We start from the raw sequence: 110,934 nt of genomic DNA, 5'->3' as shown, positions 1-110,934 counted from the left end.
CCCGACCGCGGGCTGGTCGCCGAGCGCGCCCGCGCCTTTGCCGGCAAGACCGGCCTGCCGCTCGACGATCCGTTCTCTGTGGTCAGGCTGGACGGGTCGGAAGTCGATCGCGACGAGGGCCGCCTGCTCGATGAGGCCCGAACCGTGCCGATGTTTTCGGACCGGCGCCTGCTCTGGGTGCGCAATGCGTCCGGCCAGAAGGCGCTTGCCGACGACGTCAAGGCGCTGACCGCGGAGCCGCCGCGTGACGCCATCATCCTGATCGAGGCCGGCGACCTGAAGAAGGGCGTCGGGCTGCGCGCCATTGTCGAGGCGGCGGACATTGCCATGGCGCTGCCGTGCTACGCCGACGAGGCGCGGGACATCGATACGGTCATCGACGACGAATTGCGCAAGGCCGGCATGTCGATGACGCTGGAAGCCCGCCAGGCGCTGCGCCGCAACCTCGGTGGTGACCGGCTGGCCTCGCGCGGCGAGATCGAAAAGCTGGTGCTCTATGCCCACGGCCAGAGCGAAATCGGCCTCGATGACGTCAAGGCGACGTCGGGCGACGTCTCTGGCCTGTCCTTCGATGACGCCGTCGATGCCTTGCTCGACGGTAAGGTCGGTGACTTCGACATAGCCTTCACCCGTCACTGCCAGTCCGGCGGCCAGGCTTTTCTGGTGCTGTCGTCGGCGATGCGGCAGCTGCAGGCGATCCAGGCAATGCGCGGCCTGATGGACGCCGGCGGCCGCAACGCCGCTTCGGTGGTTGCCGCGGCGCGCCCGCCGGTTTTTTTCACGCGGCGCAAGCTGGTCGAAAAAGCCCTCGAACGCTGGAGCAGCCAGGCGCTCGCCCGCGCGCTCAACCGCCTGCAGACGGCGGTCCTGCAGACCCGCCGCCGGCCGGACCTCGCGGTCGCGCTGGCCCGACAGGCGCTGCTCGGCATCGCCGTGGAGAGCGCAAGACTGGGGCAAAGGTAATTTTTTTGAGGAGAGGGCTCCGCTTGGCGGAGCAAGCTATTTCCTGGTCGGCGCCGCCCCTCATTGCCCTGCCGGGCAGTTCTCCCCGTAAACGGGGCGAAAGAAGCTGACCGCAGCCTCGGCACTTTTTCTGCAACGTTGGTGATTGGCGAAGCCGTCGATGACAGCCCCCTCTCCCCGTCACTATACCGGGAGAGGATGCCGGCAGGCAGGTGAGGGGCGGCGCAAACGTTGGAGCAGGTAGGATCTTAGGGCGCTTGCCCTCGAAGCAGATTCCCGGTACACTTTGCCGGCTAATCACCCCTCGTTCTTCAGCCGCCGGCAAAGCTCGTCGAGCTGCTCCAGCGTCCGATAGGCGACGCTGATCACGCCGCCGCGCTCGTTGTGCTCGATCGTGACGAACATGCCGAGCGTGCCGGTCATCAGCTTCTCCAGCGCGAGGGTATCGACATCCTTCTGTGCCGGTGCTGCTGCAGGCTGTCGCTTCACCGTCGGCGCACCCGCCGGCATCTGCGCCAGCGCTTCGGCCTGGCGCACCGAAAGCCCGTCCTCGACGATGCGCTTGGCCAGGCCCGCCGGATCCTGCGCCGTCACCAATGTACGGGCATGGCCGGCCGACAGCGCGCCGTCGACCAGCATGTCACGGATCACGTCCGGCAGCTTCAACAGCCGCAGCGTGTTGGCGACATGGCTGCGGCTCTTGCCGATCACCTGGCCGAGATCGGCCTGGGTGTAGCCGTGATCGTCGATCAGCTGCTGGTAGCCCATCGCCTCCTCGACCGGATTGAGGTCGGTGCGCTGGACGTTTTCGATGATCGCCAGCTCGAGCGCGGTGCGATCGTTGACATCGCGCACGATGATCGGGATCTCGCTCAGCCCGGCGCGCTGCGCCGCGCGCCAGCGCCGCTCGCCGGCGATGATCTCGTAGCGGCCAGCTTGCGTCGGCGATGGCCGCGCCACCACCGGCTGCACCACGCCATGTTCGCGGATCGACTGGGCAAGATCGGTCAGGTCGGCGTCGCCGAAATGCCGGCGTGGATTCTTTGGGTTCGGGCTCAGGAACTCGATCGGCACCTTGCCGTCGGCATTCATGCCCGGCTTTTCCACTGCTGCCGGACGATCGATTTCGCCGATCAGCGCCGCCAGTCCCCGGCCCAGTCTTTTTCTCGAAAGGTCTTCGCTCATCGTCTGTCCAGATCGTTTCGGTATCAATTCGGCTTCTAAGCGGCGCGCAGTTTGCGCTCGCGGCGGATCACCTCGGAGGCAAGCTGCAGATAGGCCTGGCTGCCGGAGCATTTGAGGTCGTAGAGGATCGCCGGCTTGCCGTAGGACGGCGCCTCGGAGACGCGCACATTGCGCGGGATGACGGTTTCATAGACCTTGTCGCCCATATGCGCCCGCACGTCCTGCACCACCTGGTTGGCGAGGTTGTTGCGCCCGTCGAACATGGTCAGCACGATGCCCTGGATGGTCAGCTCGGGATTGATCGAGCGGCGGACCTGCTCGACCGTTTCCAGCAGCTGGCTCAGACCTTCGAGCGCGAAGAATTCGCATTGCAGCGGCACCAGCACCGAATCGGCTGCCGCCATCGAGTTGAGCGTCAGCAGATTGAGCGACGGCGGGCAATCGATCAGCACATAGCCAAAATTCGCCGAGCGCTCGGCCGACGCACGCAAGGCGTTGCGCAGCCGCAGCACCCGGTCCGGCGCCGAGGCGATCTCCATTTCGATGCCGAGCAGGTCGAGCGTCGACGGCACGATCGACAGTCCCGGCACCGCCGTCGGGATCGCCGCCGCCTCCAGATCGAGTTCGCCGGTCAGCACGTCATAGGAGGAAACGGTGCGGTCGCGCCGGTCGATGCCGAGACCGGTGCTGGCATTGCCTTGCGGGTCGAGATCGACGATCAGCACCCGCTCGCCGATCGCCGCCAGCGCCGTGGCCAGATTGATGGCCGTCGTCGTCTTGCCGACGCCGCCCTTCTGGTTGGCTACGGTGATGATTCGGGGGCCATTCTTCATCATGGGTCTATGCCAGAAATTCATGCCGAGGTCGCCGATCTAAGTCAGTTGGCGCAAATCAGACAGTTCGAGGATGACGCCGTGAGCGTCGGTCGCGCTGGCATGTTCTACCAGATCGAATGACCATCGTTGAGCGCTTTCTGCCACCTCGCTGCGGTAATCCCGGCCTTTGTGGAACAGGCCATAGGCGCCAGCCGTCAGCCACGGCGCCGACAGTTCGAGCAACTTAGGAAGCGACGCCAGCGCTCTGGCAGTGACGATTTGCGGTGTTGAAACAAACGCATACGCGTCGTCGATGCGCCGCGCGACGACCCTGGCCGGCAGGTTGAACTGGCCGACGACCGCTTGCAGGAACGATGCCTTTTTCCGATTGCTTTCAACCAGGTCGATGCTGGCGCCGTCGCGCTCGGCAAGCAGGAACGCCAGTACCAGGCCGGGAAAACCGCCACCGGAGCCGAGATCGAGCCAGCGCTTCGCGTCTGGTTTGATTCGCGCCAGCTGCGCGCTGTCGAGGATGTGGCGGCGCCAGACGTCGCCCTGCGTCGACTGCGCCGCCAGGTTTATCCGGCGGTTCCATTTCTGAAAGACCGTCTCGAACTCTACCAGGCGTTCGAATGTTTCACGTGAAACCGGACCGGCAGCCGATTGCAGGCCCGCCCATGAGGCAGCGCTCACGCAACATTCCTTCGCGTGGCAGCCTCGGCGTTGCGGACATGCGCGACAATGATTGCCAGTGCCGCCGGCGTCATGCCTTCCATACGCTGTGCGTCGGCGATCGAGCGCGGCTGGCGCGACAGCATCTTTTGCTTCAGCTCGTTGGACAGGCCCGGAACGGAAGCAAAGTCGAGCGACGCCGGGATCAATCGGCTCTCCTCTTGCCTGATCTGCGTGACGTCGGCTTGCTGGCGGTCGAGATAGACGGAATATTTCGCTTCCGTTTCAAGGCGCTCTGCCGTTTTGCTGTCAATGCCCGCAAACTGCGGGGCGATCCGGGCCAGCCAGGCGACGTCGACGCCGGGATAGGCCAGCAATTCATAGGCCGAGCGGCGCACCCCGTCCCGGTTGATCTCCAGCCCATGACGCGCCGCTTCGTTCGGGGTCATGGTCGTGCCAAGCGCAAGGTCCCTCGCCTTTTCAAGGTTCTGCACGATATCGCTAAACCGTTGCATCCGCTCCTGCGAGGCAATCCCGAGCTTCATCGCCAACGGCGTCAGCCGCTCATCGGCGTTGTCGGCCCGCAGCGACAGCCGGAACTCGGCCCGCGAAGTGAACATCCGATACGGTTCGGCGATGCCGCGGCTGGTCAGGTCGTCGACCATCACCCCGATATAGGCCTCGGTGCGGCTGAGCACGATCTGGCCGCTTGCCGACGTTTGGCGCGCGGCGTTGATGCCGGCCAACAACCCTTGCGCCCCCGCCTCCTCGTAACCGGTGGTGCCGTTGATCTGCCCGGCCAGGAAAAGACCGGCGATCAGCTTGGTTTCCAGCGTCGGCTTGAGCTCGCGCGGATCGACATGATCGTACTCGATGGCATAGCCGGGCTGCAGCATCGTTGCACGTTCCAGACCCGGGATGGTCTTCAAAATGTCGAGCTGCACGTCCTCGGGCAGCGAGGTCGAAATGCCATTCGGGTAGACGGTATCGTCGTCCAGCCCTTCCGGCTCGAGGAAGATCTGGTGGCCTTCGCGGTCGCCGAACTTGACGATCTTGTCCTCGATCGACGGGCAGTAACGCGGTCCCACCCCTTCGATCGATCCGGAATACATCGCCGAACGGCCCAGATTGGCGCGGATCAGTTCGTGCGTCGCTCCAGTTGTGCGCGTGATGCCGCAATGGATCTGCGGATTGTCGATGCGGTCGGTCATCAGCGAGAACGGCACCGGGTCGTCATCCGCCGCCTGGCTCTCCAGCGACGCCCAATCGATCGTGCGTCCGTCCAACCGCGGCGGCGTGCCGGTCTTCAGCCGTCCGAGCTTGAAGCCGGCGCGGCTCATCGTCGCCGACAGGCCGAGGCTGGCCTGCTCGTTCATGCGGCCGGCAACGATCTTCTTCTCGCCGATATGGATCAGCCCGCGCAGGAAAGTGCCGGTGGTCAGCACCACGGCGCCGCAGCCAAGCCGGCGGCCATCCGCCAGCAGCACCGCCGCCAGGCGCTCATTGGCGATTTCGAAATCCAGGACCTCGCCCTCGACCACGTCGAGGCCCGCCTGTTCGCGAATCGCCGCTTGCATGGCGAGCCGATAGAGTTTTCTGTCGGCTTGCGTCCGCGGCCCGCGAACGGCCGGGCCCTTGCGGCGGTTGAGCAGACGGAACTGGATGCCGGCCGCATCGGCGACGCGCCCCATCAGCCCGTCCATGGCGTCGATCTCGCGGACCAGATGGCCCTTGCCGAGGCCGCCGATCGCCGGATTGCACGACATGACGCCGATTGTCTCGAAGCGCAGCGTCACCAGGGCAGTCTTCGCGCCAGCGCGCGCGGCAGCACTGGCCGCCTCGCAACCAGCATGGCCGCCGCCCACCACAACCACATCATAGTGATCGGTCATTTTTAGTGTTCCAGTTTCAGGTTGACCGACACATGTCCCCGTCAGGACGTGGTGTCAAGCCGGCACCTTCTCCCCGTATAGTGACGGGGAGAAGCGGGCTAGCCGCAGCAACGACGGGTCTTTTGCAACGCTGGTGATTGGGGAAACCGTCGACGGATGTGTCTTTCTCCCCGTCACTATACGGGGAGAAATGCCCGGCAGGGCAATGAGGGGCAGCGCTAAGTCTGAAATTCGATCCCGTCTCGGGGACCGTGGATCGTTTCACGTGAAACAATGCCTTCGAGCTAATCGCGTGGTGTTTCACGTGAATCACCCAGAGCTGGCCGGCCCGCAATGTTTCACGTGAGTCATTTGCCGATGCAGAACTGCGCAAAGATGACGTCGAGCATGTCCTCGACATCGACCGCCCCAACGATGCGGCCAAGCCGATCCGCCGCCAGCCGCAATTCCTCTGCCCGCAGTTCCTGCCCGCGTCCATCCTCTGCCGCTGCCGCCAGCAGGAAGCGCTTCGTCTCGTTGAGCAGTTCGACGTGCCGCAGCCGCGACGGCAGGATATCGCCGGCCTGGCCGACCTGCGCTGTGGCGCGACGGCCGATCTCGGCCAGCAATTCCGCCAACCCGGTGCCGTCCTTGGTCGAGATAACCGCGTCGTAGCGCGCCACAAGCGATTCATCCCGCAGCAAATCGGCCTTCGTCCCGATCCTCACGGCCGGGACATCAGGTGGTATTGCGCCGATCGGCACCGGCTCCGCCATATCCTCCAGCATCAGCAACAGATCGGCAGTGCCGGCCTTGCTCCTCGCCCTTTCGATACCGATCGCCTCGATCCTGCCGGGCGTCTCACGCAAGCCGGCGGTATCCGTCACTCTTACCCGCATCCCCTCCAGATCCAGCACCACTTCGAGCAGATCGCGGGTGGTGCCGGGCTCCTCGGTGACGATCGCCGCATCGCGCCGGACCAAAGCGTTGAACAGGCTCGATTTGCCGGCATTCGGCGCACCAAGAATGACGACCTCAAAGCCGTCACGGATGATTTCGGCGGCCCGGAAGCCTTGGACATGACGCTCGATCTCGCAGATCATCGCGCGGACGTCGGACCAGACCGTCTCAGCAACGGATCCGGGCACATCGTCTTCGTCGGCAAAATCAATTTCTGCCTCGATCATCGCCCGCGCATGAATCAGCCGACGGCGCCAGGCGAGGTAGAGCTCGCTCTGCACGCCTTCGGCATTCTGGACGGCAAAGCGCCGCTGCGCCTCGGTCTCGGCATTGACGAGATCGGCCAGCGCCTCGGTCTCGACCAGATCGACCTTGCCATTGAGAAAGGCGCGGCGGGTGAACTCGCCCGGCTCGGCATGTCTGACGCCGTCGAAGCCGGCGATCACCTCCAGCATCTTCGCCACCACGGCCCGCCCGCCATGGACGTGGAATTCGGCGACATCCTCGCCGGTAAAGCTGTTTGGGCCGGCAAAGAAAACGACCAGCCCGCTGTCGAGCACCGATCCGTCCGGCGCCCTGAACTGGCGATAGGCGGCAACACGGTTCTTGACCTTGGGACCAGCAATCGTTTCTACGACGAATCGACTCTGCGGGCCGGAAATGCGGATCACGGCGACCCCGGCGGGCAGGCGGCCGCTCGACAGGGCAACAATGGAATTACCTGAAATCATTTGCCGACCCAGCACAACCGCCCTAGCTTCGCTTGTTCACCAACAGATTGCCGAGTTATCGACAGTGACGTTGCCCGCGAAAAACCTGCTTGCCGAAGAGGCCAGCCCCTATCTGCAGCAGCACAGCGGCAACCCGGTGCATTGGCGGGCGTGGTCGCCGGCATCGCTCGCCGAAGCAAGGGCGCTCGAGCGGCCGATCCTGCTCTCGGTCGGCTACGCCGCCTGCCACTGGTGCCATGTCATGGCGCACGAGAGTTTTGAGAACGGCGACGTCGCCGCCGTCATGAACCGTCTGTTCGTCAATATCAAGGTCGATCGCGAAGAGCGGCCGGACATCGACCAGATCTATATGGCGGCATTGTCGGCGATGGGCGAGCAGGGCGGATGGCCGCTGACCATGTTTTTGACACCGGACGGAAAACCTTTCTGGGGCGGCACCTATTTTCCGCGCGAAGCCCGTTACGGCCGCCCAGGCTTCGTACAGGTGCTGGAGGCGGTCGACAAGGCGTGGCGGGAGAAGAAAGAAAGCGTTAACCAAAGCGCCGCCGGCCTGACCACGCATGTCGAGGCGCGGCTGGCCGGCAGCCATGCCAAGGCGGTGCTCGACCGCGACACGCTCGCGACGCTCGCCAACGGCATCGACGGCATGATCGACAGGGATCTGGGCGGCCTGCGCGGCGCGCCCAAATTCCCCAATGCGCCGTTCATGCAGACGCTGTGGCTGTCCTGGCTGCGCGACGGCGCCACAGCCCATCGCGACGCTGTCCTGCTCAGCCTCGAAAAGATGCTGGCAGGCGGCATCTATGACCATGTCGGCGGCGGCCTGAGCCGCTATTCGACCGATGCCGAATGGCTGGTGCCGCATTTCGAAAAGATGCTCTACGACAACGCGCAGCTCATCCGGCTGTGCAACTGGGCTTATGCGGCAACCGGCAATGAATTGTTCTGGATACGAATCGAAGACACGGTCTACTGGCTGTTGCGCGAGATGCGCGTCGATGGCGGTGCATTCGCCGCCAGCCTGGACGCCGACAGCGAGGGCGAGGAGGGGTTGTTCTACACCTGGAGCAGGGATGAGATCGAAACCGCTCTCGGCGACGAATCAGCCTTGTTTTTCCATTACTTCACGCTTTCCGGCCCGCATGGCTGGGAGGGCAAGCCAATCATCCACCAGACTGAGGCCCAGCAAAAACAAAGCGTCGCCGATCGCGACCGGCTCATGCCACTCAGAGAGAAACTGCTGGCAACCAGGGAGCAGCGCGTCAGGCCCGGGCGTGACGGCAAAATCCTGACCGACTGGAACGGCCTGGTGATCGCGGCTCTCGCCGAAGCCGGGCGCGCCGTGAAACGGATCGACTGGATCGAGGCGGCGGAACAGGCCTTTGCTGCCATTGCCAGCGCTGGCCGAGACGGCCGCCTGCCGCATTCGATGCTTGGCGCAAAGAAGCTGTTTCCGGCGCTGGCGAGCGATTACGGCGCCATGGCCAACGCCGCGATCTCGCTATTCGAGGCCACCGGCACATCGACTTATGCGGAGCTGGCCGGCCAATTCATTGCGCAGCTCGACCAATGGCATCACGATGAGAACAGCACCGGCTACTACCTGACCGCGTCGGACAGCAGCGACGTGCCGATCCGCATCAGGGGCGATGCCGACGAGGCCATTCCGTCAGCCACCAGCCAGATCATCGAGGCCATGGTCCGGTTGTCGTCGCTTTCCGGCGCTCCCGAATTGCAGGAAAAAACCTGGAAGGTCGCCGAACACGCGGCCGGCCGGGCGGTGCATCAGGCCTATGGCCAGGCGGGAATCGTCAACGCCTGTGCCTTGGCGCTCGAGCCGTTGAAGCTGGTGCTGGTGGATAGTCCTGAGAATCCAAGGTTTGTTCCGGTGGCGAATCGAAATCCCGACCCGCGCCGGATCGACACGATCGTGCCGGTCGGTTCGGCGACAAACCTGCCGATGCTGCCAGGCGGCGTTCTGCCGCCAACGACCGAGCACGGCGCCTGGCTGTGCACCGGGCAGGTCTGCTTGCCGGTGATAACGGACGCCGAGGAACTCGAGCGGCGGTTGCGGCGCGGATAGGAGAGGGGATGCGGCACGGCCCTCCCTTCTCGTGGGAGAAGGTGGCCGAACGACAGTTCGGGCGGATGAGGGGTGCTCCAGCTTGGCACCGCCGCATTCCGTCCAGCACCCCTCTTCCGTCTCGGCGCTGCGCGCCGATCCACCTTCTCCCACCGGGGGAGAAGGCAAGAGGCGCCAACCTTACGTATTCATCGAATCGAAGAAATCCGCGTTGGTCTTGGTCTGCTTGAGCTTGTCGATGAGGAACTCGATGGCGTCGGTCGTGCCCATCGGCGCCAGGATGCGGCGCAGCACGAAGATTTTTTGCAGGTCCTGGCGGGCGACCAAAAGATCTTCCTTGCGGGTGCCGGACTTGAGGATGTCCATGGCCGGATAGATGCGCTTGTCCGCCACCTTGCGGTCGAGCACGATTTCCGAGTTGCCGGTGCCCTTGAACTCTTCGAAGATGACCTCGTCCATGCGGCTGCCGGTGTCGATCAGCGCGGTGGCGATGATGGTCAGCGAGCCGCCTTCCTCGATGTTGCGGGCGGCGCCGAAGAAGCGCTTCGGCCGCTGCAGCGCATTGGCGTCGACACCGCCGGTCAGCACCTTGCCGGATGACGGCACCACGGTGTTGTAGGCGCGGCCGAGGCGGGTGATCGAATCCAGCAGGATGACAACGTCGCGCCCGTGCTCGACAAGGCGCTTGGCCTTCTCGATCACCATTTCGGCGACCTGGACGTGGCGCACCGCCGGCTCGTCGAAGGTCGAGGAGACGACCTCGCCCTTCACCGATCGCTGCATGTCAGTGACTTCTTCCGGCCGCTCGTCGATCAACAGCACGATCAGGTAGCATTCGGGATGATTGGTGGTGATCGAATGGGCGATGTTCTGCAACAGCACCGTCTTGCCGGTGCGCGGCTGCGCCACGATCAGGGCGCGCTGGCCCTTGCCGAGCGGCGCCACCAGGTCGATGACGCGGGCCGAGATGTCTTTCGAGGTCGGAACGTCCATTTCCATCTTCAGCCGCGAGGTCGGGTAAAGCGGCGTCAGATTGTCGAAATGGATCTTGTGGCGGATCTTTTCCGGGTCATCGAAATTGATCGTGTTGACCTTGAGCAGGGCGAAATAGCGCTCGCCCTCCTTCGGGCTGCGGATCGGGCCTTCGACGGTGTCGCCGGTCTTCAGCGAGAACCGGCGGATCTGCGACGGCGAGATGTAGATATCGTCCGGACCCGGCAGGTAATTGGCATTGGCCGAGCGCAGGAAGCCAAACCCGTCCTGCAGCACTTCGACGACGCCGTCACCGATGATCTCGATATCCTGGGTCGCCAGCCGCTTCAGGATCGCGAACATCAGTTCCTGCTTGCGCATGACACTGGCGTTCTCGACCTCGAGCGATTCGGCATAAGCGATCAGCTCTGGCGGTTTCTTGTTCTTGAACTCTGTGAGTTTCATTTCTTGCATCATTAGACGGACTCTGAGTGAGTAAGTATGGGGAAAATATCGGCGGGATGCGACAAATGCCGGGCGCGGCCGAAGCGATGAATGGGGCGGCGCATGACGGGAAGGAAGACCCGTCTTTTATCGTTGGTCGACCGAAAGAGCAAGCCGCTTGGAAGCGATCAATTGCGAATCTCGGCACCGCCCCTCAACCCCCTGCCGGGACCTTCCCCCCGTATAGTGACGGGGAGAAGGGGCTTGGCCGCAATCTTGGCGCACATACTGCAACCCTGGATATTGGCGAAGCCATCAATCACAGCGCCCCTCTCCCCGTCACTATACGGGGAGAGGATGCCGGCAGGCAGGTGAGGGGCAGCGCAAACGCCCGAAACAGACACAAATCGTCAAAACGGCTTCACGATGACCAGCACGACGATGACGATCATCAGCAATGTGGGGATCTCATTGACGAGCCGCCAGTGCCGAGCCGGCTTTTCGTTGCGGTCCTCGGCGAATCTGCGTACCGCGCCGGCCAGATAGCCATGAACCGCCGAGAGCCCGAGCACCGCGGCGATCTTGGCATGCAGCCAGCCACCCTGAAAACCAAAGCCTTTCCAGGCCAGCCAGAGGCCGAACGCCCAGGTGATGATCATGGCCGGATTGATGATGCCGCCTAGCAGCCGGCGCTCCATCACCTTGAAGGTCTCCGACTGGACGGAGCCTTTTTCCGCATCGGCATGATAGACCAGCAGCCGCGGCAGATAGAGCATGCCCGCCATCCAGGAGATGACGGCGATGACATGGATCGCCTTCGCCCAGGGATAGAAATCATCCGGCCCGAACAGGAACAGCAGCGTCGCCAGGACGAGGAAGATGACGATGGCGATCGCCGCTCGACGCATCGCGCCCGCCCCGCTGCTGTCCGCCTTCCTGCTGGTCGTGTTCGTGTCGGTCATCGATGTGCCCGCACCAGTTTCACCATCGCCTCGACATGCGCGATCGGCGTCTCCGGCGTGATGCCGTGGCCGAGATTGAAGATCAGCGGCCGATCGCCCAGTGCTTTCAGGATCGCGTCAACGCCGTCAGAAAGCGCCTTGCCGCCGGCCACCAGCCGCAACGGATCGAGATTGCCCTGCACGGCGCCGTCGCGCTGCAGTTCCTTCGCCGTAGTCAACGGCACGGTCCAGTCGAGCCCCAGCCCGGTCACGCCGGTTTTTTGGCGATAGCTGCGGTAATGGGCGCCGGCGCCCTTGGGAAAGCCGATGATCGGAATGTCGGGATGGACGGCCCGGACCTGCCTGACGATCTCCGCCACCGGCCTGACGCAAAACGCCTCGAAAGAAACTTCGTCGAGCACGCCGGACCACGAGTCAAATATCTGCACCACATCGGCGCCGGCTTCGATCTGTCGGATCAGATAGGCAGCCGAGTGATCGGCAAGCACTTTCAGCAATTGCAGGAAAGCCGCCGGCTCGCGATAGGCAAACAGCCGTGCTGGCGCCTGGTCCGAGGTGCCGTGGCCGGCGATCATATAGGTCGCCACCGTCCACGGCGCGCCGCAGAAGCCGATCAGCGTCGTTTGATCCGGCAGTTTTGTCCGCAATCGCCTGACCGTCTCATAGACCGGTTCGAGATTCACGTGAAACGTTTCGCCGTCGAGAGCTGCAATCTCCGTCGCCGAGATCGGCGTCAACAGCGGCCCACGGCCCTCCTCGAAGCGCACGTCGCGGCCCAGCGCATGCGGCACGACAAGGATATCGGAAAACAGGATCGAAGCATCGAAGCCGAAACGCTCGATCGGTTGCAGTGTCACTTCCACGGCAAGATCGGGATTATAGCAAAGATCGAGGAACGATCCGGCCCGCCTGCGTGTCTCGCGATATTCCGGCAGATAGCGGCCGGCCTGACGCATCATCCAGAGCGGCGGCGGAGACAGAGCCTTGCCCTTCAACACGTCCAGCATGATGCGGTTTTCAGGCATTCAGCGCTCGCCTCTCCAGGCTTCTCTATAATTAAATATTCTATTTCTAGGAATCTTATGATTCTAAGAGTCTGTTGGTATCGGTGGTTGTCTGCTGTCCCGCCTTGCCCCGGAAAAGGCCAGCCAGCATATTGTCGCGTGCTTCTTTTGCCGGATAGGAGGAGTTTGGGGACAGTTGGAAATTGCCGACTGGGAACAATGCGTTACCGCCCGCCTGGAGAAAATGACCCTGTGGATGAGACCGAGTCGAAAAAGCCCGTCCCCGGACTTGTCCCCAGCCGCCCGACGAAGCCGGCAGCGCATCGAATTGTGGACAAACCGGCATCTGATACAGTCGCCCCGAACCGGCCGATCTTTCCGACCGACCTTATCCACATCGGCCCACAGCTTGGAACGTACCCCTGTGAACAAACCCCAGAGCTTCTTTCACCTTCACCTGATTTCCGATGCCACCGGTGAAACGCTGCTGGCGGCCGGGCGCGCGGCTTCGGCGCAATACAAGGATGCGCGCGCCATCGAGCATATCTACCCGCTGATCCGCACCGAAAAGCAGGTGACGAAAGTGTTCGAGGACATCGAGGAGGAGCCGGGCATCATCCTTTATACGGTCGTCGACCAGAAGCTCGCCCGCGGCATCGACGAACGCTGCGCCGCCATGGGCCTGCCTTGCGTCTCCGTGCTGGAACCGGTGCTGACCGTGTTCCAGTCCTATCTCGGCACGCCGGCCGGCCGCCGCGTCGGCGCCCAGCATGTGCTGGACGCCGAATATTTCCGCCGCATCGATGCGCTCAACTTCACCATGGAGCATGATGACGGCCAGCTGCCGGCCAATATGGATGATGCCGACATTGTGCTGGTCGGCATTTCGCGCACCTCGAAGACGCCGACCAGCATCTATCTCGCCAATCGCGGCATCAAGACCGCCAACATCCCGATCGTGATCGGCGTGCCGGTGCCGGAAAGCCTGGTCAACGCCACGAAGCCGCTGATCGTCGGGCTGATCGCCACCGCCGAGCGCATCTCGCAGGTGCGCCAGAACCGCATCCTCGGCAACACCAGTGCCTACGAGCCGACCGACTATGTCGACCGCGCGGCGATCAGCGAGGAACTCGCCTACGCCCGCCAGATCTGCACCCGGCACGGCTGGCCGATGATCGACGTCAGCCGCCGCTCGATCGAGGAGACGGCGGCGGCGATCGTTGCCCTGCGCGGAAAGACGCGCTAGGGCGTGGGATATTCAGATGATGCCTAGCGGTTGCTTGCGCGCCCATCTCTGGTTCGGCGTTTGCGCTGCCCCTCACCCTTACCCTCTCCCCGTATAGTGACGGGGAGAGGGGGTCGCCATCGTTGCGGCCAGCTCCTTCTCCCCGTCACTATACGGGGAGAAGTGCCCGGCAGGGCGATGAGGGGCAGCGCCGAGATAGACAATTGGTGTTAAGACCAGAAGCGCAGAAATCGCCGTATGCAGGCAGGCATCACCTGAATCTCAACCAACCTTAGGCGATAAAAATGGCCGAAAAAATCATCCTTGCCTCGGGCAGCCCGTTCCGCAAGGCGTTGCTTGTCCATGCCGGCGTGGCGGTCGAGGCGGTTCCGGCGGCAGTCGACGAGCGCGCGCTCGAAGCGCCCTTGCAGGGCAGCGGTATCTCGCCCGAGGACGTCGCACTGGTGCTGGCCGAGGCCAAGGCCGCCGAGGTCAGCGAGCGAAAGCCGGGCGCCCTGGTGCTCGGCTGCGACCAGACGCTGTCGCTCGGCGACGAAGTGTTTCATAAGCCGGCCGACATGGAAGCCGCCCGCCGCCATCTCCTGGCGCTGTCGGGCAGGACCCATCAACTCAACAGCGCCGTAGTGCTGGCTCGCGACGGCGCAGTTCTGTGGCGGCATGTCGGCGTCGCCAGCCTGACCATGCGAAAGCTCGATCCGGCCTTCATCGGCCGCCATCTGGCGCGGGTCGGCGCCAAGGCGCTGTCCAGCGTCGGCGCGTACCAGATCGAAGGCGAGGGCATCCAGCTGTTCGAAAGAGTAGAGGGCGACTATTTCACCATTGTCGGCCTGCCGCTTCTGCCTGTCCTGGCCAAGCTGCGCGAGTTCGGAGCCATCGATGGCTGAGGCCGCGAAAAAGGCCTTCGTCACCGGTCATCCGGTTGCGCATTCGCGGTCGCCGAAGATCCACGGCTACTGGCTGGCGAAATACGGCATCGACGGTAGCTACCGGGCGATCGACGTTGCGCCGGAGGCTTTTGCCGAATTCGTCGAAACACTCGAGGCGAATGGCTATCGTGGCGGCAACGTCACCATCCCGCACAAGGAGGCCGCCTTCGCGCTGGCGGCGCGCCGCGACGACGCGGCCGAACAGATCGGCGCCGTCAACACGCTTTGGCTCGAGGGCGGAATTTTGTGCGGCGGCAACACCGACGCCCATGGCTTTTCCGCCAATCTCGACGAGCATGCGACGGGCTGGGCCGCAAACGGCCCAGCGGTGGTGCTTGGCGCCGGCGGCGCCGCCCGCGCGGTCATCCATGCGCTCAAGCAGCGCGGCATCAGTGACATCCGCATCGTCAACCGGACGCTCGCCCGAGCCGAGGAGCTGCGCCACCGCTTCGGCGCCGGGGTCTCGGCCCACGGCACGGCGGCGACCCGCGAGCTGCTTGTCGATGCCGGCCTGCTGGTCAACACGTCAGCGCTTGGCATGCATGGCAATGAAGGCCTGTCCGCCGATCCGGCCAGACTGCCGGACCATGCCATCGTCACCGACATTGTCTATGTGCCGCTGGAAACGCCGTTGCTGGCCGCCGCCAAGGCGCGCGGCCTGAAAGCCGTCGACGGGCTCGGCATGCTGCTGCACCAGGCGGTGCCCGGCTTCGAGCGCTGGTTCGGCATCAGGCCTGAGGTCACTGCCGAATTGCGGCAGATGATCGTCGCCGATCTCGGCGCCAGGGAGTAAAAAAACATGATCGTGCTCGGCCTCACCGGATCGATCGGCATGGGCAAGTCGACGACGGCCAGGATGTTTGCCGAGGCCGGCGTGCCTGTCCACGATTCGGACGAGGCGGTGCATCGCCTCTACGCCGGCAAGGCGGCTCCGCTGGTCGAGGCGGCGTTTCCCGGAACGGCGAAATCCGGCTCCGTCGATCGCACGAGGCTGGCCGAGCGGGTGCTCGGTGATGCAGCTGCACTGAAACGGCTGGAAGCGATCATCCACCCACTGGTCCGCGCCGACGCCGACGCTTTCCTGGCCAGACACCGGGCCGCCGGCGCGCCGCTTGTCGTTCTCGACATCCCGCTGCTGTTCGAAACCGGCGGCCGCGACCGTGTCGACAAGGTCGTGGTCGTCACCGCGTCGCCCGACATCCAGCGCGCCCGCGTGCTGGCGCGGCCGGGCATGAGCGAGGAGAAACTGGCGTCGATCCTGGCCAGGCAGGTTCCCGACGCCGAAAAGCGTGAGCGCGCCGATTTCGTCATCGACACCGGACAAGGTTTTGATGCGGCGCGCGCGGCGGTCAATGCGATCGTCGCGAAACTGGTCGGGGATAAAGCCGGCAAGCCTGCTTAACGGCGCTTGCGCCCGGCGTAATATGTTGCCAATTTGTTCCCATCATGATTCGGCTGGACTAACGCCGGACCCAACGGACTGATTCGATGCGCGAGATCATCTTCGATACGGAAACCACCGGCCTCGATTTCCGCGACGACCGCGTCATCGAGCTTGGCTGCATCGAGCTGGTCAACCGTTTCCCGACCGGCCGCACCTTCCACCACTATATCAATCCGCAGGGACGATCGATCCATGCCGAGGCACAGGCCGTTCATGGCATCAGCGCCGCCGACCTGATGGGCAAGCCGACCTTCAGCGACATCGCCGAGGAGTTCCTTGCCTTCATCGACGGCGCCAAGCTGGTCGCCCACAATGCGACTTTCGACATCGCTTTCCTCAATGTCGAATTCGGCCGGCTTGGCCACCCGGTCGTTGACCCCGGACTTGTCGTCGACACGCTGGCGCTGGCGCGCCGCAAGCATCCGATGGGGCCCAATTCGCTGGACGCGCTGTGCCGGCGCTACGGCATCGACAATGCCCGCCGCACCAAGCACGGCGCGTTGCTCGATTCGGAATTGCTGGCCGAGGTCTATATCGAGCTCATCGGCGGCAAGCAGGCGGCGCTCATCCTCGACAGCGCCACGGCGCCGGCCGGCGGCAGGAGAAACGTCGACGACATCGACATCAGCATCGGTGCGCGGCCGATAGCGCTGCCGTCTCGCCTGACCGAAGCAGAGCGCGCCGCGCACGCGAGCATGGTCGGCACATTAGGCGAAAAGGCGCTCTGGCTGCGCGTCGCCCGGGAAGCGAGTTCTGCGGCATAGCGATTTTGGCGGAGCGGCAGGGGCGTTCAGGATCAGCCGACCCGTAGCGATCCTTCGCTGTCCCGCCGCATCCCAAAGAAAAACCCGGCGCGAGGCCGGGTTTTTCAAACGTCACCGAGCACTCGCCTCAGCTCGCCTTGACCTTGCTGGCGGCCTGGTCCTCGGCCAGCTTCTGCTGGAACATCTGCGCGAAATCGATCGGATCGAGCATCAGCGGCGGGAAGCCGCCATTGCGCGTCGCCTCGGCGATGATCTGCCTGGCGAACGGGAACAGCAGCCGCGGGCATTCGATGAACAGCAGCGGCAGCATGTGCTCCTGCGGGAAGCCGCTGATGGCGAACACACCGCCATAGACCAGCTCGACGTTGAACAGCACTTCCTTGTCGAAGGACGCCTTGGCGTTCAGCGTCAGATTGACGTCGAACTGCTTATCCGAAAGCGGGTTGGCGTTGACATTGACGTTGATGGCGATGCCGGGAGCCTTGTCGCGGCCGCGCAGCGAGTTCGGCGCGCCGGGGCTTTCGAAGGAAAGGTCCTTCACATATTGGGCAAGCACGTTGAGCGAAGGCTGCGTCGCGTCGCCGTTGCCACTGACCGCGCCGGTCGGCGCGTCGTCTTTGCTGGCCATAAGCCTTTGTCCTTTTGCCTCGGCAGCGTTGCTGACCGGATTGAAATCGGGCGTTCGCTACCATGGCCGGCATGACAAGACAAGGTTTGCGCGCTTTGCTTTCCCTTCTCCCCTTGTGGGAGAAGGTGGATTGGCGCGCAGCGCCAAGACGGTTGAGGGGTGTTGGAAGGATCGCCGTCGGTGCCAAGCTGGAACACCCCTCATCCGACCTCGCTTCGCGAGGCCACCTTCTCCCACAAGGGGAGAAGGGAGAGCTGCGCCGGGCTACTCGTCCTCGAGGCGATCTACTCGTCCTTGAGGCGGCGCCAGGGGGAATTGGGATCGGGGCCGTGCTCGTCGCCGCGCGAATAGTCGCTGTCGTCGAGGTCGATGGTCTTGTCGCGTTGCCGGGCCCGGAATCCGCCGGTGCCGAAACTGGTGGCCATCACGATGCGGCCTTTCAGCCGGCGCCAGGCGAGGTCGCGGACCGGCGGCAGCAGCAGCAGAATGCCTAAAATGTCAGTGATGAAGCCGGGAATGATGAGCAGGATCGCCGCCAGCACGATCATGGCGCCATGCGCGAGCTGACGGCTTGGATCACGTCCGGCGTCCATTTCGGCACGGACCCGGGACATGACGCCGAACCCCTGGTATCGCAACAACAGCGCGCCGGCGATGCTCGAAGCCAGCACCAGGCCGACCGTCGCCAGGGCGCCGACCTGGCGGCCGACAACGACGAAACCGGCGATCTCCAGCAGCGGAAGCGCGAGGATGAACAGGGGAAGCAGCGAAATGCGCAAATCTTGACCGATCGTTTCGATGTTTTGCCGGCAGGCGGGCAATCGCCGCTGGCACTGAACCTTTTAGATAGGTATGGCTGCCTTTAATTTGAATGATTGCAGCTTGCGTTCTATATGCTTTGGATGTTGAACGCTATGCGACCGCAGCCATTGCCTGGCCGGGCGGTCCGGCCGGAGTAGGGATTGATTGGCGGAAGATATGGGATTCTTCGACTTCGGCACGATTTTCTTTCTGGTTGCGGCGGTTGTGATCTTTTTCCAGCTGCGCAATGTGCTCGGCCGCCGCACCGGCAGCGAGCGGCCGCCGTTCGATCCCTATACGGCGGGCCGCACCCGCGACGACGCCCAAAAACCCGAGAATGTGGTCTCGCTGCCGCGCAAGCGAGCGCCGGGAGAGCCGGCAATCGACGCCTATGCGGCGATCGACGCCTTCGCCAAGCCTGACACCGATCTCAACAAGGGCCTGCGCGGGATCAAGGACAATGATCCGGCATTCGACCCCAAGACCTTCGTCGACGGCGCCAAGATGGCCTATGAGATGATCGTCATGGCCTATGCCGATGGCGATCGCAAGACGCTGAAGAACCTGTTGTCGCGCGAGGTCTATGACGGCTTTGTCGCGGCGATCGGCGACCGCGAGGCGAAGTCGGAAAAGATCCAGTCCTCCTTCGTCGGCATCGACAAGGCCGACATCGTTTCCGCCGAGATGAAGGGCAGCGAGGCGCATATCACGCTGCGCATCGTCAGCGAACTGATTTCGGCAACGCGCGACAAGGCCGGCGCCGTCATCGACGGCGATCCCGAAACCGTCGCCGAGGTCAAGGACGTCTGGACCTTCGCCCGCGATACGCGCTCGCGCGACCCGAACTGGAAGCTCGTCGCCACCGAAGAAGAAGACTGAGCCCGGACCACGGCGGGGTCTGTCGTGTCGCTTTCTCAGGCGTTCCGCGAAAAATCCTTTGACGATCTGCCCGGCTGGGACAAGGACGACCATCTGGCTGCGTTCGCCGCTTTCCGGCGTTCGGCTTTTCATGTCCTGGCGAAACCCTATCGCTCCGGCGGGCTCGGTGTCGACTTCAATGCCTTCACCGAGGCCTATGCTGCAGCCCGCACCGTGTCGCCAACCGACCGGCGCGAAGCCCGCGCCTTCTTCGAGAGGCATTTCATCCCGGCGCACATAGCGGCGGAAAGCGGCGGCGCCGGCCTCGTCACCGGCTTCTATGAACCGGTGGTCGACGCTTCGCCGGTGCGAACCGAACGATTTACGGTGCCGCTGCTGTCACGTCCGGCCGATCTCGTCGACATCGACGACGCCAACCGGCCGGTCGGTATGGATCCCTATCTCGCCTTCGGCCGCGCCACGCCGGACGGACCGGTCGAGTATTTCGACCGCGGCGAGATCGAGCGCGGCGCGCTCGTCAAGGGTTTGGCTGGCAAGGGTTTGGAAATCGCCTGGCTCGCCGACAAGGTCGATGCCTTCTTCATCCACGTACAGGGTTCTGCGCGGCTCACCATGACCGACGGCCGGCTTTGCCGCGTCACCTATGCCGCCAAATCCGGCCAGCGCTTTGCCGGACCGGGCAAGATCCTGAGTGAGCTAGGCGAAATCCCGCTGGAAGCGGTGACCATGCAGTCGGTCCGCGCCTGGTTCAAGGCGCATCCGCAACGCATCGACGAGATCCTGTGGCGCAACCGCTCCTATATTTTTTTCCGCGAGATTTCCGCCAGCGAGGCGGCGGCGGCCGACGACCCGGAACTCGGGCCGATCGCTGCCGCAAAGGTGCCGCTGACGCCGGGCCGCTCCGTCGCTGTCGACCGTCTGCTGCATACATTCGGCACGCCGTTCTACATCGATGGGCCGTCGCTGGCCGCTTTCGACAACAAGCCGTTCCGGCGGCTGATGATCGCGCAGGACACCGGCTCGGCGATCACCGGCCAGGCTCGTGGCGATTTGTTCACTGGTACGGGAGATGCGGCCGGCGAGATCGCCGGCGTTGTCCGCAACCCCGCCGATTTCTACGCGCTGATCCCGCGTCGGCTTGTGCCGGGAGCGGGGCGATGACCCGGCGCATCGACAGGCTGAGCGAGGACGATCGGGTCCTGTGGAACCTGGTGGCGCGCACCGCCAAGCCGCTGAAGGGCAAGGCCGCCGTCGACATCCCGGATATTGGCCCGGACATCGCTGATGATACCAAGCCACCGCTGCGTGACCAGGCGATGGCTCCTGCTGCGGCCACGAAAGCCAGGACGCAGCATGTTTCGCATGCGCTCGACGAGCCGACGCTGGAAAAACTGTCGAAGGGCCGGCTGCCGATCGAAGGCCGCGTCGATCTGCACGGCCTGAGCCAGGACGAAGCCTATTCGCTTTTGTTCTCCTTCCTGCACCGGGCGCATGCCGGCGGCATCCGCTATGTGCTGGTGATCACCGGCAAGGGCTCCTCGTCCGGCGGCGACGGCATCTTGCGGCGCGCCGTGCCGGCCTGGCTGTCGACACCCGCATTCAGACCGCTGGTCTCCAGCCACGACCACGCCGCCCGCAAGCATGGCGGCTCGGGCGCGCTCTATATCCGCCTGCGGCGCACGCGCTGATGCGGATGCGCGCATGAGGGTGCACCCGACGAGGATGGACTTGTGACCCCGTTCGGCGAAAAGCTTCGCGCCCTGCGGAGCGAACGCGGCGTCAGCCAAAAGGCCATGGCCAGGGCGATCGGCGTCAGCGCCGCCTATCTGTCGGCGCTGGAGCACGGCCGCCGCGGCGCGCCGACCTGGACGCTGATCCAGAAGATCATCGGCTATTTCAATGTCATCTGGGACGATGCCGAAGAACTGGCGCGGCTGGCCGAGACCTCGCACCCGCGGGTAAAACTCGACACGTCGGGCCTCAGCCCCGCCGCCACCGAGCTTGCCAATGTCCTGGCCGAAAACATCGAAAAACTAGACGAGGCGGAGCTTCGCCGCATCACCGCATCGATCCGCGCCGCGCTGGGGCGGACGTAGGGTTTGCCCGACTCGTGTGGAGGCGATCAATTGTCGATGTTGGCGCCGCCCCTCATTGCCCTGCCGGGCATTTCTCCCCGTAAACGGGGAGAAAGCGGCTGATCGCGAACGTGGCCTGCAACGCCGGCGATTGGCGAAATCGTCAATGACAGCACCCCTCTCCCCGTCCCTATACGGGGAGAGGATACCGGCAGGCAGGTGAGGGGCAGCGCAAACGCCTGGAACAGGTAACGCGAAACGCAGCGATCCAGTGGTCGCTTGCAAAAACCTTACTGGACCGCGCCGACCAGAACCGGCTGGCCATCACGGATCGACACCCAGCGACCGGTATTGTCGATCGCCTGCCGCTTGAGGAAGCGGTAGCCGGTCCGGTCCCATGAGCGGACCTTTCCGTCGAGATTGTCGAGGACGTAGTCGCCCTTGCTCGTGCGCACGGTCAGCACGGCATGGCCCTCGCCGTCAGGCTTGCGCACGACGGTCATCAGAAGATTGGCGTAGGACACGCCCAAGCGGTTCAATTCGCGGCGCTTTTCCAGGACATAGTCCTCACAGTCGCCAACGCCCCTGACGGGGTAGGCCCAGACCTCGTCCTTGCCGTAAATATCGATGTCGCTTATCGGCTTGACGGCGTTGTTGACCCTGGCGTTGACGCTGAGAATCTTGCGCCAGAGCGCGCCTGTCATGGTGGCGGGGGCGAGATTGCCCGGGTGGATCGAGCATTCGGCCGGACTGGTCTTGCAGAAATCGTAATGGCCGATCGGCTGCGATGTCGGGCCGCCGGTTGCCATTGGTCCGGCTGCCGAAGCCGCCGTAGACCAGCCTGTCGCAAGTGCCAGCCCTAACAGGGCGCACACGCGCAGCCCTCTCGCCATTGGTGAGGAAATCATTGTCCCCCTCGTCCCTTGTTGTTAATGAAACGTTAAGGGCGATCTACAGTCCCTGTCAATTATACCAACGGCCAGTTTTGCGATATGGTTACCCGCGCCGCCGAAAGCGCGGCTATTGTGCAACAGGTCGACTTGAACGGCGGCTGCCATCCGGGACATATTTACTTTTTGGCGGTGCGAACCAGCTTCGGCCTCACCGCAACGCGGGTCTGGCGGCCATAGCTGGTGATGAAGTCGACGATGCGCGGCACGATTTCGGAGCGGAAGCGCGAGCCGTTGAAGACGCCGTAATGGCCGACCGCCGGCTGCATGTAGTGGGCGTGCCTGTCCGCGGGGATGTTGATGCAGAGGTCGTGCGCGGCCTGGGTCTGGCCGAGGCCGGAAATGTCGTCGTTCTCGCCCTCGACCGTGAACAGCGCAACATTGCGGATATCGGCGGGATCGATGGCGACGCCGCGATGCATCATTTCGCCCTTGGGCAGAGCATGGCGTACGAACACGGTGTCGACCGTCTGCAGGTAGAACTCCGCTGTCAGATCCATCACCGCCATATATTCGTCGTAGAAGTCGCGGTGCTTCTCGGCACTGTCGCCGTCATGCTTCACCAGGTGCATGAAGAAGTCCTTGTGGGCGATGATGTGGCGGTCGAGATTCATGCTCATGAAGCCCGAAAGCTGCAGGAAGCCGGGATAGACCTCGCGGCCGAAGCCCGGCACCGGCCACGGCGCCTGCATGGTGACGTTGTCGCGGAACCAGCCGGTGCCCTTTTCCTCGGCCAGAAGGTTGACCGCGGTCGGATTGCGGCGGGTGTCGATCGGCCCGCCCATCAGCGTCATCGTCGAGGGAACGAACGGGTCGCCCCGCGTTTCCATCAGCGCCACCGCCGCCAGCACCGGGACCGAAGGCTGGCACACCGCCATGACATGGGTGTCGGGGCCCAGCGCATGCAGCATGTCGACGATGTAGTCGATATAGTCGTCGAGGTCGAAGCTGCCCTCGCTGAGCGGCACCATGCGGGCGTCGACCCAGTCGGTGATGTGAACGTCGGCATGCGGCAGCATCGCCTCGACCGTGCCGCGCAGCAACGTCGCATAGTGGCCGGACATCGGCGCCACGATCAGCAGCTTCGGATCAGGCCGGCGGCCGGCGGGAACCGCCCGCTCGAAACGGAGCAGATTGCAGAACGGCCGCGACCACACCGTCTTTTCGGTGACATCGACGCTTTTCCAGTCGACGACGGTCCTGGTCAGGCCGAACTGCGGCTTGCTGTAGCGGCGCGTCGTGCGCTCGAACAATTCGGCCGTCGCCGCGACCGAGCGGCCCCAAGAGGTGTGCGCAAACGGATTGAGCGGATTGGTGTAGAACATCCGCACCGCATCGGCATAGACGCGGGCCGGCTGCACGGCGGCGTGGTTCAATTCGTAGAGCTGGTAGAACATCGAGAACCCCGCTGCTGCGACCGAAGGGACGACAGCAGTGCCGAGCCTTGAATCTCTCGCGCAAAGGTTAACAACAAACTGCTGCGATGCAATACGTCAATTGAATTGATTTATGCTTATACTTTTGTCTAAGGCGTTGAAAATCGGTTTTGAACGGCGGCAGCCGGCTTATTGTGCAACTGCGAAAGTGCCGGAGAGAGCAAGGGCAATCGCTTCAGGTTTGCGCTGCCCTCATCCGCCTGGCCGCGAAGCGGCGCGGCCATTCACACGCGGTCGGTGCACACAGCAGCATGGCCTGAGCTGATGAAGCCGAGCCGCCCCGCGGCGCCCTTCGACAGGTCGATCACGCGACCCTTGATAAACGGGCCGCGGTCGTTGATGCGCACGACGACGCTGCGGCCGTTTTTGCGGTTGGTGACCTTCAGCCTGGTGCCAAACGGCAAGGTGCGGTGCGCGGCGGTCAGCGCCGACGGGTTCATCCGCTCGCCGGAAGCGGTCTTCGAGGTCAGCGCGTACCAGGAGGCGCGGCCGCATTGTGCGGCGGCAGGGGAGGTGGATGCGCCGACCATCAGGCCAGCCGCTATCGCCGCCGCGGCAAGCGCGGTCCGGTTGGGTTTCTTCATCTGCGGCAAGGGGCTCCGTTTGACAGACCCGGCCGTTACGGATGGAATGTGGCACCAAATGCGGCAGTCGTCTGGCGGTTCCATGACAATAGTACACGTTTGGAGTCGGCGCGAAACAGTCTGTCATGGAATGTCGGGATTGCGCCGATGTATGTCTGGTGGTCTTCGCACCAGCACCGGGGCTTTTCCGGCAAGACCCCGGCTTTATTATGCAAGTAGATGTGACAGCGATCGGGTCGCTTCCTTTCGCCTTGCCATCGCGGTCATAGCGGAATTGGCGATCGACTTGGGAAAGGAATTCCGACGATGAGATTGATCAAAAATCTGCTGGCGCTGATTGTGCTCGCCATCGGTGCGCTGTGGTCGCTGCAGGGCATCGGCCTCGTCGGCGGCAGCTTCATGACCGGCCAGTCGCAATGGCTCTATATCGGCATCGTCACCGCGCTGGTTGGCCTGGGCGGCCTGGTGTGGGCGAACCGTTCGCTCCCCTGACACTCGAACGGCCCTGGCGGCGTTTCGGTCGATCAGCGAATGCGCGGCCCGCCGCAAACACGCATTTCCTGTTTTGCGCGCAGCTTCGGCAAATGAATGCTGCGAATGGCCGACGATTTGAAAACCGGTTCCTGTATCGCGGCTAAGTATAGTAGTCTTATCGACATTACAGGAATTGGAGAACGATGAGTGATGTCCATATCGCGGCGATCACCCGCATGAGTGCCGAGCGCCGGCTGTCGCCATTGTCGTGCCTCGCGGCTTCAGGAGGAAAGAACGTCCGGCAAGTCGTCGCAGCGGCTTGAAAATCAAACAAAATCAATGGTGCCGTCTTGTATATCATGTCACTAGAATTTATGTGTCTTGAAAGCCTGGACGCGGACGCGGTGGGGACGCACGCCAGGCGATTCGCAACCGGTGGCCCTTCGCCATCGCATGACAGAGAAACGTTCGGTCTATGCTCACAAAAAAGGGCAAGTACGGCCTCAAGGCGCTCGTCCATCTGGCGCGGCTGCCGGTTGGTCAGCTCGCCTTCGTCGGCGATATCGCCGCCGGAAACAACATCCCGAAGAAATTTCTCGACGCCATCCTCGGCGAACTGCGCAATGCCGGTTTTGTCCAGAGCCGCAAGGGCAAGGAGGGCGGTTACCGCCTGGCGCGGCCGGCGGATGAAATCAAGATCGGCCACGTCGTGCGCGTGCTCGACGGGCCGCTTGCCCCAATTCCCTGCGCCAGCCGCACCCGGTATCAGCGCTGTGAAGACTGCAACGAGGCGACATGCCAAGTCCGACATCTGATGCTGGAGGTCCGGCAAGCGATCGCCGAGGTGCTGGATCAGCGCAGCCTCGCCGAGATGCGCGATATCGCCGGCGACGACGACCTTTCGGCTGCGTTGAAAATCCAGGCCTGAGCCGGAACGGACGGCTCCTCAGGCAATTGGTGCGCGCATGACCGGCCGCGCAAATTCGATTGTCCCAAGTTCGATCATTATCGTCGGCGGCGGCGCCAGCGGCGTCGTCCTTGCCGCGCATCTGTTGAAGTCGCCCAATCCCGATCTGCGTGTCACGCTGATTGAAAAGCGCCCGCATTTCGGCCAGGGCATCGCCTATTCCACGCTGCTGTCGGCGCATGTGCTGAATGTCAGCGCGGCCGGCATGAGCGCCCATGCCGACGACCCCGGCAATTTCTGGCGCTGGCTGCTTGAGCGCGGCCTGGCAACGCCAGAGCAGGCGCCGGTCTACGCACCGCGCAGCGTCTACGCCCGCTATCTGAAGGAACTGCTGGACGAGCTCGAGGCCCGCGAGACGGGGCGTCTTCGCCTGATCCGCGAGGAGAGCCTGTCGATCTCGCCGACCGGGTCCGGGGTCGAGGTGGCGCTGGCCAACGGTACCAGCGTCGTCGCCCACCTTGCCGTGCTGGCGACCGGACATGACGAGGAGCCAGGTGCCGGCCACGGCCATGCGATCAGGATGGGATCGGAGGCCGACACCGGGCTCGACGGGAAAGCCCGGGTCCTGGTGCTGGGCACGGGGTTGAGCATGGTCGATGCCTTCCTGTCGCTCGAACAACGCGGCCATCGCGGCGAGATTATTGCGGTGTCACGGCGCGGCCTGCTGCCTTCGCCGCATCGCAAGGGCAATCCGATCAAGCTCGACGTCGCCGACATTCCGCTCGGCACCCAGCTCTCCTATTTCGTCGGCTGGTTTCGCGACCTGATCCGGGAAAACCAGAAGGCCGGCACCGACTGGCGCGACGTCGTCGACGGTCTCAGGCCGTTCAACCAGAAGATCTGGCAGAACTGGCCGTCTTCGGCCAAGCGCCGCTTTGTCGAGCACACCAAGGCGTGGTGGGACATCCACCGCCATCGCATGGCGCCGGAAGTCTATGCCCGTGTCACCAAGGCGGTGCAGTCGGGCCGCATCCGGCTTGTCGCCGGGCGCGTCGTCGGCATCACGGCGGGCGACGAATTCAGCGTGCAGGTCCAGTCGCGCCACACGCAAAACATCGAGACGTTCGACGTCGCCCGCATCTACGATTGCACCGGCATCGCCAGGGACATCTCGACAACGTCGAACAGCGTGGTGCGGTCGCTGGTCGACCGCGGGCTGGCCCGGCCGGATCCGCTGCGCCTTGGCCTCGACGTATCGGACAATTGCGAGGTCATCGCCAGCGACGGCACCGTCTCGGCCAAGATCCTGGCGGTCGGACCACTGACCCGCGGCACCTTCTTCGAGATCGACGCCATACCGGATATTCGCGTGCAATGTGCAAGGCTGGGGAAGCGGTTGCTGGGGTGAGGTCGGCGCTCCTGTCCCGCGACCTTATCGTGATTGGCGTGACGGAGGCCCCACCGGAATCCCATTCCCCGTCTGGCCAATGGATTGGCACGATCTATCTTCTTTCAGACTGCAAACGGCTGGAAAAGAAGATAGGCTGACAGCCTGCCCAAGGCGGTCGCTTGACCATGGAGCATCAGCATGAGCGTGCACAAGATCGCCCTCCCGGACAGGGCAATGTCCCGCCTGCGTCCGCCCTATGCATCGGTTCTCGACCTGATCGGGCAAACGCCGGTTGTCGAGCTGACCAAATTCGACATCGGCAAGTGCCGGCTGTTCATCAAGCTCGAAAGCCAGAACCCCGGCGGCTCGATCAAGGACCGCATTGCGCTGTCGATGATCGCCGACGCCGAAAAACAGGGCAAGCTGAGGCGCGGCGGCACCATTGTCGAGGCGACCGCCGGCAACACCGGCCTTGGCCTCGCCCAGGTCGGCATCCCCAAGGGCTATCGCATCGTCCTGGTCGTGCCCGACAAGATGTCGCGCGAAAAGATCCAGCATCTGCGGGCGCTCGGCGCCGAAGTGCGCATGACCCGTTCCGATGTCGGCAAGGGCCACGCCGAATATTATCAGGACATGGCCGAAAGGATCGCCGCCGAACTGCCCGGCGCCTTCTATGCCAACCAGTTCGCCAATCCGGCCAATCCGGACGCCCATGAAACCACGACCGGTCCGGAGATCTATTCGCAACTCGACGGTGACGTCGATGCAGTGGTCGTCGGCGTCGGCTCGGGCGGCACGCTGACCGGGCTTGGCCGCTATTTCGCAAAAATCTCGCCGAAAACCGAGATGATCCTCGCCGATCCGGTCGGTTCGGTGCTGGCGCCCCTGATCAAGACCGGCAAGATGCAAGAGGCCGGCAGCTGGACGGTGGAGGGCATCGGCGAGGATTTCGTCCCGCCCAATGCCGATCTGTCACTGGTCAAGAAGGCCTACTCGATCACCGACAAGCAGAGCATGCTGGCGGTGCGCGACCTGCTTTCCAAGGAGGGCATTCTCGCCGGCTCGTCGTCCGGCACGCTGCTTTCGACAGCGCTGCGCTATTGCCGCGAGCAGACCGTGCCGAAGCGGGTCGTCACCTTCGTCTGCGACAGCGGCAACAAATATCTGTCGAAAGTGTTCGACGATTTCTGGCTGATCGAGCAGGGCCTCGCCGAGCACGAGCAGCATGGCGATCTGCGCGACCTGGTGATGCGCACGCACCGCACCGGCGACATCGTGTCTGTCGGCCCGGACGAAAGCCTGCTCAACGCCTATGGCCGCATGCGCCGTTCGGATGTCTCGCAGCTGCCGGTGCTGGACGACGGCAAGCTGGTCGGCATCGTCGACGAAAGCGATATCCTCGCCCACGTCGAAGGCCCCTATGACAGCCGCTGGGACCGTTTCAAGGCCCCGGTTCGCACGGCGATGACTTCCAATCTGCACACGCTGCAGGCCAGCCAGACGCTGGACGCGCTGCTGCCGGTGTTCGACCGCAACGAGGTCGCCATCGTCTTCGACGGCGACGAGTTCATCGGCCTGATAACCCGCATCGACCTGATCAACCATCTGAGGCGCCGCGCAAGATGACCATCAAAGCCACCGTATCGGGCAGCAACCGCCTGGCCTTCTCGACGCGCACCATCCATGGCGGCCAGAGCCACGACCCGACGACCGGCGCGGTGATGGTGCCGATCTATGCGACCTCGACCTACGGCCAGCAGAGCCCGGGCGTGCACAAGGGTTTTGAATATGCCCGCAGCCAGAACCCGACCCGCTTTGCCTTCGAGCGCGCGGTGGCCGATCTCGAAAGCGGCGCAGCCGCCTTCGCTTTCGCCTCGGGGCTGGCGGCGATCGCCACGATCTTCGAACTGCTCGATTCCGGAGCCCATGTCGTTGCCACCGATGATATCTATGGCGGCACGTTCCGGCTGCTGGAGCGGGTGCGCAAGCGCTCGGCCAATTTGCAGGTCGACTTCGTCGACTTCACCGATCTGGCCGCGGTCGAAGCGGCGATCCGCCCGGAAACCAAACTGCTCTGGGTCGAGACGCCGACGAATCCGCTGCTGCGCGTCGTCGATCTCGAAGCGGTCGCGGCACTGGCCAGGCGCAAAGGCGTGCTCTCGGTTGCCGACAACACTTTTTGCAGCCCCTATCTGCAGCGGCCGCTGGAACTCGGCATCGACATATCGGTGCATTCGACGACGAAATACCTCAACGGCCATTCCGACATGGTCGGCGGCGTCGCCGTGGTCGGCGACAACAAGGATCTCGCCGACCGGCTGAAATTCCTGCAGAACGCCATCGGCGCCATTTCCGGACCGTTCGACAGTTTTCTGGCGCTGCGCGGCCTCAAGACGCTGGCGCTGAGGATGGAGCGCCATTCGTCGAACGGCCAGAAGATCGCGCACTGGCTGGAAAGCCGTCCCGACATCCGCCGCGTCATCTATCCCGGTCTCCCCAGCCATCCGCAGCACGCCATCGCCAGAAAGCAGATGCACGCCTTCGGCGGCATGATCACGGTCGAGCTCGACCGCGACCTCGCCGGCACCAAACGCTTCCTCGAGCACACGCAACTGTTCACGCTGGCCGAAAGCCTCGGCGGCGTCGAAAGCCTGATCGAGCACCCGGCGCTGATGACCCACGGCTCGATCCCGGCGGGAAAGCGAGCTGCGATCGGGATTTCCGATTCGCTGGTGCGGTTGTCGGCCGGGATCGAGGACGGCGATGATTTGATCGCGGATCTGGATCAGGCGCTGGGGGGTTGAAGGGAGCTTGGGGCACTCGCTTCTGCCATCGAAAACCGTTCAACCGATGTTGAGGCGATCAATCATCGATGCCGGCGCTGCCCCTCACCTGCCCTGCCGGCATCCTCTCCCCGTGGACGGGGAGAGAGACGCTCTAGTCGATGATTTCGCCAATTTTCAGCGTTGCAGAAAAGGGTGCAAAGGCTGCGGCCAGCGGGCTTCTCCCCGCTTACGGGGAGAAGGTGCCGGCAGGCGGATGAGGGGCAGCGCAAACCTGAAGCGGTTGTTCTGGGACCTGTATGATAGCCGTTGACCTCCGCTGCATCTGGCGAAATTGTAACTTCCTGCAATTGCCGACAGGCCGGTTGAAGCCATGACCATTCGCGAGCGCCACCAACCGATTGCCACCGACACTCCGCTCACCTTCGCGGTCCTGGTCTTCCCCGGCTTTCCGATGATGGCGTTCAGTTCGGTGATCGAGCCGTTGCGCGCGGCCAACGTGCTGGCCAAGAAAGAATGCTACCGCTGGATCATCGTCGGCGCCGCTGAGGGCCCAGTCGCGGCCTCGAACGGGGTCGTCATCCAGCCCGGCTTTTTCGCCGGCGATGCGCCGAAGGTCGACCGCATCGTCGTCTGCTCGGGCGGCGATGCCGATCATCTCGTGGCTGAGGACGCGGTGAACTGGATCCGCAGGAGCCTGCGCGGCGGCGCCCATATCGGCGCGGTGGCGGATGCTGCCTTCTTCCTGGCGCGGGCCGGCCTGCTCGACGGCCATGCCTGCACCTTGCACTGGACCAGCCAGGCGGCGTTCACCGAGGCGTTTCCGGACATCGAGCTGAGGCGCGATCTCTATGTCATCGACCGCAAGCGCTTCACCTCGGCCGGCGGCGTCGGCAGCCTCGACATGATGCTGGAGATCATCACATCAGATTATGGCGCCGAACTCGCGGCCGGCGTCGCCGAATGGTTCGTGCACAGCCCGCTGCGCTCCAGCGTCGACCGCAAGCTGATGCCGCTGCGCTTACGCACCGGCGTCCAGAACGAGCTGGTGCTGGCGGCCATCGCCATCATGGAGGATGCGGTCGAGGAGCGGCTCGGCATGGCGGCGCTGGCGGAAAAGCTCGGCGTCTCCTCCGACAAGCTCGAACGAAACTTTCGCTCCGAGCTCAGCATCTCGCCCAACGGCTATTACCGCCGCCTGCGGCTGAAGCGCGCTGCCGACCTTTTGGCGCATTCGACACTGATGGTGCGCGACGTGGCGCTGGCCTGCGGTTTTGCTTCGATGTCGAGCTTTGCCCGGGCGTTCAGGGAAGAGCATGGGCATGCGCCGAAGGTGGCGCGCAGGCATTAGGGCGCTAACCAGCTGCGCCGCGTTCCCGCCCACCCCCCTCTGGCCTGCCGGCCATCTCCCCCTCTAGGGGGGAGATTGGCAGCTTCGATGCTCCGCTCTTCCTGCGACGGTAGAAATTCTCGAAAGCGGTGATGACGGCCGATCTCCCCCCTTGAGGGGGAGATGTCCGGCAGGACAGAGGGGGGCGCCGTAGAGCGCCGCGGAACGACTTCAAGCGGTATTTCGCACAACATCTGCGGTATCCCGCACAAGCTCATCGCGGCGCACCGCTATGTTCAGGGCTTCTTCCAGGAGGCACCCCGTGAGCATCGTCGTTTTCGACCCCGACAGCACTGAGGACGTCGACTTCAAGGACCGTATGCGCCACCCGGCGGCGGCCGATCCGGCCGGCGGCATGTGGCTGTCCGACACCGAGCCGTCCTTCATCGATGCGGACGCGCTGCGCAAAGGCCGGCTGGCGAGGCTGCGTGCCTGGATGCGCGAGGCCGGCTATGGCGGCGTCGTGCTGTTCGACCCCTACAACCAGCGCTACGCCACCGGCTCGCGCAACATGTTCGGTTATTTTCTGCGCAACTCGACCCGCTACTTCTTCATCCCGACCGAAGGGCCGATCGTGCTGTTCGAATATCCGCAGAGCTATCATGTCTCGATGGTGCTCGACACGATCGACGAGGCGCGGCCGTCGAAGCTGGTGTGGTCTTCGGTGTCGGGCCGCGACGACGAGACCGCCGGCCCGTTCGCCGACGAGATCACTGAGCTGCTCAAGGTACATGGCGGCGGCTCGATGAAGCTCGGCCTCGACCGCTGCGGCCATCTGCAGGCGCTGGCGCTGGAAAAGCGCGGCTGCGAGGTCCGGGATTGCCAGGGCGAGATCCTCGCCGTGCGGGCGGTCAAGACGCCCGAAGAGGTAAAATGCCTGCAGGTATCGATGGCCGGCGCCGAGGCGGCCGTCTATGCGGTGCGCGAGGCGATCAAGCCCGGCGTGTCCGAGAACGACCTGTTCGCCATCATGTATCACGAGGTGATCCGGCAGGGCGGCGAGTTCATCGAAACCCGGCTCTTGACCTCGGGCCAGCGCACCAATCCGTGGTTCAACGAAGCCAGCGGCCGCAAGATCAGGCCCGGCGAACTCTTGGCGCTGGATACCGATACGATCGGCTGCTACGGCTACTATTCGGACTTCTCGCGCACCTTCCGCTGCGGCCCGGGCAAGCCGACGGATTATCAGAAATCGCTCTACCGCATGGCCCACGACCAGGTTCAGCACAACATCTCGATCGTCAGGCCGGGCATGGCGTTTCGCGAAATTGCCGAAAAGGCCTGGAAGATCCCCGACCGCTTCGTCGACCAGCGCTACACGTCTGTCATGCACGGCGTCGGCATGCATGGCGAGACGCCGTTCATCGCGCACGCCATGGACTACGAGACTTATGGCCGCGACGGGTTTGTCGCGCCCGGCATGGTGGTCAGCGTCGAGAGCTATATCGGCGAGAAAGGCGGACGCGAGGGCGTCAAGCTCGAGGACGAGATCCTGGTCACCGAAACCGGCACCGAGCTTCTGTCGCGCTTTCCCTATGAGGACGACTTTCTGGAGAAAGAAGTTTGATCCCAGCATCCACCACCAATCGCGGTGCGGTATCGCAAATCGTCGGGACTAACCGCAGCACTCATGCTTTCGTTCAGGTGTCCGCATGAAGGGCCCGGTCTCGATCAGACGCGGCACGGTGGCCGCAGTGTTCGTCGACCTCCAGGAGGAGCACCGGCAGGACAAGCGCTATCTGGTCGAGGGTTTTGCCGACATCCTCGCCAACGTCCAGCGCCTGCAGGCGGCGGCACGGGCCAACGATGTGCTGCTCTACCATTCGGCCTATATCGTCGATCTCACCAGGGAGGCGCGGCGATTCCATCCGGTCGATGCCAATGGCAGGTCGGCCTTCTCCGACAAGGACGATCCGCTGACGGCGATCTGTCCGGAAGTGGCGCCGGTCGACGGCGAGATGATGCTGGTCAAGACCGAGGCCAGCGCCTTCGGTTCGGGCCCTGCCGCGGGCCAGCTCAAGGCCGAAGGCATCGAGTGGCTGGTCGTTGCCGGCGTATGGACCGAGGCCTGCATCGACGCCACCGTCAGGGATGCGGTGTCATCGGGCTTTCGCGTGCTGCTGGTCAAGGACGCCTGCGGTAGCGGCAGCACGGCGATGCACCAGACCGCCATCCTCAACCTTGCCAACCGGCTCTATGGTGGCGCCGTGACAACCACCGACGGCGCCTGCCGGCTGATGGCAGGCGAGACGGTCGATGCATGGCAGGTCGTGGGCTCGGTGCCTTTGCGCTTCACCTATGAAAACGCCGCCCGGCTATATGACGAACTCTGACGCTTTGCCGCGCCTGGTGGTACGAGGAGTCGCGCCCCGTCCACAGTTTCCTGCGCGCCCGCAATACCTTGCCGCGGGCCGGCGAAGCCTTCACCCGCATCGTCGCCGCCATCGCCACGCTCGGCAAGGGCGAGTGGTTGTAGGGAACCCGCGAATGCCCCCTCATCCGGCCGCTTCGCGGCCACCTTCTCCCCGAGGGGAGAAGAGATCGCCACGCCGGTGCCAGCCTCTTCTCCCCCCGGGGAGAAGGTGGCCCGAAGGGCCGGATGAGGGGGCCTTACAAGCACCCCGCTTCCACCTCTGCGGAACAGCGCACAACAACTGCGGAAGCCCGAACACTTTCCGGGCCACGCCCGCACTATCATCGCCTATGGCCAAGGGCGCCCGGCGACCGCATCCGCCCCCGCGAAGCGGTCGACCGGGCGCCGACAGGGAGGATTCGACGATGAAGTTGATGCTGACCGACAGAGCGCTGCATCCGCAGGCCGAGCCCGTCGCCGACGGCTTCAAGAAAGGCGGCATGAACCGGCGCGAATATCTCGCCACCATGGCAGCGCTTGGCGTCAGCGCCGCCGGCGCGCTGGCGCTTGGCGGCCTTGCGCCCTCGCCGGCCAGGGCGCAGGAGCCGAAGCGCGGCGGCGTCTTGCGCGTCGCCATGAACGTCAAGGGCTGGAAGGACCCGCGCACCTTCGACGGCGTCGAAATGTCCAATGTCGCCCGCCACTGCAACGAATATCTGGTGCGCTGGAAGCGCGATTTCACCTTCGAGCCGTGGCTGCTCGAGAGCTGGGAGACCAGCGACGACGCCCGCGTGCTGACGCTGCACGTCCGCAAGGGCATCACCTGGTCGAACGGCGACACTTTCATCGCCGACGACGTCGTCCACAACCTGACGCGCTGGTGCGATGCGAGCGTTGCCGGCAATTCGGTCGCCGAGCGGATGGGGGCGCTGGTCGACGCCGCCACCAAGAAGCCGATCGACGGCGGCATTGAGCGTGTCGACGACTTTACCGTCCGGCTCAATCTGCCGAAGCCCGACATTTCGCTGATTGCCGGCATGACCGACTATCCGGCGCTGATCATGCACCGCAGCTACGACGGCGACGGCGATCCGCTGAAGGCCCTGGCGATCACCACTGGACCTTGCGAACTGGTGGCATGGGACGCCGAGGTCGGCGCCGAGGTCCGCCGCAAGGACAAGCCGTGGTGGAAGGGCGATTTCTGGCTCGACGGCATCCAATGGGTCGACTATGGCTCCGATCCCAATGCGATGTTTTCGGCCTTCGAATCGGGCGAGATCGACACCAACCACGAAACCGCCGCCGATACCGTCTCGCAGACCGACGCCATGGGTCTGAGCAATTCCGAGCTTGCCACCGGCTCGACCATCGTCGCGCGCTTCAACGTCGGCAATCCGCCCTATGACGACATCAGGGTGCGGCGCGCCGCCCAGCTCGCCGTCGACAATGCCGCAATCCTGAAGATCGGCATGGACGACCGCGGCAAGCCGGCCGAGAACCACCATGTCGGGCCGATGCATGCCGAATATGCCGATATCGGCCCGGCCGTCCGCAATGTCGACGAGGCCAAGGCGCTGCTTGCCGAGGCCGGCAAGTCCGACCACGAATACGAGCTGATCTCCGTCGATGTCGACTGGCAGAAGAACACCGGCGACGCCATCGCCGCGCAGATGCGCGACGCCGGGCTGAAGGTCAAACGGACCGTGCTGCCGGCGGCTACGTTCTGGAACGACTGGAGCAAATATCCTTTCTCCTGCACCGAGTGGCTCGGCCGGCCGCTGGGCGTCCAGGTGCTGGCGCTGGCCTACAGATCGGGCGCTGCCTGGAACGAGACCGCCTACGCCAATCCGGAGTTCGACGCCTTGCTCGACAAGGCGCTGGCCACACCCGACGCCAGTGCGCGCAAGGAGATCATGGCCAAGATCGAGCAGAATCTGCGCGACTCCGGCATCATCATCCAGCCCTACTGGCGCTCGGTCTACCGGACGTTCCGCAAGGGCGTGCATGGCTGCGAGCAGCACCAGTCTCTGGAGCAGCATTTCGAGAAGGTCTGGCTCGAGGCGTGATCTTCGTTGCGAGGCACAGGGGCAATCGTTCAGGCTTTGCAGCGCCGACATCAACAGTCGATCACCCCACACGCTTGGGCGCTGTGATTTGTCTGAGGTGATTGCCAGGATCCTTAGCCGGCGGTGCCACGCCTTGAAACCTCCAGTCCAAGCCGAAGCGTCTCCCGCACCAACAAATCCAGGTCGTCGCGCCGGGTGCGGTGGTTGTTGATCGCTGCCCTGAGGCAATGCTGGCCGTGCACCGTCGTATCCGAGAGGGCGGCGATGCCGTCTTCCTGCAGCCGCAGCATGATCTCGGTGTTGAGCGCCTTCTGCCGCTCTCCCGTCAGCCCGTCGCCACGGTAGCGGAAACAGACGATGTTGATGCTCAGTGGCGCGACCAGTTCCAGCAGCGGTTCGGCCTCGATCAGCGCACCGAGACAATGTCCCTGCGCGATGTTCTGGTCGATCAGACGGCCGAATTTTTCGATGCCGTGCTGCTTCAGCGCCATCCACACTTTCAGCGCCCTGAAACCGCGTGACGTCTGCAGGCCAAAATCGTGCAGCCACTGGCCCGACGCGAGGCCGCGCGGCGTCGATTCGAGAAATTCCGGCGTCACCGCGAACGTGCTGCGATGGGCCGAGGCATCCCTGATCAGCACGCAGCCGACCTCGAACGGAGCGTGCAGCCATTTGTGCGGATCGAGCGCGATCGAGTGGGCGTGCTCGATGCCGGCAACGCGATGGGAATTTTCCGGCGCGATGGCGATCAGCGCGCCGATGCAGCCGTCGACATGGAACCAGAGATCTTCCTGCGCCGCCAGCCTTGCCAGCGCCTGCAGATCGTCGATCGCGCCGGTGTTGACGGTGCCGGCCGTGCCGATCACGCAGGCCGGCCGAAAACCCGCCTGGCGGTCCTCAGTGATCGCCGCCCGCAACGCGTCGATGTCGATCCGCAATCCGGCATCGGTCGGGATGCGGCGCAGCGCGCGGTTGCCGAGGCCGAGCGCCTCCATCGCCTTGCGATGGCAGGAGTGAAGCTGGTCCGAGCCATAGAAACGCAGCGGCTTGTCGATGGCGGCAACGCCATGCTCGCGCACGTCGATGCCCGCCCTGGCGTTGCGGGCCACGGTCAGGCCAATGATGTTGGCCATCGAGCCGCCGCTGACCAGCGTGCCGCTGGCTGATTGCGGAAAGCCCATCATCTGCTTGCACCAGTCGACGACCTGGCTGTCCATCAGCGCGGCGGCATGGTTGCCGCCGCCGAGGTTGGAGCCCTGCACCGCCGCCAGGAAATCGCCGAGCGCCCCGGTGAAATTGCTCGACCCCATGTACCAGGACCAGAAGCGCGGATGGATGTTGCCCATCGGGTAGGCCATCACGTTGCGGGCGACCTCGCCATAGACCTGGGCCAGCGGTTGAGGCGATTGCGGCAGCGGCTCTGCGAAAAATTCTCTCACCTCCGCCGGCATGTCCTGCCACACCGGGCGTTCCCTGACATCGCGCAGATAGTCGACGGCGTCGTCGACGATCCGGTGTGACAGCGCCTGCACATCGGCCCAGTCGACCGGATCGAGCGTTTCTTCGGCAACCATACCGGCAGTGCCGGCGGCTTTCAGCATGGCATCCATCCGCGTTGCTCCCGATGCGCAATTATTCGGCCGGGAACTGGCAGCCCGGCGTTGAGCGCGACAGCGCGATCTCCTCGGCGTCCATCTCGGCTTCGATGCCGTCGAACAGCGGCGTCGTCATGTAGCGTTCGCCGGTGTCGGGAAGCATGCACAGGATCACCGAGCCGGGTGCGGCTTTTTCGGCGATCTGGCGCGCCACGGCAAAACTGGCTCCGCCGGAAATGCCGGTGAAAATCCCTTCCTTCTGGGCCAGCGCCTTGGCCCATTTGATGCCCTCGGGCCCGGCAATCGGCACCACCTCGTCATAGAGGCTGGCGTCGACCGCCTCCTGCAGGACGTTGGGAATGAAATCCGGCGTCCAGCCCTGGATCGGGTGCGGCTCGAAGGCCGGATGGCTGGCGGCGGGTGCGCCATTGGCGCCGCGCTGCTGCGCCTTGCCGCTGCCGATGAGCTGGGCGTTGGCAGGTTCGGCCAGCACGATCCGGGTTTCGGGACGCTCGCGGCGCAGCACGCGCCCGACACCGACGACGGTGCCGCCGGTTCCGTAGCCGGTGACGAAGCAGTCGAGCCGCGATCCGGCGAAGTCGTTGATGATCTCGCGCGCCGTCGTCGCCTCGTGAATGGCGGCATTGGCGATGGTCTCGAACTGGCGGGCCAGGAACCAGCCATTCGCCTCGGCGAGTTCGACCGCCTTGTTGTACATGCCAAAACCCTTCTGGGCGCGCGGCGTCAGCACCACCTTGGCGCCCAGCATGCGCATCAGCTTGCGGCGCTCGATGGAGAAACTGTCGGCCATCGTCACCACCAGCGGATAGCCCTTCTGCGCGCAGACCATGGCCAGCCCGATGCCGGTGTTGCCGCTGGTCGCCTCGACGACGGTCTGGCCCGGTTTCAGGGCGCCGCTGCGCTCGCCCTCTTCGATGATGTTGAGCGCCAGCCGGTCCTTCACCGATGCCGCCGGATTGAAGAACTCGGCCTTCACATAGAGCGTCACATGATCGGGGCCGAGATTGTTGATCCTGATCACCGGCGTGTCGCCGACCGTGTCGATAATGCTGTCGAACAGGCGGCCGCGCCCGGCCGTGGTCCTGATTTTCCGTTGCTGCAACATGTCTGCTCTCCCCTTATTGTTGTCGTCACGAGGTGTCGTCGTCACGAGCCGGTTACAAACCGGCGGCTTGGGCGGCGAGGTTTCGAGACCTTGCCGCAGTACGGTTCCGGTGCCGCCAACGCGGCCCGGAACGGTGGCAATGCCGGCAACCGGCGCGGAAAATTCGTTGCCGGATGCACTCGATCGCTTTCGATGGTAAAGCAAAGGACAACTGGCCAGCGTGGGAGCAAGCGTGGAAACGCACGTGGAATCCGCTCGATCGAGCCTGGACGGCGCAGCGGCCGGGCTGTCCGTGCGGCTGCTCGGGCCGCTGACGGTCACCCGCGACGGCGCCACCGTGCAACTGCCGGCATCGCGCAAGCTGCGCGCGCTTTTCGCCTATCTGGCGCTCGCGCCGCATGCCGTCGGCCGCAGCCGTCTGTGCGAACTTTTGTGGGATGTGCCGAACGATCCGCGCGGCGAGCTTCGCTGGTGCCTCAGCAAGCTCAGGGGCATTTTTGACGAACCGGAACGCCACAGGATCGAAACATCAGGCGACACGGTCGCGCTCGATCTGAAGGGCATTTCCGTCGACGCCGTCGATGTCGCCTCGGCCGCCGCCAGCGGCATCGAGACGCTCGATCTTGAGCGGCTGCAGGCCCTGTCCAGACTATTCGTCGGCGACTTCCTCGACGGGCTGGAGATCGACCGCAGCCCGCATTTCAACAGCTGGCTTATCGCGCAACGCCGCCGCTTCAGCTCGTGGCACGCCGCCATTCTGGAACAGCTGGTCAGCAAGCTGCCGGCGGATGCCGACGAAATGTCCGCGCATCTGGAGACATGGCTGGAACTCAATCCGTTCGACGAGCGCGCGCACGTGGCTCTTCTGACAAGCCTGGCGCGACGCGGGCAGATCGCCGCCTGCGAGGACCATCTTGCCTCGGCGGCGCAGCTGTTTGCTTCGGAGGATCTGGATTTCGGACGCGTTCGTGAGGCATGGCGGTCGATCCGCAGCGAACGACCTGCCGCGACGCTCCGGGCGCAGCCGGCGCTGTTGCCGGCAGCCGCGCAAGCGTCAATTGTGCTTCCCCATGCCGATACTGCCACGTCGAAGGCCTCGCTCGCGGTGATGCCGTTTGTCGAGGAAGCCGGGATCGGCGGCCCTCGCGGCGGCCCCTCTCGCGGTGGATTGGCCGACGGCCTGACCCACGACATCATCACCCGTTTGGCCAAGCTCAGGGATTTCTTCGTCATCGCCCGCGGCTCGGTCTTTGCGCTGGCCGAAAAGAACATCGCGCCGGAAGATGCCGGCCGGCGACTCAACGTCGACTACGTCGCCACCGGGACGGTGCGCAGCCAGGCTGGCCGTGTCGCGGTCAGCGTCGAACTTGTCGAGGTGCGCACGGCGAGGATCGTCTGGGCCGAGACCTTCGAACGCAGGCCCGACGACATCTTTGCCGTCCTCGACGACATCGGCGACAGCATCGTCTCGTCGATCTCGGCCGAGATCGAGATGGTCGAGCGCAACCGCGCCATGCTGAAAGCCCCCAGCTCGCTGAATGCCTGGGAGGCTTACCATCGCGGCCTCTGGCACATGTATCGCTTCACCCGCACGGAAAACGAGCAGGCCCGGCATTTCTTCGACATGGCCCTGAAGCTCGATCCGACCTTCGCCCGCGCCTATGCCGGCCTGTCCTTCACCCATTGGCAGAACGCCTTTCAGCGCTGGGGAAACCGCGACCAGGAAAGCGCGCTCGCCTTCGAGACCGCCGGCCAAAGTCTTCTGGTCGACGATCACAATCCGGCCGCGCACTGGGCCATGGGCCGGGCGCTGTGGTTGCGCGGCGAGCAGGACGGCTCGCTCATCGAGCTGGAACGGGCCGTCGATCTCAGCCCCAACTTTGCGCTCGGCCACTACGCGCTTTCGTTTGTCCAATCGCAGTCGGGTGATCCGAACGCGGCGATCGGTTCATCCGATCACTCGCGCCATCTAAGTCCGTTCGATCCGCTGCTGTTCGGCATGCTCGGCGCCAGGGCGATGGCGCATGTCCGCCTCGGGCAGTTCGACGAGGCCGCCGAATGGGCGCTGAAGGCCGCCGCCCGTCCCAACGCGCATGCCATCATCCTGGCGATCGCGGCGCACTGCCTTGCGCTGGCGGGGCGGCTTGACGAGGCCCGCACTTTCACGGCCGCCATCCGCAAGACGCTGCCGAACTACTGTGCCGACGATTTCATCGCCACCTTCCGCTTCGAGCCGGACGCCGCAGCCCTGTTCCGGCAAGGCGCCAGGCGCATCGGCTTGGGGTGAACCAACCCACGCGGCCCTGACTCGGCCTACCGAAGTCGTGGTGGTTTATGCCAATCGCCAGCGTTGGAGATTTGTCTGCCCGACCGGCCGGCAGCGAAGGTCCACAGCACTTTCAGCGGCGAATCTCAGTGGCAATCGCAAACCTCCAGGATTAGCCGAAACACCCCTCCCTTCGTCATCCCAGGGCGGAGCAGGAGCGAAGCGACGTCGCGGAGACCCTGGGATCCATGCCGTTACATCAGAGCGTCACGACGGTGCAGAACCTTTTATGGCGGAGCGAGGCGCCCCCCTCTGTCCTGCCGGACATCTCCCCCACAAGGGGGGAGATTGGCAGCTTTGGCGCACCGCTTGCTCCTGCGAAAGCGGCGGTTCGCGAAGGCGGTGGTCACGGCCGATCTCCCCCAAGTGGGGGAGATGTCCGGCAGGACAGAGGGGGCGCGAAGGATCACTACAGATCAGCATTTATCCTGAGCCGCTGCATTCTCGCGCTTCTCTCAGCCGGCTTGCCGCAATTATATGCCGAGCATCGACTTGGCTTGGTTGAGCGCAGCCTCCGACCCTGCATGATCGCCGGCGGCGTGCAATTTCTCGCCTTGGGCGCGCAGTTCCTTGACTTTGTTCATGTCGGCCTCGGCCAGCGTCGCGGTCGGCAACGCCGCGTCGATCGCGGCCATGATGGTCGGGCATGAATTTGCAAAGGCTGCCGCGGGAACGACCGCCAGGAAAACCGCGAGCGAAATTGATCGTAACATGGACGTTTCTCCCTTGCCGGAACGCGCAATTTCGCCGACCGGCGCAGGAATGGTACAGCGAATGCCCGAACCTGCCAATCGCGATGATGCCGCTGGGTTGAGACACGCTGCCGTCGGCCGGGCTTTTTCTCCTAGTGTCTGAACCTCGCCGCGGCTGGTCGCCACCAATCGTCACGTCCGAAGCCGACGCCACGTTCGCGGCAATCGTCAGATCGCCGCAAAATCCTTCGACCAGAGCGGATCAGGTGGGCTGAACGGATTTGACATTGCCTTCGGTATCGACAAGGCAGCTTGTCTTCTTGCCGCTGGCATCGAGTTCGACCCGATAGGTTGTGGAATCGATCTTGCTCGACGAAACCGGAAGTATTCTGCTGCTGTCGGCACCGCTCGCCTTGGCGGCTGCGTCGGCGCAAAGCAGCTGAAGGTCGGCCGGGGCCGTCTCGACCTGGGTCCTGGACATCTGGTCCTGAGGCGGCGGCGGCGGCGTGCTGACGCAAGCGCTCAAGGCCCCCGCCAGGAACCCAATTGCTGTTGCCCGGATCGAAGTTCTCACTGCAGGTTTTGCCGACATTGCTTGTCCCTCTCCGAATGCCGCTTCACACACCCCGGCTTCACACACCCCGGCTTCACACACCCCGGCTTCAAACACCCTTGTAAAGTGCCGCCCCCTGCATGAGAACAATGACCTTGGCCCCAACCTTGACGCGCGATGCCAGGTCGGTGATGTCGTCGTTCCGCATCCGGATGCAGCCTGATGACACGTCGAGCCCGATCGTCCACGGCTCCGGCGTGCCGTGTATCCGGTAGATCGTGTCCTGGTCGCGCTCATACAGATAGAGCGCCCTGGCGCCGAGCGGGTTGTCGGGCCCTCCCGGCATGCCTCCCGCATGTTTGACAGCATTCGGATCGCGAGCGACCATTTCGGCCGGCGGCGTCCAGGTCGGCCATTCCGCCATGCGGCCGACGCGCACGATTCCGGCCCATCCAAAGCCTTCCCGCCCGACGCCAATACCGTAGCGCATGGCGCGCTGACCCGGCTGCACAAGGTAGAGAAAATGCTGGTTGCCGTCGATGATGATCGTACCGGGCGCTTCCGCGGTGCGGAACTTGACCATCTGCGGACGAAACGCCTCTGGCACTTGATTATGCGCGGCATAGTATTTGCGCGCCTTGGCGCGGTCATAGTCCACCCATTTGCGGGTTTTCGGATCGAAAACCTGGGTTCCGGCCGCCAGCGCCGCCACCGCGACAAGACCGAGCGCTACCGCGACAATTGCCGTCAGGGAGCGCCGCTGGAGAGCGGTGCGTCCCGCGATCGTCAGCTTTCCGGTCATGGATTTGCCCACCCTTGCACCCGAGCGCCCTGCGCGGCGACCCATTGTTTGGCGTACTCGTAAGGATCCTGGCGCTCCACCTGGAGCGCATAACTCATCTTGGTGGCGTCCTCGGGCTTGAGGGCGACCCGTTCCAGGAACGCGACCACCTCAGGATATTTCTTGCGCAGCGAGGTGGCGTAAGCGATGTGGAAATGTGCCGTATCCCATGACACCGGCGCGCTGGACTTCGAGACCCAGAGCGGGTCCTCGGAAGGCAGCACGATCTTCCACTTTGCCGGGTCAAAAGGCGGCTCGGCAAGCCGGACAATTTCGTGCAGTTCAAACACGTGATGCGGCGCATAGCAGGCAAACACCATCGGATGAGCCGTGGCAACCGCGGCATCGACAGCCGCCATTCCGACATCCTCCGGCGTCTCCAGCAATGTCATTGTCTCGGCGTAGCCATAGCTGTTGGCGCGGACACGCTCGATCGCCGTCGAGGACCAACCCTCGGCGCCAATCCAGAGTTCTCCACGTCCGTCCCGATCCGTGTCCAACGCGGCGGTTTTGCGCGGGTCGGTGAGATCCGAAATGTCGCGGATGCCAAATTTGTCGGCAGTTTCGCGGGTGGCGCATATGCCCTGCCATGCCGGCACACCGATGGGACTGATGGCTACCGTGCCGGCGCCGTCGACATACTTCTTCACCAGATTGTCCAGGTTGGGCAGCCAGATTTCGGGATGAATATCCACCTCGCCCGAATCGAGGCCGGCAAAGGCAATGAGCGTCCCCATCTCGCGCACATCGGCATCGAGCCCGAAATGTTGCTTCAGGCTGACCTTGAGAATGTTTGCCGTCGCCTGGCCCGACGGCCAGTTCGGCATTGCAATGACGAGATCAGCCGCGTGGACCGGAACCGCCAGCATCGTCAATGCCGCCAGCGACATTCTCCGCAGCCACCGCCGAAATCGGTTGTGCATTTCTTTCCCCTCGTTTCGGTGCCGAAAAGAACCGGGACGGGAACAATCTGTCACGGCAAGCACCGGGTTGTGACACCAGCCCCATCTTCTGACGGCAGCTGCTGAAGGTGCAGCAGTGCATTCGCCAAGGAGAGCGCCGTCACATGCCGCCCCTGCACGCTACTCGATGACATTCCGTATGGGAAGATGCTCACAACCGCGGCCGCCGCGCGCCAACCTTGGAGATGTCCGCAGGCATGCGCCTTACGAACCAGGGGGCGTATCAGGACGCCTTGTTGGGTGAGGTCATTCGCAAGGCGACAGCACCTTTGTGTAGCAGCTGATGACCCGGAAACCTAAGGTTTCCAGGAAATCAAGAGCTTACAAAGGGATTGGTGCCCAGAAGAGGACTCGAACCTCCACTCCTTGCGGAACACGGACCTGAACCGTGCGCGTCTACCAATTCCGCCATCTGGGCTGGTGCGGGCTCTTTAGGCGGGCAAACGGTGAGTGTCAACGCGCTTTTTTGAAAGCTGCCCCGCCGGCTCAGCCGGCCAGCACTTCCTTGGATGCCACCGTCGAATCGGCGTTGAGCTTGTAGATGACCGGCACGCCGGTGCCGAGCTCCAGTCTGACGATCTCCTCGCCCGACTTGCCGTCCAGCGCCATGATCAGCGCGCGCAGCGAATTGCCGTGCGCCGCGACCAGGACTGTGCCGCCGCGCAGCACATGCGGCTGCAGGTCGTGCAGATAATAGGGCCAGACGCGCGCGCCGGTGTCCTTCAGGCTTTCGCCGCCGGGCGGCGGCACGTCGTAGGAGCGGCGCCAGACATGCACCTGCTCCTCGCCCCATTTCTGGCGCGCGTCGTCCTTGTTGAGGCCGGAGAGGTCGCCATAGTCGCGCTCGTTCAGCGCCTGGTCGCGAATAGTCTCGAGATCGCTCTGGCCGACGGCGTCGAGAATGTGCTGGCAGGTCTTCTGCGCCCGGATCAGCGACGAGGTGAAGGCGATGTCGAATTTCATGCCGCGCGCCTTCAGCTTGGCGCCCGCCTCCCTGGCCTCGGCGTGGCCCAGCTCGGTCAGGTCGACGTCGCGCCAGCCGGTGAAAAGGTTCTTCAGGTTCCATTCGCTCTGGCCATGGCGCACGAGCACGAGAGTTCCCGACATTTTTGCTCCTTCAGTTTGGTGGATGAGATCGTCTCAGGCGAGTCCGAGCACGTCGCGCATCGTATACAGGCCTGGCTTCCTGCCGCGCGCCCACAGTGCGGCCTTGACCGCGCCGCGGGCGAAGATCGCCCGGTCCTCGGCATGATGAGCGAGCGTGATGCGCTCGCCGGTGCCGGCCAGCACGACGCTGTGGTCGCCGACCACCGAGCCGCCGCGCAGCGTGGCGAAGCCTATCGAGCCGGTCCTGCGCACGCCGGTATGGCCGTCGCGCGACCGCACGCTGTTCCCGTCAAGGTCGATGCCGCGCCCGGCGGCGGCGGCTTCACCGAGCAGCAGCGCCGTGCCCGACGGCGCGTCGACCTTGTGCCGGTGGTGCATTTCCAGGATCTCGATGTCGAAATCGTCGGCATCGAGCGCGCGCGCCGCCTGCTCCACCAGCACCGCCAGCAGATTGACGCCGAGGCTCATATTGCCTGACTTGACGATCGTCGCGTGGCGCGCCGCCGCCGCTATCTTTGCATTGTCGTCCGCCGAGCAGCCGGTGGTGCCGATGACATGGGCGATGCGCGCCTGCGCCGCATAGCCGGCGAATTCCACGGTCGCCGCCGGGCTGGTGAAATCGAGGACGCCGTCGGCCCTGGCGAAAGCCGGCAGCGGATCGTCGCCGATCACCACGCCGATAGTGCCGATGCCGGCCAGTTCGCCGGCATCCTTGCCGATATGCGGCGAGCCGGCCCGCTCGATCGCGCCGGCGACGCGGGCGCCCGGAATGGTGTGGATGGCGCGGATCAGCGCCTGGCCCATCCTTCCGGCCGCGCCGACCACCACCAGGCCCATTTCACTGACGGGCGGGTCGTTTGTGGCCGTACCGCTCATAAATTTCTCCCAATCGCTTTTTTCGCGCGCCGCAGCAGAGTTTGGATTGGCTTGCCGTCGTCGACAAGCCCCAGCCCCTTGTTGCCCTGCACCCGGTGGAACCGGGCATAGACGCTGTGCGGGTCGGCCATCAGCGAGGCATGCGTGCCTTGTTCGACCAGCCGGCCCTGTTCCAGCACGATGATATGGTCGGCATTGACCACGGTCGACAGCCGGTGCGCAATGACGATGGTCGTGCGCCCCGCCATGATCCGGGTCAGCGCCTGCTGGACGCGCGCTTCCGCTTCGTTGTCGAGTGCCGAGGTCGCCTCGTCGAGCAGCAGGATCGGCGCCTGCCGCACGATGGCGCGAGCGATCGACAGGCGCTGGCGCTGGCCGCCCGACAGCGTCAGGCCGCCTTCGCCGACAGGGGTGTCATAGCCCTGCGGCTGCTGGCGGATGAAGCCATCGGCCTCGGCCTGTTGCGCGGCCAGCTCGATCTCGGCGTCGCTGGCGCTCAGCCGCCCGTAGCGAATGTTGTCACGAATGCTGCCTTCGAACAGATAGGGCTGCTGCGAGACATAGGCGATGGAGCGGCGCAGCGACTGCTTGGTCACTTCTAAAATGTCCTGGCCGTCGACCTCGATGCTGCCCGCCTCGACATCGTAAAAACGCTGCAGCAGCGCCACCAGCGTCGACTTGCCGGCGCCCGAGGCGCCGACGATGGCCGTCATCTTGCCGGCGGCGGCAACGAAGCTGAGATCCTGCAGCACCGGGGCGTCGGCGACATAGCCGAACGACACATTGTTGAAGCGCACCTCGCCCCGGGTGATCTTCGCTTCGGCCGCTCCGGGCGCGTCGCCCTGCTGCGGCTCGAGGTCGAGCAACTCGTAGATCATGCGCGCATTGACCAGCGCCCGTTCCATGCCGACCTGCATGCGCGCCAGCCGCCGGGCCGGGTCGTAGGCAAGCAGCAGTGCGGTGATGAAGGAAAACACGGCGCCGGGCGGCTGGCCGCCGACGGCTGCCCGGTAGCCGGAATAGGCGATGACGCCGGCGACGGCGAAACCGGCCAGCATGTCGGAGATCGGCGATAACCGTTCCGAGACGCGGGCGATGCGGTTTGCCCGCTGCTCGGCGCCGGCGACAAGATCGCTGATGCGGCGCGACAGCTCGTCCTCCAGCGTGAACGCCTTGACGATGGCGATGCCTTGCGTTGCTTCCTGCATGGCGCCGATCAGCCGCGCGTTTATCTGCACGGCTTCGCGGGTGGCGCGCCTTATCCTGCGGGTCAGATAGACGACGGTGTAGATCAGCGGCGGCCCGATCAGCAGCGACATCAGCGACAGCATCGGATCCTGCCAGATCATGACGCCGATCAGCGCGATCAGCGATACGGCGTCGCGGGCCAACGATGTCAGCGTCATCGACAGCAGGTCACGGATGCCGTTGACGTTCTCGTTGATCTGGGCGGCCAGCCGTCCCGAGCGCGTGTCGTTGAAGAAATTGATGCCGACCTTCATCAGATGGGCGAAGATGCGGCGCTGGTAGCGCGCCACCAGATTGTTGCCGATCCTGGCCAGCGTCACCGCCTGGCCGTAGGTGGCCAGCCCGCGCAGCATGAAGGCGCCCAGGATCAACAAGCAGATCAGCGCGATGAGATCGCCGCGCTGCCGGTAGAATATCTGGTCGACGACATCCTTCATGATCCAGGCGGTGAAGGCGGTGGTGGCCGCAACCATCACCAGGCACAGAACGGCCAGAGCATAATACCAGCGATAGTCGCGGCCGTTCTCGGCGAGGATGCGGCGGATCACCGCCACGACCTCGCCGGGCCGGGCTTTGGCCTGGTGGTTTGGGGCTTGGGCGTTTGGCGACTGGTTCAAGTCGTGATCGTTCCGTGACGTCGGTCCGGCTCCGCGGCCGGGTTAATTCGGCAATCCTCTTAGCGCCCCGGTGCCGGCTTGCCTATGGCAATGGCCGGCAAAAACTCTGTGGGGTCACGCCCGCCAGCGCCGCCCTGCGGTCTGGACGCCGAACAGCGATGGGTTTCTGGCATAGGCGGCAAGGCCGGAAAGCGCTGCCAGCGGATGGGTGATCACATAGACCGGCATGGTGCGCATCAGCTCGCTGTGCGGCGCCTTGTCCTCGAAGGCGGCGCGGAAATTGCCGGCTTTCAGCGCCGGCAGGATTTTCTGCGCGATGCCGCCGGTCAGGAAGACGCCGCCGCGGCTCATGAACACCAGCGCAAGGTCGCCGGCGGTGCGCCCCAGGCAGGTGACGAACAGCGACAGCGCTTCCTCGGCCACCGGATCTGACTTCGCCAGCGCCGCGGCGGTGACCTCGGCCGGCGTGGTCAACGGCGCCGGCTTGCCGTCCGCCTTGGCCACCGCCCGGTAGGCATTGACCAGGCCGCGCCCGGACAGGATCTGTTCGCCGGAGATTCTGCCCTCGAGCTTCTCGATATGCGCAAACACCTGGAAATCGCGCGGCGAGCGCGGCCCGATATCCATGTGCCCGCCCTCGCCGGGCACCGGGATCCAGTGGTTCAGCGCGTGCACCAGGCCGGCGACGCCAAGCCCGGTCCCGGGGCCGAGCACCACGCGCCCGGCATTCGGCTCCGGCGCATCGCCGCCGATCTTTTCCATATGCTCTTCGCCGAGCGCCACGACGGCCAGCGCCTGCGCCTCGAAATCATTGAGCACCACGACGTCGCCGAGGCCGAGGCTGGCAAACATTTTTTTCGGCTTGACGATCCACGGGCAGTTGGTGAGCGGGATCTCGTCGCTGTCGACCGGGCCGGCCACCGCCAGCACGGCGGAGTTGGGCCGCATCGACGAGCGGTCGAGCACCGCCGCCTGGATCGCCGCGTCGATCGTGTTGAAATTGGCGGTCTGGACGATCTGCGGTTCGGTTGGTTCCGAAGTCGCGTCGAGCACCATCGAAAAGCGCGCATTGGTGCCGCCGATGTCGCCGATCAGGACCGGAAACTGCAGCACGGTGTCGTCGTCGCCTGGCATACTCTCGTCCGTCCCGGTTCCCAGTGGCGTTCCGCCGTTCTTTTGTTGACTAGCGCATGACCCGGGAAAGGGAAAGTCGCTTCAGGGGAGAGCGTTGGCGCTGCCCCTCACCTGCCTGCCGGCATCCTCTCCCCGTATAGTGACGGGAAGAGGGACGCTCTCATCGATGGTTTCGCCAATCTCCAACGCTGCAAGAACGCGCCAAGGCAGCGGCTAAGGGGCGGCGCCGACCCCAACAGTTGGTTGTCTCCAACATTAGCTGGCCTCAGTACCCCGGCCGGGGTCGCGGCAGCGGAATGCCGATCTCGGGCGTTTCGGCGTAGGCGTTGGCCGTGGCCGGGAGGGCTGCCGCGCCGCTTGCCGATGCCCGCGCCAGCGACGGAGCCTTGGTGAGAACGGGTGCAGCCGCGACTGGCACCCCGTCCTCGCCATAATAGTCGCCATAATAGGTGACCGCCTCCGCCGAAGCCGGATTTGGCCCGTCGAGCACGGCCTGGCATGCTGCGGGCAGGCTCGCCATCGTCATCAGGTCGCGCGCTTTCGGCCTGTCCGGGTTCTTGTTGGGGCGCCACGGCTCCTCGGTGAACCACCATGCCAGCGACTGGTCGCAGCCGTCGCCTGGCGCGGTGTTTTCCTGCGCCTTGCATTTGGGCGAGCCGGGCTGGCAGCCGATGCGGATGTGGAAGTGATAGTCGTGGCCCCAGAACGGCCTGACCTTGCGCAGCCATCCACGGTCGCCTTTCACCGTGTCGCAGAGCTTCTTCTTGATGCCGGGATTGACCAGGATGCGCTCGACTTCCGCATAGCTTGCCGCGCGCTTCAGCAGCCGCGTATGCGCCGGCGCCCAGAGCGCATCTTTCACCAAATGGGTCTTTTCATCGACAAGCAAGGTGGCGCTCATGTTTTCGCGCTGCTCGAGCGAAAGCTTGCGGTCGGGCATTGGCGTCAGCCAGATGTCGGCGTCGAGGCCGATCTGGTGCGAGGCATGGCCGGTCAGCATCGGGCCGCCGCGCGGCTGCGAAATGTCGCCGACCAAAAGGCCGGGCCAGCCATCGGCCGCGGCGTCGCGCGACAGTTTCTCGATCAGCGCGATCATCGTCGGATGGCCCCAGCGGCGGTTGCGCGAAGGCCGCATCACCTCCCATTTCGGGCCGTTCAGGGGTATGGCGACGCCGCCGGCAAAGCAGCCCTTGGAATAAAAACCGATCGACTGCGGCGCAGCCACGGCCGGCAGCTTTTTGGCGCCGAACAGGTTTTTCGCCAGTTCCTCGGCCGCCGCAGGTCGCGTTGCAAGCCCCGCCAAGGCGAGGACAGCGAGTGCTGCTAATGCATGTCGCCCAAAAGTGCGCAGCGGTTTTGGGACAACGACATGCATAAACAGAGATCTAAAGCGCGTTGCGACGCGCTTTAGCAGCAGCGATTTGCCGGGCAATGGTCGCTTCAACATCGTCATGAAAGCAGAACCCCTCTGCAAATTGGGTCGAATCATAGCACGCCCGGCGCGCGATTTCGATCACGACCGCTTCATCGGGCTGCGCGCCTCGCCGTCGCGCCAGTTACCCAAAACCCACATATGGTCGAAGGCCGACCGGTAGTCGGGAAAGCGGAAGCGATAGCCGGCCGCCTTGATCGCCGTGTTGGCGACACGCTTGTTCTCGCCATAGAAGGACCGCGCCATGGGCGAAAGTTGGGCAGTCTCGAACGGAATTTCCGGCGGCGGTGTGACGCCCATCAGCCCTGCGGCATAGGTGACGACGTCCTGCGGCGGCGCCGGCAGGTCGTCGGTGACGTTGAAGATGCCGCCGCTGGTGTGCTTGAGCAGATGCCAAAGCGCCCCCGCAATGTCGTCACAATGGATGCGGTTGAACACCTGGCCCGGCTTGACCAGCCGCCGCGCGGTGCCGTTTTCCAGATTGACCAGGGCATTGCGGCCCGGCCCGTAGATGCCGGAAAGCCGCAGGATCGCCACCGGCCGGGCGATGTCGCGACCCAGCTTCAGCCAGTCCTGCTCGGCGGCGACACGCAGCATCGAGCGCTTTGACAGCGGCCTGCATTCGAAGGTCTCGTCGACCCAGCCGCCGCCATGGTCGCCGTAGACGCCGACGGTGGACAGATAGGCGATCCATTCAAGCGCCGGCATCTTCGCGATTGCCTGGCGCGCCGCATTCAGCACCGGGTCGCCGGCCTCTTCCGGCGCCACCGAGACGACGAGGTGGGTTGTTTTCTCGAGCGCGTCGCTGATTTCAGGCGTCAGCGCGCCATCGAAAAGCAGCGGCTGGATTCCGGCTTGCCGCAGCGCTTCGAATTTCTCCGCTGCGCGTGTCGTGCCAAGGATCGTGCCGGCATCCTTGCTGGCGCGGGCAAATGCCTTGCCCGAATAGCCGGCGCCGAAAATGAGGATCTGCTTCTCGCTCATGCATGCGCCTCGATCTGGTTTGCCAGCGCCAGGCGCCATTCGCGTCGCACGGCCTCGTCGCCTTCTGCTTTCACCGCAGCGCTGGCCGATTTGGCGAATTCCGAAGTCGGCACAAGCCGTGACAGCGCCCAAACCGCTGCGCCGCGCACCAGCGGCGAGGCGTCACCGAGCAGCGCACGCACGGCGTTTCCGAGCGAGGGTTCGCCGGAATTGCCGGCGGCGATCAGCACGTTGCGGACAAAGCGGTCGCGACCGATGCGCTTGACCGGCGAACCGCTAAAGAACGACCGGAAGGAAGCGTCGTCGAGCGCCAACAGATCGGCGAGCGGCGGCTCGCGCAAGTCCGCGCGGGCGACGAGCTTTGCCTCGGACGCTGCCCGGGCAAACTTGTTCCATGGGCAGGCGGCCAGGCAATCGTCGCAGCCATAGATGCGGTTGCCGATTTTTTCGCGGAACTCGTGCGGGACCGGCCCCTTGTTCTCGATGGTGAGGTAGGAGATGCAGCGGCGCGCATCGAGCCGGTAGGGAGCCGGAAAGGCGTCGGTCGGGCAGGCGTCGAGACAGGCGCGGCAAGAGCCGCAATGGTCGTCTTCGGGCGTATCGGATGCAAGCTCGGCCGTGGTGAAGATGGTGCCAAGGAACAGCCAGGAGCCGTGCTCGCGGCTGACCAGATTGGTGTGCTTGCCTTGCCAGCCGAGGCCGGCGGCTTCTGCCAGCGGCTTTTCCATCACCGGGGCGGTGTCGACGAACACTTTTACGTCGCTCCCAGAGTGCCCCACGATCTTGCCGGCGATCTCTTTCAGCCGGCCCTTCATCACATCGTGATAATCGCGGTTCTGCGCATAGACGGAGATCGCGCCGCGCTGGCGCCTGCCTAGCACCGCGCGCGGGTCGTGGTCCGGCCCGTAGTTCATGGCCAGCACGATGATCGAGCGAACTTCGGGCCAAAGCGCCATCGGCTCGCCGCGGCGTTCGAGCGTCTCGGCGATCCAACCCATCGAGCCGTGGAAGCCGTCGGCGACGAATGCGGCAAGCCGGGCCGGCGCCTGCGGGATGGCATCGGGCGTGGTGACGGCAACGGCATCGAAACCGGCGCGCCGCGCCTCGCGGTCGATCAGCGCGCGCAAGTTTTGCGCTCTAGAAATCGAGGTCCGCATAATGTGACACCGGCGACAGGCCGCGCACCCGGTCGGACAAAAGCGGCCGGAACGATGGCCGTGATTTCACCCGTGCATACCATTCGCGCGCGGCAGCGTGTTCGCGCCAGTCGATCTCGCCGAGATAGTCGAGCACGGACAGCGCAGCCGCGGCCGCGAGGTCGGCATAGGTGACCTTGCTGCCGGCCAGCCAATGGCGGGTGCCGGCCAGCCAGTTGGTGTATTTCATGTGCTGGCGGATGTTGGCGCGCGCGGCGCGGATCGCCGCCGAATCGGGCGAGCCGCCGCCCGCGGTTTCCGGCATGATCGGCTTCAGCACGCGCTCGCGCACCAGGTGCCGCGTCACCTCGCTATCGGCCTTGCTGAGATACCAGTCGGTCAGCCGGCGGATTTCGGCGCGCCCCATCGGGTCCTCGGCGAACAGCCGCTTGTCGCGCTTGAGCACGCCGCGCGTCTCGTCGAGATATTCGCCGATGACCATGGCGCCGACGATCGGCACGTCGCCCTCGGCAAGCAGGATCGGTAGCGTGCCGGCCGGGTTCAGCGCCAGGAACTCCTTGCGCCGCATCCACGGCTTTTCCTCGATCAGCGCCAGTTCCTCGCCATACTCGCCGAAAGCGAGGCGAACGAAGCGGCAGGTGGCGAACATCGGGTGGTGGAAAAGCGTCAGCATGGTCCCGCGATAATAGAGCGCACTGGCAAATCGCCGGCTGCGCCGGTAAGTCTTGGCCGCCCCGATTCAGGGGGCCGCCCCGATTCAAAGGGCCGCCCCGGTTCAATGGGCCGTCAGGTGCTGCGACCTATAGGAGGAGTTCCGCGCCATGACAAGCAAGCCGTTCTTCAAAGCTCTCACTCGAACGCCGAGGTTTCCATGGAAAGCCAGACCATTGTCGAAGCGCTGCTGCTCGGCATGATCGAGGGCATGACCGAGTTCATTCCGGTCTCGTCGACCGGCCATATCCTGCTTGCCGGTCACTTTCTCGGCTTCCATTCGACCGGCAAGGCCTTCGAGATCCTGATCCAGCTCGGCGCCATACTGGCGATCCTCAGCGTCTATTTCCATCGCCTGTGGCAGATGCTGGTCGACCTGCCGCGTGATCGGGTGACGCGGCATTTCGTTCTCGGCATCCTCGTCGCCTTTCTGCCGGCGGCCGTCATCGGCGCGCTGGCGCATGGCTTCATCAAGACGGTGCTGTTTGAATCGCCGAGGCTGATCTGCGTCATGCTGATCATCGGCGGCCTGGTCCTGCTGTGGGTGGATCGCTTCAAGCCGAAGCCGCTCTATCACGACGTCGAGCGGTTTCCGCTCCGGCTCTATCTGCAGATCGGACTGTTCCAGTGCCTTTCGCTGATCCCCGGCACGTCGCGTTCCGGTTCGACGATCGTCGGCGCGCTGCTTCTGGGCGTCGACAAACGCGCGGCTGCGGAATTCTCCTTCTTTCTCGCCATGCCGACGATGGTCGGCGCCTTCGCCTTCGACCTGTTCAAGAACCGCAATGTGCTGACCAGCGCCGATCTGCCCATCATCGCCGCCGGTTTCATCGCCGCCTTCGTCGCGGCGCTTATCGTCGTGCGCTTCCTGCTCAACTACGTCTCGCGCCACGGCTATTCGCTGTTCGGCTGGTGGCGGCTGGTTATCGGCACCGTCGGCCTGGCGGCGCTGTTCGTCCGGGGGTGAGGCGGCACGCTTATTTTGTTGTCGCCAAGGGCTCTATTTGTTCGTTGGCCTAACAATGTCGGCTGATGGTGGGGGACGACCAGCGTAGACCCGCCCTTCCAACCCAAGCCGTCATCGCGGGGTCGTTCTCGCCCGCTTGAATGCATCTGATGGCCGAACCGACTGTGTTCACCACTCTTCAGAACTTTTTCACGCCGATATCATGACTTCGAACGAGCCCTCGCGTCCTCTCTCCCACGACGTTCCCGCACGGTTCGGGCGTCGAACTGAGGAGATAAAGGATGATCAACCGCATCTTGGGAGTTCTCGTGATCGGCGCCGCGACCACCGCGTCCGCTGGTGATGGTCTGAGCCGCCACATTCTCGAACGGGCAGCAAGCTGTTGGCCTACGCAGACGGCGATGCGCGGGATCAGCTTCAGTGCAGATGTCCACGTCAGCTTCACCCGCGAGGGGCACGTCAGTGCCATCCAGATCGTCGACGTCGCGCCGCAGACCGAGACGTTCAAGAGCTTGGCCAGAGATTTCGCGGATGCATTGAAGCGCTGTGGTCCGTACGTCACCGAAGGCAAGAGCGAAATGAACCTCAATCTCTCATGGCCGCTGTAAACGCAGCGAAGTGCTGCTACTTCGTCACCGAGAATTCATAACGCTTGAAGCGAGGCAGCAGAATGTATTCGTTCGGGGCTCCGGGTGTGACGCTCAGGTTGCGGAACACGGCGCCACAGCCCGTCAGTTTACGCGGATAGGCGCTGCACAAGCTGTCGCCCTGAACCCACATCCGACCGGTCACGACCTCCTCACCAACTGTTCGGGTCACGCTGCCGTCTGCCGCAATCACAGCACGGTAGGCCAAGACATCGGGCAGAACCTGGCGTCCCGTCAGCTCGTGTCCGATTATGAGATTGCCGATGTCGACGCCATTCATCCGTTCAGCGGATTCGGGTTCCATTCCGGCAGGAAGCTCAGACACCCCTGCCTTCCTCAAGCCATCGAGCAGGCGAACGATATCTTCCTGTCGCTTGTAGACGAAGAACTGCTGCGCGATCAGTAGGTTCGGCTGACCCTCCTGCCTTTCCGACAGCACGCTCCGGAGCTGCTCCAGGGCTGAGGCCGCTTCCGGCAGGCGATCGAGATGCGCAAGCGCTGCGACAAGAACATGCAGGCCGTAGAACTTCGTCCAGGGATTGGGCGACCGAACATCGACCTGCTCAAGCTGCGCGACCGCCTCCTCGTAGCGGCCCTGGCCGAACGCCGCCAAGCCAGCCTGATAGTGTCGCCACTCCGTCCACCCGGGATCGACGCGTAGGGCCGCCTCGAGAAAGGTTCGCCCCTCAGCCGGCCTGCCGTTGAAGATGAGGGCCTGGCTCAGCCCTTCGTAGGTCCAGGAATCGCTCGGGTCGAGCGCTATCGCCTTTTGCAGGGCAGCCACCGCCTCGTCGGACCTATGCTCCCGGACCAGAAGCTCGGAAATCAGCTGATAGTAACCGGGCGACGGATTTCCGGCAGCGATGGCCAGATTGCCGTAGAGCTCGTCGTCGATCTCGGTCCAACCAAGCCCTAGGGCCTGTCTCCTCGCGTCGTCGGCATCCCAGTGGAGCCATGCCAATTCCGCGGCCGCCGCGCCGAAATCGGCATCCAGCGCCAGGGCCTGGCGCAGGTAGCGAGATGCGTCCACGGTGCCTGATGGTGTATCCGTTCGTCGCGCCTCGATAGCGCGCCGAAAAGCCTGGTAAGCTTCCGGATCGTCAGTATCGCCGGACACGGCCAGGTTTGCTTTTCCCGGGACGAGCTTTAGCTGCAGCGCGGCGACAATCTGACCGGTCACCTGGTCCTGGAGCTTGAACACATCGCTGAATGAACCTTCGAACCGCTCGGCCCAGATCTGGCCAACCGTCGAGGCATCGACCAAGTGCGCATTGATGCGCACTTCATCGCCGAGACGTCGAACCGAGCCCTCAAGCAGGTAGCGGACGCCGAGCTCTTTCGCGATCTTCGCCGGCGGCAGACCGCTGTTGCGATATGCACGCGCGGCATTGTGCGAGACGACGAACAGGCCGGGAACGCGCGCCAGCTCTGTCGTCAGATCGTCCGCGAAACCGTTGGCAAGATAGGCCTGCTCCTCGGCTTCGCTGAGATTTGCGAACGGCAGAACCGCGATCGAGAGCGAGGTCGGCACTTCCGTTTCAAATGTCGGCCTCCAGATGAATGCCGCGACTGCGGCAACGATTGCCAGTACAGCGCTTACAAATATCAGGCTTCGCCGGCTTTTGGTCTCGTGCTGGTCAGGAGAGCCAGTGCCGTGAACCTGCGGGTAGCGATCGTGAGGTATGCCGGGCGCTTGGCTTTCGGGGACAAAGCGATATCCCCGGCGCGCGACTGTCTTGAGCAGGCTCTGCTTCTCGTCGCCGATGGCTTTCCTGATTTCGCTGATGCACTGGGAAAGACTGTTTTCCGTCACCGCGATGCCGGGCCAGACAGCGTCCAGGAGTTCCTCCTTGGTCACGACACGGTTGGCGTTGGCGACCAGATGCTTCAGCACCGCGAGCGATTGAGGCCTCAGCGGGACATCTTCACCATGCTCGCCGTGCAGGAGACCGGCGTCGAAATCGAACTCGACACCGTTTAGAACAAGGCTCGGTGGATTGACCAGGTTCAAGGCTGCTCTCGATCATCGTGCTGATCGTTCGGGCGGCATGTTGCTCGGCAGGCCGCCTTTGACTTGAGAATCGGCGCCTGTCGCCGAAAGTCAACCAGCGTTTGAAAGTCGGCGCTGCTTCCCGGGACGAAACCTTGGCGCTGCGATCGCAAACGTCCGGAAATTCACGACCGAGCCGGCTGGTGCATCGACTTGGATCATGCCGCGATGGAGCGTTCTACGTGGAATGGTCAGTGCGCTGCGATCCGGATCCCACCGGCGACTTCCAGAGCCTAGCTCCGCCCGTAAAAAACATTCTCGACATGCACCGGCCAGCGCCACGGCAGCACCGCGACCATGTCGAAGCGCACCGACAATCTGCCATAGTCGGACTGGCGCGACAGCCAGAGATCGGCGGCGCTTTCGATGCGGCGCTCCGATTCGCAGCGAACAGCTTCCATCGCTTCCACCAGCGTGCGGCGAGCCTTCACCTCGACGATCAGCACCAGGTTGCCGCGCCGCGCGATCAGGTCGATCTCGCCGAACCGCGTGCGGTGGCGGCGGGCCAGGATCCGATAGCCCTTCACCATCAACGCCGCCGCAGCCAGCCACTCGCTGCGGTGGCCGCGCCGATAGGCGCGCTGGCGGCTGGCGACCGGGCGTTCAGCCATCGCTGTCTTTCCCGGTGTCGCCGTCTTTGCCGGTGTCCTTGAGTTCGAGCAGCCGCCGGTAAAGCGCCTGCTTCTGGCCGCCGGTCATCTTGGCGGCTTCCGCCGCCGCCTTGGAGGCCGGCATCTCGGCGGCAAGCGAAAGCAGAAGCCGGTCGATGTCCGCCGGCTCGCCGGCCGTTGCGTCCGACTGGCCAACGCAGATGACGATCTCGCCCTTCGGCGTGTCGGCCGCCGCGTAATGATCGGCGAGCGACTGCAAAGTGCCGGTCCGTATCTCCTCGAAGGTCTTGGTCAGCTCGCGGCCGATCGCGGCCTTGCGGGCGCCGCCCAGCGCCTCGACCATGGCACCGAGCGTCTCGGCCAGCCGGCGCGGCGATTCGAAGAAGATCAGCGTCGCCGGCACGGTTTTAAGCGCCTCCAGCCGGGTCAGCCGCTGGCCGGTCTTCACCGGCAGGAAGCCGGCGAACAGGAAGGCGTCGGAGGGCAGGCCGGAGGCCGTCAGCGCCGCGAGCGGCGCCGACGGGCCGGGGATCGTCACGACGCGAATGCCCTGGTCGAGCGCTTCGCCGACCAGTCGGTAGCCCGGATCGGAGATCAGCGGCGTGCCGGCGTCCGAGATCAGCGCCACGCTCTGCCCGGCCAGCAAGGCTGCGATCAGTTTTGGGCCGGCCTCGCCGGCATTGTGCTCATGATACGCAGTGGTGCGGCGGCGGATGCCGTAGCGGTCGAGCAGCACGCGACTGACACGCGTGTCCTCGCAGGCGACGATGTCGGCGGCGGCGAGCGTTTCAAGCGCGCGTAATGTGATGTCGGCGAGATTGCCGATCGGCGTCGCCACCAGGTAGAGCGCCGGCTCGAGCGGCCGGGCCGGTATCTCGGTCTGGCCGATCACGTAGCTGCGTTTTGCCGACTCGCCGGTCACCGGTGTCCCCCGTCAGGCTCTGACCTTGAATGCATTCGGCCCTGTTTGGCACGGCTCACGCCGGGTTGCAAAACCCATGCCGAAGTGACGCGGCTGTCATGCCTTTGCCACACTGCGGAACGAAACCGTGCCCGGCGGGTTTATGCCTGATCTCGGGAGGAGCAGGATGGACAGCCTCAAGATACAAGACGTTTTCGAACCCTACTATGCAGGCCGCAAGCGCTTTGCCGTGCGAAAGGACAAGGGCCTGCCTGCCAAAGCCGGCGCCGGCTCGGCTAAAAGGCCGCGAAAGCGTCGGCCGTCAAAGGCAACCAAGCTCGAGATCGAGCCCTCGACCGGCACCGGCAGCACGATGGAGCACTGACCAGACGATGCCCAATCGCTTCGACATTTTCATCACCCGCCTTGAAACCAAAAGCTCCCACAATGGAGCGCCCCCACATCCGACAAGCGATCGATACCGTGCACGCCGCGACAAGGGCGAGGCCAAGCCGGCTCGCGACGGTGAGGCGGACGCCGAGAAAGACCACGCCAAGCGCCGCCCCAAGCACGACGCCTGACTACCGCGACCTTCGCGATTGGCCTAGACAGACGCTCCAGACTTGGGTCCACGACACTTCGTCGTCTGGAATGTCGCCAGCCTCTGTTCATAACGTGCTAATATTGAACCTACGTGCGCGCGCCTGAGCGTACGGGAGGGGATCATGTCGGCAACTTTAACCGCACTGAGCAACAACGAGGCCTACAGGCTGGGAGATTTCAGCCTGATTGGTCGTGGCGAACATGCCACAATACGCCTGGAGGACGGGGAAGTTTCGCGCCAGCATGCAACGATCCGGCGCGACGGCGCGAACTACTGGGTTGTCGATGTCGGCAGTGCCAATGGCAGCTATGTGAATGACGTGGCGCTCACAACCGCGCGTGTGCTGCACACCGGCGATCGCGTCCAGTTCGGCAGGTCGATTTTTGTTTTCGACCAGGGCACGACTGCCCCCGATCCAGATTCGCAAGTGGCGAACACAAAAACGCAATGGGGCAACCCGGCAGCCCCCAAGAGCCGGCCGGCCACCCTGTTCGTTGCTGATTTGAAGGAGTTTACCGGAATTAGCGCAAGGCTGTCCCCGGAACAGGTGGCGGCCCTCCTGGCCGAGTGGCGCTGCGGTTCAGGCTGCTCAGGCGCTCCGCGCTGCGGAAGACGCGGCTACGTCGCCAGCGCGAGTACTGGTCAGGGAACAACAAGACATCGTACTCGACTGCCGCATTGGCCTTCATGTGGGTGAAGTTGCTATCGGCGCTATGGGCAAAGGCATCAACACCGCGCTGGGCGATGCCGTGAATTTGGCGTTTCGTATTGAGGGATTGACGCGAAAACTGGACAAGCCGATGTTGGTCAGCGCCCAGTTCGTCGAGCACTGGCCTGAAGGCAGACAATATTTCAAGTCCTGCGGCTATCACGAGGTCAAAGGGCGCGCCGAGATGATCGAGGTATTCAGCCTAGAATAGGCGCGCCAGCAGTAGGAGAGGCAGCCATGGGGCTCAGAAATCTTCGGGCATTTCTATTTTTCTTGCTTCTGATGGTGCTGGGCTTTTCAGCGCCGCTACGCGCTGCTGAAGGTAAGCGCCTTGCGTTGGTAGTCGGGAATTCTGCCTACACGGCGACAACGCCGTTGGCGAACGCCGCCGCCGACGCCCGTGCCTTTACAGCGTTCCTGAAGGAAAACGGCTTCGAGGTAGACAGTCTGATTAACGTCGACCGGGCCGGTTTCGCGAGAGGACTCTCTACTTTTTCAAAAAAGATCGGGCCAGCCGACACCGCCTTGTTCTACTTCGCTGGCCACGGGATGCAGCTGAAAGGCGAAAATTTTCTGCTCGGGCTCGATGCCGAGCTGCTGTCGGAGTTTGATGTCGACGCCGAAGCCATCGCGCTGAATTCCATTATAGGCACTATGGAGCGGAAAGCCTCGCTGTCGCTTCTTTTCGTCGATGCCTGTCGCAATAATCCGATCGCCGACCGGCTGAATGCAAGCGTCGAAGGCGTCACCCGCGGCGCTGCGTTGAAGGGGCTGGCGCCTGTGGGTTCCACCGGCTCGGGAACGATGATCGCCTTCTCCGCTTCGCCTGGCCAGGTCGCCTACGATGGAGTCGGTGAGAATTCGCCTTTCACGACGGCCTTAGTTGAACATATGTCCAGCCCTTCGCTAGAGGTAGGTACGGCTTTCAAGCGTGTGATCCGCGATGTCCGCATAAAGACGAACAACCTCCAATCGCCGCAGATTGTCTCGAACATTGCCGCTGAATTTTACTTCAACGCCAGCGCGCCGGCGACCGCTGTCGCCGCATCCGATTTTCTCGCCCAGATAGATTTCGAAAAGGCCGAGCGCATTGCCACTGCACGCGGCTGGCAGCTTTACTTGGCCAAGCACCAATCCGGCTCTTTCTCCGACAGCGCTCGCGCTGCGCTGCGTCTGCTCGAACGTGGCGGCGATGGCCTCGTGTCGCCGCAGGAAGCGGAACGCCGTATGAAGCTGACGCAGTCTCAACGCAAGGAAATGCAGCTGACGCTTTCCGACCTCGGATATGACATAGGTGCGGCGGACGGCAATCTCGGTCAAAAGACTCGCAGGGCGATCTCTCGATATCAGAAGGCGCTGGGGCTCACCGAGACTGGATACATCAATAGCGTCGTCGCCAACAGGCTGGAGCTGGTTGGCGTCACGAGCACGGATTCCGTCGTATCTGCCGACGAGGCGCGGCTCTTCGACCCCGAGGATTTGAAAGGGCTCGAAACCGATGAGCGCACTATTCGCGCCGCGCAGTGCCTCAGGGGCAAAGAAATCATCTACGGCGAGTTTGGGAGCCGCCTCTATGTGGCGGTTTACGATCGCCACTCGTCTTGGCAGACCGCCAAATCTGCTGCCCAGCGGTGTGAAGCGCATCTGGCGGCGATCTCGTCAAAGGCGGAGAACGACTTTATTTACGGGCTGTTCGAGACTGATGAACGGATGTTCGAAACTGGCTTCGACGGAAGAGTGTCCTACAAGATGGGTCCGTGGATCGGCCTTGAGCAGGATCCGGGGGGGCGCGAGCCTCGTGGGGGCTGGCGATGGTTGACCGGCGAGGCAATGACTTACAACAATTGGCTTCCCAACCACCCCAACGAGCACAAGCAGGGTGATGATTTTGCGATGTTTTATGCTCATTTGGACGGCAACCGGGACACGGCCGATCTCAAGGCGAGCACGTGGGACGATATGGGTCCGCAAAACAGCTCGCACGGCTACATTATTGAGTTTCAATAGGATGAGTGGAAGATGGGAGCGCCAGCATGCTCTCTGCTGCCGCTTACGGGCCTGTGGCCGTGATCGACGCCAGATCGGCAGCCTTTGCCGAGGCACGTCACTCGCAGATTGTAATTCGATCGCGGCAGAAGCCGCTGCCCCGGCGAGCCCCGGCGGCCCGCGCTCGGACCCTGCAATCATCGTGGGTTTCTGCCCTGCAAACGCGAGCTGGCCTGCTCGCGCTCGGAGCAGCGGCGGCACGCTTCTGTTCCGTTGTCGGTCGTGGCCGGGTATTCGGGCCATTTGCATGGCCGGGTTCTTGTATCGAATTCGGCCGGGCAACCACCGGACACACGCGCGCTGTGCTTCCTTCCAATATCTTCAAAGCAATTGTTGTCGGTTTCGCCATGTCGATCTCAGCGCCGGAGTGGCGAGCGAAACGGCGCAACGCCTCCCGGGTCCTTCCACCCCAGATGCCGTCTGGGTTTCCCGGATTACACCCAACGCGGCCAAGCTCGCGCTGTATCCGCTTCGCCAGCTCGTTCGGGGCATCTTCCTGGCCGGCGTCCGATTGATGATCTGCATTCTCCAACTGTTGAATCTGGAGTCTGGCGAGAGCCACAAACAGCCCGTCGGGGTACCGTTGAAGATAATCCTTTAACGCTCCGCTGCTTTTGAAGCCGCGGATTGAGGTCCACAACTCGATTTCCGTCAGGCTCGCATCTCGGCTGTTGTTGGCTGGCGAGACTGCCGTTGCGCCACGAGGAGGGGCAATGAAAATTTCCCTGCCAGGCAGCGATCCATACGTGAATGGTTCCTGCTTGCCGCCTGTCGCGGCCAGAACAGTGTCGCGAACCTTGCGGAACACGAATTGGATGTCTACCCCGGGTTCACCCAAATGCGCCAACAGCCCTGCAGTGTAGGGACTGTTCCGGCCCGCTCCATCGAAAGCGGTTGTACCTTCCTTCGCAGCGTACCCGACCAAGGTTCCGGCTGCCGGTTCAATCGCAGCCAGGCCTCTGCCGATGGAACGCGTTGCGTTTGATCGTTGCATGGCCGCGATAAAAGGGTTGTCCCGGCAAGCATCAAGTAGAACCACCCGCACGCCGGAGACACGGGACAACGCGTTCATCACCAGATCCAGCGGGATTGCCTCAAACTCCACGTCGGAATCAGCGTTCAGGCTGACATCTGTAGGAACGAGAAAATTTCTATTCTCAACCTCAACCCCATGTCCCGCGAAGAAGATTATTGCGAAATCAGCACCTTCCGCCTCGCGACCGAACTCCTGCAGGGCTTTCCTGAACGCGGTATGGTCCAAGTCCATCTTGCGAGATACTTTGAACCCTACCTTTGAGAGCAAGGCCGCCATGTCAGCAGCGTCATTGTTCGGATTGGGAAGTCTAGCGACCCGTTGATAGCTCGAATTGCCGATCACCAGCGCAACACGTTTTTCAGCCCACGCCACCTCCAGCCCGCCGATCAGAGCAATGACAGCAAGCGCGATGTTGAAGAGGCGCATTTTAGCCCCGTGGTCTGCTTCAACCGCATATTAGCGGCACCCGACAGAAGCTTGACCAGTCAGGCCCACGCTTGCAAGTAAATATCGGTCGCGGATTGCAGGCTGGCCCGGCGCTGGGATATTCCTTCGTAGTCCTGGCCTGTGCTTTACCGCGCCAGATCCGCCACTACGGCGTCCAGCACGATCATGCCGGCCGGCGTGGCGCGCAGGCGGGCATTGCCGATCGGCGCCACCAGCCCCTCGCCCTGCAGCATCGACAGCCGCGCCGTCGACAGGCCACGGCCGGAATACGCTTCGTAGCGCGAGAGGTCGATTCCCTCGGCCAGCCTCAGCCCCATCAACAGGAACTCGTCGGCCTCTTCCGAGCGCGTCAGGATCTCGCCGCCGGTGACGCCATGGCCCTTGGCCTCGACCAGATTGGCCCAGGTTTCCGGCATTCGTTCCGCGATCGTCACCACGCGGCGGCCGTTCTCGACGAAGCGGCCATGCGCGCCGGGACCGACGCCGACATATTCGCCATAGCGCCAATAGGTGAGATTGTGCCGGCTTTCGGCGCCCGGTCTGGCGTGGTTCGAAATCTCATAGGCCGGCAGCCCATGCGCGGCGGTGATCTCCTGCGTCAGCGCATAGAGATCGGCGGCATGGTCATTGTCGGGAATAGCGAATTTCCTGGCCGCATGCAGCGCGTGGAACGGCGTGCCTTCCTCGATGGTCAACTGGTAGAGCGACAAATGGTCGGCGGCATGGCCGATCGCCTGCTCGAGCTCCGCCTGCCACGCTTCCGCTGTCTGGCCGGGCCGTGCGTAGATCAGATCGAACGACAGCCGCGGGAAAATCTCACGCGCCAGCCCAATCGCATGCAGCGCTTCATCGACATTGTGCAGCCGGCCGAGAAAGCGCAGATCCTTGTCGTTCAGCGCCTGCACGCCGAGCGACACCCGGTTGACGCCTGCCTCCCGATAGCCGCGAAAGCGCTCGGCCTCGACCGAAGACGGGTTGGCTTCCAGCGTCACCTCGATGCCGGCAGGCACCGTCCAGTTCTTCGCCACCGCGTCCAGCACCGTCGCGACGGTTTGCGGTTTCATCAGCGATGGCGTGCCGCCGCCGAGAAAAATGCTGGTCACCTCGCGCGGTCCGGTGCGGTTGCGCATCGTCGCAAGCTCGATCTCGAAGGCGCGCGCAAAACGCTCCTGGTCGACCGGCTGGTGGCGGACATGGCTGTTGAAGTCGCAATAGGGGCACTTGGCCGCGCAGAACGGCCAGTGCACGTAGACGCCGAAACCGGGGCTGCGGTCGAGCAGCATGGTCATTTCACCGCCGATCGCGCCAAATCCAGTCTGGCCTGCGCGAATTTCTGGAAGGCGCGAGCGCGATGCGACAATGCCGTCGGCTGGCCGGGCTTCCAGCCATGTTTCTCCTCTGCGGTCATCTCGCCAAAAGTCTTTTGGAAACCGTCCGGCACGAACACCGGGTCGTAGCCGAAGCCGAGTTCGCCGCGCGGCGGCCATACCAGCGTGCCCTCGACTTCGCCACGGAAATATTCGGCCGCGCCGTCGGGAAAGGCCAGGCAGATGACGGCGACGAAGCGGCCCTTGCGCTCCGCTGGATCAACCGCGCCGATTTCCTGCAACGCCACTTCGGCTCGCTGCATCGCCATGCCGAAGTCGCGGGCCCCGTCCGGCGCCTCGGCCCAGTTGGCGGTGTAGACGCCGGGCGCCCCGCCCAGCGCATCGACACACAGGCCGGAATCGTCCGACAATGCCGGCAGGCCTGTCGCCTTGGCGGCGGCAAAGGCCTTGATATAGGCGTTCTCCTCGAAGGTGGTGCCAGTCTCGTCCGGCTCCGGCAGGCCATATTCCTTGGCCGACTTCGCTTCTATGCCGAACGGGGCCATCAGATCGGCGAATTCGCGCAATTTGCCGGCATTGTGGCTGGCGACAACGATCTCATGTCCATCAAGCGAATGCATCAGATGCCCCAGATTCTTGGTTCGGCGAATTCGATCGAATTGCCGGAGGGGTCGCGAATATAGATCGAGCGGCCACCCTGCGGCCATTCGAACTCGCTCTCGATGGCGATTTTCTTCCGCGCAAGATGCGCTCTCCAGCGCACGATCTCGTCCGCGCTCGCCGCAAAGCAGAGATGGCCGTCGCCGACCGTGCCGTGCGGCGGCACTTTCAGCCTGGCATCGGGCGCCGGCGGCACCTTGGTCGCCTCGGCGTTGAAGATGAGCAGCACGCCGTCCCCGCAACGGAAGAACAGGTGCCTGCCTTCGACCTTGCCCAGCAGATCGAGCCCGAGCACATCGGTGTAGAATTTTTCCGCAGCATCGAGGTCGGTGACGTACAGCGCTGATTCGAGGATGGCAGAGGGTGTCACGAGGCACCCCCCTCTGGCCTGCCCTCTTTGCCAAAACTTGGCATCTCCCCCTCCAGGGGGGAGATTGGCAGCTTCAGCGCTTCCGCACATCCCACGCCGCCGACAGTTGGCGAAAGCCGATTGGATACCCGATCTCCCCCCTTGGGGGGGAGATGGCCGGCAGGCCAGAGGGGGGCGGACAAGCTCGGCATTCTCAGGACTACGCCACGGCCATCTGCTGCAGGCTAATCAGTCGCGCAATACCTTTCTTGGCCAATTCCATCAGCGCCGCAAATTGCTCTTCCGAGAAAGGCTCGCCCTCGGCCGTGCCTTGTATCTCGACAATGCCGCCTTTGCCGGTCATGACGAAATTGGCGTCGGTGCCGGCCGATGAATCCTCGAGATAGTCGAGGTCGATGACCGGCTGGCCGTCGTGGATGCCGCAGGAGATAGCCGCGACATGGTCCTTCAGCACCTTGGCGACGCTGGCCATCTGCCGGGCTTCCATCCAGCGCAGGCAGTCGTAAAGCGCCACCCAGCCGCCGGTGATCGAGGCGGTGCGCGTGCCGCCATCGGCCTGGATCACGTCGCAGTCGACGGTGATCTGCTGCTCACCCAGCGCCTGCAGATCGACCACTGCGCGCAGCGAACGGCCGATCAGCCTCTGGATTTCCAGCGTGCGGCCGCCTTGCTTGCCAGCCGAAGCCTCGCGGCGCATGCGCTCGCCGGTCGAGCGCGGCAGCATGCCGTATTCCGCCGTCACCCAGCCCTTGCCGGAATTGCGCATCCAGCCCGGCACCTTTTCTTCGAGGCTGGCGGTGCAAAGCACATGGGTGTCGCCGAACTTCACCAGGCACGAGCCTTCCGCGTGCTTGGAGACGCCGCGCTCAAAGGAGATGGCGCGCATTTCGTCGAATTGGCGTTTGGAAGGGCGCATTCAGGCTTCTTTCTTGTCGTTTTAGGAGTCGTGGCCGGCTTGTAGCCGCACGCGACGAGAGGCGCAAAGGAAAATAGACCAGTTGCGCGGGCGCGGCCGATGTCTATATCCTTGGGCCGGAGGTATTTGGCTCGAATGACCAAGGCAGTCGATCCCGGTTCCCAGTCGGCGGCAGCGCTCCAATCCCCCGCGCTTCAATCGCCCGCCCTTCAATCGCTCGACATGCGCTCGCGCGACATCTTTCGGCGCATTGTCGATTCCTATCTGAAGGACGGCGAGCCGGTCGGCTCGCGCAGCCTGTCGCGCATCCTGCCGTCTTCGCTGTCGCCGGCCACCATCCGCAATGTGATGAGCGATCTCGAGCATCTCGGCCTGATCTACGCGCCGCATATCTCAGCCGGCCGATTGCCGACCCAGGCCGGCCTGCGCTTCTTCGTCGATGCCTTCATGGAGCTTGGTGATCTCTCCGACGAGGAGCGCCGCACCATCGAGGCGCAGGTACGCGCCTCCGGCTCTGGTGCGACGCTGGAGCACATGCTCACCGAGGCGAGCCAGATGCTGTCCGGCATGTCGCGCGGCGCCGGCCTCGTGCTTGCCGCCAAGAACGAGGTGGCGCTCAAGCATATCGAATTCATCCAGCTCGAGCCGAACAAGGCGCTGGCCGTGCTGGTGTCGCAGAACGGCGACGTCGAAAACCGCGTCGTCGACCTGCCCGCCGGCATCACCGTCTCGCAACTGCACGAAGCCTCGAATTTCCTCAACGCCCATATCCGCGGTCGCACGCTGGCCGAGGCGCGGGTCGAGATCGCCCGCATCAAGGAAGAAACCAGGGCCGCCCTCGACACGCTGTCGCAGGATTTGGTCGAGAAGGGCCTTGCGGTCTGGGCAGGCGCCGAGAGCGGCTTGCCGGCGCGTCTCATCGTGCGCGGTCGCGCCAATCTGCTGGAAAATGTCACCGCCCAGGCCGACATCGAGCTGCTGCGGCATTTGTTCGAGGATCTGGAGACGCAGGACGGGCTGATCCAGCTTCTCGACCTCGCGGAGGAAGGCTCCGGCGTGCGCATCTTCATCGGCTCGGAGAACAAGCTGTTTTCGCTGTCGGGGTCGTCGCTGGTCGTGGCGCCCTATCGCGACAAGGACGCCCGCGTCATCGGCGCGCTCGGCGTCATCGGCCCGACCCGGCTGAACTATGCACGCATCGTGCCGATGGTCGACTATACCGCGCAGCTTATTTCCCGCATGCTGCGATAATGCATGTCGCCCAAAAAACCGAAGCGTGTCGCAGGGATCCCTTCCAACGCGACACGCTTTAGGGAACCTCAAGGAGAAAAAAATGGCGCTGGAATCATTCAAGGCTCAGATCAGCCTGTTGCTCGAGCAGATGATCAACCAGCCCGAGGATCAGCATGAAGTGCAGGAGCAGTTGCGCGAAAAGCTGGGGGAGATGCGCGCCATGGGCCTGCCGCTGCCGGCCGATCTCGTCGCGCTGGAAAAGCGCCTCGACGACGATTTCTACGCTGCCGGGAACTGAGCCCGAAAGGTGCAAGGACGGCTAGCCGACCGGCGAACATGAGGATCTCATGACCGGTTTCGTCGTCTCCGGCGACGCGATCTGGGGCCGACCTGCATGTGTTGCGGTGCCCGGAGGACGGCGGCGGTTGCATCTGGCGCGTCACCTGCGGGCGAGGATGTATTCAGCATGCGACCCGTCGGATATTTTCAAACGGCAGACTAGCTTGCGTGGCCGAAGGCTTTATCCTGCCTGGTCGAGACTTAGTTGCCTGACTCACTTAGTTGCCTGACTCACTTAATTGCCTGACCCTTGCCGATCTGACCTCTTGGGAGCGAAACCAATGAACAAGCCCGCCACCACCGTGCCTGTGCCCGGCCGCGGCCGCATCTACAATTCGATCACCGAGACGATCGGCGACACGCCGCTGGTGCGGCTCGACAAGTTCGCCGGGGAAAAGGGCGTCGTCGCCAATCTGCTGGCCAAGCTCGAATTCTTCAACCCGATCGGCTCGGTCAAGGATCGCATCGGCGTCTCGATGATCGAGGCGCTGGAGGCATCGGGCAGGATCGCGCCCGGCAGGACCACGCTGATCGAGCCAACCTCGGGCAACACCGGCATTGCGCTCGCCTTCGCCGCCGCCGCCAAGGGCTACAAGCTGATCCTGACCATGCCGGAAACCATGTCGGTCGAACGTCGCAAGATGCTGGCGCTGCTCGGCGCCGAACTGGTGCTGACCGAAGGGCCGAAAGGCATGAAAGGCGCCATCGCCAAGGCCGACGAGTTGGCCGCTACACTGCCCGACGCCATCATTCCGCAGCAGTTCGAAAATCCCGCCAATCCGGAAATTCACCGCCGCACCACAGCCGAGGAAATCTGGAACGACACTCGTGGCGAAGTCGACATCTTCGTCGCCGGCATCGGCACCGGCGGCACCATCACCGGCGTCGGCCAGGTGCTGAAGCAGCGCAAGCCCTCCGTGCATGTCGTCGCCGTCGAGCCGGAAGCCTCGCCGGTGCTGTCGGGCGGCCAGCCCGGCCCGCACAAGATCCAGGGCATCGGCGCCGGCTTCGCGCCGAAGATCCTCGACACGACCATCTATGACGAGATCGTCAAGGTCTCCAACGAGGATTCGGTCGCCAATGCGCGGCTCGTCGCCCGCCTCGAAGGCGTGCCGGTCGGCATCTCGTCGGGCGCTGCCCTGCAGGCGGCGATCGTCGTCGGCTCGCGGCCGGAGAACGAGGGCAAGAACCTGGTGGTCGTTATTCCGTCCTTCGCCGAACGCTATCTGTCGACGATCCTGTTCGAAGGGCTGGGGGCTTAGGGCATATTTGTGCCGGCCTGCGGTTGAGATTTCCTGCGCTTCCGTAGCGCCCGCTAATTGTCGAAGCCGGCGCCGCCCCTCACCTGCCTGTCGGCGTCCTTTCCCCGTAAACGGGGCGAGGGGGCGCTCTCATTGACGGGTTCGCCAATCGCCAGCGTTGCAGAAAAAAGTGCCGACACCGCGACCAAGGCAATGAGGGGCGGCGCCAGCGCTCGGCCTTAGATCCCAAACATCGGATCATGTCTGACCCCGGCCTTTCCCGGACCTCATTCTTCGGCTGCGAGCCCAGCCCGTCGTGCCTGCAGGAACCGGCGCACGGCCGGGTCGCGTTCGAGGCCGATCGCCCGGTCATAGGCCTCAGTAGCCTCCCGAGTTTTGCCGAGTCTGGCCAGAAGGCCCGCGCGGGCGGCCCAATAAGGCTGATAATCATGCAGCCGCTTGTCTCCACCAAGCTCATCAAGTGCACTCAATCCCGCCGCGGCGCCGTCGGCCTCGGCAATGGCCACCGCGCGGTTGATCGAGACCACCGGCGAGGCGGCAATCACCGACAGCGCGTCGTAGAGATGTCTGATCGCGATCCAGTCGGTCCGCCCGGTCAGCCGCCTGGTCGTATGGGCGGATTGCACGGCCGCCTCGAGCTGGTAGCGGCCGACGACGCCCTTGGTTGCGGCGCGCCTGAGTAGTGTCTCAGCTTCGTCGATCAAGGCGCCGTCCCACAACGCAAGCTCCTGCTCAGCCAGTGGCACATAGTCCCCGGCGGAGTTGCGCCGCGCCGCACGCCGCGCTTCGGCAAACAGCATCAGGGCCAGCAGACCGAGCGCTTCCGGCTCGTCCGGCATCAGCGACGCCACCAGCCGGCCGAGCCAGATGCCTTCGGTCGCGAGATTGCGGCGCCGGGTTTCGGTGCCGGCCGGGTCGGACCAGCCTTCGGCGAACGCAGCGTAGATCGCTTCCAGCGCCGCATCCAGCCGCTCGCCAAGCTCCGCCCGCTCCGGCACGCGGAACGGAATGCCGGTCTCGCGGATGCGGCTTTTGGCGCGCACCAGGCGCTGGCCCATCGTTGCCGGCGACACCAGGAAGGCCGAGGCGATCGTCGCTGCGTCCAAGCCCAGAATGGCCTGCAGGATCAGCGGCGCGCGCACGCCAGCCTCGATCGCCGGATGGGCACAGGCAAACATCAGCCGCAGCCGCTCATCGGGCAGGTCTTCATCGACCATGCGGGCCTCCATCTCCTCGGCGATCAGCCTGAGATGGTCGCGGCTCGCCTCGCTGGTCAGCCGCCGCCGGATCGCGTCGACGCGGCGTCTGCACGCCACCGCCAGCAGCCAGGCTTCCGGCTTCTGTGGCACGCCGGTTTGCGGCCAGCGCTCCAGCGCCACCGCAAAGGCGTCGGCCAGCGCGTCCTCGGCGCCGGCCACGTCGCGCGTGCGGGCGGCGAGGAAGGCGATGAGCTTGCCGTAGCTTTGCCGGGCGGCCGCTTCCGCCGCCGCTCGGGCGACCTCAAGGTCATTCGTCATCACATGGTTTGTTCCCAGATCGGCCGCACCTCGACTGTGCCGGTGCTGGCAGCTGGACATCGCGCCGCCCAGGCAATAGCCGCGTCGGCGTCCTCCGCCTCGATCATGTAGAAACCGGCGAGCTGCTCCTTGGTATCGGCATAGGGACCGTCGAGCACATTGGTCTTGCCGTTGGCCATCCGCACCGAGGTCGCGGCTTGGGTCGGCTTCAGCCGGTCACCGGCCAACCAGGAGCCGGACTTCTTCAACGCCTCGGTATAGGCGCCATAGGCTGCGCTGATCTCGTAGGTCTTCTCCGTCGGCGCGGCCGCCATCGCGGCTTCGTTCACGTAGATCAAAAGCATGTATCGCATGGTCTTCTCCATTTTCGAAGGCCGCATCGTTGCGAGCCGAACGTATGTCGCGCGGCCTCGCGCGATTTCGACAGGCTCTGCGAAAATCTTTCGGCTCCGATCGCACATCGCGCAAGCGGCCATGCGTTGCGGCATCACTCAGCCGTTCGTCTAACGGATATTATTGCGGGTTGGCATTTCCCGCCTGCTGTCTAAACTCGACCTCGGGTCGCGCGGTGGCAGATATTTCAGGGAGGAGATCACATGCACAATTTCAGGACGAAATTTATTGTCGCCGGCACGCTGGCGCTGTCGCTGGGCCTTGGCGCGGTGTCGGCCAAGGCGCAGGAATTCATCAACGTGCTGACCGGCGGCACCTCGGGCGTCTATTATCCGCTCGGCGTCGCACTGTCGGAAATCTACGGCAAGGGCATTGGGGGCGCCCGCACCCAGGTGCAGGCGACGAAGGCCTCGGTCGAGAACCTCAACCTGTTGCAGCAGGGCAAGGGCGAGATCGCCTTCGCGCTCGGCGATGCCGTCAAACTGGCCGCCGAGGGCAACACCGAGGCCGGTTTCCCGGGCAAGCTCGACAAGCTGCGCGGCGTCGCCGCCATCTATCCCAACTATATCCAGATCGTTGCCAGCAAGGAGTCCGGCATCAAGACCCTTGCCGACCTCAAGGGCAAGAGCCTGTCGGTCGGCGCGCCGGCCTCCGGCACCGAGCTCAACGCCCGCGCCATCTTCGCCGCCGGCGGGCTGAAATACGAGGATCTCGGACGGGTCGAGTATCTGCCCTTCGCCGAATCGGTCGAGCTGATCAAGAACCGCCAGCTCGACGCCACGCTGCAATCGGCCGGACTTGGCGTCGCCTCGATCCGCGACCTCGCCACTTCGGTGCCGATCAACGTCGTCGCCGTACCGGCGCAGGACGTCGCCAAGATCGGCTCGCCCTATCTTTCGGTGACCATTCCCAAGGGCACCTATGAAGGCCAGACCGAGGACGTCGCGACCGCCGCCGTCGGCAATTTCCTCATCACCCACGCCGACGTCTCCGACGAGACCGGCTATCAGATGACCAAGCTGCTGTTCGAAAATCTCGACCAGCTCACTGCTGCCCACGCCGCCGCCAAGGCGATCGACATGGCCAAGGCGCTCGACGGCATGCCGGTGCCGCTGCATCCCGGCGCCGAGCGGTATTACAAGGAAAAGGGATTGGTGAAATAGGGTGCACCCTCCCCTTGAGGGGAGGGTGCCGAGCGAAGCGAGGCGGGTGGGGTCGGTTCAGGCTGCGCACTGCCGCAACGACCCCACCCGTCCATCCGCCTTCGGCGGCTGTCCAACCCTCCCCTCAAGGGGGAGGGATTGCGCCCCGCCAGGAACCCGCCAATGACCGACGCCCATCCCGAAACGCCGACCGTTCTTTCCCCCACCGCCGAGGCCCCGGTCGAAGGCCTGCCGCCGGGTTTCGGCGACGGCATCGCCGGCAAGGCCGCCTTTCTCATCGCCATCGCCTTCTCCGTCTTCCAGATCTACATCGCCGCCTATGGCAGCCTGCCGAGCCAGGTGGTGCGCGCCATGCATGTCGGCTTCTTGCTGCTGCTCGGCTTTGGCCTGATCGCCAATCTGCGCGCCACAAGCACACCGGCGAAAGCAGCGTTCTGGACGCTAGGCGTGCTCGGCTTCGCCACCGGCCTCTACAATTGGGTGTTCTATGCCGATCTCATCCGGCGCTCCGGCTTCCTCACCACGCCGGACCTGATCGTCGGCACGGTGCTGGTCGTGCTGGTTTTCGAGGCTGCGCGGCGGCTGATGGGGCTGCCGCTTGCCCTGATCGCCTTGATCTTTCTCGCCTACGCTTTCTTCGGCAATCACCTGCCGCCGCCCTTCATCCATCGCGGCTATGATTTCGCACAGCTCATCGACACCTTCGCCTTTGGCACCGAAGGCATATACGGCACTCCGGTCTACGTCTCGGCCGCCTATATCTTCATCTTCGTCGTCTTCGCCGCCTTTCTCGAACGCGCCGGCATGATCGCACTGTTCAACGATTTCGCGCTTGGCCTGGTCGGCACATGGCGCGGCGGCCCGGCCCAGGTCTGCGTCCTGTCGTCGGCGCTGATGGGCACCATTTCCGGCTCCGGCGTCGCCAATGTGGTGGCCAGCGGCCAGTTCACCATTCCGCTGATGAAGCGCTTCGGCTTCCGTTCGGCTTTCGCCGGCGCGGTCGAGGCGACCTCGTCGATGGGCGGCCAGATCATGCCGCCGGTGATGGGCGCGGTCGCCTTCATCATGGCCGAGACGCTGAACATCCCCTATGCCGAGGTGGTCAAGGCAGCGATCATCCCGGCGCTGCTCTATTTCGGTGCCTGCTTCTGGCAGGTCTACCTGGAAGCCGGCAAGGCCGGCCTGCAGGGCATGGCCAAGGCGGACCTGCCCAATCCGTGGCACGCGGTGAGAAGACATTGGCCGCTGGTGCTGCCGCTGGCCGCGCTCATCTATCTGCTGTTTGCCGGCTATACGCCGATCTTCGCCGGCACCATGGGGCTGGCGCTGACCATCGTGCTCATCCTCGGCACGCCGCTGGCGGCTTTGATCGGGCCGCTTGCCTTCCGCATTGTCTTTTGGCTGGCGCTGGGGCTTGCCGCCGCCTCCTTCATGAGGTTCGGCGTCAACATCCTCAGTTTTGTCATCGCCGGGCTCGTCATCGCCTGCATCACCTTCAGGGGCGGACGCGAGACGCTGCAGATATGCATAGATTCGCTAGCCGAGGGAGCAAAGAACGCGCTGCCGGTCGGCATCGCCTGCGCCATCGTCGGCGTCGTCATCGGCACCTTGACGCTCACCGGCATCGCCTCCACCTTCATCGGCTGGATAATCTCCATCGGCGAGAACAATCTGTTCCTGTCGCTGGTGCTGACCATGCTCACCTGCCTGGTGCTCGGCATGGGCATACCGACGATCCCCAACTACATCATCACCTCGTCGCTGGCCGGGCCGGCACTGCTGTCACTCGGCGTGCCGCTGGTGGTCAGCCACATGTTCGTCTTCTATTTCGGCATTATGGCCGACCTCACTCCGCCGGTGGCGCTGGCCGCCTTCGCCGCCGCGCCGATGGCCAAGGAAAGCGGCCTCAAGATCGGCATCCAGGCCACCAAGCTTGCCGTCGCCGGCTTCGTCGTGCCGTTCATGGCGGTTTATACCCCGGCGCTGATGCTGCAGGACCCCGGTCCGATCGCCGCCCAGTTCGGTTATCCCGTCGAGGTCGCCTATATCGTCGCCAAGGCCTGCATGGGCATTGCCCTGTGGGGCGCAGCCGCCGTCGGGTTCCTGGCCCGGCGCATGGCCTGGTGGGAACGTCTCGTCGCCTTCGCCGCCGGCGTGCTGCTGGTTGCCGCGCTGCCTGTCACCGACGAAGCCGGCTGGGCGCTCTCTGTCGCCTGGATCGGCTGGCACTGCTGGCGGGCGCGGCAGGCCACCGGCACCGCATGAGCCTCTGTATCCTCGCAGCCGGCAAGACGGTGACGCTCACTGTCGCCGCCTTCACGCTCGCCTGGACGCATTCGGTGGAAAAGACGCATTGGCAGGAGGACTGGAAGGTGACGCCTTCCGGCTTGGAGATCGCCGAGGCACGGATCAAGGGCTCGGGCGCCGGCATGGAACCGCCGGAAGGCTCGGTGCTGCGGGACGGTTGGTGGGTCTATAAACCCAAGATGGCGCCGCAGCGGCGCCTTGTGCTCGCGGCCTCCGGCGCGACCGGTGAAGGCTGGACGCTGTGCACGGTTCAGGGCTGCCGCGAACTGGGCAAGGCGGCAGGCGACACGACGGTGCTGGAGCTGTGCGAAGGTTAGTACCAGCCGCGGTAGCGGACGGTCCGCAAGCGGGTGCGGGACCTCGTCCTCCAGGGCGTTGTCGGATGTCGAGTGCCGGGCACAGCCACATAAGCGGACCAAAGACGCTCCATTGTTAGCCGCCAAAACCGGATTCCGACTGAGCGAGGCGACTTTCTTCCTTGCGGAACAATGCTTTGAAAAACAGAACGTCGGAAGCCGAACTGATAGCCCGGGCGATCAACGCGGTTGCGAGCACGGCAAAGATCAGGCGAACGAAAAACACACTGGTGAAGTCTGCACCCAGAGCGATGACAACCAGTGTGTCCTCTATGAGACTGTGGGCAAAGCCCATGAACACGCAAGCGAGGAAGATCTGGCGCGGCTCTACGCTGGTCGTGCGCGCCTCGCGGATCAGCAGTCCCGCGCCATAGGAAATTCCAAGAAGCAGACCGACCGCGGTGAACGGCACCGCTTGTGACTGGATGCCGGCAAGGCGAAAGAGTGGCGCAAGCCCCTTGTTCAGCCAACCCAGGATGCCCGACATCTTGAGGAGCTCGATCAGCCAGCTTAGTGCGAGGAGAATGACGAGCATGGTTGCCAGGGTTTTGAGCATGCCTGGAAAAAAACTGCTCCAGTCAGCGCCCTCGTCCATTGGTATCCACGCCGGCTTCAGCGGCTCGGATAGCAATCCGGTTGCTGCGAATATCTGGTGCAGGAGCATGGCAAGGATCAGTCCGCCGCCAATGCGAAGCGCCGCAGTGACCATGAAGCTTGGCCCAACCTTCTGAATGATGCGTTGCTCAATCGGAATGGCATGCGCAAACAGCAAAAGGGTTGAAAGAACGGTCATGTCGGCAGTGCTCAACGTCGAAACCGGGGCCAGAGTGAACACGGTCACCACCGCGCCCCAAATTCCCACCAGCAATCCTGTCAGCCAGGCAAGGGCGAGCTCGGGCGGCAGTCCAACCAGCGTCATGAGAGGCGCGAAGAACGGAGAGATCGCCCGGATGACACCAAGATCCTGCAGGATCTGTGTGGCTATCGTGACCGGAACGATAATGCGAACCAATTCCCAATAGATTTCAAGCGTTTCAAGCGTCTTTCGATAGAGGGCGGCCTGCACTGCCATGGCGATTGTCTCCGTGATTGACGCCAAATGACTACCGTGAGACGGTTCGCATTTGTGGTCAAAATTTGCGGATTTGTGCAATAAAATTGCAGACTGGGTAGACGACGACGGAGGACCGCAATGGACCGGATCGACAGGAAGCTTCTCAAGCTGTTGCAAGAAGACGCTTCGCGCACCAATGCCGACCTGGCGGCGGAGGTCGGGCTTTCGCCCTCCAGCTGCTTGCGCCGCATACGGCGGCTCAAGTCAGTCGGTGTCATCGACCGCGTTGTCGCGCTACTTGATCCAGCCAAGGCCGGCAGGGGGATGAAGGCTATCGTCACGGTCGAGCTGGAGCGCCACGGCGAGCAGCACATGCGCCGCTTCCTCGAGGTTGCCGCCATGGAACCAGTGGTGGTCCAGGCCTACAGCGTGAGCGGCTCGACCGACGCTGTCCTTATGCTGCGTCTGATGGATATGGACGAGTTCGACACTTTGTGCGAGCGGCTGTTCCGAGATCGGACGAATGTGGCGCGGTATTACACCATGTTTGTGATTCGAACCGCCAAGGAGACGACCGCAATCCCGCTCTAGCTTTTCGGAGGCAACTTGGCGGAAGGGATCTTGCAGCTACTGGGCGGTCACGCGAGTCCCGGCTGCCTGGTGTCAAACGGCACTTAGCTTGCCGGCGGCGAGATCTAAGCCCCAGAATCTCAAAATTCTGGAAACTCAGACCCTTGGCGTTGTCGCACGCCGCCTGTCGGCGAGCCCAGGACGTTCCGTGCGATATGTGGTCGCACGATGATCGGCGGCCGGCCTGCAGATCCGGCTATCGTGACGGCTTTCCATGGTCGTCATCAGTGCGCGCTGATGCCGAGCGTGTGGCCGCGGCGTGCGCAAGCGGGGCCTGGGCCGCGCATGTAATAGCGCTCCGGCCGGTAGGTCGGCGCGACGAATTCGCGGATGGCGGCAGCGTAGCCGATGAGGTGCGTCAAGAAGTTCATTTTCCCTGTCCCTGTCCCGATTTCGGATGTCCCTTCCGAATTGCGTGGGATCATAGCGTCGAGGCGTGAATACTCGGTGAACACGATGTTAATCTTTGGTCAAAAAGGCCTTGGTTCGTGGCTGGAATGCGGCTGATTCGGGGTCTTTCCATGCAGTTCGTCGGCATTCCGGCTAGTGTGACTTTTGCATCACATATGTTTCGTTTGGATGTCGCTCCGACGCGCTTGTGTTTCAACTTGGCCGGTGCCGCGAAATTTCCGTGCTTGCGCAAATTTCTCTGATTACTCGGGGAAGCCAGGAACCCGTCCGATAGAAGCACGTTGACGCTGAGAGCCGGGACCAACCCCGGCCCAGCGGCTTCCGAGCGGAACCGCCGCCGGAACCCCCAACACAGCAAGAACAATGGAAAGGCAAAGCCATGGGTTTCTTTTCGAAAGACATCAAGACGCTGGACGACCTCTTCGTCCACACGCTGCGCGACATCTATTACGCCGAGAAACAGATCGAGAAGTCGCTGCCGAAGATGATCGACAAGGCGACCGACCCGCAGCTGAAAGCCGGCCTGGAGAAGCATCTCGGCCAGACCAAAGGTCATATCGAGCGGGTCGAGAAGGTGTTCGAACTGCACGGCGTGAAGGCCAAGACGGTCAACTGTCCGGCCATCGACGGCATTCTCGAGGAAGCCGATGAAGTCAGCGGCGACATCGACGACAAGGACGTTCTCGACGCCGCCCTGATCGCATCCGCGCAGGCGGTCGAGCACTACGAGATAACCCGTTACGGCACGTTGATCGCCTGGGCCAAGCAGCTTGGCCGCACCGACTGCGCCAATGTCCTGGCCAACAACATCAAGGAAGAACAGGCGACCGACCGCAAGCTCACCGAGATTGCGGAAGCCAAGGTCAACCTTCAGGCCGCCGAGTAGACTCTCGATCGAGGCAACGCCGGACAGCCGGCTTTGCCTCACTTTCCGTAGCTGGACGTCGACCGTACAATGGGCCACGCTCGTTCCAGGGATTGCGCGAGGACAAACCGGCGGAGGAAGTCGTGCAGGAAAAGCCGAAAGCACCCGCTGGCAGGGCCGACAGCAAGGCAAAGCCTGCCAGCGGCAAGGGCGAGACATCCGCCGCTGTCAAATCCACGGAGGCGGCAGACACCGTCATAAAACTTTCTCATCCGGACAAGCTTCTGTGGCCGCAGGAGAAGATATCGAAGCAGGGCCTGCTCGATCATTACGCTTTGGTCTGGCCACGCATGCACCAATTCGTCGTCGATCGGCCGCTCAGCCTGGTGCGCGCGCCGGACGGCGTCGACGGCCAACGCTTTTTTCAGAAGCATGCCTCCGCGGGCATGCACGAAAAAATCGCCAGGATGAAGGATCCGACCGACGGCGAGGAGATATTGTTCATCCGCGATTTCGACGGTGTCGCTGCTTTGGTCCAACTCGGCGTGGTCGAGATCCATATCTGGGGCTGCACCATCGACGAACTGGACAAGCCGGACCAGATCATCTTCGATCTCGATCCCGACGAAGGCGTCGACGTGAAAGCGGTGCGCGCGGCGGCGCTCGAAATTCACGGCCGGCTCGATGCACTGTCATTGCCGAATTTCGTCAAGACCTCGGGCGGCAAGGGCTACCATGTCGTCGTGCCGCTGAAACCGTCGGCGGATTGGGATGAGGTGAAGGACTTCGCCCATGATTTCGCCCGTGCCCTCGAGCAGGCCGCCCCTGATCGGTATACAGCGACGCTGTCGAAGAAGGCCCGCACCGGCAAGATCTTCGTCGACTATCTGCGCAACGGCCGCGGCTCGACCACGGTGGCCCCCTATTCGTCGCGCGCCAAGAAGGGCGCCACGGCATCGATGCCGGCGATTTGGGCCGAGGTCGAGGCCGGGTTGGCGCCGAACGCATTTCCGATCGGCGACAAGACGACGCTGAAACAGTTGGCGAAAGCCGATCCCTGGGCGGATTTTTTCAAGCAGGGCAAGCCGCTCAAGCGCGGCTGACAATCAAGCGAGAAACACCCTCTCGAAGGACTGCTTGCCCATCGGCGAAAAGATCACCGCGCGGCTGTCTTTGTCGCGCCGCGCCCATTTTTCCAGAAGGATCTTGTCGAGGATGGCAGCGCCCAGCGTGCCGGCCAGATGCGAGCGCCGCACGCTCCAGTCGAGGCAAGCCCGGCACACCGGTCGTCGCGCCTTGCTCTCGACATCGATGCCGATCGCGGCGAAATGCGAGGCGGCCGACGGCCCGAGCCGGATCTCCTTGTCGTCGCGCAGCAGCACTTGTCGAGCGACTAGACGGTCCAGCATCGCCACGGCCTGCTCGCCGGCGAGGTGGTCGTAGCAGACCCGCGCCACGCGCATCGCCGCATCACGCGGACCCGGCCGCACCCGCTGCGGTCCGACCGCGGCGGCCACGCCGGTGATCGCCTCGATCATGCCAGCCACCTGCGGCCCGGCCAGCCCGTAGTAGCGGTGCCGCCCCTGGCTTGCCAGCGTCAGCAGCCCGCCCTCCATCAGTTTCGACAGATGCGAGCTGGCGGTCGGCAGCGACACGCCGGCCTCGAGCGCCAGTTCGCTCGCTGTCAGCGCCGTGCCACCCATCAGCGCGGTCAGCATGTTTGCCCGTGCCGGATCGCCGACCAGGCTGGCGATGCGGGCTATATCTGGTCCTTCACGCATGGTTCGTCCTTCATCGAAGCATTGACGTCAGATAACCACTATCCTGCGCCGAGATCAAGGAGACGACGATGACCGCAAGAACCGTTCCCCACACCGTGCTTGCCAACCGCTTTGGCCGTCGGCCGTCTCCGTTCATGATCTTGCGCCGGGCGCATCTGCGGCTGCTGGCGCGGTGGTATGACCGCCATCTGCAACGCCTCGACCTCGCCGAGATTGACGAGCACCTTTTGCGCGACCTCGGCCTGACGCCACAAGACGTTCGCCGCGAATGCGCGAAATCCTTTTGGCAAGCATGACCACCGGAGAAATTGCCTAGCACATCGATCCACGGAATATTTCGACCCCGCTCGAACTGTCGCCGCAACAAACCAGATTCAGCAAGGAGACAAAAGATGACCATCACCTGCTTCATCCGCTACGAGATCGATCCGTTCGGCAAGGCGGCGTTCGAGGAGTATGCCCGCAACTGGGGCCAGGCGATCCCGCGCTGTGGCGCCGATCTGATCGGCTATTTCGCGCCGCATGAGGGCTCGGCCACGACAGCCTATGCCGCCTACAACATCGACAGCCTGGCGGCTTACGAAGCCTACCGTATCCGGCTCGCCGCCGACCCGGCCGGCAAGGCCAATTACGAATTCGCCCGGCGTGAAAAATTCATCCTGAAAGAGGATCGGACTTTTTTGAAACTCGCATCCGGGCCGCACGCCTCTCTGGTGAAACTGTGATCGCCGTCATCTTCGAGGTCGAGCCGGCAGCGGGCAAGCGCGACGCCTATCTCGGCCTCGCCGCCGACCTGCGCCCGCTGCTCGACGGCATCGACGGTTTTCTGTCGATCGAGCGCTTTCAGAGCCTTGTCGACCCGAACCGCATCCTGTCGCTGTCGTTCTGGCGTGACGAGGAAGCGGTGAAAGCCTGGCGCAACACGGAGGAACATAGGCAGGCGCAGAGGGCCGGCCGTGGCGGCATCTTTGCCGACTACCGTCTGCGCATCGCCCACGTCGTGCGCGACTATGGCCTGACCGAACGGGCCGAGGCGCCTGAGGACAGCCGGGCGGCGAACGGGTGAGTGGGGCGGCTCTTCCTTCTCCTTAGTTCCTTCTCCCTCTCTTCCTTACCCCCGGAATCATCAATCCGATTCTGTGCAAAGGCCTCCTTGTGGGAGAAGGTGTCGCCGAAGGCGACGGATGAGACACATCGCCCGGCGCCGGGCGCCATCGTAGATGAAAGGTGCGCGGGCCGCTTTCTCTGGTATATCGGTTTTAAAATCGAGCCCTTGGCCCAAGTCGCTATCCGATTGAAATGAAACAGAGTTTGAAGTTACTTTCATGGCAGGGGTGTTCCAGCTTGGCACCGACAGCACTCCGTCCAACAACCCTCTTCCGTCTCGGCGCTGCGCGCCGATCCACCGCCCGGGGCGAGTCACGGCCATCGCCCGCCCTTCGGCCCCCACAAGGGGAGAAGGCAAGAGGGCTGCTAGGCATTCCCGATCAGCACTCCAGCCGCAAACACCAGCGCGCCGCCCAGCACCACCTGGAAGGTGGCGCGCCAGAACGGCGTCTGCATATAACGGTTCTGCACAAAGGCGATCGCCCACAGTTCGAAGAACACCACCACGACCGCGAGAATTGTCGCGGTCCAGAAATACGGAATGAGGTAGGGCAAGGCGTGACCGAGGCCACCCAGCGCCGTCATCACGCCTGTGGTGATGCCGCGTTTCACCGGCGAGCCGCGGCCCGACAGCTTGCCGTCGTCGGAGGCGACCTCGGTGAAGCCCATCGAGATGCCGGCGCCGATCGAGGCGGCAAGCCCGACCAGGAAGGTCTGGAACGTGTCGTGCGTGGCGAACGCGGCGGCGAAGATCGGCGCCAGCGTCGACACCGATCCGTCCATCAGCCCGGCCAGTCCCGGCTGCACATAGGTCAGGATGAACTGGCGCTGCTCGGCTGCTGCTTCTTCGGCCTTCACCGCGCCCGGCACATGCTTTTGCTCCAGCCGCTGCGCCAGCGTCTCGTGGCCCTGTTCGGCCACCGCCAGATTGTCGAGCAGCTTTCGCGTCGAGGCGTCGCTGGTGCGTTTCGCCGCTTCGACATAGAACAGGTAGGCCTGACGCTCCATCGACTCGGCCTGTTGGCGCACATGTTCGATGCCGAGCGGCCGGACCAGCCAGTCGGGCTTGCGCTCGTAATAGCCCTTCACATGCTCGCGCCGGATCAGCGGAATGCGCTCGCCAAAACGCTCGCGGTGAAGCTCGATCAGCGAGTCGCGATGGCCGTCCTCCTCCTCCGCCATTTCCTCGAACACTTTGGCCGAATGCGGAAACCTATCCGCCAGCCCGTCGGCATAGGCGCGGTAGATACGCCCGTCATCCTCTTCGGAAGAGATGGCGAGCGCCAGGATCTCCTGCTCCGAGAGCGACTCGAAGGGACGGCGACCAAAACCGAAAACACGGGAAAGCATGAGAAATCCACCCTAGTTTAGAATAGTTCTAAACTAGGGTTTGGCGCACCGTTGGTCAATCGCGCTCGTAGGCCGGAGGTTCAAATATATGGCTACGGGAATCCTCCGCTAGCTCTTCATTATTGGCGAATGTTCACCTATATAGCTGGGCTTAAGCCAGGAGAAAGGAACCCGGATGCCGGCAAAACAGCCCACCCATGCATTTGACCCGAAACCCGTTCTCGACCTGATCGCCAGCATCGAGGCCGATCTGCAGCGCCTGAAGGGCCTGGTCGAGCAGCAGGTCGAGAAATTCGACCCGGCCAATCCGCACAACAAGGCCCCCGACGGCAAGCTGACCGAGGAGGGCGTCGAATGCTGCTACCGCTTGTTCGACGAGGGCAAGTCGCGGTATTCGGTTGCCCAGCAGATGAAGATATCCTTCGCCGCCGCCACCCATCGCTTCAACACCTGGCGCAAGATGGGCGGCGCCAAACGGCAACGGACGCTTTTGGGGTGAGGAACGGTCGGCGAGGAGCGCCACTCTCTGCTCGCAATCCACGAATTGTCTCGGTCACATTTTTCCAGTGGTGCGCGGCCTGGTTTTCCGTGCACCATGGGCGATCTTACTCCCGCAGGACCTCACCATGACCACCCCTCCCGGCATCGCCGATATCCACCGCGCAGCAACGCGATTGTCCGGCCTGATCGTCGAAACGCCGCTGATCGAATCGCCGGAGCTGAACAAGCGTTTCGGCGCCAGGATCCTGTTCAAGCCGGAGACGCTGCAGCGTACCGGCTCGTTCAAGTTCCGCGGCGCCTACAATAAACTGTCGTCGCTGAGCGATGAGCAGCGCAGCCGCGGCGTCGTCGCCTTCTCGTCGGGCAACCACGCGCAAGGCGTCGCCGCGTCGGCGGCGATGTTCGGCGTCAAGGCGGTTATCGCCATGCCCACCGATGCGCCGGCAATGAAGGTCGGCAATGTCAGGAAAATGGGCGCCGAAGTGGTTCCGTTCGACCGGTTTCGCGACGATCGCATGGCGGTGGTTCGCCCGTACATGGAACGGGGCATGGTCCTGGTTCCGCCTTTCGACGACCCGGCCATCATCGCCGGCCAGGGAACGATCGGCCTCGAACTGATGGCGCAGGCGAAAGCACTCGGGGGGAGCCTCGACGCGGTCGTCATCCCCTGCGGCGGCGGCGGCCTGAGCAGCGGCATCTCCATCGCGGTCAAGGACGCCTCGCCGGGCACCGCCGTCTGGGCGGTGGAACCCGAGCATTTCGACGACACCTGTCGTTCACTGGCCAGAGGTGCTCGGGTTCCGATCGAACCCGGCCACACTTCGATCTGCGACGCGCTCCTCACCGCCGAGCCGGGCGCGATCACCTTCGAGATCAACCGCAGGAATCTCGCCGGCGGCATTGCCGTGTCCGACAGAGCGGCGGCACAGGCGATGCGCGACGCCATGGCCCATCTCAAGCTGGTGGTCGAGCCCGGCGGCTGCGTCGGGCTGGCCGCGCTGTCATCGGGCGAGATCGAGCTATCAGGCAAATGCGTCGCCGTGGTGCTGTCCGGCGGCAATGTCGATTTCGGCACCTATGCAGAGATCATGGCCGCGGCTTAGGTGCGCCCGAACCGGCACCATTCAAAGGCTGACACGAAATGAAACTGCTCTTCAGCCGCAATCCCAATCCTCGCCTCGCGGTCGCCGTGGCACGCTATCTCGACGCAAAGCTCGACTTTGAGTTCGCATCGCCCTTCGCTCCCGGGCAGGCTGAGCGATATCGCCCGCTGAATCCCAATCTTTCATTGCCGATACTCGTAGGCTCGGGAAACAACCTCTGGGAGGCTGACGCCATAGCCTGCCGGCTTTCACGCGACGCGCGTTCGGATCTCTGGCGCACCGGCGACGACGAACCCGAGATGATCCGATGGCTCAGTTGGGGTAAAGAGAACTTCGCAAGAGCTTGCGACGTCGTGCATTTCGAACGCGGCACCAAGCAGCGCTATGGGATTGGCCCGATCGATCAGCACCGGGTTGAGGAGGGGCTGAGGGACTTTCGCACGGCCGCTGCAACACTTGAGAACGCGCTTTCCGAGCGAGACTGGCTGGTCGAAGTTTCGGTTTCCTATGCCGACTTTAGAATGGCGACGTTTCTGCCCTTCAACGACGTCGCCAGATTGCCGCTCGACGAATATCCTTCGGTCAGTCGCTGGTATCGCCAGCTTGAAGAGATCGACGCCTGGCGCGATCCCTTCAAAGGACTGGATGCGCCTGAATTGCCGCCGGTCCCGGGAAGCCCGCATGAACCTCGACCCGAATGATCATGCATCCAAGGTGACACTTCGGCCATTTGCGTAAGCTGCTTGAGTTGGATCCTAATTCCTAATCCAGCGTCCGACGGAACCGCACCAGCGCCACGCCGGCAAACAGCGCCACGAACACGACCAGCCAGCCGATTTCGGTTGCGACCGCCGGCAGGTCGGCGCCCTTCAGCATCACCGCGCGGATGATGCGCAGGAAATGCGTCAGCGGCAGGATCTCGCCGAAGATCTGCGCCCAGCCAGGCATGCCGCGATAGGGGAACATGAAGCCCGACAACAGGATCGACGGCAGGAAGAAGAAGAAGGTGAGCTGGAGTGCCTGCATCTGCGTGCGCGCCATCGTCGAGATGGTGTAGCCGAGCAGCACCAGCGCCAGCACGAAGACCAGAACCGCAGCGAGCAGCAGCGACAACGACCCGGTGAAGGGAACCCCAAACAGCAGCTTGGCCGCCACCAGCACCACCACCACTTGCACGGCGCCGACCACCAGATAGGGCAGCACCTTGCCCAGCATGATTTCGAGCGGGCTGGACGGCATCGCCAGAAGGTTTTCCATCGTGCCGCGCTCGGTCTCGCGCGTCAGCGCGATCGAGGTCATCATCACCATCGTCATCTGCAGGATGACGCCGAGCAGGCCGGGCACGATGTTGTATTGCGAGATGCCTTCCGGGTTGTAGCGTCGGTGCACAACGACTTCGAGCTGGCCTCGAGCAGCTTCGGCGGCCGTCTCCTGCATGCCGCGCGCCCTGAGCAGCGCCTGGTTGGCGACGGTGCCGAGCGTCGAAATGGCGCCACTGGCGACTGCCGGGTCGGTCGCATCAGCCTCGATCAGGATTTGCGGCTGGTCGCCGCGCTCGACTCGCCGGGCAAAGTCGGCGGGAATGGTGACGACGAAGGCGACGTCGCCACGCGCCATCAGGAATTCCGCCTCGGCGGCATTTTGCGCGACATGGTCGAAGCGGTAGTAGCCGGTGGTCTGCAGCGCCGAAACCATGGCTCGCGTATAGGGATCGCTGCTCATCGCCACCAGGGCTGCCGGCAGGCTCTTTGGATCGTTGTTGATGGCATAGCCAAACAGCACCAGCTGCATCAGCGGCACGCCCAGCATCATGGCGAAGGTGATGCGGTCGCGCCGCATCTGGATGAACTCCTTGATCAGCAGCGCGCCGAGCCTGGCGAAGGAAAAGACGCTGTTTATCCCGTTTTTCATCCCATATTGTCCTTCGAGCCGGACATGAACTGGATGAACACATCCTCCAGGCTGGTCTCGCCCGGCGTCACCGTGACGCCCTTGTGGTCTTTCTCGACATCGGCGAGGGCGGCCTGAAGCGCCGTCTTGTCGGAGCCGACGACGTGCAGCGTCGCGCCAAACGGCGCCACCTGGTCGACACCGGACCGGCCGCTGAGTGCGGCAGCGACCTGGTCGAGGCGCGGACCCTGCACAACGAAGGTCGTCAGCCCGGCATTCCTGACCACCTCGTCGACCGTGCCGGTGGCCAGCATCCTGCCGTAGGAGATGTAGCCGATGCGATGGCAGCGCTCGGCCTCGTCCATATAGTGGGTGGAGACCAGCACGGTCAGCCCGCCGCTGGCCAGCCGATGGATCTCGTCCCAGAATTCACGCCGCGCCTTCGGATCGACGCCCGCCGTCGGCTCGTCGAGCAGCAGCAATCTGGGCTTGTGCATGATGCAGGCGGCCAGCGCCAGCCGCTGCTTCCAGCCACCGGACAGCGTGCCGGCCAACTGATCCTTGCGCGAGGTGAGGCCAAGATCCTCCAGCGTCCTGGCGACATGCTCGTTGAGCGGCTTCAACCCATAGAGCCGCGCTACGAATTCCAGGTTTTCGGCGATGGTCAAATCCTCGTAGAACGAGAATTTCTGGGTCATATAGCCGACTTCGCGCTTGATCCTCAGACTGTCGGTGCGGATGTCGAAGCCGAGCACCGTGCCTTCGCCCTCATCCGGCGTCAGCAGGCCGCACATGATGCGGATGGTCGTCGTCTTGCCGGAGCCGTTGGGGCCGAGGAAGCCGACGATCTCGCCCTCGGCCACCGTCATCGTCACATGGTCGACGACGGTCTTGTCACCAAAACGCTTGACCAGGCCGTGGACGTCGATGACGTTCATTTGCCGATATCCGCCAGTTCGACATCAACGATCTGCCCCGGTTGCAGCGCGCCGGCGTCGCCCTCCGGCCGCGCCTCTACCAGATAGACCAGCTTCTGCCGGGTCTCGAGCGAGTAGATCACCGGCGGCGTGAATTCCGGGTCCGGCGACACGTAGCTGACGCGAGCCTTCACGTCCGGCCCGCAGCCGTCGCAATGGACGTTGAGCAGCGTGCCGACTTCCACCGACGAAAACGCGCTTTCCGGCACGTAGACGCTGAGCTTCACCGCGCCGTCCGGCAGAATCGAAATGACCGGCGCGGTCGGCCCGGCGGTGTCGCCGGGATAGCGGATCACATCGTTGATGCGGCCGGGCGAAGGCGCCGCCAGCACACGCTTCGACAGCCGCCAGCGCGCCTGCTCCAGCGCCGATTGCGTCTGCCTGACCTGATTGTCGGCGGCCTTGATCGTCTCGGGCCGCGCCGGCAGGCCTCCGACAGCGAGATTGGCTTCCGCCTGGCCGAGCTGCGCGTTGGCAGTTTCCAGCGACGCCGAAGCCGTATCATAATCGGCCTGGGTGCCGGTGCCGCGTTTGAACAAATCGCTGGCGCGGGTGTATCTGCGTTTGGCGTCGGCGGCTTGCGCCTTGGCCATGTCGACCTGCGCCTTGAGCACCTCAATCTCTTCCGGCCGCTTGCCGACCTGCAGGTCGGCAAGTTGCGCCTGGGCCTGGGCAAGGGCCGCCTCGGCTTGCGCGACGGCTATTTTTGCGTCGGCGCTTTCCAGCGTCACCACTGGCGTGCCCGGCGCGACGCGATCGCCGCGCTTGACCGAAATCGTCTCGACCTGCGCCACCTCGATCGGCGCGAGCAGCACATAGTCGCCCTCGACATAGCCGACGGCGAGCGGCGCCGCCGGTGCGCAGGTGCTGAAAAGCAGGGCGGCGAGCGGCACAGAGCAGAGGAAACTCATGATCTATGATCCTTCCGGTCGGTTAAGTGACGCCGAGCCAAAATCGCGCCGAGATTATCCGTCACTGCCACCGCGATCTTGGTGGCCTCGGCGTCGCCGATCGCGCGCCAGCCCATGCGGCGCATCACCGCCTCGCGGCCGATGCGGAAATAGACGACCTGGCCGATCAGCGTGAACACGGTGAGTCGGGTTGCCTCGCTTTCGGCCGGCTCGCCCGTCGCCTGCTCCCAGATCAGGCAGAGCCGGCGATGCGTCGGCTCGAACACGCCGTCATAGATACGGTCGAGTGCCGCCGTCGGATGCGACAGCTCACGCAGGACGAACTGCACGATCTCGCCGGCCTCCGGCCTTGCTACGATGAAAGCCACCATCCGCTCCAGCGCGGTGAACAGTTGTGCCCGCGCCGCTTCGGGGTCGCCCGTTTCTGTTTCGTCCGTTTCTGAATCGCTTGGCCCCTGCAGATTGCCGATCGCCTGGCCGGCAATGGTCTGGATGGTGTCGACGATATAGTCGGCCGCAGCGGTGCGAAGCCCTTCCTTGCCGCCGAAATGATAGGCGATCGAGCCGATATTGGCCCTGGCCTCAGCCGCGATCTCGCGCGTCGAGGTGCCGTCAAAACCCTGGCGTCCGAACAGCTTCAGCGCTGCGCGAACAAGTGCCGCGCGCGTCATCTCGGCGGGGGATGCCTCGCGGCGCGGAATTTTGGCGTTTGTCGGTTTGCTCATGATCGGCAGTTTAATCAATCGAATGATTAAAGTCAATACTGGGCTATCTCCGCCTTGCCAACTCCAGCCGCACGCGCTTTAGTGTGGAGCCATGGTCAAGGAAATCGAGCGCAAGTTCCTGGTCTCCGGCGATGGCTGGCGGGATCTGGTCGAAGCGGAAATCCGCATTCGCCAGTTCTATCTCGTTGCCGCGCCCGACCGCTCGGTCCGCGTGCGTATCAGCGACGGCGCCTCGGCAAAGCTGACGCTCAAATTCGGCAGCAAGGCCCGCGAACGCGACGAATTCGAATATCCAATCCCTCTAGCGGATGCGGAAGAGATGCTGGCCTTCGCCATCGGCCGTGTCATCGAGAAGACACGCCACCATGTTAGGCACCGCGGCCATCTCTATGAAGTCGATGTCTTCGGCGGGATGCTCAGCGGTCTGGTGGTCGCCGAGCTTGAGACGCCGCAGGACGTGCAGGACGAAACGCTGCCAGATTGGCTCGGCCGCGAAGTCACCGGCGAGCACAGGTTCTACAACGCGTCGCTCGCCCTCGAGGGGATTCCGGAGATCGCCGCATGAGCTATCGCATCGATCCGCGCCTGCCGTTGACTGGCGAGGTCAGGCGCATCCTCGCTGAGGAGATCGGCAAGGCGCTCGTCCATCTGGACGCGGCGCATGACAGGCCGGAGCAGGCGCTGCACAAATGCCGCAGGCGGCTGAAGAAGGTGCGTGCGTTGCTGCGCCTGGTCCGTCCCGGAGACGAAACATTTTGCAGTACCGAGAACCAATGCTACCGAGAGGTGGCTGCCCTGCTTGCCGAACCGCGCGAGGCGACCGCGCTTGTTGAAACCATCGACCGGCTGGCAAAAGACTTTCCCGAGCAAAGCGCTGGTGGCGGTCTCGATGCCGTTCGCGACACGCTGGTGGCGCGCCAGCACGAATTGCATGGTGGAGTTGGCCTCGGCGCCGCGATAGCTGCCGCGACTGCCGCTTGCGAGGATGGCATCAGCCGCATCGATACGTTAGCCTTGCCCGACCAGCCCGAACAGGCCGCCGATGTGCTTGCCGAAGGCGCCCGCATCACTCTGCGTCGCGCCAGAAAGGCGCTGGACAAAGCGGGCTCCCGCGGTGATGCCGACGATTTCCACGATCTGCGCAAGGCGGCAAAGACTCACGGCATGCATCTGTCGCTGCTCGGAAGGCTGTGGCCGACGCCGATCAAGGCCCGGCGCAAGGCGGTCGACGAACTCGGCGAAAAGCTGGGCGAACTGCATGATGTATTCGTCCTGCGCAACCTTCTCGAAGCCGGTGACCGGCCGCTCGGCTCTCCTCAGGAAACGCGACTGCCGAGCAAGCTGTTGAAGCGCTCGGAGAAAAGCCTGAAAAAGACCTGTCTCGCGGCGGCAGCCGATCTGTTCGGCGACAGGCCCAGGCGCTCGACAAAAAAACTCGCGCGCAAGGCGCGCACCGATCTGGCCGCCGCGCCGCACGAAGACGCCAGCGCGCCCGGCGCCGCTGCCTGACGCGGTGCTTGCGTCCGTCCGACATCGCTGACGATGAGGAGAGGGTTAGATCTCTCCCGGCGCGGCATTCTTCAACTGCGCTCGCGCGTCCCTGATCGAGGCGGCGTATGTCACCAGCGGCCGTTTGACGCCGTGGTTGATCAGCATGCGGCGTGTCTGCGGCGAAGCGCCTGATATGATGAAGCGCACGCCGGCGCGCCTCGCCTTGTGGGCAGCGCTCTCGATGACGTTGGCCGCCGTTGAATCGAAGAATGGCACGGCCGAGCAGTCGAGGATGAAGTTCTTGCGCTGGTCGGCGATGCGGTCCAGCACCGTGGCGACGGTCGAGGCGGCGCCGAAGAAGAAGGCGCCGGAAATCCGGTAGACGACGGTGTCGGCATCGCTGGCTTCGCTGGCATCATATGCGCTGGCGGCGCCGGTTCTGTCGGCGACATCGTCCTGCACCAGTCCCTGATCCGGCTCAACCGCAATGCTCTTGGCCATGCGGTCGATGAACAGGATCGAGCCCAGCGCGAAGCCGACGACGATGCCTTCGGTGAGATCACGGAAGATGACGATCAGGAAAGTCGCCATCAGCACCAGCGCGTCGCCGCGCGAGGCACGCAGGAGCGTGGCAAAGGCCTGCTTCTCGAACATATTCCAGCACACCACCGCCAGCACGCCGGCAAGGGCTGCAAGCGGGATGTAGCTGGCCAGCGGCGCCGCCACCAGCATCAGGGCAAGCAGGAGGGCCGAGTGGATCATGCCCGAGACCGGTCCATGCGCGCCGGCCCGCACATTGGTCGCGGTGCGGGCTATGGTGCCGGTGGTGCAGATGCCGCCGAACAGGGCGGACGCGATGTTGGCGAAGCCTTGCGCCACGAGTTCGCAGTTGGAGCGGTGCCGCCTTCCTGTCATGCCGTCGGCGACCACCGCCGACAGCAGCGATTCGATCGCGCCGAGCAGCGCAAAGGCTAGGGCGTCCGGCAGGACGTCGATCATCCTGTCGAAGCTGATCGGCGGAAAGGCCGGCATTTGCAGGCTGCGCGGGATACCGCCGAAGCGCGTGCCGATCGTTTCGGCAGGCAGAGAAAACAGCGCCACGACAAGCGACGCCAGACCGATGGCGATCAGCATGGCGGGCCATTTCGGCCGCCACCGTTTCATCAGGGCAATGGCGACGATGGTCAGCAGAGCGACGAAGGTGGCGGCGAGATTGATCGTGCCGGCCGCCTCGCCGACCGCCATCAGCTTCGGCACCAGCGGTCCAGGTTCTTTGCCGGCGAGTTTTAGCCCGAACAGCTCGACGATCTGGCCGGAGAAGATGATGATGGCGATGCCGGCGGTGAAGCCGACGGTCACCGGATAGGGAATGAATTTGATGTAGGTGCCAAGCCTGAGATAGCCGATGACGAGCAGCAAAACGCCGGCCATCATCGTCGCCAGCAGCAACCCGTCGACGCCGACCCGTGCCACGGTTGCCGCCATCAGCACGATAAAGGCGCCCGCCGGCCCGCCGATCTGGAAACGGCTGCCGCCCAGAGCCGAGACGAGGAAACCGCCAATGATGGAAGTGTAGAGCCCGCGCTCCGGAGACACGCCCGATGCGATCGCGATCGCCATCGACAGCGGCAGCGCCACGATGGCCACGGTCAGTCCGGCGATGGCATCGGCCTTGAAGTGCTCTGATGTGTAGCCTTCGCGCAGCACCGTCGCCAGCTTCGGCGTGAACAGTTCTGAAAATGTCGGCTGCGCCGGTTGATGAATTGCCCGCTGGGTTCGATCCATGGACTGCCTTCCGCTCCTGATGCATGCCGCCAAAAAGTGCACAGCGGCCACGCCTAAAACCAAGCAGGCGGCGGGATCGTCGGCAGGACTGTCGGCGGTCGCCGTCGCGACTCTATTTCGGCTCAGCCTGGCGGATTCTGCGGCACGACCGGCTTGAGGCGCACCCCCTTGCCGCCGCGCTCGCTGGCCTGGTTCTCGCCGATCAGCTCCACGCCGGCCCGGTCGAGGGCCTGGATGACCTTCATCAGCGTATCGACCACGCCCCTGACCACGCCGTCGCTCGCTTCCATGCGCTGAATGGTTGGAAGCGAAACCCCGGCGCGCTCGGCGAGCGACTTCTGATCGATGCCGGCCAGAGCCCTTGCGGCGCGCATCTGCGCGGCAGTGATCATCGGCTAAAAACCCCCGTCTGAGTCTGCATTCCATGTATAATACCATCATTGTGATGGTTCAAGCATCATCATGCACATGTCAGACATGTGCACACCAGGCCGTTTGCATCTTGGCGAGCCTGCGCGCCCGCTGGGCCAGCACGCCCCAGCCGCCGCAACTTAGAGGAGAATTGGCGCAGCGTCGTTCGGAACGGGCGGTTCAGGCGCCGGCGGTCTGCCCGCGCCATCGCTGGAACGCCCATGCGACCAGCCAGCACAGCATCGCCCAGGCGAAGCCGGCGCACCAGCCGGCCAGCACGTCCGATGGCCAATGAACGCCGAGATAGACGCGGCTGATGCCGACCAGCAGTGTTGTCAGCACGGCAAGTGCCAGCACATAGATCTTGGTCGTTCGCCCAGGCAGGAAACGCGACGCCATGCTGCCCAGCGTCAAATATGTCACCGCCGACAGCATCGCATGGCCGCTTGGAAACGAAAGCGTCGCCACGTCGGCAAGATGCGAGACCAGGTCGGGGCGCGGCCGATCGATTCCGAGCTTCAGCGTGCTCGACAGGGCCTGCCCGCCCGCCACCGCGACGAAGACCAGAAACGCTGCTCCCGGCTTGTGGATCAGCAGCAGATAGACAATCACCGCCACTGTGATCAGCCCGAGCACGATGGCGCTGCCGAGGCTGGTAATGTCGCGCATCGCCCCTTCCAGCCATGGCGGTCCGATCGGATTGTCGGGCTGTCCCGCTTCACGGAAGGCGAGCATGATTTCCGTGTCGAAGGCGTGCGGCGTGGTGTCCCGCGCCACCTCCATCAGCTCCTCGAACCCCCACAGCCCGCCGGCGATGACCAGTCCGGCCAACAGCACCGGGAATTCGATCCAGTTGAGCAGCTTGTTTGCGGTATTCTTCATCGGGCCAATCGTCCTACAGCGCCGCGCGTCCTTTTGGACGCGCAAAGGACGCTGTAGCACTTTGATTTGGCGCATGATCCTTTCCGAAATCGTTTCCGATTTTCGGGGTCATGCGCAACTACAGTTTTTGCAGATAGGGTCCGAGCGTGATCAGCGCCACCGCTGCGACGGCGAGCACGATGCCGGTCGCCTGCAACGAATTGACGCGCTCGCCGAAGAACACCAGTGCCACCACGTTCACCGACACCAGTTGGATCACCGCCGACAGGCTGAACGACACCGACATGCCGAATTCACGGATCAGCCTCAGCATGATCAGATTGCCCGCTGAATAGAGCGCCAGAGTCAGAACGATCTTGCCGAGGCTCGGCGCCAGCCCCCATTGCTTGGCCGCCGTCGCCGCCAGCAGGAAGATCACTGTCGAAATGCCGAGCTGCCCCAGTCCCCAGAAACTCACTTTTTTGTTCCTCCCGACGCAGTGCTTGCGCGCCTGCCGCAGATCTTGTTTCGGAAGCGTCGGTCGCGGTCAAGCGGCCTGATCAAAGACATGAAATCGGGTTGGAAATTGGTCGGCAACGTCATCAAACTGTGATCTGCTGGCGATACGCGGTCAGTCAAGCAACACGCTCCAGCCATCCCAAAGAGCCAGAGGCACGCCCCCATGACTGAACATCGCCCCGACGCCCATTTCCGCACCAGCCTGCTCGAGGAAAACGATGGGCCAGGAACGAATCCCACTGACAACCAGACGATGGGCGAAATCATCGCCGCGCGATTCTCGCGCCGTGGTTTTCTGCAGGGATCGCTCGCGGCAACCGCCATCGCCGCCACCGTCAGCCCGCTCGCGCTGATCCTCGCCGACGATGCCCGCGCCGGCGGCGGCTCGGTCTTCAGTTTCGACGAGGTCGAGGCAGGCGTCGACGACAAGCACCATGTCGCCGCCGGTTACGACGCCGACGTGCTGTTGCGCTGGGGCGATCCGCTGTTTGCCGATTCGCCGGACTTCGATCCGACAAAACAGTCGGCGCAGGCCCAGGAAAGGCAGTTTGGCTACAACAACGACTATGTCGGCTTTATCCCGATCGACGGCTCGGCCGAGCATGGCCTGCTGGTGGTCAACCATGAGTACACCAATCCGCATCTGATGTTCCCGGGCCTTGTCACCATCGTCGATGGCGAGGCCAAGCAGGCCCCGTTGAGCAAGGAACAGGTCGATATCGAGATAGCCGCGCATGGCGGCACCATCGTCGAAATTCGCAAGGTGTCAGGCAAATGGCAGGTGGTGCGCGACGGCAAGCTCAATCGCCGCATCACCGCCAACACCGAGATGGCGCTGTCCGGCCCCGTCGCCGGCCACGACCGGGTCAAGACCAGCGCCGATCCGACCGGCACCAAGGTCTTCGGCAGCATCAACAATTGTGCCGGCGGTGTCACGCCCTGGGGCACCTACATCATGGCCGAGGAAAACATACACGGCTATTTCTCGGGCGAGCTGCAGGAAGGCCACAAGGAAGCCGCCAACTACAAGCGCCTGGGGATTCCCGACGGCTCCTACGAATGGGCTGCGCATTACGACCGCTTCGACATCGGCAAGGAGCCGAACGAACCGAATCGCTTCGGCTGGGTCGTTGAGGTCGACGTCAACGATCCGACCTCGGTGCCGCGGAAGCGCACTGCCATGGGCCGTTTCAAGCATGAGGGCGCTGAATCGATCGTCGCCAAGGATGGCCGTGTGGTGTTCTACCAAGGCGACGACGAGCGTTTCGACTATGTCTACAAATTCGTCACGGCCGGCAAGTTCAACGCCGAGGACCGCGCCGCCAACATGGATCTTCTCGACGACGGCACGCTCTACGTCGCCAAATTCGCCGAGGACGGTACCCTGGAATGGCTGCCGCTCGTTCACGGCCAGGGTCCGTTGACCGCGGAGAACGGCTTTGCCGGCCAGGCCGACGTGCTGATCGGGACAAGGCTTGCCGCCGATCTTCTCGGCGCCACCAAGATGGACCGCCCCGAGGATATTCAGCCCAACCCGACGACCGGCAAGGTCTACGTCATGCTGACCAACAATTCGAAGCGCAAAACGGAGCAGGTCGACGCCGCCAACCCGCGCGCCGAAAACGCTTTTGGCCACATCGTCGAGATTGTCGAGGACGGTGGCGATTTCACTGCCACCAAGGGCAAGTGGGAAATCATGTTGAAATGCGGCGATCCCTCGGTGGCCGAAGTCGGCGCTACCTTCTCGACCGCAACGACCGCCAATGGCTGGTTCGGCATGCCGGACAATTGCGCCATCGATGCGGCCGGCCGGCTCTGGGTCTCGACCGATGGCCAGGGCCCGAAGGCGACCGGCCGCACCGATGGCCTGTGGGCGGTCGACACCGAAGGCGAGGCGCGGGCGACCTCGAAGCTGTTCTTCCGCGTGCCGATCGGCGCCGAACTCTGCGGCCCGCTGTTCACGCCCGACGACCAGACCGCCTTCGTCGCGGTCCAGCATCCGGCCGATGGCGGCGAGGACTGGGAGGCTTTTGGCCGTCCCTCCTACTATGAGGACCTATCGACCCGCTGGCCTGACTTCAAGCCCGATATGCCGGTGCGGCCGTCGGTCGTCGCCATCACCAAACAGGGCGGCGGCAAGATCGCGGTCTAAATCACTGCAAGGCGCTAGCAGCGCCAAGGAAGGATTTCGTCGATACGAAATCCTTCCTTTTCCTGATGCGCGGGAATGCGCCTGATGGGCTCATTCGGCGCGCTGAACCACGGCCACGTTCATCATGCTTCTCAACCTGAAGCCAATGGACTCGTATAATCCGATGGCCGTGGTGTTGCTGGCAAAGGCGTGGAGATAGGGAACTTCGCCGCGCGCCGCTATCTGGTTTGCCACGAACAGCGACAGCAGCCTGCCCAGGCCACCGCCCCGAAATTCCGGATGTGAGCACACGCCGCTAAGTTCGGTATAGCCGGGTTGCTTCATGCGTTCGCCGGCCATCGCCGCAAGTCGGCCCTCGATCTTCACACCCCAAAAATCGCCGAGGCTCAAGGCTTCGAGCGTGAATGGGCCAGGCTTGGTGACCAATGCCAAGGCGAGCATCTCAGCTGCATCGTCTCGCGTCAGACGTTGCACGCGCTTGTCGGAGACCATCTGCAATGACCGCTCGGCAATCATCTGAACCCCGGGCGCGGTCGAAGTCGCCGAAAGTTCCGCGGGCAGAGCAATGGCGTCCGCCTGAAGCAGGATCGCACTCTCGCCTGGGGAGACAAGTTTTCCGAGCGCCTGCAGGCTTTCCGCATCGTCCGCGGCACTGGCGGCGAAGGGAGCTATCGAGGGCCGATACCGCATGGCGAGGTCGTCACCTTGCGCGAAGGCTTGGTGTCGCGTCCGAAGCGCGCTCCACACGGGACGGTCAAGCAGGTATTTCATCGCGTGGCACTTCCGGCTTCTTTACACGACGGTCGAGAGGCGCCGCGGCGAGGCCGTCCTCGATGGCGGCCAGCTGATCAAGAAGCGGTCCAGAAAGATCCGCGCACAGATCCGCGACGGCATTCTCGATGCGCGGCCAGACGTCGTGCTTTGCAACATCGACCAGCCGCTGGCCGTGCAGGGTGAGGCAGACAATCCTGCGCCGCTGGTCATCATCCGATGGACTGACCTCGACCAGTCCCAATTCGGCCAGAAGCGACACGCTCCGCGTTACACCTGGCTGCGCGACCCCGAGGGATTGCGCCAGTTCCCCGACTGGCAGCGGGCCCAGCCTGTCGAGCGCAGCCAGCAGCGGGTATTGACTCGACTGAACCGGCACATCGAGGCAGTCGAGCAGGCGCTGCGTATCCGCCTGCAATTGCTCGCCAATACGCTTCAGCCTGCTGCCCAGGCACAGGAAGCCAAGGGATCTTACGACGTCTTCCATAATCAACCTGCCAGCCAATTGATAACACGATATATAACATTATATGGAAATCAAGCGCCGCCATCGCACGGCCGCTTTCAAGCGTCGTCACCAGATTTGGTCGTCTTGGGTCGGGAACATCGCTCGGATGCTGGCGCTGCGTCGCCTGGGCAGGCCGTTCGGTCAGTTCCGCAGCCGGTAGCCGGTCCTGAAAATCCACCCGACGATCGCGATGCAGATAAGCAGGAAAACCACGGTCATGCCGAGGCTGATGCCGATCGAGACGTCGGACTTGCCGTAGAAACTCCAGCGAAAGCCGCTGACCAGATAAAGGACAGGGTTGAACAGCGTCACCGTGCGCCAGGTGCCGGGCAGCATGTCGATCGAATAAAAGCTGCCGCCAAGGAAGGTAAGCGGCGTGATGATCAGCAGCGGCACCAGCTGCAGCTGCTCGAAGCTCTTCGCCCAGATGCCGATGATGAACCCGAACAGGCTGAAGGTCACCGACGTCAGCAACAGGAAGGAGAGCATCCAGAACGGATGCTCGATGGTCAGCGGCACGAACAGCGACGCGGTCCCCAGGATGATCAGGCCGAGTATGATCGACTTGGTCGCCGCACCCCCGACATAAGCGATGATGATCTCCAGATAGGACACCGGCGCCGACAGCAGCTCGTAGATCGAGCCGACGAATTTCGGGAAATAGATGGCGAAGGAGGCGTTGGAGATCGACTGCGTCAGCAGCGACAGCATGATCAGCCCCGGCACGATAAAGGCGCCGTAGCTGATGCCGTCGATCTCGGTGATGCGCGAGCCGATGGCCGAGCCGAAGACGACGAAATAGAGCGATGTCGAGATGACCGGCGAGACAATGCTCTGCAGCACGGTCCGAAAGGCGCGCGCCATTTCCATCTTGTAGATCGCCCAGACGGCTCGCAGGTTCATGCGCCCTTCCTCACCAGGTTGACGAAGATCTCCTCGAGCGAGCTGTTTTGCGTGTCGATATCGCGGAACTGGATGCCGGCCGTCTCAAGGTCGCGGAGCAGCGAGGCGACGCCCGGCCGCTCGCTCTGGTTGTCATAGGTGTAAGTCAGTCGATCACCGTCCGGCGAAAGCTCCAAAGCGTAGCGCGACAATTTCTCGGGTATGGTGGCGAGCGGGCTGCGCAATTCCAGCAACAGCCGTTTGCGGCCGAGCGTGCGCATCAGTTGCACCTTGTCCTCAACCAGCACGATCTCACCGCGATTGATGACGCCGACGCGGTCGGCCATCGCCTCGGCCTCCTCGATATAGTGGGTGGTCAGGATGATGGTGACGCCATCCTCGCGCAGCCGGCGCACCATCGCCCACATGTCCTGACGCAGCTCGACGTCGACGCCGGCTGTCGGCTCGTCGAGGAACAGCACCCTCGGTTCGTGCGACAGAGCCTTGGCGATCATCAGCCGCCGCTTCATGCCGCCGGACAGGGTGATCGCCTTGGCGTCCTTCTTGTCCCACAATGACAGGTCGCGCAGCACTTTCTCGACGAAGGCGTGGTTGGCCGGCTTGCCGAACAGGCCGCGGCTGTAGTTGACCGTCGCCCACACGCTCTCGAATGCGTCGATGGTCAGTTCCTGCGGCACCAGCCCGATGAGGCTGCGTGCGGCGCGATAATCCCGGCTGATGTCGTGGCCGTCCACGCTGACTGTGCCCGACGAGCGGTTGACGATACCGCAGACGATCGAGATCAGCGTCGTCTTGCCGGCGCCGTTCGGCCCGAGCAGCGCAAAAATCTCGCCGCGCTCGATATCGAGGTTGATCTCCTTCAGCGCTTTGAAACCGGTGGCGTAGGTCTTGGTGACCCCGGAAATGGCAATGATCGATGGCATGGCTGAAAAACGGCTGCTTGAAAGGAGGTCTGTTGATTTTAGTCCGCTGAATGTCGGTGCGCGCGGCCGGAAGTCAATGGCACTCCTGACATTCTGGACATCGGCGCATCCACCGCTGCCGCAGTCCTGCGGCGTTCCGCCTCGCGTGACGCCACGCCGCTTTGACCGCCTGGCGCATCCGGCCTATCTTCCCTGACATAGCAGCAGCCGGAGCCCGCCATGGACCCGCTCATCCTTTCGCGCATCCAGTTCGGCGCCAACATCTCGTTCCATATCCTGTTTCCGGCTATCACCATCGCGCTTGGGTGGATGCTGCTGTTCTTCAAGCTTCGCTACAACGTCACCGGTGATACCGCCTGGATGCGCGCCTATTTCACCTGGGTGAAGGTGTTCGCGCTGTCCTTCGCCATGGGCGTGGTTTCGGGCGTCACCATGAGCTTCCAGTTCGGCACCAACTGGCCGGGTTACATGGAGACCGTCGGCAACATCGCCGGCCCGCTGCTCGCCTATGAGATACTCACCGCCTTTTTCCTCGAGGCGGCGTTCCTCGGCATCATGCTGTTCGGCTTCCGCCGCGTCTCCAACCGCATCCACACGCTGGCAACCGTGCTGGTGGCCGGCGGCACCACCCTGTCCGCCTTCTGGATCATCGCGCTCAATTCATGGATGCAGACGCCGGTCGGCTTCGAGATGCGCGACGGCGTAGCCCACGCTACCGACTGGTGGGCGATCGTCTTCAACCCGTCCATGCCCTACCGGCTCGTCCACATGCTGCTTGCCTCCGGCCTGACGGTTTCGTTCCTGATCGCCGGCCTGTCGGCGCTGCGCTATCTCTATAGCGACCGTTCGGAATCGATGTGGAAGGCCTTGCGCACCGGTGTTTTCACCGCGGCGATCCTGATCCCCATCCAGATCTTCGCCGGCGACCAGCATGGCCTCAACACGCTCGAGCATCAGCCGCAGAAGATCGCCGCCATGGAGGCCAACTGGAACACCGGCCCCAATGTGCCGCTGGTCCTTTTCGCGCTTCCCGACGAGGCGGCAAGGGAGAACAAATTCGAGCTCACCATCCCCGATGGCGCCAGCCTCATCCTCAGGCACAGCGCCAGCGGCGTCGTGCCGGGGCTGAACGACTATGCCGGCAACCACCCGCCGGTGTTCCCGGTGTTCTGGGCTTTTCGCACCATGGTCGGCACCGGCGTCCTGATGCTCGTCGTCTCCTGGTCGGCCGCCTTTTTCCTCAAGCGCCGGCACAGCCTGCCGAGACCGCTGGCGCTGGTGATGGTGCCGATGGCGCTGTCCGGCTGGCTAGCGACGCTGGCTGGCTGGTACACCACCGAGATCGGCCGCCAACCGTGGCTGGTCACCGGCGTGCTGAAAACTGTCGATGCCGTCGGCCCGGTCGCCGGCAGCCAGGTCGCGCTGTCGCTCGCGGTCTATCTCATCCTCTATGCGCTGCTTCTGATCGCCTATCTCGGCGTGCTGGTCTATCTGGCGCTGAAGGCGGCGAAGGACGGCGATGCCTCGCCGCTGCCGGGCGTTCTCGACGCGCCGCTGTCGCAGCCGGTGGCGAAATAGGAGAACGGCGATGACCCTCGACTGGCCGACATTGCTCCCCCTCATCTTCGCCGGCCTGATGGGCCTTGCCATCCTGATCTACGTCATCCTCGACGGCTTTGACCTCGGTATCGGCATCCTGTTCGCAGCCGCCGGAGACGCCGAGCAGGACACGATGATCGCCGCAATAGGCCCGTTCTGGGACGCCAACGAGACCTGGCTGGTGCTGGCCGTCGGCCTGCTGCTGGTCGCCTTCCCGCTGGCGCACGGCACCATCCTCACCGCGCTCTACATTCCGGTCTTCCTGCTCCTTGTCGGCCTGATCCTGCGCGGCGTTGCCTTCGATTTCCGGGCCAAGGTGCCGGCCGGTCACAAGCATCGCTGGAACCGCATCTTCTTTCTGGGCTCGGTCATCGCATCGCTGGCGCAGGGCTACATGCTGGGGATCTATGTGCTGGGCCTTGATGTCGGCCTCGGCGGAATGGCCTTCGGCGCGCTGGTGGCGCTCTGCCTTGCCGCCGCCTACGCGGCGATGGGCGCAGCCTGGGTCATCTACAAGACGGAAGGCGAATTGCAGAAGAAGGCGGTGCTATGGCTGCGCCGGGCGCTGGTGCTGACCGCGCTCGGCATGGTCGCCGTCTCGCTGGCCACGCCGCTCGCCAGTCCGCGCATCTTCGACAAATGGTTCGTCTGGCCGGCCATGCTCTATTTGTCGCCGCTGCCGGTCCTGTCGGCGGTGCTGTTCGCATGGCTGTGGCGGCAGACCTTCCATCTGCCTAAGGCCGGCGACCGCCATGCGCTGACGCCGTTCCTGACGCTGGCCGCCATCTTCACGCTGGGCTTTGCCGGCCTCGCCTGGTCGTTCTATCCCTTCGTCGTGCCCGACAGGCTGACCATCTGGCAGGCGGCGTCCGCGCCGGAAAGCCTCGCCATCATCCTGGCCGGCACGGTGGTGGTGCTGCCGATCATCATTTTCTATTCGTTTTATGCCTACCGCGTCTTCGGCGGCAAGGCGACGGATCTGACCTACGACTGACTGGCAAACCGCCGAACTGCACAATATTTAGGCAGTCGATTGCTCGGGCGGCAGCGGCTCGTGAAGACTGCCTTGCCAATCCCACCTTGCCAATTCCGCCGGGAAAGTCCGATTCGCAGCGATTTCGATGGTTTGGCATGTCTGTTGCTTTGCCCTGGCGACCAATTGGTTTTGTCCAGTCAAAGGGAAAGATAATGAACCGTCGCAATGTCTGCATGCTGGCCTTCTCCGCCGCCGTTGGAATGGCCATGGCTTCGTTTCCGCAGGCGCGGGCCGACGCCTTGAGCGACATCGCGGCGCGCGGCACCGTCCGCATCGCCGTTCCACAGGATTTCCCGCCCTTCGGCAGTGTCGGCGCCGACATGACGCCGCAAGGCTACGACGTCGACATCGCCAATCTGATTGGCGAAAAGCTCGGCGCCACGGTCGAGATCGTCCCGGTCACCAGCGCCAACCGCATTCCCTATCTCCAGACCAACAAAGTCGACCTGGTCATTTCCAGCCTCGGCAAGAATCCCGATCGCGAGAAGGTCATCGACTTTTCCGAAGCCTATGCTCCGTTCTACAACGGCGTGTTCGCTCCGGCAGACGTCGCCGTCGCAAAAGCGGAAGACCTCGCCGGCAAGACCGTTGGCGTCACCCGCGGCGCGATCGAAGATCTCGAACTGACCAAGGTTGTGCCCGCGAGCGTCGAGATCAAGCGCTACGAGGACAATAACGGCACTATTTCCGCTTTCCTGTCCGGCCAGGTCGAGGTGATCGCGACCGGGAATGTCGTCGCCGCCGCCATCCTCGAAAAGAACCCGCCCAAGCGGCCGGAACTCAAGTTCCTGATCAAGAACTCGCCTTGCTACATCGGCATGAACAAGGAGCAGCCGGCGTTGATGGCCAAGATCAACGGGATCATCGCCGCCGCCAGGTCCGATGGCGCCCTCAACGCCATTTCGCAAAAATGGCTGAAGGTGGACCTGCCGGCTGAGCTGTGATCGCCGCCCGCCGCGTGTGGCTGAGGTCGGATAGCAAGTCATGACCTATCAGTTCGATTTCAGCTGGCTGATCGGATCTCTGCCGGTGCTGCTCAAGGGCATCCGGATCACCGCGCAGCTTATCCTGATCGGCGCGGTGTTCGGCGTGGCATTGGGCATTGCCTGCGCCTGGGTGCGGGCGCTGGGGCCGAAATGGCTAAAACCCGTCGTTGCGACCTATGTCGAGCTGATCCGCAACACGCCCTTCCTCATCCAGCTGTTCTTCATTTTCTTCGGCCTGCCGTCGCTTGGCATCAGGATGTCGGAGCTGACCGCCGCCAACCTCGCCATGATCGTCAATCTCGGCGCTTACAGCTGCGAGATCATCCGCGCCGGCATCCAGGCCACGCCGCGCGGCCAGTTCGAGGCCGGCGCCAGCCTCGCCATGACCCCGTTCCAGGCCTTCTGGCACGTGGTTCTGGTCCCGGCGCTGCAGCGCATCTGGCCTGCGCTGTCGTCGCAGATCGTCATCGTCATGCTGGGTTCGGCCGTCGTTTCGCAGATTGCCGCTGAGGACCTGACCTTCGCCGCCAACTTTATCCAGTCGCGCAATTTCAGGGCCTTCGAAACCTACATCGTCTCCACTTTGATCTACCTGGCGCTCGCCATCCTGCTGCGCCAGCTGCTGGCCGGCCTGGGCGGGATGCTGTTCCCGAGGAAGGCGTCGCGATGAGACAGGCGCCATGACCGAGTTCAGCTTCTGGGACATCCTGCGTAACCTGCTTCTGGCCGCCCGCTGGACCGTTGTCCTCTCGCTGGTCTCCTTCATCGGTGGCGGCATCGTCGGCGCGGCCCTGCTTTTCTTGCGCATCGGCGGCCGGCGTGGGATGCAGTTTCTGTCACGCGGCTACATCCAGCTGTTTCAGGGCACGCCGCTGCTGATGCAGCTCTTTCTGGCTTTCTTCGGGCTTGGCCTGTTTGGCATCGACGTTCCCGCCTGGCTTGCCGCCTGTGTCGCGCTCATCCTGTGGACCGCAGCCTTCCTCGCCGAAATCTGGCGTGGCTGCGTCGAGAGCATTGCCAAGGGCCAATGGGAGGCGTCAGCCAGCCTCGGCATGGGTTATCTCCAGCAGATGCGCTACGTCATCCTGCCGCAGGCACTGAAAGTGGCGGTGCCGCCGACCGTCGGCTTCTCGGTGCAGGTGGTGAAGGGCACCGCGCTCACCTCGATCATCGGCTTCGTCGAACTGTCGAAGGCCGGTTCGATCGTCACCAACGCGACGTTCCAGCCGTTCACCGTCTATGGCCTGGTCGCGCTCATCTACTTTGCTTTGTGCTGGCCGCTGTCGAAATCCAGCCAGCTCCTGGAAAGGAAGCTCAATGTCGCTCATCGCAATCACTGAGGTGAAGAAGCGCTTCGGCGACAACGAGGTGCTGAAGGGGATTTCCATCGACGTCGCGCCGGGCGAGGTCGTCGCCATCATCGGCAAGAGCGGTTCGGGCAAGTCGACGCTGCTGCGCTGCATCAACGGGCTCGAGACCATCGATGAAGGCTCGATCGTCGTCGCCGGCGCCCAGTTCCTGCCCGACGAGGTGCATCTCAAGGCGCTGCGCCTGAAAGTCGGCATGATTTTTCAGCAATTCAACCTGTTTCCGCATCTCACCGCCGGCGGCAATGTCATGCTGTCGCAGATGGTGGTGAAGAAGACGCCGAAGAAGGACGCCGAGGCGGTCGCGCGAAAAATGCTCGACCGCGTCGGTCTCGCCCACAAGTTCGATGCGTTGCCGGACGAATTGTCCGGCGGCCAGCAGCAGCGCGTGGCGATCGCCCGGGCGCTCGCCATGCAGCCCATCGCGCTGCTATGCGACGAGATCACCTCGGCGCTCGATCCCGAGCTCGTCGCCGAAGTGCTGGCCGTCGTCAAGGAATTGGCGGCGGAAGGCATGACGCTGGTGATGGTCACCCACGAGATGCGCTTTGCCCGCGACGTCTGCTCGCGCGTCGTTTTCATGCATCAGGGTCGTGTCCACGAGATCGGCGCCCCCGAGGACGTTTTTTCCAATCCCAGGACGCCGGAGCTCCGGCAGTTTCTGGGCGTGCAATAAGTTTTGTTGATATTCAGCCGGCCTGCACCCGGCGGTACTCGCGTACCCGAAAGTGCGCTCCGTTCCGGTTCTCGGAATCCACCATTTTCGGCGCGGCCTGACCTGTACCTCACCACACCTGACGCCGACATGCGTCCATTAGGACGCACCAGGTACACACTGGCAAAAGATCAGCTCTTGTTGCCGGCCAGCACCAGCACCGGCTTGTCGCTGTAAAGGTCTGGGAATAGCGTCTTCAAATTCTCGACCTTTGGCAGGTCGTTGTAGACGATGTAGGGATAGGTCGGGTTCAGCGTCAAAAAGTCCTGGTGGTAGTCCTCGGCCGGATAGAATTTTTTCCCCGTCTCCAGCGTGGTCACGATCGGCTCCGGAAACACCTTGGCCTTGCCGAGCTGGGCGATATAGCTCTCGGCGATCTTCTTCTGCGCGTCGCTTTCGGCAAAGATCGTCGAACGGTATTGCGGGCCGCGGTCCGGACCCTGGTAGTTCAGCTGCGTCGGGTTGTGCGCGACCGAGAAATACACCTGCAGCAGCTGGCCGTAACTGACTTTGGACGGCTCGTAGATGATCTCGACGGCCTCGGCATGCCCGGTCCGGCCGGTGCCGACCGTCTCGTAGACGGCGGTGTCCTTGTCGCCGCCCGCATAGCCGGAGACGGCGCTGGTCACGCCCTTGACGTGCTGGAACACGCCTTGCACGCCCCAGAAGCAGCCGCCGGCGAAGATCGCCCTGGCGGTGCCGGCGGCGGGTTTTTCGTCCATCGCCGGTGGCGGGATCACCACCGCCGCCTCGGCCGCGATCGCCGGCGTCTGCCACAAGGCGGCGCCAGCCGCCGCGAGCATCAGCGCCGCAAGCGCGCCCCAGGCGACGTTGGTCAATCGTTTCGCGGCGGTTCTTTCAATGCCGGCCATCTCTGATCTCTCCTGCATGAGGTTTTCGACTATACGACAGATAGGTTCGTCGCGGTTTCACATTGCCGTGCGGGCGTGTGCATCGGCGGCCCGACAGCGTTCCGGACGTGGCCTACTTGGCCGTGCCCATTGCGTCGCAGGTCTTGGTCGCCTCGTCCTTCTTCATCGCGTCGGTTTCCATGGCAGCCTTGTCCATGCAGTCCTTCAGCTTTTCGGCCGCCATCGGATCCGCGGGCTTCATCGCGTCGGTCGCCGGCTTCATGGCATTGGTCGCCATCGCATTGGCCGGCTTCATCGCATCTTCGGCGCAGGCAATGCCGCCGGCAACAAGAGCGGTCGAGCAAAGCGCGAAGGCAAGTGCCGGCAAGGTCAGGCGGGTGAAGGCGGTCATGATGGTCTCCCAGAGTTGGTGGCGCGCCGGAATGGCGATCACATCAGCTCTTCGCCGCCGCCTGGGCCTTCGTTACAGCCATCACCGCTTCGTGATCGCCCACCTCCGCCCGTCCTCGAATTGGCCCACAAATAAAAACGCCGCCCGGTGGCAGGCGGCGTTATGAATGCATTGCTTCGATTAAGGTCGAGCGTTAGCGCCGTTCCCCGTCCAGCGCTATTGCGTAAGCACTGTTTGCGAAGCCCGTTGATTGAAGTCGCACTTGCCGGTCACGGTGTAGAAGAAGTCGGCGTTGGACACTGGAGCTGGCACGGGATTTCCGCCGTCCTCCCAGGCCTGCTGGCTGGATTGGCCGCACGGCACCGCGGTAAAGATGTCCACCTTTTCGCCGTTCGCGACCTCAACGCCGTTGAGGTACAACCGGTTCGATGTGTTCGGGTCATTCGACTTGAGCTTGGTTATTTGCGCCGACGGCACGTCCATCTGCAGATAAAGGCTGTCCATCAGGCTGACGTCGATTACGGCGCCGGCGCCGTTTGCGGGATACATGGTGTTGGTACAGGTGGTCACATATTTCGTGTAACCGCTCGTCTGTGTAATCGCGCCGACTACCAGGTTAAGGAAGTTGAGCACCGTCCTGGTCGTGCATTTTTGTTCCTGGACCTTCGTGGTCGTCGATCCATTCACCGTATACACTGTCGACGTGCCGTAGCCTTTCGGATCACCAAAGTTGTTGTAGACATAGGTGATCTTCATCAACGGATTGACCGCCGTCTCGCTGAATTTCGTGCCGTAGAGCGTCATCGTCTTGTTCCAATGGCCCGACACTTTGTCGACCTTGAACGTGGTCTGCACCAGCGCCGGCCTCTTGCGCACCGCCGACGCGACGCCGATCTGCACGGTATCGACGCGGGCGATCTGCATGAAGTTCGTCGGCATGGCAAAGCTGGCCGAGGCATTGATGCTGGAGGTGCCGTCGGCGGCGACGACGAAGCCGTCGAGCTTGGCGGTGCCTTGCCCGCTATTGGCCGCAAACGACTCCTGCAGTTTCACCTGACGGTCCGCCAATGACGTGCTTGTCGGCAGCGTCGTGATCGACAGGGTCGCGGCATCGAGCGCATTCTGCATCGAGCCCTTGGTCGCAATGGCCGCGTTATAGTCGACCGAGAGGCCCAGAGCGGCACACATCGGGATAAGCATAATGGCGAGTACCGGCGCTAAGGAGCCGCTCTCGGAACTGAGAAAATGGTTTCCGGACAGTGGCATTTCGTGTTCCCCAAACGGTAACAGGTCGTGGCCTATCACGCAGGCCGCGAATTATGCCCTAATCTGATGGAGCAAAGTTTAACGACGTGCGATCGCCGGCGGCTCATGCGGCGCCCGGCCGCTTGCCCGGGCAAGCTGCCCCTGCTAAAGCGCCCGACATGACCACGCCGATCAAGAACATCCGCAATTTCTCCATCGTCGCGCATATCGACCATGGCAAATCCACGCTTGCCGACCGGCTGATCCAGCTGACCGGCGGGCTGGAGCTGCGCGACATGAAGGAGCAGGTGCTGGACTCGATGGATATCGAGCGCGAGCGCGGCATTACCATCAAGGCGCAGACGGTGCGGCTGAAATACCACGCCAGCAATGGCGAGGATTATATCCTGAATCTGATCGACACGCCCGGCCATGTCGACTTCGCCTATGAAGTGTCGCGGTCGCTGGCCGCCTGCGAGGGCTCGCTGCTGGTCGTCGATGCCTCGCAAGGCGTCGAGGCGCAGACATTGGCCAATGTCTATCAGGCCATCGACAACAACCACGAGATCGTCGTGGTGCTGAACAAGGTCGACCTGCCGGCCGCCGAGCCCGAGCGCATCCGCGAGCAGGTCGAGGAGGTGATCGGCATCGATGCCTCCAACGCCGTGCTGATCTCGGCCAAGACCGGCCTCGGGATTCCCGATGTGCTGGAGGCGATCGTCAACGATTTGCCGCCGCCGCGCGAGGGCGACATTGCTGCCCCGCTGAAGGCGATGCTGGTCGACAGCTGGTACGACGCCTATCTCGGCGTCATCGTGCTGGTCCGCATCATCGACGGCGTGCTGAAGAAGGGCCAGACCATTCGCATGATGGGCACCGGCGCCAAGTACCTGGTCGAGCGCACCGGCGTCTTCACGCCGGCCCGCATCAATGTAGACGAACTCGGCCCCGGCGAGTTCGGCTTCTTCACCGGCTCGATCAAGGAAGTCGCCGACACCCGCGTCGGCGACACCATCACCGAGGACAAGCGCCAGACGGCACAGGCCCTGCCCGGCTTCAAGCCGGCGCAGCCGGTGGTGTTCTGCGGCCTGTTCCCGGTCGACGCCGCCGATTTCGAGGATCTGCGCGCCGCAGTCGGCAAGCTGCGCCTCAACGACGCTTCTTTCTCCTTTGAAATGGAAACCAGCGCCGCGCTCGGTTTCGGCTATCGCTGCGGGTTCCTTGGCCTGCTGCATCTGGAAATCATCCAGGAGCGGCTGGAGCGCGAGTTCAACCTCGACCTCATCGCCACGGCGCCGTCGGTCGTCTACCGGCTGCTGTTGAACGACGGCACGACCAAGGAATTGCACAACCCCGCCGACATGCCCGACGTGGTCAAGATATCGGCCATCGAGGAGCCGTGGATCCGCGCCACCATCCTCACCCCTGACGAGTATCTCGGCGGCATCCTAAAACTCTGCCAGGACCGGCGCGGCATCCAGGCCGACTTGTCCTATGTCGGCAAGCGCGCCATGCTGACCTATGACCTGCCGCTCAACGAGGTCGTCTTCGACTTTTACGACCGGCTGAAGTCGATCTCCAAGGGCTACGCCTCCTTCGACTATCACCTTACCGATTACAAGGAAGGCGACCTGGTCAAGATGTCGATCCTGGTCAATGAGGAGCCGGTCGACGCGCTGTCGATGCTGGTCCACCGCACGGCGGCGGAAAAGCGCGGCCGCTTGATGTGCGAGAAGCTGAAGGAGCTGATCCCGAACCATCTGTTCAAGATCCCGATCCAGGCGGCAATAGGCGGCAAGGTCATCGCCCGCGAAACCATCTCGGCGCTGCGCAAGGACGTCACCGCCAAATGCTACGGCGGCGACGTCTCACGCAAACGCAAGCTGCTCGACAAGCAGAAAGAGGGTAAGAAGCGGATGCGCCAGTTCGGCAAAGTGGATATCCCTCAGGAGGCGTTTATCCAGGCGCTGAAGATGGGGGATTGAGCGGTCCGGCCCTTGGCCGGACGCATCCCCGGGGATCCCGACCATCGCATGGCTGGAACTGCACCGCGGAAATTGGCCGCAAGCACTCTAAAAACTCTTTTTAGTCACGGCGCGCCAGCGCCTTGTCCGCTATTTCAGCGGCCGCGTCCTAGCAGGCCCATAAGACCTACTGTTAGCGGCCGGCGACCGTCCGCGTGAAACCCTGCCACGGCTCCAATCCAGCTTGACCAAGACGGTGCAGAAGTACCACCGGAGCTAAGCAAGCTATAGCGAGCAACCTCCGCAGAATCCTCCCTAGAGCAGCGCGACAATCCTAGGTTGAATACTCCCAAATTCCACGCTCGCCAAATGGTAATCAAATATAGTTAAGATTCGGTTGATTCCATGGATTCGAACTGCTATGTATGGATTCGAGATGGATTCGAACAAGATATTGGGCTGGAATGCGTACGCTTGAAAACGATCTGGTAATGTCCGTGCTGAAAATACTCGCGGATTCCGAGCATCCGGAGACGGGAATGACCACCGCCGAACTGGCCAAAAAACTGCGCGAGCAGATTGAACCGACAGCGGAAGATCGCGAGCCCCTCCAAGGCCGCAAGGACGACCGACTAAGCCAAGTCATCCGCAATTTAGTGAGCCACCGCACCCTGGAGCGCAGAGGTCTTGCTATCTACTACAAAAATCCAATCACGGGACGCGGCCATTACCGCCTCACGGCAATGGGGAATCGCACTCTGAACGAGGCCCGCAACTATCGATAGCCGACAGGATGCACCGTGTGGAGGTTCGCTCCGCGCAGTGCATCCAGCAGGTTATTAGTATGACACGACCGCTTCCTGATCTGACGAGGTTTGCCGACCTGGTCAGTTTCAGCAGCCGCCGCTGGGCGGTAGGAGCCGGGGCGCGAATGCTCCGGTTCCACACTGGTTCGGAAATCGTTCCGGATCAGAACATGCGACCGAATAAACGGCGCAAAGCAACGCACTGACAATGATTCAAACGTGAATCAGCGTCAACTGTTTATTCGGTCGCATCCTTTTCGAAAGGAAAAGGCAATGCACGACCGGAAGGTCACCCCGGACATGGCTCCGGTTATCAAGCTGGCCCGCGATCTGGGCATCAACTACGCGCTCATCGCGTCGTACTACCAGATCAATCAGGGCCGGATCGCGGACGTCATGAAGGGGCGCTTGTTCCCAGATATTTCGCCTGCGATCGAACTCCCTGCTGACTTCCCGATGGTGGCGGCGGCTTAAACGAAGAGAGGGGGCGGCCCATAGGTCGCCCTCTCCAACCTTCCTCCTTCAGCCTCGGCCGATGAGGCAACGGGGGAGCATGTTGTGATTGCGCCGGGCTCACCGATGCGTCTCAGGTCGCGCAAAGTAGGCGATCCTTCACGCCCCTCGCCAGACATCTCCCCCACGAGGGGGGAGATCGCTACTTGACGCCCTTCGCGCGCCCGCCCTAGCCTGTCTGCAACCCAGGAGACCCCACCCATGGCAGGCACGGTCGAAGGCGAGAAGATCGAAATCGGCTTTTCTGGCCGCCACTGCATCCATTCGCGCAATTGCGTGCTGGGCGATCCGCGTGTCTTCGTGCCCAACGCGCCCGGCCAGTGGATCCATCCCGAGGCGGCCAGCGTCGAGAAGATCGTGGCGATCGCCGAGAGCTGCCCGTCGGGCGCCATCACCTATGTCAGGAAGGATGGCGGGCCGCAGGAACAGCCGCCGGTGGTCAACACCGTGCGCATCCGGGAAAACGGCCCGCTGGCGCTGCATGCCGAGATCATGCTTGGCGACGAGAATTTCTATCGCGCTACGCTCTGCCGCTGCGGCGCTTCGGAGAACAAGCCGTTCTGCGACGGCAGCCACACCAAATCAGGCTTTACCGCCAGCGGCGAGCCGGCGCTGAAGGACACGCCGGCGCTGGACGCGCGCAATGGCCCGCTGACGGTGACGCCGACCACCAACGGCCCGCTCAAGCTCGAAGGCAATGTCGAGATTGTCACCGGCACCGGCCACACGGTCGACCGCACCCAACGCACCTTCCTCTGCCGCTGCGGCCACTCGGCCAACAAGCCGTTTTGCGACGGCAGCCACAAGCGGGAGGGATTTGTGGGGTAGCT

112 protein-coding genes, 1 tRNA gene and 1 pseudogene (1 of these 114 cut by a window edge) are annotated in these 110,934 nt (G+C 63.6%); 56 read left to right on the top strand and 58 right to left on the bottom strand.

Going from position 1 to position 110,934, the window contains the following annotated elements; translation table 11 throughout:
• Positions 1 to 963, top strand: the 3' portion of a protein-coding gene (gene holA, locus BLT09_RS08325; protein WP_091592077.1) for a DNA polymerase III subunit delta. Its footprint begins 81 nt before the window's first position; only the last 963 of its 1,044 coding nucleotides appear in the window; its start codon lies off the left edge, out of view; the stop codon is at positions 961 to 963.
• A gap of 297 nt (positions 964 to 1,260) precedes the next feature.
• Here holA and BLT09_RS08320 read toward each other — a convergent pair whose 3' ends face one another.
• The 5 genes from BLT09_RS08320 to mnmE form a co-directional block, all read right to left on the bottom strand.
• Positions 1,261 to 2,148 carry a ParB/RepB/Spo0J family partition protein gene (locus BLT09_RS08320; protein WP_091592076.1) on the bottom strand — a complete coding sequence of 296 codons (888 nt, stop codon included), beginning with the start codon at positions 2,146 to 2,148 and terminating at the stop codon, positions 1,261 to 1,263.
• A gap of 35 nt (positions 2,149 to 2,183) precedes the next feature.
• Positions 2,184 to 2,984 (bottom strand): ParA family protein, encoded by an 801-nt coding sequence (locus tag BLT09_RS08315; protein WP_084646769.1) that lies wholly within the window; start codon positions 2,982 to 2,984, stop codon positions 2,184 to 2,186.
• Between the two features lie 36 nt (positions 2,985 to 3,020).
• The gene (gene rsmG / locus BLT09_RS08310; RefSeq protein WP_091592074.1) at positions 3,021 to 3,656 is read right to left on the bottom strand and encodes a 16S rRNA (guanine(527)-N(7))-methyltransferase RsmG; all 636 of its coding nucleotides are present in this window, start codon (positions 3,654 to 3,656) and stop codon (positions 3,021 to 3,023) included.
• Entirely contained in the window at positions 3,653 to 5,527 is a 1,875-nt protein-coding gene (gene mnmG / locus BLT09_RS08305; RefSeq protein ID WP_091592071.1) for a tRNA uridine-5-carboxymethylaminomethyl(34) synthesis enzyme MnmG, read from the bottom strand. The genes rsmG and mnmG overlap by 4 nt, the downstream gene beginning before the upstream one ends.
• 347 nt (positions 5,528 to 5,874) lie before the next feature.
• Positions 5,875 to 7,197 (bottom strand): tRNA uridine-5-carboxymethylaminomethyl(34) synthesis GTPase MnmE, encoded by a 1,323-nt coding sequence (mnmE, locus tag BLT09_RS08300; protein WP_091592070.1) that lies wholly within the window; start codon positions 7,195 to 7,197, stop codon positions 5,875 to 5,877.
• 64 nt (positions 7,198 to 7,261) lie between these two features.
• On the opposite strand from mnmE, the gene BLT09_RS08295 reads away from it, so the two are divergent.
• Positions 7,262 to 9,280 carry a thioredoxin domain-containing protein gene (locus BLT09_RS08295; RefSeq protein WP_091592068.1) on the top strand — a complete coding sequence of 673 codons (2,019 nt, stop codon included), beginning with the start codon at positions 7,262 to 7,264 and terminating at the stop codon, positions 9,278 to 9,280.
• Between the two features lie 180 nt (positions 9,281 to 9,460).
• On the opposite strand, the gene rho is transcribed toward BLT09_RS08295, so the two are convergent.
• From rho to hemE, 3 genes are all read right to left on the bottom strand, one after another.
• Positions 9,461 to 10,726: a transcription termination factor Rho gene (rho, locus tag BLT09_RS08290; RefSeq protein ID WP_027153631.1), complete on the bottom strand. Its 1,266-nt coding sequence runs from the start codon at positions 10,724 to 10,726 to the stop codon at positions 9,461 to 9,463.
• Between the two features lie 380 nt (positions 10,727 to 11,106).
• Positions 11,107 to 11,658: a protoporphyrinogen oxidase HemJ gene (hemJ, locus tag BLT09_RS08280; RefSeq protein WP_091592065.1), complete on the bottom strand. Its 552-nt coding sequence runs from the start codon at positions 11,656 to 11,658 to the stop codon at positions 11,107 to 11,109.
• Entirely contained in the window at positions 11,655 to 12,683 is a 1,029-nt protein-coding gene (hemE, locus tag BLT09_RS08275) for a uroporphyrinogen decarboxylase (RefSeq protein WP_091592063.1), read from the bottom strand. The genes hemJ and hemE overlap by 4 nt, the downstream gene beginning before the upstream one ends.
• A gap of 403 nt (positions 12,684 to 13,086) precedes the next feature.
• Between hemE and BLT09_RS08270 the strand changes: the two genes are divergently transcribed.
• From BLT09_RS08270 to dnaQ, 5 genes are all read left to right on the top strand, one after another.
• Positions 13,087 to 13,908, top strand: a complete 822-nt coding sequence (locus BLT09_RS08270) for a pyruvate, water dikinase regulatory protein (protein WP_023802686.1) — start codon at positions 13,087 to 13,089, stop codon at positions 13,906 to 13,908.
• A 284-nt stretch (positions 13,909 to 14,192) separates the two neighbouring features.
• Positions 14,193 to 14,792: a Maf-like protein gene (locus tag BLT09_RS08265; RefSeq protein ID WP_091592060.1), complete on the top strand. Its 600-nt coding sequence runs from the start codon at positions 14,193 to 14,195 to the stop codon at positions 14,790 to 14,792.
• Positions 14,785 to 15,627: a shikimate dehydrogenase gene (locus BLT09_RS08260; protein WP_091592058.1), complete on the top strand. Its 843-nt coding sequence runs from the start codon at positions 14,785 to 14,787 to the stop codon at positions 15,625 to 15,627. Before BLT09_RS08265 ends, BLT09_RS08260 begins: the two co-directional genes overlap by 8 nt.
• Before the next feature lie 6 nt (positions 15,628 to 15,633).
• The gene (gene coaE, locus BLT09_RS08255; RefSeq protein ID WP_027153625.1) at positions 15,634 to 16,236 is read left to right on the top strand and encodes a dephospho-CoA kinase; all 603 of its coding nucleotides are present in this window, start codon (positions 15,634 to 15,636) and stop codon (positions 16,234 to 16,236) included.
• Between the two features lie 86 nt (positions 16,237 to 16,322).
• Complete coding sequence (gene dnaQ / locus BLT09_RS08250) at positions 16,323 to 17,042, top strand: DNA polymerase III subunit epsilon (RefSeq protein ID WP_023802682.1); 720 nt, start codon at positions 16,323 to 16,325, stop codon at positions 17,040 to 17,042.
• A gap of 127 nt (positions 17,043 to 17,169) precedes the next feature.
• Here the strand turns inward: dnaQ and secB are convergent, their stop codons facing one another.
• Together secB and BLT09_RS08240 are read right to left on the bottom strand one after the other, a co-directional pair.
• Positions 17,170 to 17,670 (bottom strand): protein-export chaperone SecB, encoded by a 501-nt coding sequence (gene secB / locus BLT09_RS08245; protein ID WP_091592057.1) that lies wholly within the window; start codon positions 17,668 to 17,670, stop codon positions 17,170 to 17,172.
• 284 nt (positions 17,671 to 17,954) lie between these two features.
• Positions 17,955 to 18,449 (bottom strand): FxsA family protein, encoded by a 495-nt coding sequence (locus BLT09_RS08240; RefSeq protein ID WP_091592440.1) that lies wholly within the window; start codon positions 18,447 to 18,449, stop codon positions 17,955 to 17,957.
• Positions 18,450 to 18,648: 199 nt separating this feature from the next.
• On the opposite strand from BLT09_RS08240, the gene BLT09_RS08235 reads away from it, so the two are divergent.
• The 4 genes from BLT09_RS08235 to BLT09_RS08220 are packed head-to-tail and all read left to right on the top strand — an operon-like array spanning position 18,649 to position 21,446.
• On the top strand, positions 18,649 to 19,350 hold the full coding sequence (locus tag BLT09_RS08235) for a Tim44/TimA family putative adaptor protein (protein ID WP_091592055.1): 702 nt from the start codon (positions 18,649 to 18,651) through the stop codon (positions 19,348 to 19,350).
• 24 nt (positions 19,351 to 19,374) lie between these two features.
• Positions 19,375 to 20,511: a murein transglycosylase A gene (gene mltA, locus BLT09_RS08230; protein WP_091592053.1), complete on the top strand. Its 1,137-nt coding sequence runs from the start codon at positions 19,375 to 19,377 to the stop codon at positions 20,509 to 20,511.
• The gene (locus BLT09_RS08225) at positions 20,508 to 21,038 is read left to right on the top strand and encodes a Smr/MutS family protein (protein ID WP_091592051.1); all 531 of its coding nucleotides are present in this window, start codon (positions 20,508 to 20,510) and stop codon (positions 21,036 to 21,038) included. The genes mltA and BLT09_RS08225 overlap by 4 nt, the downstream gene beginning before the upstream one ends.
• A gap of 42 nt (positions 21,039 to 21,080) precedes the next feature.
• On the top strand, positions 21,081 to 21,446 hold the full coding sequence (locus BLT09_RS08220; protein WP_023802676.1) for a helix-turn-helix domain-containing protein: 366 nt from the start codon (positions 21,081 to 21,083) through the stop codon (positions 21,444 to 21,446).
• Positions 21,447 to 21,715: 269 nt separating this feature from the next.
• Here BLT09_RS08220 and BLT09_RS08210 read toward each other — a convergent pair whose 3' ends face one another.
• From BLT09_RS08210 to BLT09_RS08200, 3 genes are all read right to left on the bottom strand, one after another.
• Positions 21,716 to 22,333 (bottom strand): transglutaminase-like cysteine peptidase, encoded by a 618-nt coding sequence (locus BLT09_RS08210; RefSeq protein ID WP_091592049.1) that lies wholly within the window; start codon positions 22,331 to 22,333, stop codon positions 21,716 to 21,718.
• A gap of 161 nt (positions 22,334 to 22,494) precedes the next feature.
• Complete coding sequence (locus BLT09_RS08205) at positions 22,495 to 23,772, bottom strand: polyhydroxyalkanoate depolymerase (RefSeq protein WP_091592047.1); 1,278 nt, start codon at positions 23,770 to 23,772, stop codon at positions 22,495 to 22,497.
• Positions 23,773 to 24,035: 263 nt separating this feature from the next.
• A complete protein-coding gene (locus tag BLT09_RS08200) occupies positions 24,036 to 24,395 on the bottom strand; it encodes a septal ring lytic transglycosylase RlpA family protein (RefSeq protein WP_091592438.1) in 360 nt (119 codons plus the stop codon).
• Between the two features lie 306 nt (positions 24,396 to 24,701).
• On the opposite strand from BLT09_RS08200, the gene BLT09_RS08195 reads away from it, so the two are divergent.
• From BLT09_RS08195 to BLT09_RS08145, 9 genes are all read left to right on the top strand, one after another.
• Positions 24,702 to 24,887: a hypothetical protein gene (locus BLT09_RS08195; RefSeq protein WP_023802672.1), complete on the top strand. Its 186-nt coding sequence runs from the start codon at positions 24,702 to 24,704 to the stop codon at positions 24,885 to 24,887.
• Positions 24,888 to 25,344: 457 nt separating this feature from the next.
• The gene (locus tag BLT09_RS08190; protein ID WP_023802671.1) at positions 25,345 to 25,797 is read left to right on the top strand and encodes an RrF2 family transcriptional regulator; all 453 of its coding nucleotides are present in this window, start codon (positions 25,345 to 25,347) and stop codon (positions 25,795 to 25,797) included.
• 37 nt (positions 25,798 to 25,834) lie between these two features.
• Positions 25,835 to 27,184 (top strand): FAD/NAD(P)-binding protein, encoded by a 1,350-nt coding sequence (locus tag BLT09_RS08185; RefSeq protein WP_091592046.1) that lies wholly within the window; start codon positions 25,835 to 25,837, stop codon positions 27,182 to 27,184.
• Between the two features lie 180 nt (positions 27,185 to 27,364).
• A complete protein-coding gene (locus tag BLT09_RS08180) occupies positions 27,365 to 28,792 on the top strand; it encodes a pyridoxal-phosphate dependent enzyme (protein ID WP_091592045.1) in 1,428 nt (475 codons plus the stop codon).
• Positions 28,789 to 29,970, top strand: coding sequence for a cystathionine gamma-synthase (locus tag BLT09_RS08175; protein WP_091592043.1), 1,182 nt, complete (start codon positions 28,789 to 28,791; stop codon positions 29,968 to 29,970). The genes BLT09_RS08180 and BLT09_RS08175 overlap by 4 nt, the downstream gene beginning before the upstream one ends.
• Before the next feature lie 352 nt (positions 29,971 to 30,322).
• A complete protein-coding gene (locus BLT09_RS08165) occupies positions 30,323 to 31,300 on the top strand; it encodes a GlxA family transcriptional regulator (RefSeq protein ID WP_091592039.1) in 978 nt (325 codons plus the stop codon).
• Positions 31,301 to 31,601: 301 nt separating this feature from the next.
• Positions 31,602 to 32,906, top strand: coding sequence for a M24 family metallopeptidase (locus tag BLT09_RS08155; protein WP_091592034.1), 1,305 nt, complete (start codon positions 31,602 to 31,604; stop codon positions 32,904 to 32,906).
• An 85-nt stretch (positions 32,907 to 32,991) separates the two neighbouring features.
• A complete protein-coding gene (locus BLT09_RS08150; RefSeq protein ID WP_091592032.1) occupies positions 32,992 to 33,672 on the top strand; it encodes an isochorismatase family protein in 681 nt (226 codons plus the stop codon).
• 445 nt (positions 33,673 to 34,117) lie between these two features.
• The gene (locus tag BLT09_RS08145) at positions 34,118 to 35,758 is read left to right on the top strand and encodes an ABC transporter substrate-binding protein (RefSeq protein ID WP_091592436.1); all 1,641 of its coding nucleotides are present in this window, start codon (positions 34,118 to 34,120) and stop codon (positions 35,756 to 35,758) included.
• Positions 35,759 to 35,871: 113 nt separating this feature from the next.
• On the opposite strand, the gene BLT09_RS08140 is transcribed toward BLT09_RS08145, so the two are convergent.
• Positions 35,872 to 37,359 (bottom strand): pyridoxal phosphate-dependent decarboxylase family protein, encoded by a 1,488-nt coding sequence (locus tag BLT09_RS08140; protein WP_091592435.1) that lies wholly within the window; start codon positions 37,357 to 37,359, stop codon positions 35,872 to 35,874.
• Positions 37,360 to 37,390: 31 nt separating this feature from the next.
• Positions 37,391 to 38,479 (bottom strand): PLP-dependent cysteine synthase family protein, encoded by a 1,089-nt coding sequence (locus tag BLT09_RS08135; protein ID WP_091592030.1) that lies wholly within the window; start codon positions 38,477 to 38,479, stop codon positions 37,391 to 37,393.
• A 244-nt stretch (positions 38,480 to 38,723) separates the two neighbouring features.
• On the opposite strand from BLT09_RS08135, the gene BLT09_RS08130 reads away from it, so the two are divergent.
• Positions 38,724 to 40,766, top strand: coding sequence for a BTAD domain-containing putative transcriptional regulator (locus tag BLT09_RS08130; RefSeq protein WP_167366372.1), 2,043 nt, complete (start codon positions 38,724 to 38,726; stop codon positions 40,764 to 40,766).
• A 512-nt stretch (positions 40,767 to 41,278) separates the two neighbouring features.
• On the opposite strand, the gene BLT09_RS08120 is transcribed toward BLT09_RS08130, so the two are convergent.
• The 14 genes from BLT09_RS08120 to BLT09_RS08060 all read right to left on the bottom strand — a co-directional run bounded on the left by BLT09_RS08120 (position 41,279) and on the right by BLT09_RS08060 (position 53,081).
• Positions 41,279 to 41,518: a hypothetical protein gene (locus BLT09_RS08120; protein ID WP_023803696.1), complete on the bottom strand. Its 240-nt coding sequence runs from the start codon at positions 41,516 to 41,518 to the stop codon at positions 41,279 to 41,281.
• Between the two features lie 241 nt (positions 41,519 to 41,759).
• Complete coding sequence (locus BLT09_RS08115; RefSeq protein WP_329608751.1) at positions 41,760 to 41,978, bottom strand: hypothetical protein; 219 nt, start codon at positions 41,976 to 41,978, stop codon at positions 41,760 to 41,762.
• Positions 41,979 to 42,159: 181 nt separating this feature from the next.
• Positions 42,160 to 42,852 carry a L,D-transpeptidase gene (locus BLT09_RS08110; protein ID WP_027155339.1) on the bottom strand — a complete coding sequence of 231 codons (693 nt, stop codon included), beginning with the start codon at positions 42,850 to 42,852 and terminating at the stop codon, positions 42,160 to 42,162.
• A complete protein-coding gene (locus tag BLT09_RS08105) occupies positions 42,849 to 43,814 on the bottom strand; it encodes an ABC transporter substrate-binding protein (protein WP_091592026.1) in 966 nt (321 codons plus the stop codon). The genes BLT09_RS08110 and BLT09_RS08105 overlap by 4 nt, the downstream gene beginning before the upstream one ends.
• 372 nt (positions 43,815 to 44,186) lie before the next feature.
• A tRNA-Leu gene (locus BLT09_RS08100) sits at positions 44,187 to 44,271 on the bottom strand.
• A 68-nt stretch (positions 44,272 to 44,339) separates the two neighbouring features.
• Entirely contained in the window at positions 44,340 to 44,960 is a 621-nt protein-coding gene (locus tag BLT09_RS08095; RefSeq protein ID WP_023803692.1) for a 2,3-bisphosphoglycerate-dependent phosphoglycerate mutase, read from the bottom strand.
• 33 nt (positions 44,961 to 44,993) lie between these two features.
• Entirely contained in the window at positions 44,994 to 45,836 is an 843-nt protein-coding gene (dapB, locus tag BLT09_RS08090) for a 4-hydroxy-tetrahydrodipicolinate reductase (RefSeq protein ID WP_091592024.1), read from the bottom strand.
• The gene (locus BLT09_RS08085; protein WP_091592022.1) at positions 45,833 to 47,701 is read right to left on the bottom strand and encodes an ABC transporter ATP-binding protein; all 1,869 of its coding nucleotides are present in this window, start codon (positions 47,699 to 47,701) and stop codon (positions 45,833 to 45,835) included. The genes dapB and BLT09_RS08085 overlap by 4 nt, the downstream gene beginning before the upstream one ends.
• 114 nt (positions 47,702 to 47,815) lie before the next feature.
• Positions 47,816 to 48,835, bottom strand: a complete 1,020-nt coding sequence (locus BLT09_RS08080) for a glucokinase (RefSeq protein ID WP_091592020.1) — start codon at positions 48,833 to 48,835, stop codon at positions 47,816 to 47,818.
• 265 nt (positions 48,836 to 49,100) lie between these two features.
• A complete protein-coding gene (gene mepA / locus BLT09_RS08075; RefSeq protein WP_091592430.1) occupies positions 49,101 to 50,210 on the bottom strand; it encodes a penicillin-insensitive murein endopeptidase in 1,110 nt (369 codons plus the stop codon).
• Positions 50,211 to 50,220: 10 nt separating this feature from the next.
• A complete protein-coding gene (locus BLT09_RS35470) occupies positions 50,221 to 50,352 on the bottom strand; it encodes a hypothetical protein (RefSeq protein ID WP_268931311.1) in 132 nt (43 codons plus the stop codon).
• Positions 50,349 to 51,251 (bottom strand): SDR family oxidoreductase, encoded by a 903-nt coding sequence (locus tag BLT09_RS08070; protein WP_091592017.1) that lies wholly within the window; start codon positions 51,249 to 51,251, stop codon positions 50,349 to 50,351. Before BLT09_RS08070 ends, BLT09_RS35470 begins: the two co-directional genes overlap by 4 nt.
• Complete coding sequence (gene queG, locus BLT09_RS08065) at positions 51,248 to 52,408, bottom strand: tRNA epoxyqueuosine(34) reductase QueG (RefSeq protein ID WP_091592015.1); 1,161 nt, start codon at positions 52,406 to 52,408, stop codon at positions 51,248 to 51,250. The genes BLT09_RS08070 and queG overlap by 4 nt, the downstream gene beginning before the upstream one ends.
• The gene (locus BLT09_RS08060; protein ID WP_091592013.1) at positions 52,389 to 53,081 is read right to left on the bottom strand and encodes a glutathione S-transferase family protein; all 693 of its coding nucleotides are present in this window, start codon (positions 53,079 to 53,081) and stop codon (positions 52,389 to 52,391) included. Before BLT09_RS08060 ends, queG begins: the two co-directional genes overlap by 20 nt.
• A gap of 198 nt (positions 53,082 to 53,279) precedes the next feature.
• Between BLT09_RS08060 and BLT09_RS08055 the strand changes: the two genes are divergently transcribed.
• Entirely contained in the window at positions 53,280 to 54,086 is an 807-nt protein-coding gene (locus tag BLT09_RS08055) for an undecaprenyl-diphosphate phosphatase (protein WP_023803684.1), read from the top strand.
• Positions 54,087 to 54,367: 281 nt separating this feature from the next.
• Positions 54,368 to 54,694, top strand: a complete 327-nt coding sequence (locus BLT09_RS08050; protein WP_091592011.1) for a hypothetical protein — start codon at positions 54,368 to 54,370, stop codon at positions 54,692 to 54,694.
• A gap of 16 nt (positions 54,695 to 54,710) precedes the next feature.
• Here the strand turns inward: BLT09_RS08050 and BLT09_RS08045 are convergent, their stop codons facing one another.
• The 3 genes from BLT09_RS08045 to rsmI all read right to left on the bottom strand — a co-directional run bounded on the left by BLT09_RS08045 (position 54,711) and on the right by rsmI (position 58,316).
• Positions 54,711 to 56,744 (bottom strand): winged helix-turn-helix domain-containing protein, encoded by a 2,034-nt coding sequence (locus BLT09_RS08045; RefSeq protein ID WP_091592009.1) that lies wholly within the window; start codon positions 56,742 to 56,744, stop codon positions 54,711 to 54,713.
• A 272-nt stretch (positions 56,745 to 57,016) separates the two neighbouring features.
• A complete protein-coding gene (locus tag BLT09_RS08040; protein WP_091592007.1) occupies positions 57,017 to 57,394 on the bottom strand; it encodes a YraN family protein in 378 nt (125 codons plus the stop codon).
• Positions 57,387 to 58,316, bottom strand: a complete 930-nt coding sequence (rsmI, locus tag BLT09_RS08035; RefSeq protein ID WP_091592005.1) for a 16S rRNA (cytidine(1402)-2'-O)-methyltransferase — start codon at positions 58,314 to 58,316, stop codon at positions 57,387 to 57,389. Before rsmI ends, BLT09_RS08040 begins: the two co-directional genes overlap by 8 nt.
• Positions 58,317 to 58,482: 166 nt before the next feature.
• Here rsmI and BLT09_RS33580 point away from each other — a divergent pair, with 166 nt between their 5' ends.
• The 4 genes from BLT09_RS33580 (at position 58,483) to BLT09_RS08010 (ending at position 61,615) form a co-directional block, all read left to right on the top strand.
• Entirely contained in the window at positions 58,483 to 58,680 is a 198-nt protein-coding gene (locus BLT09_RS33580; RefSeq protein WP_139172565.1) for a hypothetical protein, read from the top strand.
• Positions 58,681 to 59,020: 340 nt separating this feature from the next.
• On the top strand, positions 59,021 to 59,596 hold the full coding sequence (locus tag BLT09_RS08020) for an FHA domain-containing protein (RefSeq protein WP_091592001.1): 576 nt from the start codon (positions 59,021 to 59,023) through the stop codon (positions 59,594 to 59,596).
• Positions 59,589 to 59,819 (top strand): nucleotidyl cyclase domain-containing protein, encoded by a 231-nt coding sequence (locus BLT09_RS08015; protein WP_167366371.1) that lies wholly within the window; start codon positions 59,589 to 59,591, stop codon positions 59,817 to 59,819. Before BLT09_RS08020 ends, BLT09_RS08015 begins: the two co-directional genes overlap by 8 nt.
• A gap of 26 nt (positions 59,820 to 59,845) precedes the next feature.
• Positions 59,846 to 61,615 (top strand): caspase family protein, encoded by a 1,770-nt coding sequence (locus BLT09_RS08010; protein ID WP_091591997.1) that lies wholly within the window; start codon positions 59,846 to 59,848, stop codon positions 61,613 to 61,615.
• A gap of 97 nt (positions 61,616 to 61,712) precedes the next feature.
• Here the strand turns inward: BLT09_RS08010 and BLT09_RS08005 are convergent, their stop codons facing one another.
• The 5 genes from BLT09_RS08005 to rph all read right to left on the bottom strand — a co-directional run bounded on the left by BLT09_RS08005 (position 61,713) and on the right by rph (position 66,411).
• A complete protein-coding gene (locus BLT09_RS08005) occupies positions 61,713 to 63,116 on the bottom strand; it encodes a caspase family protein (protein ID WP_091591995.1) in 1,404 nt (467 codons plus the stop codon).
• Positions 63,117 to 63,262: 146 nt separating this feature from the next.
• Positions 63,263 to 64,426, bottom strand: coding sequence for a radical SAM family heme chaperone HemW (gene hemW / locus BLT09_RS08000; RefSeq protein WP_091591993.1), 1,164 nt, complete (start codon positions 64,424 to 64,426; stop codon positions 63,263 to 63,265).
• Positions 64,423 to 65,085 (bottom strand): RdgB/HAM1 family non-canonical purine NTP pyrophosphatase, encoded by a 663-nt coding sequence (gene rdgB, locus BLT09_RS07995; protein ID WP_091591992.1) that lies wholly within the window; start codon positions 65,083 to 65,085, stop codon positions 64,423 to 64,425. Before rdgB ends, hemW begins: the two co-directional genes overlap by 4 nt.
• A complete protein-coding gene (locus tag BLT09_RS07990; protein WP_091591990.1) occupies positions 65,085 to 65,495 on the bottom strand; it encodes a VOC family protein in 411 nt (136 codons plus the stop codon). The genes rdgB and BLT09_RS07990 overlap by 1 nt, the downstream gene beginning before the upstream one ends.
• A 199-nt stretch (positions 65,496 to 65,694) precedes the next feature.
• Positions 65,695 to 66,411 carry a ribonuclease PH gene (gene rph, locus BLT09_RS07980; RefSeq protein ID WP_091591988.1) on the bottom strand — a complete coding sequence of 239 codons (717 nt, stop codon included), beginning with the start codon at positions 66,409 to 66,411 and terminating at the stop codon, positions 65,695 to 65,697.
• Between the two features lie 135 nt (positions 66,412 to 66,546).
• On the opposite strand from rph, the gene hrcA reads away from it, so the two are divergent.
• From hrcA to cysK, 3 genes are all read left to right on the top strand, one after another.
• The gene (hrcA, locus tag BLT09_RS07975) at positions 66,547 to 67,662 is read left to right on the top strand and encodes a heat-inducible transcriptional repressor HrcA (protein ID WP_027155899.1); all 1,116 of its coding nucleotides are present in this window, start codon (positions 66,547 to 66,549) and stop codon (positions 67,660 to 67,662) included.
• Positions 67,663 to 67,744: 82 nt separating this feature from the next.
• Positions 67,745 to 67,942 carry a hypothetical protein gene (locus BLT09_RS07970; RefSeq protein ID WP_023803672.1) on the top strand — a complete coding sequence of 66 codons (198 nt, stop codon included), beginning with the start codon at positions 67,745 to 67,747 and terminating at the stop codon, positions 67,940 to 67,942.
• A 322-nt stretch (positions 67,943 to 68,264) separates the two neighbouring features.
• Positions 68,265 to 69,245 carry a cysteine synthase A gene (gene cysK / locus BLT09_RS07965; RefSeq protein WP_091591986.1) on the top strand — a complete coding sequence of 327 codons (981 nt, stop codon included), beginning with the start codon at positions 68,265 to 68,267 and terminating at the stop codon, positions 69,243 to 69,245.
• A 266-nt stretch (positions 69,246 to 69,511) separates the two neighbouring features.
• Here the strand turns inward: cysK and BLT09_RS07960 are convergent, their stop codons facing one another.
• Positions 69,512 to 70,762 (bottom strand): RNA polymerase sigma factor, encoded by a 1,251-nt coding sequence (locus BLT09_RS07960; protein WP_091591985.1) that lies wholly within the window; start codon positions 70,760 to 70,762, stop codon positions 69,512 to 69,514.
• On the bottom strand, positions 70,762 to 71,115 hold the full coding sequence (locus tag BLT09_RS07955; protein ID WP_027155901.1) for a YciI family protein: 354 nt from the start codon (positions 71,113 to 71,115) through the stop codon (positions 70,762 to 70,764). Before BLT09_RS07955 ends, BLT09_RS07960 begins: the two co-directional genes overlap by 1 nt.
• Positions 71,116 to 71,358: 243 nt before the next feature.
• Here BLT09_RS07955 and BLT09_RS07950 point away from each other — a divergent pair, with 243 nt between their 5' ends.
• The 3 genes from BLT09_RS07950 to BLT09_RS07940 all read left to right on the top strand — a co-directional run bounded on the left by BLT09_RS07950 (position 71,359) and on the right by BLT09_RS07940 (position 74,942).
• Positions 71,359 to 72,318: a TAXI family TRAP transporter solute-binding subunit gene (locus BLT09_RS07950; protein WP_091591983.1), complete on the top strand. Its 960-nt coding sequence runs from the start codon at positions 71,359 to 71,361 to the stop codon at positions 72,316 to 72,318.
• Positions 72,319 to 72,480: 162 nt separating this feature from the next.
• The gene (locus tag BLT09_RS07945) at positions 72,481 to 74,583 is read left to right on the top strand and encodes a TRAP transporter permease (protein WP_091591980.1); all 2,103 of its coding nucleotides are present in this window, start codon (positions 72,481 to 72,483) and stop codon (positions 74,581 to 74,583) included.
• The gene (locus tag BLT09_RS07940; RefSeq protein ID WP_031255764.1) at positions 74,580 to 74,942 is read left to right on the top strand and encodes a DUF1850 domain-containing protein; all 363 of its coding nucleotides are present in this window, start codon (positions 74,580 to 74,582) and stop codon (positions 74,940 to 74,942) included. The genes BLT09_RS07945 and BLT09_RS07940 overlap by 4 nt, the downstream gene beginning before the upstream one ends.
• Before the next feature lie 115 nt (positions 74,943 to 75,057).
• Here BLT09_RS07940 and BLT09_RS07935 read toward each other — a convergent pair whose 3' ends face one another.
• Complete coding sequence (locus tag BLT09_RS07935) at positions 75,058 to 76,053, bottom strand: nucleoside recognition domain-containing protein (RefSeq protein WP_091592428.1); 996 nt, start codon at positions 76,051 to 76,053, stop codon at positions 75,058 to 75,060.
• Between the two features lie 120 nt (positions 76,054 to 76,173).
• On the opposite strand from BLT09_RS07935, the gene BLT09_RS07930 reads away from it, so the two are divergent.
• A complete protein-coding gene (locus BLT09_RS07930; protein WP_091591979.1) occupies positions 76,174 to 76,626 on the top strand; it encodes an Lrp/AsnC family transcriptional regulator in 453 nt (150 codons plus the stop codon).
• Between the two features lie 263 nt (positions 76,627 to 76,889).
• On the opposite strand, the gene BLT09_RS07925 is transcribed toward BLT09_RS07930, so the two are convergent.
• Positions 76,890 to 77,036 carry a hypothetical protein gene (locus tag BLT09_RS07925; protein ID WP_023801394.1) on the bottom strand — a complete coding sequence of 49 codons (147 nt, stop codon included), beginning with the start codon at positions 77,034 to 77,036 and terminating at the stop codon, positions 76,890 to 76,892.
• A 419-nt stretch (positions 77,037 to 77,455) separates the two neighbouring features.
• On the opposite strand from BLT09_RS07925, the gene BLT09_RS07920 reads away from it, so the two are divergent.
• Both BLT09_RS07920 and ligD read left to right on the top strand, forming a co-directional pair.
• Positions 77,456 to 77,962 carry a YciE/YciF ferroxidase family protein gene (locus tag BLT09_RS07920; RefSeq protein ID WP_027154740.1) on the top strand — a complete coding sequence of 169 codons (507 nt, stop codon included), beginning with the start codon at positions 77,456 to 77,458 and terminating at the stop codon, positions 77,960 to 77,962.
• Positions 77,963 to 78,005: 43 nt separating this feature from the next.
• A pseudogene (gene ligD, locus BLT09_RS07915) lies at positions 78,006 to 79,044 on the top strand (DNA ligase D); the annotation flags it as partial.
• A 3-nt stretch (positions 79,045 to 79,047) separates the two neighbouring features.
• Here the strand turns inward: ligD and BLT09_RS07910 are convergent.
• Positions 79,048 to 79,722 (bottom strand): ArsR/SmtB family transcription factor, encoded by a 675-nt coding sequence (locus tag BLT09_RS07910; protein ID WP_091591977.1) that lies wholly within the window; start codon positions 79,720 to 79,722, stop codon positions 79,048 to 79,050.
• 68 nt (positions 79,723 to 79,790) lie between these two features.
• Between BLT09_RS07910 and BLT09_RS07905 the strand changes: the two genes are divergently transcribed.
• The 3 genes from BLT09_RS07905 to BLT09_RS07895 all read left to right on the top strand — a co-directional run bounded on the left by BLT09_RS07905 (position 79,791) and on the right by BLT09_RS07895 (position 80,788).
• Positions 79,791 to 80,018 (top strand): DUF1127 domain-containing protein, encoded by a 228-nt coding sequence (locus BLT09_RS07905; protein ID WP_091591975.1) that lies wholly within the window; start codon positions 79,791 to 79,793, stop codon positions 80,016 to 80,018.
• Between the two features lie 96 nt (positions 80,019 to 80,114).
• A complete protein-coding gene (locus BLT09_RS07900; protein ID WP_027154736.1) occupies positions 80,115 to 80,447 on the top strand; it encodes an NIPSNAP family protein in 333 nt (110 codons plus the stop codon).
• On the top strand, positions 80,444 to 80,788 hold the full coding sequence (locus BLT09_RS07895; RefSeq protein ID WP_091591973.1) for an antibiotic biosynthesis monooxygenase family protein: 345 nt from the start codon (positions 80,444 to 80,446) through the stop codon (positions 80,786 to 80,788). Before BLT09_RS07900 ends, BLT09_RS07895 begins: the two co-directional genes overlap by 4 nt.
• Positions 80,789 to 81,195: 407 nt before the next feature.
• On the opposite strand, the gene mbfA is transcribed toward BLT09_RS07895, so the two are convergent.
• Entirely contained in the window at positions 81,196 to 82,179 is a 984-nt protein-coding gene (gene mbfA, locus BLT09_RS07890) for an iron exporter MbfA (protein WP_027154734.1), read from the bottom strand.
• 175 nt (positions 82,180 to 82,354) lie between these two features.
• On the opposite strand from mbfA, the gene BLT09_RS07885 reads away from it, so the two are divergent.
• The 3 genes from BLT09_RS07885 to BLT09_RS07875 all read left to right on the top strand — a co-directional run bounded on the left by BLT09_RS07885 (position 82,355) and on the right by BLT09_RS07875 (position 84,484).
• Positions 82,355 to 82,678, top strand: a complete 324-nt coding sequence (locus BLT09_RS07885) for a hypothetical protein (protein WP_023801401.1) — start codon at positions 82,355 to 82,357, stop codon at positions 82,676 to 82,678.
• Positions 82,679 to 82,805: 127 nt separating this feature from the next.
• The gene (locus BLT09_RS07880; protein WP_091592426.1) at positions 82,806 to 83,783 is read left to right on the top strand and encodes a threonine/serine dehydratase family protein; all 978 of its coding nucleotides are present in this window, start codon (positions 82,806 to 82,808) and stop codon (positions 83,781 to 83,783) included.
• A gap of 38 nt (positions 83,784 to 83,821) precedes the next feature.
• Positions 83,822 to 84,484, top strand: a complete 663-nt coding sequence (locus BLT09_RS07875; protein WP_091591970.1) for a glutathione S-transferase family protein — start codon at positions 83,822 to 83,824, stop codon at positions 84,482 to 84,484.
• A gap of 61 nt (positions 84,485 to 84,545) precedes the next feature.
• Here BLT09_RS07875 and BLT09_RS07870 read toward each other — a convergent pair whose 3' ends face one another.
• From BLT09_RS07870 to BLT09_RS07855, 4 genes are read right to left on the bottom strand one after another with little or no spacing between them, the layout of a single operon-like run.
• Positions 84,546 to 85,682 (bottom strand): ABC transporter permease, encoded by a 1,137-nt coding sequence (locus BLT09_RS07870; protein WP_091592424.1) that lies wholly within the window; start codon positions 85,680 to 85,682, stop codon positions 84,546 to 84,548.
• 8 nt (positions 85,683 to 85,690) lie between these two features.
• Positions 85,691 to 86,611 (bottom strand): ABC transporter ATP-binding protein, encoded by a 921-nt coding sequence (locus BLT09_RS07865; protein WP_091591967.1) that lies wholly within the window; start codon positions 86,609 to 86,611, stop codon positions 85,691 to 85,693.
• Positions 86,608 to 87,561: an HlyD family secretion protein gene (locus tag BLT09_RS07860; RefSeq protein WP_091591966.1), complete on the bottom strand. Its 954-nt coding sequence runs from the start codon at positions 87,559 to 87,561 to the stop codon at positions 86,608 to 86,610. The genes BLT09_RS07865 and BLT09_RS07860 overlap by 4 nt, the downstream gene beginning before the upstream one ends.
• The gene (locus BLT09_RS07855; protein ID WP_091591963.1) at positions 87,558 to 88,286 is read right to left on the bottom strand and encodes a CerR family C-terminal domain-containing protein; all 729 of its coding nucleotides are present in this window, start codon (positions 88,284 to 88,286) and stop codon (positions 87,558 to 87,560) included. Before BLT09_RS07855 ends, BLT09_RS07860 begins: the two co-directional genes overlap by 4 nt.
• A 91-nt stretch (positions 88,287 to 88,377) precedes the next feature.
• On the opposite strand from BLT09_RS07855, the gene BLT09_RS07850 reads away from it, so the two are divergent.
• Positions 88,378 to 88,851 carry a CYTH domain-containing protein gene (locus BLT09_RS07850; protein WP_091591962.1) on the top strand — a complete coding sequence of 158 codons (474 nt, stop codon included), beginning with the start codon at positions 88,378 to 88,380 and terminating at the stop codon, positions 88,849 to 88,851.
• Entirely contained in the window at positions 88,848 to 89,795 is a 948-nt protein-coding gene (locus tag BLT09_RS07845) for a CHAD domain-containing protein (protein ID WP_091591960.1), read from the top strand. Before BLT09_RS07850 ends, BLT09_RS07845 begins: the two co-directional genes overlap by 4 nt.
• Positions 89,796 to 89,840: 45 nt before the next feature.
• Here the strand turns inward: BLT09_RS07845 and BLT09_RS07840 are convergent, their stop codons facing one another.
• From BLT09_RS07840 to BLT09_RS07825, 4 genes are all read right to left on the bottom strand, one after another.
• A complete protein-coding gene (locus BLT09_RS07840) occupies positions 89,841 to 91,562 on the bottom strand; it encodes a SulP family inorganic anion transporter (protein ID WP_091591958.1) in 1,722 nt (573 codons plus the stop codon).
• A gap of 122 nt (positions 91,563 to 91,684) precedes the next feature.
• Positions 91,685 to 91,954 carry a helix-turn-helix domain-containing protein gene (locus tag BLT09_RS07835; RefSeq protein WP_091591956.1) on the bottom strand — a complete coding sequence of 90 codons (270 nt, stop codon included), beginning with the start codon at positions 91,952 to 91,954 and terminating at the stop codon, positions 91,685 to 91,687.
• 199 nt (positions 91,955 to 92,153) lie between these two features.
• Positions 92,154 to 92,855 carry a phosphatase PAP2 family protein gene (locus BLT09_RS07830; RefSeq protein WP_091591954.1) on the bottom strand — a complete coding sequence of 234 codons (702 nt, stop codon included), beginning with the start codon at positions 92,853 to 92,855 and terminating at the stop codon, positions 92,154 to 92,156.
• 118 nt (positions 92,856 to 92,973) lie between these two features.
• Positions 92,974 to 93,312 (bottom strand): hypothetical protein, encoded by a 339-nt coding sequence (locus BLT09_RS07825; protein WP_027154722.1) that lies wholly within the window; start codon positions 93,310 to 93,312, stop codon positions 92,974 to 92,976.
• Between the two features lie 204 nt (positions 93,313 to 93,516).
• On the opposite strand from BLT09_RS07825, the gene BLT09_RS07820 reads away from it, so the two are divergent.
• Positions 93,517 to 95,505 (top strand): PhoX family protein, encoded by a 1,989-nt coding sequence (locus BLT09_RS07820; protein ID WP_091591952.1) that lies wholly within the window; start codon positions 93,517 to 93,519, stop codon positions 95,503 to 95,505.
• Between the two features lie 90 nt (positions 95,506 to 95,595).
• Here BLT09_RS07820 and BLT09_RS07815 read toward each other — a convergent pair whose 3' ends face one another.
• From BLT09_RS07815 to BLT09_RS07800, 4 genes are all read right to left on the bottom strand, one after another.
• Entirely contained in the window at positions 95,596 to 96,276 is a 681-nt protein-coding gene (locus BLT09_RS07815) for a GNAT family N-acetyltransferase (protein WP_091591950.1), read from the bottom strand.
• Entirely contained in the window at positions 96,260 to 96,763 is a 504-nt protein-coding gene (locus BLT09_RS07810; protein ID WP_084646854.1) for a MarR family winged helix-turn-helix transcriptional regulator, read from the bottom strand. Before BLT09_RS07810 ends, BLT09_RS07815 begins: the two co-directional genes overlap by 17 nt.
• 162 nt (positions 96,764 to 96,925) lie before the next feature.
• Complete coding sequence (locus tag BLT09_RS07805) at positions 96,926 to 97,687, bottom strand: ABC transporter permease (RefSeq protein ID WP_091591948.1); 762 nt, start codon at positions 97,685 to 97,687, stop codon at positions 96,926 to 96,928.
• Positions 97,684 to 98,610: an ABC transporter ATP-binding protein gene (locus tag BLT09_RS07800; protein WP_091591946.1), complete on the bottom strand. Its 927-nt coding sequence runs from the start codon at positions 98,608 to 98,610 to the stop codon at positions 97,684 to 97,686. The genes BLT09_RS07805 and BLT09_RS07800 overlap by 4 nt, the downstream gene beginning before the upstream one ends.
• Here BLT09_RS07800 and BLT09_RS07795 point away from each other — a divergent pair.
• The 7 genes from BLT09_RS07795 (at position 98,597) to BLT09_RS07765 (ending at position 104,274) form a co-directional block, all read left to right on the top strand.
• Positions 98,597 to 98,806, top strand: coding sequence for a hypothetical protein (locus BLT09_RS07795; protein WP_091591945.1), 210 nt, complete (start codon positions 98,597 to 98,599; stop codon positions 98,804 to 98,806). The genes BLT09_RS07800 and BLT09_RS07795 overlap by 14 nt on opposite strands.
• 23 nt (positions 98,807 to 98,829) lie before the next feature.
• Positions 98,830 to 100,188: a cytochrome ubiquinol oxidase subunit I gene (locus BLT09_RS07790; RefSeq protein WP_091591941.1), complete on the top strand. Its 1,359-nt coding sequence runs from the start codon at positions 98,830 to 98,832 to the stop codon at positions 100,186 to 100,188.
• 10 nt (positions 100,189 to 100,198) lie between these two features.
• Positions 100,199 to 101,203: a cytochrome d ubiquinol oxidase subunit II gene (locus tag BLT09_RS07785; RefSeq protein WP_091591938.1), complete on the top strand. Its 1,005-nt coding sequence runs from the start codon at positions 100,199 to 100,201 to the stop codon at positions 101,201 to 101,203.
• A 215-nt stretch (positions 101,204 to 101,418) separates the two neighbouring features.
• The gene (locus BLT09_RS07780) at positions 101,419 to 102,189 is read left to right on the top strand and encodes a transporter substrate-binding domain-containing protein (RefSeq protein WP_091592422.1); all 771 of its coding nucleotides are present in this window, start codon (positions 101,419 to 101,421) and stop codon (positions 102,187 to 102,189) included.
• A 40-nt stretch (positions 102,190 to 102,229) separates the two neighbouring features.
• Positions 102,230 to 102,901 carry an amino acid ABC transporter permease gene (locus tag BLT09_RS07775; protein ID WP_091591936.1) on the top strand — a complete coding sequence of 224 codons (672 nt, stop codon included), beginning with the start codon at positions 102,230 to 102,232 and terminating at the stop codon, positions 102,899 to 102,901.
• Between the two features lie 10 nt (positions 102,902 to 102,911).
• Positions 102,912 to 103,571 (top strand): amino acid ABC transporter permease, encoded by a 660-nt coding sequence (locus BLT09_RS07770; RefSeq protein WP_091591934.1) that lies wholly within the window; start codon positions 102,912 to 102,914, stop codon positions 103,569 to 103,571.
• Positions 103,549 to 104,274 carry an amino acid ABC transporter ATP-binding protein gene (locus BLT09_RS07765; RefSeq protein WP_027154711.1) on the top strand — a complete coding sequence of 242 codons (726 nt, stop codon included), beginning with the start codon at positions 103,549 to 103,551 and terminating at the stop codon, positions 104,272 to 104,274. The genes BLT09_RS07770 and BLT09_RS07765 overlap by 23 nt, the downstream gene beginning before the upstream one ends.
• A 170-nt stretch (positions 104,275 to 104,444) precedes the next feature.
• Here the strand turns inward: BLT09_RS07765 and msrA are convergent, their stop codons facing one another.
• From msrA to BLT09_RS07750, 3 genes are all read right to left on the bottom strand, one after another.
• Positions 104,445 to 105,185, bottom strand: a complete 741-nt coding sequence (gene msrA, locus BLT09_RS07760) for a peptide-methionine (S)-S-oxide reductase MsrA (RefSeq protein WP_091592421.1) — start codon at positions 105,183 to 105,185, stop codon at positions 104,445 to 104,447.
• Between the two features lie 112 nt (positions 105,186 to 105,297).
• Positions 105,298 to 105,576: a hypothetical protein gene (locus tag BLT09_RS07755; protein WP_091592420.1), complete on the bottom strand. Its 279-nt coding sequence runs from the start codon at positions 105,574 to 105,576 to the stop codon at positions 105,298 to 105,300.
• Positions 105,577 to 105,792: 216 nt separating this feature from the next.
• Positions 105,793 to 106,881 (bottom strand): TadE/TadG family type IV pilus assembly protein, encoded by a 1,089-nt coding sequence (locus tag BLT09_RS07750; protein WP_329608749.1) that lies wholly within the window; start codon positions 106,879 to 106,881, stop codon positions 105,793 to 105,795.
• 119 nt (positions 106,882 to 107,000) lie between these two features.
• Here BLT09_RS07750 and lepA point away from each other — a divergent pair, with 119 nt between their 5' ends.
• From lepA to BLT09_RS07730, 4 genes are all read left to right on the top strand, one after another.
• The gene (lepA, locus tag BLT09_RS07745) at positions 107,001 to 108,806 is read left to right on the top strand and encodes a translation elongation factor 4 (RefSeq protein WP_027154707.1); all 1,806 of its coding nucleotides are present in this window, start codon (positions 107,001 to 107,003) and stop codon (positions 108,804 to 108,806) included.
• A gap of 443 nt (positions 108,807 to 109,249) precedes the next feature.
• Positions 109,250 to 109,570, top strand: a complete 321-nt coding sequence (locus BLT09_RS07740) for a hypothetical protein (RefSeq protein ID WP_091591930.1) — start codon at positions 109,250 to 109,252, stop codon at positions 109,568 to 109,570.
• A gap of 294 nt (positions 109,571 to 109,864) precedes the next feature.
• Positions 109,865 to 110,065 carry a hypothetical protein gene (locus BLT09_RS07735; protein WP_091591929.1) on the top strand — a complete coding sequence of 67 codons (201 nt, stop codon included), beginning with the start codon at positions 109,865 to 109,867 and terminating at the stop codon, positions 110,063 to 110,065.
• 240 nt (positions 110,066 to 110,305) lie between these two features.
• Positions 110,306 to 110,932, top strand: a complete 627-nt coding sequence (locus BLT09_RS07730; RefSeq protein ID WP_091591927.1) for a CDGSH iron-sulfur domain-containing protein — start codon at positions 110,306 to 110,308, stop codon at positions 110,930 to 110,932.
• The last annotated feature ends 2 nt before the right edge of the window (positions 110,933 to 110,934 follow it).

The sequence above is a fragment of the Mesorhizobium muleiense genome (assembly GCF_900099905.1).
Classification (GTDB): domain Bacteria; phylum Pseudomonadota; class Alphaproteobacteria; order Rhizobiales; family Rhizobiaceae; genus Mesorhizobium; species Mesorhizobium muleiense.
Note: the sequence above shows the minus strand (reverse complement) of the source record. Positions and strands in the feature narration are given on the sequence as shown.

Excerpts from the sequence above, each read along its gene's own strand:
- secB (WP_091592057.1), bottom strand. The coding sequence starts at position 17,670 with ATGGCCAGCAAAGACGACGCGCCGACCGGCGCGGTCAGTGGCAACGGC.
- BLT09_RS07850 (WP_091591962.1), top strand. The coding sequence starts at position 88,378 with ATGGTCAAGGAAATCGAGCGCAAGTTCCTGGTCTCCGGCGATGGCTGG.
- BLT09_RS07955 (WP_027155901.1), bottom strand. The coding sequence starts at position 71,115 with ATGCGATACATGCTTTTGATCTACGTGAACGAAGCCGCGATGGCGGCC.
- BLT09_RS08185 (WP_091592046.1), top strand. The coding sequence starts at position 25,835 with ATGACCGGCCGCGCAAATTCGATTGTCCCAAGTTCGATCATTATCGTC.
- BLT09_RS08060 (WP_091592013.1), bottom strand. The coding sequence starts at position 53,081 with ATGCTGACGCTTTTCCACCACCCGATGTTCGCCACCTGCCGCTTCGTT.
- BLT09_RS08020 (WP_091592001.1), top strand. The coding sequence starts at position 59,021 with ATGTCGGCAACTTTAACCGCACTGAGCAACAACGAGGCCTACAGGCTG.
- BLT09_RS07900 (WP_027154736.1), top strand. The coding sequence starts at position 80,115 with ATGACCATCACCTGCTTCATCCGCTACGAGATCGATCCGTTCGGCAAG.
- BLT09_RS08005 (WP_091591995.1), bottom strand. The coding sequence starts at position 63,116 with ATGCGCCTCTTCAACATCGCGCTTGCTGTCATTGCTCTGATCGGCGGG.
- cysK (WP_091591986.1), top strand. The coding sequence starts at position 68,265 with ATGAACAAGCCCGCCACCACCGTGCCTGTGCCCGGCCGCGGCCGCATC.
- hrcA (WP_027155899.1), top strand. The coding sequence starts at position 66,547 with ATGACCAAGGCAGTCGATCCCGGTTCCCAGTCGGCGGCAGCGCTCCAA.
- BLT09_RS07905 (WP_091591975.1), top strand. The coding sequence starts at position 79,791 with ATGACCGCAAGAACCGTTCCCCACACCGTGCTTGCCAACCGCTTTGGC.
- BLT09_RS08205 (WP_091592047.1), bottom strand. The coding sequence starts at position 23,772 with ATGTTCTACCAGCTCTACGAATTGAACCACGCCGCCGTGCAGCCGGCC.
- BLT09_RS08175 (WP_091592043.1), top strand. The coding sequence starts at position 28,789 with ATGACCATCAAAGCCACCGTATCGGGCAGCAACCGCCTGGCCTTCTCG.
- mnmG (WP_091592071.1), bottom strand. The coding sequence starts at position 5,527 with ATGACCGATCACTATGATGTGGTTGTGGTGGGCGGCGGCCATGCTGGT.
- BLT09_RS08315 (WP_084646769.1), bottom strand. The coding sequence starts at position 2,984 with ATGATGAAGAATGGCCCCCGAATCATCACCGTAGCCAACCAGAAGGGC.
- BLT09_RS08190 (WP_023802671.1), top strand. The coding sequence starts at position 25,345 with ATGCTCACAAAAAAGGGCAAGTACGGCCTCAAGGCGCTCGTCCATCTG.
- BLT09_RS07785 (WP_091591938.1), top strand. The coding sequence starts at position 100,199 with ATGACCCTCGACTGGCCGACATTGCTCCCCCTCATCTTCGCCGGCCTG.
- mnmE (WP_091592070.1), bottom strand. The coding sequence starts at position 7,197 with ATGATTTCAGGTAATTCCATTGTTGCCCTGTCGAGCGGCCGCCTGCCC.
- BLT09_RS07765 (WP_027154711.1), top strand. The coding sequence starts at position 103,549 with ATGTCGCTCATCGCAATCACTGAGGTGAAGAAGCGCTTCGGCGACAAC.
- rdgB (WP_091591992.1), bottom strand. The coding sequence starts at position 65,085 with ATGCATTCGCTTGATGGACATGAGATCGTTGTCGCCAGCCACAATGCC.
- BLT09_RS07830 (WP_091591954.1), bottom strand. The coding sequence starts at position 92,855 with ATGAAGAATACCGCAAACAAGCTGCTCAACTGGATCGAATTCCCGGTG.
- BLT09_RS08040 (WP_091592007.1), bottom strand. The coding sequence starts at position 57,394 with ATGGCTGAACGCCCGGTCGCCAGCCGCCAGCGCGCCTATCGGCGCGGC.
- BLT09_RS08165 (WP_091592039.1), top strand. The coding sequence starts at position 30,323 with ATGACCATTCGCGAGCGCCACCAACCGATTGCCACCGACACTCCGCTC.
- BLT09_RS07730 (WP_091591927.1), top strand. The coding sequence starts at position 110,306 with ATGGCAGGCACGGTCGAAGGCGAGAAGATCGAAATCGGCTTTTCTGGC.
- BLT09_RS07960 (WP_091591985.1), bottom strand. The coding sequence starts at position 70,762 with ATGACGAATGACCTTGAGGTCGCCCGAGCGGCGGCGGAAGCGGCCGCC.
- BLT09_RS07950 (WP_091591983.1), top strand. The coding sequence starts at position 71,359 with ATGCACAATTTCAGGACGAAATTTATTGTCGCCGGCACGCTGGCGCTG.
- BLT09_RS07790 (WP_091591941.1), top strand. The coding sequence starts at position 98,830 with ATGGACCCGCTCATCCTTTCGCGCATCCAGTTCGGCGCCAACATCTCG.
- BLT09_RS07875 (WP_091591970.1), top strand. The coding sequence starts at position 83,822 with ATGAAACTGCTCTTCAGCCGCAATCCCAATCCTCGCCTCGCGGTCGCC.
- BLT09_RS08140 (WP_091592435.1), bottom strand. The coding sequence starts at position 37,359 with ATGCTGAAAGCCGCCGGCACTGCCGGTATGGTTGCCGAAGAAACGCTC.
- BLT09_RS07755 (WP_091592420.1), bottom strand. The coding sequence starts at position 105,576 with ATGACCGCCTTCACCCGCCTGACCTTGCCGGCACTTGCCTTCGCGCTT.
- BLT09_RS07775 (WP_091591936.1), top strand. The coding sequence starts at position 102,230 with ATGACCTATCAGTTCGATTTCAGCTGGCTGATCGGATCTCTGCCGGTG.
- BLT09_RS08210 (WP_091592049.1), bottom strand. The coding sequence starts at position 22,333 with ATGATTTCCTCACCAATGGCGAGAGGGCTGCGCGTGTGCGCCCTGTTA.
- BLT09_RS07940 (WP_031255764.1), top strand. The coding sequence starts at position 74,580 with ATGAGCCTCTGTATCCTCGCAGCCGGCAAGACGGTGACGCTCACTGTC.
- BLT09_RS08260 (WP_091592058.1), top strand. The coding sequence starts at position 14,785 with ATGGCTGAGGCCGCGAAAAAGGCCTTCGTCACCGGTCATCCGGTTGCG.
- BLT09_RS08225 (WP_091592051.1), top strand. The coding sequence starts at position 20,508 with ATGACCCGGCGCATCGACAGGCTGAGCGAGGACGATCGGGTCCTGTGG.
- BLT09_RS07865 (WP_091591967.1), bottom strand. The coding sequence starts at position 86,611 with ATGAACGTCATCGACGTCCACGGCCTGGTCAAGCGTTTTGGTGACAAG.
- BLT09_RS07770 (WP_091591934.1), top strand. The coding sequence starts at position 102,912 with ATGACCGAGTTCAGCTTCTGGGACATCCTGCGTAACCTGCTTCTGGCC.
- BLT09_RS08195 (WP_023802672.1), top strand. The coding sequence starts at position 24,702 with ATGAGATTGATCAAAAATCTGCTGGCGCTGATTGTGCTCGCCATCGGT.
- BLT09_RS08080 (WP_091592020.1), bottom strand. The coding sequence starts at position 48,835 with ATGCCAGGCGACGACGACACCGTGCTGCAGTTTCCGGTCCTGATCGGC.
- rph (WP_091591988.1), bottom strand. The coding sequence starts at position 66,411 with ATGCGCCCTTCCAAACGCCAATTCGACGAAATGCGCGCCATCTCCTTT.
- BLT09_RS07880 (WP_091592426.1), top strand. The coding sequence starts at position 82,806 with ATGACCACCCCTCCCGGCATCGCCGATATCCACCGCGCAGCAACGCGA.
- BLT09_RS08070 (WP_091592017.1), bottom strand. The coding sequence starts at position 51,251 with ATGAGCGAGAAGCAGATCCTCATTTTCGGCGCCGGCTATTCGGGCAAG.
- BLT09_RS08200 (WP_091592438.1), bottom strand. The coding sequence starts at position 24,395 with ATGAAGAAACCCAACCGGACCGCGCTTGCCGCGGCGGCGATAGCGGCT.
- BLT09_RS07885 (WP_023801401.1), top strand. The coding sequence starts at position 82,355 with ATGCCGGCAAAACAGCCCACCCATGCATTTGACCCGAAACCCGTTCTC.
- BLT09_RS07930 (WP_091591979.1), top strand. The coding sequence starts at position 76,174 with ATGGACCGGATCGACAGGAAGCTTCTCAAGCTGTTGCAAGAAGACGCT.
- BLT09_RS07805 (WP_091591948.1), bottom strand. The coding sequence starts at position 97,687 with ATGAACCTGCGAGCCGTCTGGGCGATCTACAAGATGGAAATGGCGCGC.
- BLT09_RS08135 (WP_091592030.1), bottom strand. The coding sequence starts at position 38,479 with ATGTTGCAGCAACGGAAAATCAGGACCACGGCCGGGCGCGGCCGCCTG.
- BLT09_RS07845 (WP_091591960.1), top strand. The coding sequence starts at position 88,848 with ATGAGCTATCGCATCGATCCGCGCCTGCCGTTGACTGGCGAGGTCAGG.
- dnaQ (WP_023802682.1), top strand. The coding sequence starts at position 16,323 with ATGCGCGAGATCATCTTCGATACGGAAACCACCGGCCTCGATTTCCGC.
- mepA (WP_091592430.1), bottom strand. The coding sequence starts at position 50,210 with ATGCATGTCGTTGTCCCAAAACCGCTGCGCACTTTTGGGCGACATGCA.
- BLT09_RS08095 (WP_023803692.1), bottom strand. The coding sequence starts at position 44,960 with ATGTCGGGAACTCTCGTGCTCGTGCGCCATGGCCAGAGCGAATGGAAC.
- BLT09_RS07840 (WP_091591958.1), bottom strand. The coding sequence starts at position 91,562 with ATGGATCGAACCCAGCGGGCAATTCATCAACCGGCGCAGCCGACATTT.
- msrA (WP_091592421.1), bottom strand. The coding sequence starts at position 105,185 with ATGGCCGGCATTGAAAGAACCGCCGCGAAACGATTGACCAACGTCGCC.
- coaE (WP_027153625.1), top strand. The coding sequence starts at position 15,634 with ATGATCGTGCTCGGCCTCACCGGATCGATCGGCATGGGCAAGTCGACG.
- BLT09_RS07820 (WP_091591952.1), top strand. The coding sequence starts at position 93,517 with ATGACTGAACATCGCCCCGACGCCCATTTCCGCACCAGCCTGCTCGAG.
- BLT09_RS07780 (WP_091592422.1), top strand. The coding sequence starts at position 101,419 with ATGCTGGCCTTCTCCGCCGCCGTTGGAATGGCCATGGCTTCGTTTCCG.
- BLT09_RS08320 (WP_091592076.1), bottom strand. The coding sequence starts at position 2,148 with ATGAGCGAAGACCTTTCGAGAAAAAGACTGGGCCGGGGACTGGCGGCG.
- dapB (WP_091592024.1), bottom strand. The coding sequence starts at position 45,836 with ATGAGCGGTACGGCCACAAACGACCCGCCCGTCAGTGAAATGGGCCTG.
- BLT09_RS08235 (WP_091592055.1), top strand. The coding sequence starts at position 18,649 with ATGGGATTCTTCGACTTCGGCACGATTTTCTTTCTGGTTGCGGCGGTT.
- BLT09_RS07795 (WP_091591945.1), top strand. The coding sequence starts at position 98,597 with ATGATCGATGGCATGGCTGAAAAACGGCTGCTTGAAAGGAGGTCTGTT.
- BLT09_RS33580 (WP_139172565.1), top strand. The coding sequence starts at position 58,483 with ATGGACAGCCTCAAGATACAAGACGTTTTCGAACCCTACTATGCAGGC.
- mbfA (WP_027154734.1), bottom strand. The coding sequence starts at position 82,179 with ATGCTTTCCCGTGTTTTCGGTTTTGGTCGCCGTCCCTTCGAGTCGCTC.
- queG (WP_091592015.1), bottom strand. The coding sequence starts at position 52,408 with ATGCGGACCTCGATTTCTAGAGCGCAAAACTTGCGCGCGCTGATCGAC.
- BLT09_RS08150 (WP_091592032.1), top strand. The coding sequence starts at position 32,992 with ATGAAGGGCCCGGTCTCGATCAGACGCGGCACGGTGGCCGCAGTGTTC.
- BLT09_RS08050 (WP_091592011.1), top strand. The coding sequence starts at position 54,368 with ATGATCAACCGCATCTTGGGAGTTCTCGTGATCGGCGCCGCGACCACC.
- BLT09_RS08105 (WP_091592026.1), bottom strand. The coding sequence starts at position 43,814 with ATGCACAACCGATTTCGGCGGTGGCTGCGGAGAATGTCGCTGGCGGCA.
- BLT09_RS07815 (WP_091591950.1), bottom strand. The coding sequence starts at position 96,276 with ATGAAATACCTGCTTGACCGTCCCGTGTGGAGCGCGCTTCGGACGCGA.
- BLT09_RS07920 (WP_027154740.1), top strand. The coding sequence starts at position 77,456 with ATGGGTTTCTTTTCGAAAGACATCAAGACGCTGGACGACCTCTTCGTC.
- BLT09_RS07855 (WP_091591963.1), bottom strand. The coding sequence starts at position 88,286 with ATGAGCAAACCGACAAACGCCAAAATTCCGCGCCGCGAGGCATCCCCC.
- BLT09_RS07935 (WP_091592428.1), bottom strand. The coding sequence starts at position 76,053 with ATGGCAGTGCAGGCCGCCCTCTATCGAAAGACGCTTGAAACGCTTGAA.
- hemW (WP_091591993.1), bottom strand. The coding sequence starts at position 64,426 with ATGACCATGCTGCTCGACCGCAGCCCCGGTTTCGGCGTCTACGTGCAC.
- BLT09_RS07910 (WP_091591977.1), bottom strand. The coding sequence starts at position 79,722 with ATGCGTGAAGGACCAGATATAGCCCGCATCGCCAGCCTGGTCGGCGAT.
- BLT09_RS08145 (WP_091592436.1), top strand. The coding sequence starts at position 34,118 with ATGAAGTTGATGCTGACCGACAGAGCGCTGCATCCGCAGGCCGAGCCC.
- lepA (WP_027154707.1), top strand. The coding sequence starts at position 107,001 with ATGACCACGCCGATCAAGAACATCCGCAATTTCTCCATCGTCGCGCAT.
- hemE (WP_091592063.1), bottom strand. The coding sequence starts at position 12,683 with ATGCCTGAAAACCGCATCATGCTGGACGTGTTGAAGGGCAAGGCTCTG.
- BLT09_RS07925 (WP_023801394.1), bottom strand. The coding sequence starts at position 77,036 with ATGAACTTCTTGACGCACCTCATCGGCTACGCTGCCGCCATCCGCGAA.
- hemJ (WP_091592065.1), bottom strand. The coding sequence starts at position 11,658 with ATGACCGACACGAACACGACCAGCAGGAAGGCGGACAGCAGCGGGGCG.
- BLT09_RS08055 (WP_023803684.1), top strand. The coding sequence starts at position 53,280 with ATGGAAAGCCAGACCATTGTCGAAGCGCTGCTGCTCGGCATGATCGAG.
- BLT09_RS08010 (WP_091591997.1), top strand. The coding sequence starts at position 59,846 with ATGGGGCTCAGAAATCTTCGGGCATTTCTATTTTTCTTGCTTCTGATG.
- BLT09_RS08115 (WP_329608751.1), bottom strand. The coding sequence starts at position 41,978 with ATGTCCAGGACCCAGGTCGAGACGGCCCCGGCCGACCTTCAGCTGCTT.
- BLT09_RS07735 (WP_091591929.1), top strand. The coding sequence starts at position 109,865 with ATGCACGACCGGAAGGTCACCCCGGACATGGCTCCGGTTATCAAGCTG.
- rho (WP_027153631.1), bottom strand. The coding sequence starts at position 10,726 with ATGCAAGAAATGAAACTCACAGAGTTCAAGAACAAGAAACCGCCAGAG.
- BLT09_RS07860 (WP_091591966.1), bottom strand. The coding sequence starts at position 87,561 with ATGAGTTTCCTCTGCTCTGTGCCGCTCGCCGCCCTGCTTTTCAGCACC.
- BLT09_RS08120 (WP_023803696.1), bottom strand. The coding sequence starts at position 41,518 with ATGTTACGATCAATTTCGCTCGCGGTTTTCCTGGCGGTCGTTCCCGCG.
- BLT09_RS07740 (WP_091591930.1), top strand. The coding sequence starts at position 109,250 with ATGCGTACGCTTGAAAACGATCTGGTAATGTCCGTGCTGAAAATACTC.
- BLT09_RS07810 (WP_084646854.1), bottom strand. The coding sequence starts at position 96,763 with ATGGAAGACGTCGTAAGATCCCTTGGCTTCCTGTGCCTGGGCAGCAGG.
- BLT09_RS07945 (WP_091591980.1), top strand. The coding sequence starts at position 72,481 with ATGACCGACGCCCATCCCGAAACGCCGACCGTTCTTTCCCCCACCGCC.
- BLT09_RS08110 (WP_027155339.1), bottom strand. The coding sequence starts at position 42,852 with ATGACCGGAAAGCTGACGATCGCGGGACGCACCGCTCTCCAGCGGCGC.
- BLT09_RS08265 (WP_091592060.1), top strand. The coding sequence starts at position 14,193 with ATGGCCGAAAAAATCATCCTTGCCTCGGGCAGCCCGTTCCGCAAGGCG.
- BLT09_RS08180 (WP_091592045.1), top strand. The coding sequence starts at position 27,365 with ATGAGCGTGCACAAGATCGCCCTCCCGGACAGGGCAATGTCCCGCCTG.
- BLT09_RS07835 (WP_091591956.1), bottom strand. The coding sequence starts at position 91,954 with ATGATCACTGCCGCGCAGATGCGCGCCGCAAGGGCTCTGGCCGGCATC.
- BLT09_RS07970 (WP_023803672.1), top strand. The coding sequence starts at position 67,745 with ATGGCGCTGGAATCATTCAAGGCTCAGATCAGCCTGTTGCTCGAGCAG.
- BLT09_RS07800 (WP_091591946.1), bottom strand. The coding sequence starts at position 98,610 with ATGCCATCGATCATTGCCATTTCCGGGGTCACCAAGACCTACGCCACC.